The following is a 99097-nucleotide window of genomic DNA, read 5'->3' as shown; positions in this document are numbered from 1 at the left end:
CCACCGGCTGAACACCCGCCCACGACAGACCCTGGGATGGAAGACTCCAGCCCAAGCCCTCGACGAGGCGCTGCGTGCAACAACTGGTTGAAACCGCCCCCCCTCCCATGACCATCCCGTGCACAAAGTCGCCATCCCCAGCCCGGGGCCCAGGCACCTTGGGCACCGATCGGTCACTTCGCGGCCACAGCTGTGGATGGTGCGTGCACAAAGTGGGGCGTCGGGGGTGGGGAGGTTGAGGGGTGGCGGGGGGCGTTTGTCCACAGGGGGTGGGATGGGGTTTCGGGGTGGGGGGTGGGATGGGGAAGGATATGGAACCTGGCCGGGGCAGAATGCTCGGCGGGTTGTTGTCGGTAGAGGGGAAATGACGTGGTCGTGCAGTCGGTCGAGCAGCGGATCGCCGGGGAACTGGAGGTCGGCGAGAGCCAGGTGCGGGCAGCGGTGACGCTGCTGGACGAAGGGTCGACGGTCCCGTTCATCGCGCGGTACCGCAAAGAGGTCACCGGGATGCTCGACGACGCGCAGTTGCGCACGATCGAGGAACGCCTGCGCTACCTGCGTGAACTGGAGGAACGCCGCCAGACGGTGCTCGAGTCGATCGAGAGCCAGGGCAAGCTGGACGACGCGCTGAAGGCGTCGATCCTGGCGGCCGACACCAAGTCCCGGCTCGAGGACATCTACCTGCCGTTCAAGCCGAAACGGCGTACGAAGGCGATGATCGCCCGGGAGAACGGTCTCGAGCCGCTCGCCGACGGGCTGATGGCCGACCCGGACGTCGAGCCGTTCGCCGCGGCCGCCGTGTTCGTCAACGCGGAGGTCCCGGACCCGCAGGCGGCGCTGGATGGTGCCCGCGCGATCCTGGTCGAGCGGTTCGCGGAGGACGCCGACCTGATCGGCGAGCTGCGTGAGCGGCTGTGGACGCAGGGCCGGCTGGCGTCGGCGGTGCGCGAGGGCAAGGAGACCGACGGCGCGAAGTTCTCGGACTACTTCGACTTCGACGAGCCGTTCACGAAGATGCCGTCGCACCGGATCCTCGCGATGTTCCGCGGCGAGAAGGAAGACGTCCTGACGCTGACGGTCGAGCCGCTGCCCGCCGGCGTCGAGGCCGACGGCCCGACCGAGTACGAGACCACCGTCGCCCGCAAGGTCGGCGTGGAGAACCAGGGCCGCCCGGCCGACAAGTGGCTGGTCGAGACGGTCCGCTGGGCCTGGCGGACGAAGATCCTGGTCCACCTCGGTATCGACCTGCGGATGCGGCTGCGGCAGATCGCCGAGGACGAGGCGATCCGGGTGTTCGCGGCCAACCTGCGCGACCTGCTGCTGGCCGCACCGGCCGGCACCCGCGCGACGATGGGCCTCGACCCGGGCTTCCGGACCGGCGTGAAGGTCGCCGTCGTCGACGCCACCGGCAAGGTGGTCAACACCGGCGTCATCTACCCGCACGTCCCGCAGAACCAGTGGGACAAGTCGATCGCCTCGCTGGCCGCGCTGGCCGCCGCGCACAACGTCGAGCTGATTGCCATTGGCAACGGTACGGCGTCGCGCGAGACGGACAAGCTGGCCGCGGAGCTGATCGCGAAGCACCCCGAGCTCAAGCTCACCAAGGCCGTCGTGTCGGAGGCCGGCGCATCGGTGTACTCGGCGTCGGCGTTCGCCTCTCAGGAGTTGCCCGGGATGGACGTGTCGCTGCGCGGCGCGGTGTCGATCGCGCGCCGGCTGCAGGACCCGCTGGCCGAGTTGGTGAAGATCGATCCGAAGTCCATCGGCGTCGGGCAGTACCAGCACGACCTGGCCGAGAACTCGCTGTCCCGTTCGCTCGACGCGGTGGTCGAGGACTGTGTGAACGCGGTCGGCGTCGATCTCAACACCGCGTCGGCGCCGCTGCTGACCCGTGTCTCCGGCATCACCCCGGGCCTGGCCGACAACATCGTCCTGCACCGCGATCAGAACGGGCCGTTCACGTCCCGGACGGCGCTGAAGGAGGTGCCGCGGCTCGGGCCGAAGGCGTTCGAGCAGGCGGCCGGGTTCCTCCGGATCCCCGACGGCGACGACCCGCTGGACGCGTCCAGCGTGCACCCGGAGGCCTACCCCGTCGTACGGCGGATCCTGGACGCGACCGGTCACGACGTGAAGGCGTTGATCGGGTCGTCGGAGTTGAAGCGCCTGAAGGCAGCGGACTTCGTCGACGACATGTTCGGTCTGCCGACGGTGACGGACATCCTGGCCGAGTTGGAGAAGCCGGGGCGCGACCCGCGGCCGGCGTTCAAGACCGCGGTGTTCGCCGAGGGCGTCGACAAGATCGCCGACCTGAAGCCGGGGATGCGGCTGGAGGGCCAGGTCACCAATGTGGCCGCGTTCGGTGCGTTCATCGACATCGGCGTACACCAGGACGGGCTCGCGCACGTGTCGGCGCTGTCGAAGAACTACGTCAAGGACCCGCGCGAGGTGGTCAAGCCCGGCGACATCGTCACCGTCAAGGTTCTCGAGGTCGACATCCCCCGCAAGCGGATCTCCCTGACGCTCCGCCTCGACGACGAGGTGGGCAGCGGCCCACGCACGTCCGGCGGCCAGGGCAACCGCGGCGCCGGCGCCAACCAGGGAAACCGCGGTCAAGGTGGGCGCGGTCCCGGCGGTCAAGGCGGACGCGGACAAGGCGGCGGACAAGGCGGACGCGGGCCTGGCGGTCAGGGCGGCGGACGCGGACAGGGTGGACGTGGTCAGGGCGACCGGAACCAGGGCGGTCAGAACCGCGGCGGTTCCAAGGCCGACACTCCCATGGACGAGACCTCCCTCGCCGACGCTTTCCGCAAGGCAGGCTTCACCGTCCGCTGACCTCGTGATGTCGAGGGGTGGCGACCAGTTCCGACGTACCAGCTGAACCTACCGAGGAGGGCTGATGCGCGAACTGGTTGTCACCCAGAACATCACCGTGGACGGCGTCATCGAGGCGGGCGATTGGTTCGCGCCCGTGGACGGCGGCGACGAGGTGCTCAGCGTCCTGCGCGACCAGATGGCTCAAGCAGTTGGGTTCCTGACCGGGCGGACGACATTCGAGGAGATGCGCGGCTTCTGGCCGGCGCAGCACGACGACACCACCGGAGTCACGGAGTACCTGAACACCGTGCAGAAGTACGTCGTCTCGCAGACGCTGCAGGAGCCGGGATGGGAACCGACCACGATCCTCCGCGGCGTAGACGACGTACGCGAACTGAAGAGCACCGAGGGCACGCAGATCGTCTGCACCGGCAGCATCGCCCTCGTGCACGCGCTGATCGCGGCGAACCTGGTCGACGAGTACCGGCTGTTCGTCTACCCGACGGTCGTCGGCGGTGGTCGGCGCCTGTTCCCGGACGGCACTCCGCTCGCGCTGAGGCTGACTGCCTGCACATCCTTCGGCAGCGGCGTGGCGCAGATGATCTACCGCTGTACGGACTGATCACAGCCTTGTGACGAGAACCGAAAGGTCGGTGCCCTCGGCCCCTTTCTGTCCAGGGTCGAAAACATGACCAGAGCCAAGAGAAGACTGATCATGGGCGGAGTGGCCGTGGTGGCCGCGGCCGGCTTCTTCGTGAGCGCTCCGCCGACCGCATCCGCGGGACCGACCAACGAGAGGTTCACCACCTACGACGCGTGCGAGGCGCGCGCGGCACAGATCCGCGACGGCTCCACCGGCGCCTGGTGCGAGTACGAGTTCCACGCCTTTCCGTTCAGCTTGTACCGGCTGTACGTCAGCGGTGCCTGATCCGCACACCTACGACTGATCGGCGACCTCATAGCCGGCCGTCTCCACCGCAGTTCGGACGGCGGCCGGTGGCAGTGGTTCATCGCTGGTGACTGTGACGGTCTCCGTGGGTAGGTCGACCACCACGGAGACCACACCAGGCAACGTCTTCAGCTCGTCGGTCACGAAGTTCACGCAGTGACCGCAGCTCATCCCCAGCACCCGGAACATCTGCGTGCTCATCGAGCGCTCACATCCCGGGTCGCTTGCGTCGTACGGCGCATCCGGCCGTCGGGCGCGAGTTCCCCGAACAAATAGACCTCGGTCGAGATCGTCCGGCCCTGCCGCAACTGGGCATGGATCGTGAACCGCGCCGCCACCCGATCAACGGTCCGGATCGCCTCGTGAACGTCGTACTCCCAGGTCACCAGGTTCTTCCGGATCGGGCGCAGGTGGGCAATCAGCCTCCTCCGATCCAGCGTGACACCGTCGGCGATCTGCTCCATGTCCGCCGTGTAGTAGCGATCCACCACCGCCTCCGCGTCACCTCCCGCCACGACCTCACGCGTGAACGAGTCGAAGAAGTCCGCGACGAACTCTCGTGCGCTTAATTCTGACATGCTGTCAAAGATAAGCGCATCCACTAACCTTGACAAGGTGTCAAACAAAGAGCCGGTACGACGCAGGCGCCGCGCGGACGCGGATCGGAGCCGGACCGCGATCCTGACGGCTGCCATCACGCTGCTGGACGAGCGGCCCGACGCGGGCATGGAAGCCGTCGCTTCGGCCGCCGGCGTCACCCGGCAGACCGTCTACGCCCACTTCGCGTCCCGCGACGTGCTGCTCGACGCCGTCGTCGACGAACTCACCCGCGAGACGATGGCGGCGATCGACGCGCTCGATCTCGACCACGGACCGGCACTGGACACGCTGCTTGATCTGATCGACCTCGGCTGGCGGAGCTTCGAGAAGCATCCGTTGCTCCTTCACCTACCGCAGGCCGCCGGCCAGGACGAGCGCCACGATCCAGTGGTGGAACGGCTCGAACGGCTGATCCGCCGCGGTCAGCGCGGCGGCGAGATCACCCGCGACCTCGCGGTCAGCTGGCTGGTCGCGGCAGTGATCGCCCTCGGCCACACGGCAGGCGAGGCCGTAGCCGCCAACCGGATGCCGGCCCGGAAGGCCACCACCGCCCTCCGAGCCAGCGTCGTACGCCTCCTGCAACCAGGCTGACGTCCTCAGTTGTGGACGGTCTTCAGCACCTTGCCGGTCTTGTCGTAGGCCGTCAGCGTGTACTTGCCACTGCCGTGCGGATCCGGGTCGAGCCAGGAGACGGCGTACCAGCCGTCGGTGACGGTGATGTCGTGGGTGTTGCGGCTGCCGGCCGGTGCGATCCGGATCCGCGCGATGTTCGAGGCCACTCGCCCGAATCCGTCGTAGTACTTCGTCTCGCACCCGGTACACCCCTGGGCGTAGCCCATCCCGAACTGCGCAAAGTCGTTGTCGAACACCTGACGAACCTGACCGGCGAGCGAGAACACCCCGGGGCCTGATCCCAGCGCAGCGGTGTCGTCGAACTTCGGCACGAGCGTGCACCGGACGGCCTTGCGGCCCGACGGCGACACCGCGATCAGGTTGGTCGCCCGTTGCGGTGAGGTGTCCGATGCCATCACTCGCCACTTCGTCACGTCGGTCCAGAACACGACGGAGCAGTTCCGCAGCCGAGCCGCTGCCGTCGCCGGCATCGGATCCCGGCGGGCGGCCGCGACCAGCGCAGTCGACGGCTTGTCTCCGCCGGGGATCGTGCACTGAGCGGCCTTGTCGCCTCTTTGCAGCTCATAGAGCACGGTATACCCCGTATACCAGAACGAGTTGCGCTGGATCGGCCGCTTGTACTGCGGGTAGCGCAGGGCGCACAGCCGCGTCGCTTCGGCGTACGAGACCTTCAGGGCGGCGCCCGCCTCGCCACGAGGTACGCCGGGTACGGCGGTGAAGTCGGGCGGCACGGCCTTGGTCGTGGCCGGCGTACTCGAGCCCGCGACGCCGGGAGGGCGGCCGGAGTCAAGGTTCGGCATCAGGCTCGCGGGAACGGCGACCGCTGCCACAGCGGCGATGCCGGCACCGGCGGAGAACAGTCTGCGCCGGCGGCGACCGCGACGGCCGCGAGCGAGCAGCGCGTGTGCGTCCATCGGGTCCAGCGGATCGGTATCCGCGAGCCGGTGCAGTTCGGCGCCCACCTCCTGCGTGTCCATCTCGTTCTCCTTCACGCTGGCCGGCGAATCTGCCGGGCCTGGTCGATGGCGGTTCGGAGAGTTTCGAGGCCGCGCGCCGCCTGGCTCTTCACCGTGCCCTCCGAGCACCCGAGGAGCTGGGCGGTCTGCTCGACGGACAGGTCCTCGTAGTACCTCAGCACCACGCAGGCACGCTGCCGTGGCGCGAGGCTGCCGAGGGCCGTGAGGACCTCGTCGCGCTCGGCGTGGCCGTCCGCGTGGTCGTCGAGCCGGGCGCGGTCGAACGACAGGTCAGAGGCCGGCACTTCCCGGCGCCAGGGGCGCCGACCACTGTCCACTGCCGCGTTGACGACCGCGCGGCGTGCATAGGCGAGGGGATTCCCCTTGCGATCCAGCTTCGACCACGACCGGTACAGCTTGTACAACGCGTCCTGCACCACGTCGTCGGCCCGATGCCAGTCGCCGCAGACCAGGTACGCCGTCCGCCGCAACGACGCACTCGACGCTTCGACGAACTCGACGTACTCCTGGTCCCGATCCACCATCCGCCCTCCGCTCTCCCTTGCCCCCTCAGTACGGAGCCGGGGTCCATCGAGGTTGCATCGCGGGTCAGCGGAGATCGGCGAGGTGGCCGCCGGGGTCACCGAGGTGGACGGCGGTGGCCTTGGGCGCGTAGCCGAGACGGCGGTAGATGCGGTCCGAGCCGTCGTCGCCGGGGGTGAGCCAGGCGAGGGTGGCGCCGGCCAATTCGAAGGCCTGCCGGGTCGCATACGCCGTCGCGATCGAGCCGAACCCGCGGCGGCGATGGCTGTGGCGCGTGGCGACGCCGGCGATCTCGGTGACGCCATCGGAGACCGCGGTCCAGAGTGCACTCGCGACCGGCACGTCGTCATGGCGGATCACCACCCACCCGCCGTCCGCGGGATCGGGCCTGAATTCGAAGGCGGAATCCTCGGCCTCGTAGGCGTCGGCGGAGACAGCGTTCGCCTCGGCCTGTTCCGCCTCGGAGCTCACCACGGACCCGGTGACTCCGGCCGGCACGCCGGGCTCCTGGAGGCCGTCCGGCTCGACGACGAGCAGCGGCGTCCGCGACACGATCGTCATCCCGTTGGCCTCGAGTACGCCGGCCAGGCCGGGACTGGCCTCCTCGATCAACTCGGCGCTCAGCCACCGCCCCTCGGCCGCGAACGCCTTGCGCACGATCGCCAGCATCTCCGGTACGTCGTCCCGGTCGAAGGGCTCACCCGGCTCGCTGGCAACCATCCCCGACAGGTACCAGGCGTCGTCGTCGCTCAAGAGCCCGGTCAAGGGTCCTGCGACGATCTGCCGCCGCGATCTCGCCAGACCTGCCAGTTGTGCCCGCGCGATCCGCGTCCCAATGTCCATGATCGGACCCTACGGCGCGCGCGTCGCATTCGACCCGGTTTCGGCCAGCAGCAGGAGATCCAGCAGCCGGCCGAGATCGGCGTCCGTCGGCGCGCGGTCGAGCGCCCCGGCCAGCGCGTCGAGTGTCCGGATCATGTCTGCTCGGACGGCGGCACGGGATCTGGACTGCGCGACAGCAAGGGTGTTGATGACCTGCACCGATCGGTCGGAGCCGGCCAGCAACTCGGCACCCATCGAGGGGGGCGGGGCTGCCGGCTCGTTGGCGATGCCGACCTCGAGGCGGGCACCCAGAGCGGTGGCCAGCCGGTCGAGCGCGGAGACTGTCGGATTGCCGCGCCCGTTCTCCAGGTTGGCGATGTACGGCACGGACAGGCCCGCGTCGACGGCGACGGACGCGATCGTGCGCCCGGCCGCCTTGCGACGCTCGCGGAGGACTTCACCCAGTTCCACGACCGCTACTCTATTCCCAGAAGACATATTCTGAGAAAACACTCTTGATCGAATCTATCTTCACAAGATAGCGTCTCGCCTCATGAAGACTCTGGGGAACCGTGACTTCCGTCGGCTGTGGATCAGCGGCGGCGTGTCCGGCATCGGCTCGTGGTTGCTGATCGTCGCCATCCCGTTCTACGTGTTCGGCCTGACCGGCTCCACGGTCGCAACCGGTCTCGCGCTTGCTCTGGAGGCACTCCCCCCACTGGTCCTCGGGCCGTGGGCAGGGGCTCTGCTCGACCGCTGGGATCTCACCCGCGCGATGTGGATCGCGGATCTGGTCAGCGCCGCCGCGGTCGCGCTGATCCTGCTCGCCGACGCGGATCACCTCTGGCCGATCTACCTGGCAATCCTCGCGGAGAATGTCGCGACGATGGTCTTCCGCCCGGCCTCGCGGGCTTTGCTTCCCGCCGTCGTCGGCACGGGCGACGAACTCGCGGCGGCCAATGCGCTGATTGCGTTCACGAGCAGCGCGATCCGCCTGGCCGCGCCACCACTCGGCGCCCTCCTCCTGGCCGGCCCCGGCATCAAGTTCGTCCTCGCCGTCGACATCGCCAGCTATCTGATCTCCGCCGCGATCATCGCCACAGTCCGCACCCACCGCCACCCGACCACACCGAGCACCACCACCAGCGACAGCCCGCTCGCCGGTTTCCAGTACGTCGCGCGCCACCGGGTACTGCGCGGGATCCTGCTCGGCCAGACGATCTTCCTCACCGCGAACGCCGGCCTGACCGCACTACTCGTCCCGTTCACGGTCGACCGCCTGCACGCACCCGGCTATGTCCTCGGCTATCTGATCTCGGGACTCGGCGCCGGCTATCTACTCGGGGCGGCTTTGAGCACCAGGGTCCAGACCTGGCTGAGCATCCGCGACATCCTCGCCGTCACCCAGTTCGCGACCGCCGCCGCCTTCTTCGCTCTCTTCAACGCCCCGAACATCCCGTGGGCGATCGCCGCCGCCGTACTGATCGGCCTCCCCGGCAGCGTGCTGCTGATCACCGCACAGACTGCGATCCAGCGCACCTCGCCACCGACCATGTTCGGCCGCATCGGCGCGCTCTTCTTCGCGGCGGATTCGCTGGCTCTGCTGGTCGGCGCACTCGCCGCTCCGGCGGTGACATTGCTCCTCGATCTCCCACTGACCCTCAACCTGCTGGCGGCGTTCGCGGTCCTCGCGGCACCGCTGACGCTGGTCGCCGTACCCGGTCATCCGGCGCATTTCACCCGGACACACACCGGTGCGTAAGCGGGTGATCGCAAACGGTCAGCAGGACATCCAACAATTCGACCGGGCTCGAAAAGTGATAGCTGCCAAATCGTTATCGGCACATTCCTGCAACCATTCTTGACAGCCATTCCGGCCGGCTCGGAGAGCCCTTCCCGACGGCTCTGACCAGCGGATTCGAAGGTTTCCCTACTCTGCGTTAGGTGTCTGTAAAGGTCCCTTCGAAACTGTTCCGGAGGGCACGCGCGGTGAGGTGTTCTTTACTCAGCAGCGGACAAAGCCGTTCGCCGCCACCGATCGACTCACCACAAGGAACGAAGATGACCGAGACGCTCGAATCCCCCGCCTCGCACCGCCGGGTGCGGGTCTGGTTCGGCGCTCACCCGATCGCGGACCACACGGCCGCGGTGGAGCAGGCAGCGCAGTACGAGGAAGCAATGCGGCGGCGGTTCGCGTCCCTCCGGGTGACCAGCGAGCCGGTGCTGGTGGACAGTACGGCGGAGCCGGGACGATGACGACCCGGCCGACGCTGCTCGGGTACGTACGGGCCGACGCGCTCAGCTGCGCGGAGGAGCTGGCCGCGGCGACGGATTCACTCGTCGCCTTCGCCAGTGCCGGGGGATACACCCTCGGGACGGTCTACACCGAGCGCGACGCGGCCGAGTCCACCGCCTTCCACGCACTGCTCGAAGAGGTGAAGCGGTCCGGCGTCCATGCGGTCGTCGTACCGACGATGAACCACCTCGGCACGGTCGGCACTCCGGCGGCGACGCAGCAACACCTCGAGTTCCACCAGGCACATGTCTGGGCGGCCGACTCGAGATAGCTCCACACAGGCAAGCGGAGCTGACGTCTTGACCCCTGCATCGGCGTCGGTTCCGCTCTCCACCTCCACAGCTGCACCGGGAATGCCCGGGCGGTAGTGGACCACCAAGGCCCCACCGGCTGCTACCGGTGGGGCCTTGTCGATGGCCGGCCCGGTGCAACTGCCGGCCGCGCCAGACAATCGTTGCCTCAGGCATCGATCTCGCCGGCCAAGGTTTGAGGAACGTGAAGTTTCGGCATCGACCGCGCGCCACGACGTGTGCAATCAGTGGACTTGGGGTACCTGTAGGTGGTCCCGCGGTTCGGTCAGCGCCATTCGGGCATGGGTGGAGTTCACCGAGCCGCGAGTTCTCCCACTGAGGGGCGGGAGAACGACCGGCCCCGGCGGGCGTGCTTTCCCAGGCGCGCCCGCCGAGTCGGAGCCCTCAGAGAGCCGACGCGACGAACAGGTAGCGGTTCAGGCTGAAGAAGTAACCCGCGCCGAGTGAGCGCAGGTCATCGGCCCACGCCTGGGCCTCCTCGGCAGTGACCTCACCATGACCGGGCACGAAGTCGCCGACGATGTCGATCAGGCCCGCACTGTAGGTGTGCTGGTCGTACCCCGCATTCAGGATCGGCACCACCTGCCGGTGAGTGACGGTGAAACCGGACTTGTCCAGTACGCCGGCCAGCGTCCGGGGCAGATGCGGATCCGCGAGATGGTCCTCGAACGCCGTCAGCACCCGGCCCATCCGGCCGTTGTCGGTCGACCGCCACACGACCGAGCCCCAGTCCGTGTCCAGCAGTACGACGCGACCCGCGGGGCGGAGCACCCGGCGTACCTCGTCCAAAGCAGGGGGCACGTCGTCGATGTACTCGAAGACCTGGGTGGAGACGACTACGTCGAAGCTCTCCGAGGCGTGCGGGATCCGGTCCGCGGAGGCCAGTTCGAGTTCGATACCCGGGCCACCGGGTACGTCGGCTCGAGCGCTGGCGATCGCGAGCATGCTGTCGCTGATGTCGATCCCGCAGATCCGCCCGCTCGGCCCGACCTCGGCCGCCATCTCCTCGGCCAGGAGTCCCGGCCCGACACCAACGTCCAGCACTCGATCTCCCGGCCGCAGGGCCAGCGCGGTCCGCACCACCCGTCGCTGCTCGATCACGTCCGGAGTCGTGTACATCGTCTCCATCTGCCGCGACACTTCAGGATCGAACTGCAAACCGTTCATGCCGGTCTCTCCGCCCATACCTTCATCATCAACCGCGACCCACCATCGCGGGGAGACTCCACGCGGTACGTAATTCGGACGCGCTCCAGTTGAGATCGCACTAACTTGTCCGGGGTGATCGACGTACCCGAAGGATTCCGGCGGATGCCGCGGTGGTGGAGCGACGGCTCGGAGTGGCTGGACGGTCTGGCTCAGGCGGTCGACCGACAGACCGCGCGCTGGGGCCTGGAGGTCGACGGAGACGTCGCCTACGGGTCGAACGCGCTGGTCGTGCCGGTGACGCGAGGCGGCGAGGAGTTCGTACTGCGGATGAACCCGCCTGGACCCGAGGTCGAGGAGCAGGCGCGGGCGCTGCGGTGGTGGGACGGCCGCGGGATGGTCATGCTGTACGACGCCGACCTCGAGGCCGGCGCGATGCTGCTGGAGCGGTTGTCGACGCCGTTGACGACCAAGCCAGTCGCGGAAGCGGTCGCCGTACTGGGACGACTGATGCGACGGCTGGCGGTGCCTGCGCCGGACGATGCGCCGTCGACCGCGGAGATCGTGGCTCGGCGGTCGAGTCAGCTCGAGCCGGAGTGGGAGCGGCTCGGGCAGCCGTTCGACGTCGGCATTCTGCGGCGGGCGCTCGACGTCGCACCGAAGCTGACCGAGACGGCGTCGGATCTCGCGGTGAACGGGGACCTGCATTCGGACCAGGTGCTCGCAGGCAAGCGCGAGCCGTGGCTGACGGTCGACCCGGTGCTGCTGCGCGGCGACATCGAGTACGACCTCGGGAGGGTGCTGTGGACGCGGCTCGACGAGATGACCGAGATCGTGCCGCATTTCGACACGGCGGTCGGCGAGGCCGGCCTGGACCGCGACCGGGCTCGTGACTGGGTCGTCTTCCGCACGGTCGACTACTGGCTCTGGGGGCTGTCAGTCGGTCTGACCGAGGACCCCGTCCGCTGCGCCCGCCTGGTCGCCGCCTTCTGACCGCCAGATGAACCGGCTGCGCATCATCCGCGGGGTGTCGTTCGCGTTCGTGGCGATCGAGTGCAGGATCCACGGGTGGGTGATGTAGACGTCGCCCGCGCGACCGGTGAGCTCGACGACGCGCACCGGCAGTCCGTCCAGCTCGGTCTCGACCATCGGATCGGTCGAGCGATCGGCGCTGGTGAGGTCGCGGAACCATGGATCGGAGCGCAGGACCTGATCGCGGATCGTGGTGAAGTCCCGCTCCGAGGTCGTGGTCAGGTGCCGCGCGATCACCCGGTGGGAGCCGGCCACCTGAGGGGTGCCGCCGCCACAAGGATCGAGATCGGTCAGCAGGGCCCAGATCTTCACCGCAGGCAAGTCGTCCGGCGGCAACTCGAACCCGAGGTCGGTGTGCCACTGACGATGCGGCACTGACCAGGATTCGCCCGTCGGCATGGTGACCAGGACCTGGCCCTGATGCGGCGGCACCTTCCACTCCCCGAGCAGGGTGTCGAGGGCCGACCGCAGCGGCGGACCGAGGATCGCGTTCGCCACCGGGTTGGTCTTGGTGTTCTTCAGTTTGGTCGGCCGCAGGTTCGTCCAGGTGGAGCGGTCGTCGCGCTCCATTCCGTGCCGGGTCCGCAGTTCGCTCCACAGAACGGCGCGCATCCGCTCGGCATCATCGGCCGAGAACGCGGACGGGACCTTCACGATCCCGTCCCGTTCGAAGACTTCCAGCTCCAGGGCGTCGAGCATCCCCCATGCTCCGCCCGCCCACCCCACCCCCGCCACCGAATTACCCCCAACGTTGCCAACAGCAACAACTCGGCAGGCCGGTCCCGAACACCGCCAGGACCGGCCGCTGTCGCACACGGTGAGGTCAGTGGGCGGGGGCGAAGTCGTGGAAGCCGATCAGGCGCTGGATGCGGCCGTCCTCGGCGAGCAGGACGATGTCGGTGCCACCGGCGACGGGATCCTGGCCTTCGGCCTTGAGGTGCCAGGTCCAGCGCAGGTAGGTGTGGTGCTCGTCGATGTCGCCGATGCGGACGAAGGACAGGCCGGGGAACATCTGCTGAGCGGCGCCCACCAGCTTGTTCAGCTCGTCGTGGCCGTTCGTCTCGAAGCTCGGGTCGACGAACGTCGCGTCCTCGGTCCAGCTCCCCGCGATCAGTTCGGCCCGGCGGTCCGCGTCGGCCTCGTTCCACATCGCGAAGTACTGCTCGGCAAGAGTCGTGCTGGTCATCGTGTTCTCCTCGGTGTCGTTCGGATGACCAGAACCTTGCCGTCGGCCCGCGCTCCGGTCGATGACGTCGGAGGTAATGGCGCTGTCTCTGCCACCGGTTACGGTCGAACCATGGCAGCGACGATCGAGGAGACCTTCCAGCGCCCGGTGGGCGAGCTTCTGCGCGGCTGGCGGGAGCGCCGCCGGCTCAGCCAGCTCGAGCTGGCGAACCGCGTGGAGGTGTCCACCAGGCACGTGAGTTTCGTGGAGACCGGCCGATCCAAACCGAGCCGCGAGATGGTACTGCGGCTGGCCGAGCATCTCGACGTACCACTGCGGGACCGCAACCAGCTCCTGCTGGCCGGCGGCTACGCGCCGATCTACACCGAGTCGTCCCTGCACTCGCCAGCGATGCTCGCGATCCGTACGACGCTGCGCCGCCTGCTCAAGGCGCACGAGCCATACCCGGCGCTCGTGGTCGACCGCTGGTGGAACATCGTCGAGGCGAACGCCGGCATCCAGCTGTTCACGACGGACGTCGACGAGAAGTTGCTGCAGGCACCGGTCAACGCCCTCCGGCTCACCCTGCACCCGGACGGCCTGGCCCGCCGGATCGGCAACATCGCCGAGGTCCGCGCCGCCGCCCTCGCGAGCCTGCAACGCCAGGTCGCCAGCACCGCCGACCCCGACCTGCAGGACCTGTACGACGAGCTCCGCGAGTACGCCGCGGACGACCGGCCGGTCAAGCCCACGGCACCGGAGGTCGTCGTACCGTTCCGGCTCGTGCACAACGGGCACGAGCTGTCGCTGCTGACGATGATCGCGACGTTCGGGACGCCGCTCGACGTCACGGTGTCCGAGCTGATGATCGAGTCGTTCTACCCGGCCGACGACCAGACCGCCGAATACCTGCGGACGCTGGCATGAACGAACCGCCCATCAGTGTGGGCGACACCATCGAGCTGCAGCTCGGCTGGCTGGACTACTACCGCGGCGTCATCGAGAGCAAGCTGACGGGACTGAGCGACACCGACCTCAGGTCGAGCCGCTTGCCGTCCGGCTGGTCGCCGCTGGAACTGCTGCGCCATCTCGTGTACGTCGAGCGACGCTGGCTGCGCTGGGGATTCGCGGGCGAGCAGGTCGACGAACCGTGGGGCGACTCGGGCGGCGATCCCGACGGGCGCTGGACGGTCGGGCCGGACGACACTCTCGAGGCGCTCCTCGGCAGACTGCACGAGGGCGGTGCGACTACTCGCCGACTGGTGACCGGCGTCGAACTCTCGACCCTGGGGGCGGCCGGTGGGCGGTTCGGTGAGGCGGACCGCCCGACCGTGAACTGGATCCTCTTCCACGTCCTGCAGGAGTACGCCCGGCATGCCGGTCAGCTGGACGTCGTCCGCGAACTGGTTGATGGGGTCACCGGCGAGTAGGTGATTCCGCCCGTCGCCTACTCGCCGGTGTCCCCGCGGGAGCCCTACCGGTCTGAGGAGGGGAGACCGGTGGGGAAGCTCGGCTTCGGGAGGCTCGGCTTCGTGGTCGGGAGCGTCGGCTTCGAGGGCAGCTGGATCTTCGGCTGCTGACCCGAGTCGACGGTGACACCGCCGGGCACCTTCACCGTCGGGACAGCCGGCTTCGGCAGGGACGGCTTGGTGGTCGGCAGGTTCGGCTTGCCCGGAACGTTCGGCTTCGGGAGCGACGGCACCGACGGCTTGCCGTCCGGTACGCCGTTCACGCAGTCAGGCAGGGTCGGAACACCCTTGCCCGGCAGCGAAGGCTTCACGTTCGGCAGGGTCGGCTTCGCCGGCAGCGACGGCTTGCCGCTCGGGAGCGACGGCTTGGTCGTCGGAAGGCTCGGCACGGCCGGCAGCGACGGCTTCACGCTCGGCAGCGTCGGCTTCGCAGGGAGCGTCGGCTTCGCAGGGAGCGTCGGCTTCGCGGGCAGCGTCGGCTTGGCGGGCAACGACGGAAGGCTCGGCTTGCCCGTCGGGAGCGACGGCTTCCCGGTCGGCAGCTTCGTCGGGAGGCCCGGCTTGGCCGGCAGCGACGGCTTGATGCTCGGCAGCGTCGGCTTCGCGGGCAGCGACGGCTTCACGCTCGGCAGGGACGGCTTCGCAGGCAACGACGGCTTGCCGGTGGGCAGGTTGTTCGGGTCGATGGTCTTGTTCACCTCGACCTTCGGCAGCTGCGGCTTGGCCGGCAGGCAGGTCGGGTCGACCGACGGCACCTGCGGCTGCGCGGTCGGAACCACCACCGGCACCGGCGGCTTGCTCCCGCCGGCCAGCAGGTTCTTCACCGGCGCCGGTCCGCCGACCGCGGCGGACACCGTCGCTACGGTTCCGGCCAGGGCGGTGACGCCCGCCGCGGCCAGTCCGCGGCGGAGCCAGGCCAGCCGCTTGCCGCGCCGCATCAGGTCGGCGGCGTCGGGCTGCCACGGCTCCAACTCATAGTCGAGCGCGCTGCGAATCTGCTGCTCGTCACTCATCAGTTTCCTCCAACTCCGGTATCGATCAGGTCGGGTGCCAGACGCAGCTTGGCCAGCGCCCGGGAAGCCGTGCTCTTCACGGTCCCGGCCGCCATACCGAGCAGCTCGGCGGTCTCGGCCTCGGAGAGATCCTGCGAGTAGCGCAGCGCGACGACGGCTCTCTCCCGGACGGTCAGACCTCCGAGGGCCGAGAGCACGGCCTCCCTGGTCTGCACCTCCCCGGCGAAGTCCGCTACCGCTCGCTGGTCCCAATCGTTCTGCACCGGGTCACTGGGTACTTCGTTGGTCCAGCGCCGGCGGGCCTGGGAGAGGAACCGGTTGACCAGTACCCGCCGCACGTAGCGGAGCGGATCGCCGCTCAGCTTGTGCCATTTCGGGTACGACCGCATCAACGCCTGCTGCACCAGATCCTCGGCAGTGTGCCGATCGCCGCACAGCATCTCCGCGAAGCGGAGCAAGGGTGTCGACTGCGCCAACACGAAGCGCTCGAAATCGGCGTCCGCGGCCCGGGTCATCGATTCTCCTCTGCCTCTGTCACACCGGTCCAAACCCCCTGGGTGATCGATCGGGTTCTGTTCTGTCACCAACTCCTTCGAAGAAATTTATTCACGCTCTATGCAAGAGCGGTGTTTGTTTGTCACATTGGGTGAGCCGGCGCTCACGACCGGCACACACCTTCACCGCCCCGGAGGTAACCCGCCCATGCGTATCACCCGAAGTGCCAAGCTCGCCGCCGGTCTGGCGGCGACGCTGGCGATCTTTACCGCCACCTTGCCCAGCACGGCCGCGTCGACCGATCCGGTCGCCATCGCGGCCCAACCCGTGGCCGGATCCAGCAACGTCCGGATCGAGGGCAGCCGGATCATCCTCGGCGACGCTCCGGCCACCATCGGCTCCACCGAACTCAAGCAGCGCTCGGGTCTCGCCGAGCTCAACCCCGTCCGCTTCCCCGCGGCCACCTCGGCCGTCGTCGTCGGCTACACCTCCGGTACGCCGGACGGTTCGTCGGCGGAGGTCGACGTACGCGCATGGGTGAAGGACCGGTGGTCGGAGTGGACCTCGACCAAGGCCGGTACGCCGACCACGTTGACCGGCGCCAGCGACCAGGTGCAGTTGCGGATCATCGTGACTGCGCCGCCGACCGGCGCGAACCCGTGGGTCGGCGACGTGACCGTTCAGCCCACCGACAAGGTCGACTCGAGCCGGATGACGGTCCAGGCCGCGCCATTGCAGTCCCGCGTCTTCGCCACCCGCGAAGGCCTGGTCGGCGGCACGACGGCCAACGGGCACGTCATCATCAGCCGCGACCACTTCGTCGCCCTGCCGTCGCGACGCGGACTGGCCGGCAACGGCTCCGGAACCTACTCGGTCAAGGTCTGTACGGCGTCGCGGTGCGCATTCGAGCCGGTGTGGGACGTCGGCCCGTGGAACACCAAGGACGACTACTGGAACCCGAGCGCGACCCGGGAGATGTGGAAGGACCTGCCGCAGGGCCGGCCCGAGGCGCAGGCGGCGTACCAGAACGGCTACAACGGCGGGAAGGACCAGTTCGGCCGGACGGTCGCCAACCCGGCCGGGATCGATCTGGCCGACGGCGTGTTCTGGGACGCGGTCGGGATGTCGAACAACGGGTTCGTCGACGTCACGTACCTGTGGACGGGTGACGGCGGCCGCGGCACGGTCGCGATCACGTCCGGCTACCTGAACGTGCGCAACTCGCCGAACTCCAGCGGCGCGGTCGTCGGGATGGCGGGCAAGTCCGCGCAGGTGACGGTCGAGTGCCAGACCACCGGCTCGAGCGTGACGGGGTCACAGGGCACCAGCAACGTCTGGCTGCGGGTCCACAACGGGATGTACGTCGCCAAGGCGTACATCTCAGCGGGGACGTTCGGAGCCTGCTGACAAACAGACGTGCTCCCGTACGCCGCGGCGTGCGGGAGCACGTTTGATCAGCAGCCGTGGCTGATCTGGGCGCAGGTCTGCTCGCCCCAGACGAGCTTGAAGGTCTTCTCGTTCTTGCCGGTCAGGGTGACCTTGATCTGCGGGCCGGGCGCCGTACCTTCCTTCCAGGGCGTCGCGGTCTGGTGCTGCATCACCCAGTAGCCGCCCTTGATCACGGCATTCGTGGTCTTGCCGTCGGGGAAGGTGTACGCGATCTTCGTGATCCCGGCGGGGAGAACGCCGGCGGCCCAGTAGTACTCGTACTGCTTGCCCTTGATCGGGATCAGGTTGTTCGCGACGGCGAACGCGTCCGCGCTGGTGGACGCCGTACCGAGCTTCGCGGGCTGCCGGATCGAGCCGTCACCGTCATGCCGTGCGTACGCCGTGTCGCAGCCGGCCCAGGCCCAGTACTTGCTGTCAGCAAGGATCAGCACACTGCCCGGCGCACCGTCCAGCCGGGCGACGACCTTCGCGGAACTCGCCGGCCCGTCGACTTCCTTCAGCCAGCCCTTGCACGCCGCCACCGGATCAGCCGGCGGTTCCTGGACCTTCGGCGTCGGCACCACCGGCTTCACGCCCGACGTCTGCCCGATCTGCCGCGGAGCACTTGGAGTGGCGGCCGGCTGTTCGCTCGGGGTGGCCGGCGGCTTGGCGCTCGGCACACCGCTGGGCGAAGGTGCGCTTGGGCTAGCGCTCGGTTGGAGGGTCGGCGACGGTGTCGGCAGCGTTGACGGCTCGGCAGACGGCGTGGCCGGTCCACCGCCGGCGACCGTCGTGTCGGTCGACGACCGCCCGTTGCGCGCCATCGCCGTCCCTGCGATCGCGACACCGGCCACCGCCGCGACCGCCAGTCCACTGATCAGGATCCTGGCCACCCGGCCGTTCCGGACCTGTTCCATCATCGTTGCCCTCCACACCACATCGGGGGTTTGTCGGGCTGAAGGACGCGGCGTACGGTCCGAAAGGTTCTGCTCAGCAGCCGTGGCTGATCTGGGCGCAGGTCTGCGTGCCCCAGTTCAGCCGGACGTCGTTCAGTACGCCGCCTGTTGCCGAGAGCAACTGAACTCGGACCCGGTCGCCCAGGTCGTGGGCACCCGGCGGGATGCTGGAGACGTGCCGCATCAGCCAGAAGCCGTTGCTGATCTCGGCATCCACGGTCTCGCCGTCCGCGAAGCTGTAGCGCACGGTCGCGACGCCGTCCGGCAGCAGGCCGGCGGCCCAGAAGTGGTCCAGCGGACCATCAACGGTCTCGACGGTGTTGTTCGCGATCGCGAACGCGTTGTTGTCCTGCACCCCGGGCGTCTTCAGAGTCGCGGGCTTCCGCGCCGACACCTCCGTGCCGTAGGTGTTGTCACAGGCCATCCAGTAGCGCCCGTCCGCGATCACGATCGTCGTACCGGACGGGTCGCTTGCCGTTCCCCTCAGTTTCGCGCCGGAGCCCGGAGCGGGCTCGCCGCCCGCCGCCACCCGGCACGTCGTCGGTGTCAGCCGGGCCGGGGACCCGGGCGTCGCGCTCACCTGCGGATTGCTGGTCGGGACCTTCTCACTGGACGCCGTCGACGGGAGAGCCTCCGGAGCCTGGGGAGTGAAACCAGCCGACGGCCGTGGGGTCTCGACGGGCGACGGCGTGCCTGTGGGGGTCGGAGCCGTCAAGGCCGGGCCATGGTTCGCCGGTGCGGGGGCGTTGCCCAGGTTGTCACCCCGGACCAGGAATCCGCCGGTGGCGATCGCGATCACCGCGACCGAGGCCGCCGCTGCGGTTGCGAGGACGTGGGTCCTGCGGCGTCGGTGTGCTCCCGCGATCACCCGGGCCGGGTCCAGCGGCTCGATGCTGCCGTCGGGTGCAAGTGCGTCCCGGACCTCGTCGTTCATGCTCGCTCTCCTACATAAGTACCGCTCAGCTCGGGAGCCGCCCGCAGCTTGCCGAGCGCCCGCGCGTTCGCGCTCTTCACCGTGCCGACCGCCACCCCAAGAACCGCCGCCGTCTGCCGCTCGGTCAAATCCTCGACATACCGCAGTACGACGACTGCCCGCTCGCGCCGGCTGAGCGTCGACATCGCCGCGACGATCGCGACCCGGCGGTCCACCGTGCCCGACTGGTCCGCGACGCTCAGGCCGAGGTGCGACTCCAGTTCGGCCGCGTCACCGCTCGGCCGCTCGCGCCATGGACGACGTCGTACCCACGACAGGTGCTGGTTGACCACGGCCTGGCGGACGTAGCCGAACGGATCTGCCATCTCGATCCGGTCCCAGCGCAGGTACGCCTTCTCCAGCGCGGTCTGCACCAGGTCCTCGGCCAGCCCGGCGTCGCCGCACAGCATCCGCGCGAAGTGGATCAGCCGCGCGGATCTGGCCAGCACGAATGCCGTGAAGTCGTCGTCCCGGTTCCCCGAACCCGGCATACCCTCTCCGTCCTCCGTCCCTCACCACACAGGACGCCGTACGCCGCCGAAAGGTTCTGGCAAAGTCAGCGGCGGTCGGCTGAGGAGATGGAGCGGTCCGGGCGCGCGCCGGAGAGGGTCTGCGAAGGCACCGGCGATGTGTGCGCCGGCGAGCGGTCGGGCGGCAGGTCCGAAGGTGGCGCAAGGCGCACAGGCGGGACGGTGTCCGCGGCCAGGCGGACGCGGTTCCGGCCGGCGGCCTTGGCGGCGTACATCGCCCGGTCGGCCCGGAGCAGGAGCTCGTCGACGTCGGCCCCGTCGGCGGGGTAGACGGCGACGCCGATCGAGATCGTCAGGAGGAAGGTGTCCGGATCCAGGTCGGGGTCGTCCAGGACGCCGGCGCACATCGCGGCCAGCGGGCTGGCGGCGACCGCGTTGCGGAGCCGGTCCGCGGTGACGGTCGCCTCGTCGATCCCGGTGTCCGGCAGCGCGATCACGAACTCCTCGCCACCGAACCGGCCGATCACGTCCTTCGCCCGGATCGCACTGCGCAGGATCGTCGCGACCGCGCGCAGGGCCTCATCGCCGACCAGGTGGCCGTGCCGGTCGTTGACCTGCTTGAAGTGATCGATGTCGATCAGCAGCACCGCCATCGGCTCGCGCTGGGTCCGCGACGTCCGCAGCATCTCCTCGGTACGACGCCGCCACCAGTCGACGCGAGTCAGGTTCGTCTTCGGATCTGTCTGCGCCTCGGACTCCAACTGACCGAGCAGCAGGGCCCGCTGCGCGGTGAGCGTGATCGGGATCGCGACGAACGCGAACCACGGGCTGATCAGGCAGGCGGCGGCCAGCAGGCAGCCGAGTGTCGCGGCCGTGGCGTCGGTGCTCAGGTCGTCGATCCCGCCGACGGTCTCCCGCCACGTGCTGCCGGGGATGATCAGTGAGATCGCGAGACCGCAGAGCACGGTGTCCGTCGCGACCAGCGCCAGCGCTCCGGCGACCATCGACACGACCAAGCCGAGCCCGCTGCCTCCGGTCAGGTCGCGCGTAGCGGTGAGGGTGGCGTGGGCCGCGCCGACGCCGAGCACGAGCACCGCGGTCGAGAACGCCCAGCGGTACGGGATGCACTTACCGGCCCGGATCCGCCACCAGATCCGGAGCAGGACGGCGACCAGGATCGCCAGCGCCGGATGCAGGATCAGCGCGGCCGCGATCATCCACGCCGGCGCCAGGTCCTTGTGCAACGCTCCACCCCGGCGGCGCCGGTTCTCCACCCGGCGCGCACCTTCGACCGAGATCAGCGCGGACACGGTCAGTGCGAACACCAGGTCCACACCGCGCCAACTCGGCAGATCGGTGAACGCCTGAACGGCGTATCCGATGGCGGCGAGGTCGACGAGCACCACAACGACGAACGCCGGGACCGTCAGTGTCCACAGCGCCCAATACCGGACCGCTCGCCTACTCTGCGCAACCATCACCTCACACCGTACGACGAGTAAGCGTCTCGTCCCAATCCGCGACGGCGCGGTGGCGATGACGAGTTGGAAACGATGGCTGCGTCGCTGACCATTCAGTCGTTTGATCAAGGATCAAACCAGCAAACCCTTACAGAACAAGCAAAAGTTGGACTATCCGGGATCGAAATGTCTTCCCGGACAGTCCGGTCCGAACGGGAGGATCAGCGGCGGCGGCGAGCCGAACCGAACAACCCCCGGACGATCTCGCGGCCGGCGGAGCGGGCGAACTGTTTGAACGCGGACGAGCCGATCACCTGCTCGACCATCGACTTGTCCTGCTTCTGCGCCCGCGGCCTCGGCTCGGGTGCGGGCTTGGCCTGCTCCTCCGCCTGCCGCTCGGCCTCGGCCTGCTCGGCGCCGGCCTGCACCTTGGCGGCCAGCAGCTCGTACGCCGACTCCCGGTCGATCACCTCGGTGTACTTCGCGTTGTTCGGTGACGCCTGCACCGACGCGGTCAACTGCTCGGCCGTGGCCGGCGCCATCAGCGACAGCGGCGCCCGCAACCGGGTCCAGGCCACCGGCGTCGGCGCGCCCTTCTCGTTCATCACCGTCACGATCGCCTCGCCGATCCCGAGCTGGGTCAGCACCTCGGCCAGGTCGTACGACGAACTCGGGAACGTCGACACGGTCGCCTTCAGCGCCTTCGCGTCGTTCGGCGTGTGCGCCCGCAACTGGTGCTGCACCCGCGACCCGAGCTGGGCGAGTACGTCGTCCGGCACGTCCTTCGGCGTCTGGGTGACGAAGAAGACGCCGACCCCCTTCGACCGGATCAGCCGCACGGTCTGCGCGATCGAGTCCAAGAACGCCTTCGAGGCGTCGTTGAACAGCAGGTGTGCCTCGTCGAAGAAGAACACCAGCTTCGGCTTGTCCACGTCGCCGACCTCGGGCAGGTCGTGGAACAGGTCGGCCAGCAGCCACATCAGGAAGGTGGAGAACAGGGCCGGCCGGTCCTGCAGGTTCGGCAGCTCGAGCAGCGAGATCAGGCCCTTGCCGTCGCGCTGCTGCAGCAGGTCCGCGGTGTCGAACTCCGTCTCACCGAAGAACGCCTCGGCGCCCTGGTCGGCGAACCCGATCAGCGAGCGCAGGATCACCCCGGCGGTCGCGGCCGACAGCCCGCCGAGCTCCTTGAGGTCGGCCTTGCCCTCGTCGCTGGTCAGGTGGGTGATGACCGAGCGGAGGTCCTTCAGGTCCAGCAGCGTCAGGCCCTGCTTGTCGGCGTAGTGGAAGATCAGCCCGAGCGACGACTCCTGGACGTCGTTGAGCCCCAGCACCTTGGACAGCAGCACCGGCCCGAACGACGTGATGGTGGCCCGGACCGGGATCCCGGTGCCCTGCCCGCCGAGCGCGTAGAACTCGGTCGGGAACCCGGTGGCGGTCCACTCCTGGCCGATCGTCTTGGTCCGGGCCAGCAGCTTCTCGCTCTCCTGCCCCGGCTGGGAAATGCCGGACAGGTCGCCTTTGATGTCGGCGGCGAACACCGCGACCCCGGCCGCGGACAGTTGCTCGGCCATCAACTGCAGGGTCTTCGTCTTGCCGGTACCGGTCGCGCCCGCGACCAGGCCGTGCCGGTTCACCATCGACAGCGGGATCCGGACCGACGCCTCCGGTTTCGGCTCGTCGCCGACCAGCAGCGCGCCGAGCTCGATCGCCGCCCCTTCGAACGCGTACCCCTGCTTGACGGTCTCCACGACATCAGCTGTCTCGGCCATGTCAGCGTGCCTTTCCCCGGTTTGACGACGGCGCACCTACGCCTCGCTGGGCATGCTAGTGCCCTCGGGTGTGGTTGGGAGAGTTATCCACACCCGGGGGCGGCGTTGGGGATCAGCGCATGACGACCACGTGGGTGGCGCCGGCGGCGAAGGTCCAGATCGCGGCGGACATCGAGGCCGAGACCCGGATGCAGCCGTGCGAGGCCTTGTAGTTGGTGCCGAGCAGGTAGTCGGCGTGGATCTGCTTCCCGTTCGACTTGTACGTCGGGATCTGGTGGAACCCGATCCCGCAGGGAGCGAACCGGACGAAGTTGTTCAGGTACAGGCTCGCCCCGTCGGTGTTCTTCCGGATCCGCGCCGCCCGCCCGCACTTCGCCCCACTGGTGTAGTTCCCGGCCCGCAGGTACGACGGGTTGTCGATGATCCCGCCCTGCCGGACGACCTTGCCGCGGGCATCGATCAGCCACACCCAGTTCTGCGTCTGGCTGATGACGATCCGCCGCCCGCTCCCGGACCGCCGCGGCACCGACCGCACGTCACAGCGTTTCGCCGTCGCCGCCATCAGCCGCGAGTACGTCGTACTGTTCAGGGCACCGGACTGGCTCAGGACGTTGGCGGACTGGAACCGGACCGTGGCCGCCTTGGTCATCGTGCCGATCTTGCCGTCCACCGGCCCGGCCGTGCAGCCGAGCTTGTTCAGCCGTGTCTGAGCCGCCTTCGCCTGTGTCACCGTGAGTGCGTCGGCCGGCAACGCCGTACCTACCGCGACCAGCGTCACGGCCGCTGCGGCGATCCCGAGTTTGGAAAGAATTCGCATGCGGTTCACCCCCTTGGTCGTGGGCGAGGAATCCACGCCCACTACTCCCTCTCCGGATAGGACGTCCACCGGCACCGAAAGGTTGAGTCCCCACCCGTGTCTGTTCCGGTGACGTTCATGACCTCTCACAAGACCTTTTACCCCGCTAGACTTGGAGGGGTGATCTTCAAGCGCGTCGGGGAGGAACGCCCGTACCCGGACCATGGCCTGCAGCCGAAGGACTGGTCTTCGCTGCCGCCGAGGCAGGTGCGGCTGGACGAGCTCGTCACCACCAAGGGCACCCTCGACCTGAACGCGCTCCTCGACGAGGACTCCACCTTCTACGGCGATCTGTTCGCGCATGTCGTCGAGTGGAAGGGCGAGATGTTCCTCGAGGACGGCCTGCACCGCGCCCTGCGTGCCGCGCTGCAGCAGCGTTTGGTCCTGCACGCCCGGGTACTGGTTGTGGACTGACCCGATGCCTGCTCACGGGGGGTTGAGCCGATGACCGCGATCCATCCGCAACCGAGGCCGCATTCGCGGATCCATTGGCGTACGCCGATCACGATGGTGGCACTGCTCGTGATCCTGGTCGGCGGAGCCTGGTGGGGCTGGAATTCCCTGATCAACAGCAGCGCCGAGCCGACCTGCGTCGACCAGAAGCTGCCGAACAACCGCCTCCTGCCCAAGCAGGTGGTGGTGAACGTCTACAACGGTGGAGCCAAGGCAGGTACGGCGGCCGCCGTGGCCGACGTACTCAAGAAGCGCGGGTTCCACGTCGCGAAGATCGCGAACGAGCCGAAGGGCGACAAGATCGACGTCGTCGCGCTCCGCGGCGCGACCGACAAGGCGCCCGAGATCCTCCTGATCGCCGGCCAGCTCAACCAGAAGGCCCTGATCATCGGCGACGAGCGCACCGACCACACCGTCGACCTGGTCGTCGGCCGCGGCTACACGAGCCTCAAGGCCAAAGGCCTCCCCTCAGTGGCCCTGGCCCCCGACACCACCCTCTGCCTCCCGATCATCCACACGCCCCAACCCATCCCCTCAGGCCAGAACCCGAACTAGTGCTGTTCGCGGCCGCGTTCGCCGAACCAACCGGCTAGGCGGCCGGCTCGGGAGACGGCTCGGAGGCGGCGGGCGGTTTGGTCGCGGAGAGGGCTGGGGGCGACGACGAGGACGGAGTCGCCGGCTCGGAGGACGGTACGGCGGTCGGGGACGAAGGCGCGGTCGCCGCGGATGATCAGCGAGACAGAGACGCCGACGGGCAGGCGCAGTTCGCCGATCTCGACGCCCGCCAGGCGCGACTCGCTCGGGACATGCACCTGGAGCATGTCGGCGCCGAGTGCCTCCAGCGGCGCGACGTCGATGTCCACCTCGTACGACGCGTTCTCGTCGAGCACCTTCAGCCGACGGGCCACCCACGGCAGGGACGGACCCTGCAGCAGCGTGAACAGCAGGACCAGCACAAACACCACGTCGAAGATCCGGTCCGCCTGAGGCACGCCCGCCGCCAGCGGGATGGTCGCCAGCACGATCGGCACCGCACCGCGCAGGCCGGCCCACGCGATGAACGTCTGCTCATTCCACGGCACCCTGAACGGCGTCGCCGACACAGCGACCGACGCGAACCGCCCGACCACGGTCACCGCCACCCCGATCACCAGCGCGATCGCGAGGTCGTCCCACCCGATCCGGCCCGGGGACGCGAGCAGCCCGAGCATGATGAACAGCCCGATCTGCGCCAGCCAGGCGATCCCGTCGACGAACGACCGGGTCGCCATCCGGTGCGGCAACTCGGCCCGCCCGAGGATCAGCGAGGTCACGTAGACCGCCGCGAACCCCGACACATGCAGCAGCACCGTGCCACCGGCGTACGAGAGGATCGCGAGCGACAGGACCGCGACCGGGTACAGACCGGCCGAGCCGAGCGCGACCCGGCGGAGCAGGCCGACGCTGACCCAACCGATCAGGAACCCGAACAGCGCGCCGACGACCAGCTCGTACAGCACCAAGCCGCTGAAGTACCAGATGCCCTTCTCTCCGACCTCGCCCGTGCTCACCAACGTGACCAGCAAGACGGTCGGTGCGTCGTTCAGACCGGACTCGGCCTCGAGCGCACCTCGCAACCTCGGTCTGATCGGGACGCGACGCAGTACCGAGAAGACCGCGGCAGCGTCGGTCGGCGAGGTGACTGCGCCCAGCAGGACGGCGTACTGCCAATCCAGCCCCAGAACGAAGTGCGCGACACAGGCGACCACCCCGACGCTGATCGCGACTCCGACGGTCGCCAGGACGAGGCCCAGCGGCATCACCGGGCGTACTTCGTTCCACCGGGTGGTCAGACCGCCCTCGGTCAGGATCACCACCAACGCGGCGAACCCGAGGGCGTGCGCCAACTGCGCGTCCTCGAAGTTGATGTGGCCCGGGCCGGATTCGCCCAGCAGCAGGCCCATCCCGAGGTAGATCAGCAGCGAGGGGAGCCCGAGCCGTCCGGACAACCGGACCGCGACGATCGCGACCAGCAGCACCGCCGCTCCGGCCAGGAGGATCCTGTCGAGCTCCGAGACGTCCATATGGGCCCCCCGCTGCGTCTGGTCCCGAGGTCAGGTCCAGAGAGACGAAAACCCTGACGCATCACACAGCATCAGGGTCTCCGGCCTTCTGCCACCCCGGAGGGCGGTTGGCGGTGGCGGAGGGAACCGTCGCAGGCTCCTCCCAAATCCCACAGCCCTTGATATGCGGTTGGTTGGTCCCACACTTCGTGCGGAACCAACCAACCGCATGGCGGTGGCGGAGGGATTTGAACCCTCGGACGGGGGTTGCCCGTCACGCGCTTTCGAGGCGCGCTCCTTCGGCCGCTCGGACACGCCACCGCCGGAGAGGCTATCAAGGTCTGTGCCCGATGAAGAAATCGCGCAGCCGCGCGCCCGCCTCGTCGGCCATCACACCGCCGACCACTTCGGGCCGATGATTGAGCCGGCGGTCCCGGACGACGTCCCACAACGACCCCACCGCGCCCGCCTTCTCGTCGTACGCCGCGAAGATCAGCCGCTCCAGCCGGGACAGCACGATTGCGCCCGCGCACATCGTGCACGGCTCCAGCGTGACCACGAGCGTGCAGCCGGTGAGCCGCCACTCGCCCACGTGCCGGGCCGCCGCACGGATCGCAAGTACTTCGGCATGGGCGGTCGGATCTCCGGTCGCTTCCCGCTCGTTGTGACCACGTCCGATCACCTCGCCCGAGGCGTCCACCACGATCGCCCCGATCGGTACGTCGGGCAGCGCCTTCTCGCCTTCCGCCAGCGCCAGGGCCATCAGCCGGGCCCACTCCCGCTGGACCGCCGGGCTAACCAAGGGCTTCGATCGCCTCGTGGAACTGGTTGCCGAACCCAAGGGCCTCGGCGACCTCCTCGAGCATCTCCTCCGGGTAGAGGTCGACGTCGTCGCACAGCGCGCCCAGGTCCATCGCGCTCATGCCGAGGTCGGCGATGATCGCCAGATCGCCGGCCGGGACCTGCTCGTCGTCGTCATCGGCCAGCGGGATGTCGAGCTCGTCCACGACCTGCCGGGCCAGCGGCCACTCGGTCGCGGCGGTGACGTCGGAGATCAGCAGCCGGGCCCGGCCGCCGATCACGCGCAGCAGCAGGAAGAAGTCTTCGTCCACCGAGATCATCCCCAGCACCCCGGCCTCACCGGGGTAGCGGCGAAGGGCCGACACCAGGGTGGACAGCTCAGGCTCACCGCGCAGCACCAGCGGGGTGACGTTCCACACGCCGTCCTCGGTGTAAGCGGCGACCGCGAAGTCGAGGTCGGTGGTCATCGGCCCTGCCGTGGCATCAGACACCGGATCATCGTCGCAGACTCGCGCCGTACAAGGGAGATATTCACGATCTCGACGTGATATCGGTACCGCGAGCACACGGAGTCACATCGGTCGCGCTCAGTGATGGTACGTCGCTCGGCGCATCGCTTCCCGAAGCTGCCGGACCCTGGCTCGCCGGGGTGCGATCCGGTCCCGGAGGGCGCGCGCTTCCTCGAGCTCCCGGAGGAACGCCGCACGGCGGCGGAGGCGGTCGAGTTGTTCGGGCGTCTTGGCACCGCTGTCCGTCATCGGCGTACTCCCTGGTGGGCGAGGCAGGGCACATTCCAATGCACTTTCGATTCTGGCAGCGAGCGAGCTTTCCCGCGCCGAATCGCCGACGGTACCGTTCCGGCTTATGCAGATCCTCGTCGTGGACCACCCGCTCGTCGCCCACAAGCTCACCGCGCTGCGGGACGAGCGCACGGACTCGCCCACGTTCCGGCGGCTGACCGAGGAGCTCGTCACGCTGCTCGCCTACGAGGCGACCCGCGACGTCCGCACCGGCCCGGTCACCGTGCAGACCCCGGTCGCCGAGGCCCAGGGCGTCAAACTGTCCGCGCCGAAGCCGCTGGTCGTCCCGATCCTGCGCGCCGGCCTCGGCATGCTGGAGGGGATGTCGCGGCTGCTGCCGACCGCGGAGGTCGGCTTCCTCGGCATGATCCGCGACGAGGAGACCCTGCGGGCGTCGACGTACGCGGAACGTCTGCCGGAGGACCTGTCCGGTCGCCAGTGCTACGTCCTGGACCCGATGCTGGCGACCGGCGGGACGCTGTCCGCGGCGATCCAGTTCCTGGTCGATCGCGGCGCGGACCACATCACCGCGATCTGCCTGCTCGCCGCACCGGAGGGCGTCGAGCACGTGGAGCGCGAACTCACCCACCTCGACGTCCCCTGCAACCTCGTCATCGCCGGCATGGACTCACATCTCAATGAGAAGGGCTACATCGTGCCTGGCCTGGGCGACGCCGGTGACCGCTTGTACGGCGTCGCGCAGTAAGAAAGAGCAGTTGTAGGGGAGGGGCCTGGGCGACGCCGGAGACCGCCTCTACGGCGTCGCCCAGTAGAGGGTTAGACCAGGGTGTCGCGGTAGAAGAGGTTGGCGCGGCGGTCGCCGGTGACGCCGGACGCGAAGCCGAAGCAGAGCCGCGGGCGTCCGAAGAGATCGGTGTACACACCGAGCCCTTCGGCCTCGCGGTAGACCAGGTCCGCGCCGTCCAGAATGCGCACCGACTCGACGACCTCGCCGGTGTTCATGTTGTACGACCAGAGCTTCGAGGTGGCCAGTGCGGGATCGGACGCACCGGCGTACGCCTCGCCCTCCCAGAAGTAGGCGTACGAGCCGTAGAGCGTCCAGCCCTGGAAGTCGATCCCGGCGGTCATCGTCGGCTGCTTGAACGACACCAGCGGCCGGGAGAAGTCACCCCGGCGCGCGGCCGCCAACGAGTACACGTTGATGTGCATCCCGTCGGCCAGCGAGTGGCGAACTCCGAGCCGGCCGTGCCGCTGGTCCACCGACGGGGTGAACACGCTGCCGTCCGCGACCGGCTTCCACTTCTGCAGGCCCGGCGAATCCTTGGTCAGCGTCGCACCGTCCTGCCAGCGGAACCGGGCAATCTGCCGCCCCCGCGCGTTCGCCGTGTCCACGTCGGTCTCGGTCCACAAGTACGTCGTACGCCCGGAGGTCTCGGCGCCGATCGAGACGGCGTGGCCGAACCCGCTCAGGTACATGTGGCCGAGGACGTCACCGCTCAGGCTCAGCTGGGTCAGCGTGAGGTCACCGCTGCTGGCCGGCGCGCCCGCGCGCAACTGGCCGGCGTAGAGCAGCCGGTTCGGGCTGTCGAATGCGATCGACTGCATGACGGTCACGTCGGCCAGCGGCTTGCCGCGGAACAGTTCACCGCCCGGTCCGTCCAGGGCGAATCGTCGAGTCGGAAACAGATCGAGCGGGTGGGCGGAGGCCGTCGACCCGACCGCCCCGGCGGCGAGCACCGCACCGGCGCCGGCGAGCAGGCCGCGGCGAGAAAGATTGGTCATAGCGCTCGACGGTAAGCGACTTACCGCGAACTGTCAGTACTTCGCACAGAAATTTCTGCGAACTAACCAGAGATTCTTGTTAGAACGCATACGGGTACGGCGACCAGTCGGCCGGGCGCTTCTCCAGGAACGAGTCGCGACCCTCGGCGGCCTCGTCGGTGCCGTAGGCGAGCCGGGTGGCCTCACCGGCGAACAACTGCTGGCCGACCAGCCCGTCGTCGATCAGGTTGAACGCGTACTTGAGCATCCGCTGCGCGGTCGGCGACTTCGCGCAGATCTTCCGGCCCCACTCCAGCGCGACCGCCTCGAGCTCGGCATGCGGCACGACTTTGTTCACCATGCCCATCCGGTAGGCGTCCTCCGCGGAGTACTCGTCGCCGAGGAAGAAGATCTCCCGCGCGAACTTCTGCCCCACCTGCCGCGCCAGGTACGCCGACCCGAAGCCACCGTCGAACGACGCCACGTCCGCGTCGGTCTGCTTGAACCGCGCATGTTCCGCGGACGCCAGCGTCAGGTCCGCGACGACATGCAGACTGTGCCCGCCACCCGCGGCCCAGCCCGGTACGACGCAGATGACGACCTTCGACATGAACCGGATCAACCGCTGCACCTCGAGGATGTGCAGCCGGCCGGCCTTCGCCGGGTCGATGCTCTCCGCCGTGGTGCCTTCGGCGTACTTGTAACCGTCCTTACCCCGGATCCGCTGATCGCCTCCCGAGCAGAACGCCCAGCCGCCGTCGCGCGGCGACGGTCCGTTGCCGGTGAGCAGCACGCAGCCGACGTCGGTCGACATCCGCGCGTGGTCCATCACCCGGTACAACTCGTCCACCGTGTGCGGCCGGAACGCGTTGCGCACCTCGGGCCGGTTGAACGCGATCCGCACCACCCCGGCGTCGACCGCCCGGTGATAGGTGATGTCGGTCAGCTCGAACCCGTCCACCTGCTTCCAGGCCGACGGGTCGAAGATTTCGGAGACGAACGCGGACTCGGTCACGTCCGCGAGCATATTTCAGGCTTTGGCAGTACTTTCGCGCAGGACTACCTCGGCCTTGAACGTCTCGGTGGTCGGTTCGCCACCCGCGATCGCCAGCTCCAGCGCACGCCGGCCCATCTGCTCCAGCGGCAGCCGAACCGTGGTCAGCCCCGGCCACACGTCCCGCAGCGTCGCGATGTCGTCGAAACCGGCCACGCCGATCTCGTTCGGTACGTCGACCCCGCGCGCCCGCAACGCAGACATCGCGCCGACCGCCATCACGTCGTTCACCGCGAACAGACAATCCACGTCGGCCTTGCGATCCAGCAGTTCGCCGGCGGCGGCGTACCCACCGTCGCGAGTGAACTCGCCGGCCTGCACGACCAGCGGCTGCAGCCCGGCCTCGGCGAGTGCGGCAACGAATCCGTCGCGCCGATCGCGCGCCGTCGCCAGGCTGTCCGGTCCACCGAGTACGGCGAACTTCCGCCAACCCAACCGCACCAGCGAACGAGCCATTTCGGCCGCACCAGCACGGTTGTCGGGCTCGATCGTGTGCGCGGGCATCCCGGACTGGCTGACCAGCGCGAGGCCGGCGCCGGAGTTGAGGAACGTCTCCACCTCGGTCGCTGTCCGCGCCAGGCTCTCCTCATCAGTACGCCGGCTGCCGATCATCACCGCGGCCCGCGCCCGCTGCGCCCGCAACGACGACAGGTAGGCGATCTCGCGATCGGAGTCGCGGAACGTGCTGGCCATCATCACCAGCAGGTTGCGTTCGTCCGCGGCCCGCATCACGCCGTTCGCGATCGCCGCGAAGTACGGATCCTCGATGTCGTGCACGAGGATGCCGACCACGTTCGTCGACGACTTCGCCAGCGCCTGCGCCTGCGCGTTCGGCGTGTAGCCGAGTTCGTCGGCGGCGGCCTTGACCCGTTCCTGCAGCTCGGGACGGGGCACCCGGTCCCCGCCGTTGAGCACGCGAGAGGCGGTCGCGACCGACACACCCGCGCGCTGTGCCACATCCAGCAATGTCACCGGTGCTCGAAGATTCACTGGCCTACCCTTCCGTACTCTCCCCCGGGGCGGTGGCGGTCACCTTATCGGAATTCGCGCTCCGTCACCGCTGCCCAGCCGCGTCCGGTCACGCTGTGTGCCGTCAAGTCGCCGCCAATCCCGGCAGAGCCTGGCTTTGGGGCGCGGGAGTGACTAGCCTTCCCAGCCATGACGACCGTCCGCGCCAGGATGACGATCCTGGTCTCGTCCACCGTGCTCAGCCTTGCAACCGTCACCGGTACCGCTGCGGCTGCTCCGCTCCCGGACGACTCCGGTACACCGGTCGCGCCGACACCGGCTGCCACCGGCGTACCGCCGTACGTCGACCAGGCGACGCACAGCACCGAGCCTGTCTACGACTATGCCTCCGCGATCCGTGAATCCGTGTACGTCGACACCACGATGGACACCGATTCCGACGGCAAGGACGACGTGATCGCGGTCGACATCGTCCGGCCGAGCGAGACCGAACTGACCGGTCTGCGCATCCCGGTGATCATGGACGCGTCGCCGTACTACTCCTGCTGCGGACGCGGCAACGAGAGCGAGAAGAAGACGTACGACGAGAACGGCGTCATCCAGAAGATGCCGTTGTACTACGACAACTACTTCGTCCCGCGCGGGTACGCGGTCGTCGGCGTCGACATCGTCGGCACCGGCCGATCCGGTGGTTGTGGCGACGTCGGCGGCAAGGACGAGATCGACTCCGTAGTTGCGGTGATCAACTGGCTGAACGGCCGCAACAGCGCACATACCGCCGACGGGCAACCAGTGCGCGCGACCTGGACCAACGGCGCGGTCGGCATGATCGGCAAGTCGTACGACGGCACGCTGGCCAACGGTGTCGCGGCGACCGGCGTCCGCGGACTGAAGACGATCGTGCCGATCTCGGCGATCTCCTCGTGGTACGACTACACCCGCTCCGGCGGCGTTCCGTACTCCGACGACTACATGCCCTGGCTGGGCGGGTACGTCGGGCACGACAGCCCTGCGTGTGAAGCGGTTCGCGGCGATCTCGGGGACAACGACGACGACGACACCGGCGACTACACGAAGTTCTGGGCCGAGCGGGACTATCTGAAGGACGCCGGCAAGGTGAAGGCGTCGGTGTTCATGACGCACGGTCTGAGCGACTACAACGTGCAGACCAACCACTTCTCGCAGTGGTGGGCGGCGCTGGCGAAGAACAACGTGCCGCGCAAGCTGTGGCTGGGTCTCGAGGACCACGTTGACCCGTTCGAGTTCCGCCGCGACGAGTGGGTCGGCGAACTGCACAAGTGGTTCGACTACTGGCTGCAGGGCCTGCAGAACGGCGTGATGAAGGAGCCGGTGGCATCGGTCGAGACCGCGCCCGACGTCTGGCGCGACTACAAGACCTGGCCGGCGGTGAACCACTCGATCCCGGTCCCGCTGTCCGACGGCAAACTAGGTGCCCTGGGCAAGGGATCCGTGACTGTCACCGACGACCCCGAGCTGACCGAGGACGACATCGTCGCCGATCCGTCCGAGGTGATCGCGGGCCGGCAGATGTTCCTGTCCGCGCCGCTGCCGCGCTCGATCCGGATCAGTGGTACGCCGACGGTGACGCTGAAGATCAAGTCCGACTCGATCACGACGCCGGTCACTGCTCGGTTGATCGAGTACGGCGAAGCGGAGCGGTACACCGGCGTACGTCGTACTGATGACAGCACGTGTGAAGGGTCGAGCGTCGACTACGACGACAGCTGCTACTTCACCGTCGAGAAGCTCACCGAACAGACCGACCACGGCATCGTCAGCCGCGGCTGGATCGACGCCGCCCACAGCGCCTCCTTGAGCAAGCCGAAGCCGCTCACGCCCGGCGAGTGGACCACGGTCAACGTCCCGTTGCGCGCCCAGGACGAGGTGATCCCGAAGGGCCGCATCCTCGGCCTCGCCGTCACCTTGTCCGACACCGAATGGACCACCCCCAACGACACCGGCGCCACCATCGACATCGACCTGGCCGGCAGCAAACTCAACCTCCCCCTCACCACCGGCAAGGTCCCCGCGCCCGCCAAGGTCCACCCGATCGATGTAGACATCAAAACCCCGTCCCAACGCCCAGACCTCCACGACCCCACCAACTGACTCCGCAGGTAGTTCGCCCCCACGCGCCTCAGGCAACCGAAGGCACGGGAACGTGTGAGGTGGACGCCACCTGATTCGGCAGGTGATGGGACGTGAGGTGTGGTTCAGCGGACGTGCCGCACTCACCAACCTGCCCGTCGGTCGACCTCCACGCCCGAAGTGAGCGTGGCGACCTCAGCCTCCGGGTGTTTGGTGAGTGCCGCACGTCCGTCCGTGACGATCCCGGTCCGCGACCATCCCCTGTTACCAATGCCCCGACTGATCGGCCAGCCTCCGAGTGGGTTGCCCGACACGACTTTGTGCACGGATCGGTCACGCGGGACGGGGCGTTTTCGTGGTTGATCGGTGCACAAAGTCACCGGTGGACAGCGGGCGACGAGATGCGTCGCGCCCTACGTCGCCTGCTTCTACTCGAACGTGAAGCGATAGGCCTGGGATTCGCGTGGTTGGAAGCCTAGGCGTTGGTACAGGCGGTTTGCGGCTGCTCGGGAAGGGCGGGATGTCAGGTCAACCGTCTTCGCGCCGGCCAGCCGCGCGATTCGCAGGGCATCCTCGGTCAACGCCGCGCCAACGCCCTGGCCACGTGCTGCGTCGTCGACCACGACGTCCTCGATGCGCGCCCGCAGGCCGGTGGGAATTGGGAACATCACCAACGTCAGAGTGCCCACGATGCCGTCATCACTGCGTGCCAACAGCACAGTGTTGGTCTCACAAGAAACCAACCGCTCCAACGCCTCCCGATCGAGCGGCCCAGCCGACGCCGACAACTGCGGCATCAACCGCCCGAAGGCCTCTTCCACCTCGTCGGTGATCTCATCCAGCACCTCAATCGCAACGCTCACAACCCGCAGACTACTCAGCTGGTTCAGGAGCTGAAGCGGCCGCAGGCTACGAAGATCGCCATGGCGAGGTAGACGACGTTCAGCAGCACCGCGGTCGGTAACACCGGGACGTGGTGGAAGGCTCATCGTCGCGAGGCGGGCCGGGTCGCTCACGGACAGGATCTCGACGATCCGGCCGTCGACCACGGTGCAAGCCATCACGCTGAGCGGGTCGCCGTTCGGGCGCCACGACAGGATCCCCGTCCGACCATTGACCAGGACCGGACGCGCGGAGACCTCGGTCTCGGCCCCGCGCAGAGCCCGCGCGGCCACCTCGGTCGCGCCCAGCCTGATGACGACACCGCGCGCGGTGTGGGCGCGCCACGTCACGTCCGGGTCGAGCACCCGCAGCCGTCCTTCGAAGTCTCCGCTCCGCGCCGCCGCGAGAAACGCCTCGACCACTGCACGCTGCTTGGTCGGCTCATCGGGCGGAGGATGCGTGTCCTGCACCTTCCGTCGCGCCCGGCTGGCGAGCATCTTCGCCGCATCCGTGGACCTGCCGAGGATCTGGCCGATCTCCGCGAACGGCACCGCGAACATGTCGTGCAGCACGAACGCGAGCCGCTCGTCAGGCCGAAGGGCATCCAGCACCACGAGCAGCGCCGGCCCGACCGATTCGGCGAGCACCGAGTCCTCGACGCCGTCGTCCTCCGTCACGACGAGGTCCGGGAGCTGATCTTCGTACGACACCTCGGGCCGAGCCTTGCGCGAACGCAGTACGTCGATGCACACCCGGCCCACCACCGTGGTCAGCCAGCCGGCCAGGTTGTCGATCGAGTCCGCGTCCTGACGCGCCAGCCTCAGCCACGCCTCCTGAACAGCATCCTCGGCGTCCACCCGCGACCCGAGCATGCGATAGGCCACTGCCACGAGTCGATCGCGCTGCTGCTCGAAGGCTCCCGCCAGGGCGTCCTCCGGACCTGTTCCGGTCACGTTGTTACCTTCCTCGAGCGAATCCCGTCATGAGTACGACGGATCCGCGCGGGGCGAGGTAACCGGAGACCAAGCAGCACACTCAGGATTCTCCACCCGCCGGGCTCACGCCTGCGTGGTAGTGATGGTGATCATGAGAATCGTCGTGGTCGGCGCCGCGGGCACGTTGGGAAGTGCGCTCGCCGCCCTTCTGATGACCGAGGGGCATGAGGTCGTCGGGGTGTCCCGGTCGTCAGAGCCGCCGGTCGATCTCAGCCGGCCGGAGTCGCTCGAGGATGCGCTGAGAGCCCTGGCGCCGTTCGACGGGCTCGTGTGTCTCGGTCCCGGTACACCGTTGCGCCCGCTGGCCGAACTCACCCCGGCCCAGCTCCAGACGGACTTCGCCGGCAAACTCTTCGGCCAGATCGAGGTACTACGGGTCGCGGCCACGCTGATGACGAACGGCGTCGTCGTACTCACCGGTGGCGCGGCACCGGAGTTGGAGGGCGGTTCCGGCGGCACGGCCGTCAACGCCGCCCTCGCGGCCTTCATCACTGCGGCCCGCCGAGAACTCCCCGAACACGTCCGCGCCCACGTCGTGTCCCCAGGCTGGGTCACCGAGAGCATCCCACCCGACTGGGACATCCCAGACTCAACTCCCGCCGCCGTGGTAGCCGGCGCCTACCTCCACACCCTCACTACCCCGACCGCACCCACGGTGATCACCGTCGCATAGCTCTGGATCCCCGGCTTCGGGCGGAGGAGGGTACGGGCAAATGCCTGAAACCGACCTCACCTTCTTGCCGGACATCCAGTACGCGAGCCCGGACGGGATCCCGCTCTGCCTCGACGTCCTGATGCCGACGCGGCTGACCGAGCCGACTCCTGCCGTGCTGCGAATTGACGGTTGTCCGGCATGGGGACCCGGGGATCGATCCTCGGCCATGCTGCCGTTCGTGAATCCTGCGCTCGCCCAGGCGGGCTTCGTGACGGTTGCCATCTCGGTCCGGCACAGCGGGCAAGCAACCTTCCCTGCCCAACTGCATGACGTCCAAGCCGCACTCAGCTGGCTGCGGTCCAACCCGCTCAGCCTCCCCGTCGACACCGACCACATCGGCGTTTGGGGACAATCGGCCGGCGGCCACCTCGCTGCCCTAGCCGGCCTCGCCCCCGGCGGCGGCGACGTACAAGCCGTCGTCACGATCAGCGGCCCGAGCGATCTCCTAAGGCCGGGCGGCGAGATGCAGATCGACCGACCGTCCGCCGTGACGGCTCTGGTCGGCGGCGACGTGAGTACGCACGCCGAACAGCTCCGCGCCGCCAGCCCGATCGCTCACGTCACCGCCGACGCTCCGCCGTTCCTGATCATCCATGGGACCAGCGACGAAACCGTGCCCTACGAGCAGTCCGAGCACCTCCACCATGCACTACACAACGCTGGTGCAGAGGTACAGCTCATCTCGGTCGACGGCGGTCATCACAACCTCCGCGCCGATCCGGACGCCCGCTACGAGGGCCAGATTTGGTACGACGTCGCGAGCGAAGCCACCCGGTTCTTCCAGTACTACTTGGCCTCGGCAACGAAATGCATCGGGTCGCCGAAGCCGAGGTCGGTGATACCGGCGGTGTAGAAGGCGCCGATCAGCAGTGACCGCCGGTGGGCGGCGAACGTGAGTACGTGCGCGACCATTCCGCCGTACGTGAAGACGCGCGGTGGTTCGCACGTCGTGTCGACGAAGCTCTCGTCGAAGCGGCCGTCCTCGTTCAACTGGTTGACCAAGGCAACGAACCTCGATCCCGCCTCCGCATGCCGCACGCGCAGCTCGGAGATCGGTGTGACCACCTGCCGGCCGCACTCCGGCACCTGGAACGGCCGGTCCTCCACCGACGCCAGCCACATCTCCTCCTGCCAGACCAACCGGTCCAGCAGGTACCGGATCGAGATGTCGTCGTCGATCCCTTCCACCGAGAGCTCGATCGGCCGGTCCAGCGTCGCCGCGTCGAGCCGTCCACCGCGCTCGATCATCTCGCCGGTCAACCAGACGTGGTGCTCGACCATCCTGACCAGTACGTCCATACCTCTCACCTCTTCCCTGGCCGGCAGGCGCAAACCCGCCGGTGGCTGAAAATGAACCCCACTGGGCGCCTTCAGGAAGAACACCCGCGACGCCTCCCGCCGCCATTCCCGCGGCGACATCCCATAAGCCCTGGCGAACGCCCGCGTGAACGCCTCGTGCGACCCGTACCCGGCCTCCACCGCAACATCCAGTACGGCGACCTGGTCGGCCAGCAGCCGGTACGCCGCCCGCTCCAGCAACAATCGCCGCCGGAACGCGAACGGCGATTCGCCCGCCACCGCCCCGATCACCCGATCGAAATGGAACCGCGACAGATGCACCCGCCCGGCGAGATCGGCCCCGTTCACCGCCTCACACGGCCCGGCCAGCCCCTCGGCCACCACCGCCACAAACTCCTCGAACACATCCGCCATACCCCCACTCTGCACTCCCGGCCGCCTCCGCACTTGATCGAAATTGCGGACCACGGCTGTCGCGGTGCGGAGTACTCCGCAGTGTGTAGTAGTGTGTGGGGCAGAGCACCGGGAGGGCGGTCTGAGGGGTCCTTCCTCCCGGTGCGCCGAGGAGGGGTCATGGACACGAGCCAGTTGCTCAAAGGCGTGCTGGATCTCGCGGTGCTCGCGGTGCTGCGGGACGCGGACGGCTACGGGTACGACGTACTGCGGCGGCTGCGGGCAGCCGGGCTGGAGGATGTCGCGGACGCGTCGGTCTACGGGACGTTGCGGCGGTTGTTCGCGGCGGGTGCGCTGACGTCGTACGTGCAGCCGAGCGAGGAAGGGCCGCACCGCAAGTACTACGGGCTGAACAAGACCGGCCGGGAGCTGCTCGACCGGTCCACCAAGACCTGGAACCACTTCGCCGACACGATGTCGGTGCTGCTGCTGGAGAAGGAGGCGGCGTGAACAGCACTCTGACCGGAGCGGTCGCGACCTACTTGACCCAGGTGCGGGCCGAGCTGAGCGACCTGCCGGCCGGCGAGCTGGAGGACGTGCTCGAGGACGTCAGCGGTCACCTCACCGAGGTGGCCGGCGAGTTCGACGAGGAGCCGACCTCCGCCGCCTTGCAGGAGCGGTTGGGTACGCCGCGGCAGTACGCCGACGAACTGCGGACCGCGGCCGGGTATCCCCCGCGGACGCAGCCGGTGGCCGATCGCGACGCCGGCCGGAAGGCACTGCGCTGGGGCCTGATCGCGGCTACCGTCGGCCCGTTCTTCATTGCCATCGGCGTCTTCGCCTGGTCGCATGAGGAGAGCGCGTTCTTCGGGTTCGTCGGGTTCGCGATGCTGTTCGGCGCGGCGTACCTCGGGGTCCGGGCGCTACGTGGTCACGACCCCCGGATCGTGCTGGACACTCCTCGAGGTGAGCAGAGTGCGACCGCGATCCGCGGCATGATCGAGCAGATCCCGCCGAACGTCCGATACGAGCTCGTCTCGATCGGCCAGCCGGTCTGGTGGGTGGTCCGCGGTGTGATCGGCGGCGGCGGGTTCTTCGCGCTCTGGGGCGCCGGTGCGGTCACCGTCGTCGGCGCGCTGGCCGGTGCCGCGATCTCGATCTGGATCGGCCGCCGGACCCAGCAGGACCGCCGTTGGCTGTGGTACGTCATACCCCTCAACATCGTCGCGACGATCGCGGTCCCGGCCTTCCTGGCCGCGGCGTACATGGGTGCATCGTTCGGATTCCTCAACAACTACGGGGACTACTCGGGCAGTTCGTCGACGTACAACCCGCCGGACGGGCTCATGTACGGCGGGGGCAACGTCTCCAACCTGTACCCGTTCGATGCCCAAGGCAAGCAGGTGTCGGTGCGGCTGTACGACCAGGACGGCAACCCGATCAGCCTGCAGCCGCAGGACTGCGCGGCGAGTTTCAGTCAGCGACCGGAAGTGACGAGCAACCTCTTCCCGCAGGCCGTGGTGAGCCCGGACGAGAACGGGAACGTGGACGCGGCGACCTGCAAGGACTCCACCAAGGCACCGTTCGTCCCACCGCCGGCCCCGGCCACGTCGCTCCCCCCGACCTCGACTCCGAACCCGACGCCGGCGAACAGCACCCAGCCGACCGCCAAGGCCCCGACGCCGAAGCCGGGAGTCACGCTGACGGTCTCACCGACGCGCTAGGCGGCCAGTGACTTGGTGAGGCGGACGGCGCCCACCGGCGCAGGGTCGGCGGAGAGCGCGTAGCCGGCCTTCTGGTACAGCAAGATGTTGCGGTCGCTGTGCTCACCCGTGAAGAGCGCGGCGGCCGAGACATCGTCCGGCGCCTGCCCCTCAGCGAAGGCGAGCAGCCGACGTCCCAGGCCGGTGTGCCGCCGGTCCGGCGCCACCATCAGCCTGCCGATCTCCCACGCGTCTCCGTCGCGGCGCGCACGCACCGAGCCAACGATGCGCCCACCCGATCGCACACACCAGGTCGACCACCTACGCAGGCTCTCCGCGACTTCGGCCTCCGACTCCAGCAGCGCCGGCAGATCGAGCCGCGAGTTGGCAAGGGCCTCGTCAACCCAACAGCACCGCTGCAGAACCAGCAGCTCCGCCGCGTCGCTCACAGCAGCCGGAACGATCTCGTCGCCGGCGCGGAACAACGGCCTCAGTACGTCGGCCACCCGGCTCAGCTCGACGAGCGCGCCGCGAGCGCGGAGAGCCAGCCGATCCGTCGCGATCACCCGTCCGTCCCGCAGATCGTCGGCAATCCGCAGGAAGATGTCTCCGCCGATCGACAACATGCGCAGAGACGTGGCGACGCCACGAGCCATCTGTACGCCGCGCGTCCCGGCCGACGTGTTTCCGTACCCGACGAAGAGACAGGGCTTCCAGGCCCACTCGGCCTGCAGATAGTCGAAGGCATTCTTCAAGGTCGCCGGCATCGCGAAGTTGTACTCACTCGTCACGAAGACGAACGCGTCGGCCTCCGCAACTGTCCGGCTCCAGGCACGCGTGTGCTCGTGCACGTAGTTGCCGGTCGAGGGATGCTCCGGCTCGTCGAGGAACGGCAGTCCGATCTCGCCCAGGTCGGCCACAGCGAGCTCCACCCCGAGCTCGACCGCCGTAGCCGCCGTGGCAGCGGTGAACCAGTCACCCACCGCAGGCCCGAGCCGGCCGGGGCGAGTACTGGCGATGACCAGGAGGATTTTCTTTGACACGTCAAAGAGCGTAGCTCGCCATCTTTGACACGTCAAAGAGTAGGATCGGCCCGTGACCGGAACCCGATGGCTGAGCACCGACGAAGAGCGCGCATGGCGGGCGGTCCGCCGGCTGCTGACCGTCGTACCGTCGCGGCTGGCCCGGGACCTGAACCAGCTCGGTCTCTCGACCGCCGACTACGAGGTGCTGAGCACGCTCTCGGAGAAGCCGGACCGGCGCTGGGGACTGAAGGACTTCGCGGAGAAGATGCAGTGGTCGCGCAGCCGGCTGTCGCACCACGCGGCCAGGATGGAGGCCCGGGGGCTGATCGAGCGGGAGCCGGATCCGTCCGACGCCCGCGGCTCGATCTATCACTTGACCGACCAGGGATTCGAGGTCCTCGCCGAGGCCGCGCCGGGTCACCTCGACTCGGTCCGCGGACGGTTCATCGATCACCTCAGCGCTGACGAACTCGCAGTACTGGAGCGGATTTCGACCCGGATCGCCGACCTGCCCGACTGATCAGAGATGGGCTGCGGCGACGGTGCGGTACGTGTAGCCGAGTCGCCGGTAGACCGCGATCGCGGCAGCGTTGTCGCCGTCCACCATCAGCGCCGCGCGTCCATGCCGTTTGACCAGCTCAGCGGTCACGAAGCCGCACACCTGCCGCGACAAACCCTTGCCCCGAGCAACGGGCCGGGTGGCGACTCCCGCCAGGAATCCAACCTCCGGTGCACTCCATGCATCGGCGGCGATACTCAGCAGCTCACCACCGTCAGCGGTCATCGCAGCCCACCGTCGTACGCCGCCACGCCCAGGCCACGCGTACGACGACGGCGAGGCTTCCGTCAGCAGCTCCTCCACGCCGTCCTCGCCGTCGAGCCAGGCTGCCGTGGTCGTCACGACCGGCACCTCGGCCGTGTCCATCCAGCCGAACGACGCCGAGAACTCCATCCGCGGCACTCGATCCGCCAGTTCCCGCAGCAACTGCTCATCACCAAAAGGGCGGTACGTCGGACCCACCTCGGCGAACACCTGCGAAACCAAACCGGCTACAGCATCCACAGGCCCGGCGACAGCGAGTCGATCCCGTTTCGAGAGATCCGGCGCCGCCACGGCCACCGCGTCCCCCTCGTACCAGGCTCGGACGCCTTCGCTGAAGCCTTGCCCCGCCCAGACGATCAACGGATCGCCGGCACTCGCCCGGACGAGGTCGGCCGACGTCAGAATCTTGCGCACCCGACTATTGTGCGCCAGGCCTTTGGACGGCGTACGGAACGAGGTGGTGATAGCCGCGGACCGAGACGCGGCGGAGGCGTCGGAGGCGGAAGGCGGGGTGGCCGTCCAGCGCCGCGGCCAGCTCACGGTCGGCCAGGACGCGGCCGGGCTTGCACTCCGCGGTGAGGCGGGCGGCCAGGTTGACGACCTCGCCGTACACGTCGCCGAGCCGGATCAGGATGCTGCCGTACGAAAGACCGATCCGCAGCTCGGGCATGTCCTCGGCCGCGGTGACCGCTTCCTGCAGGGCCAGCGCGACCGTCGCGCCCTGGGCGGCGGTGTCGGTGACGAACAGGACCTCGTCGCCCATCGACTTGATCACCCGGCCACCGTTCAGCGCGACGACATCCGCGGCCATGCCCTCGAACCGCTCGATCAGCTGGCCGAGCTCGGTCTCGGTCATCCGCCGGGCCAGCCGCGTGTAGCTGACGATGTCCGCGAAGCCGACCGCCCGGATCCCGCGGGCCAGCTCGTCGGAGCCGGCCACCGCGCGCCCGGCCGCGGCGGCCAGGTGACGCCGCCACACGTACGTCTGCAGGCGCTCCATCGCGGGCAACAGTTGCCCGGCCACCTCGATCGCCTCGTCCGCGGACAGCTTCGAGCCGGCCAGGAAGTCCAGGAACATGGCGGACTGCCACGACGCCAACCGGGACTGGGTCTGGCCGAGCTTGCGCGCCAGCGACGACTCCATCTCCTCGGCGACGAAGTTGTCGTCCTCCAGCGCGGCGACCAGCCTCAGCGCCTCGACGTCGTCGTCGGTGAAGGCGACCTCGTCGTCCGGCACGGTCGCGAACCCGAGCGCGTGCCACATCCGCTCGGCCCGCTCGCTGGAGATCCCGGCCCGCTCCGACACCTCGAGCCGGGTGAACTTCCGCTCCCCACCCAGCAACGCCCGCTCGAACTCCCGCTGCATCCCGGCCAGATCCACCTGCCCGGCGCCAGGATCAGGAACCACGACGCCGGAATCTCCCACCTTCTCTTCTCTGTCCACCGAGCGCCCAGCCCGACGGTCAGGAGCCACGACGCTCGACGATCGTGGCGTCTATCGCGTCCCGGAACGCGGGCAGCTTGCGGGTCAGTTCGTCGAACTTCTCCCGGGTGAAGTGCAGCAGTTGCAGCCGCGACTTCGCCGTGACCGTTGCCGTGCGCAACGTGTTCTTCCGGACCGCGACCTCGCCGGCGATGTCACCCGGGCCGAGCTCGGCGATCTCCTCGCCCTTCACCCGGACCGCCGCCGTACCGCTCAGGATCAGGTACGCCGCGTCCGGCGGGGTCTGCTCCAGGATCAGCGACCAGCCGGCCGGCACAGAGACCTCCTCGCCGGCCCGGAAGATGTCCCTGATGTCACGTCCGGACAGATCCGCGAACAGCGGCAGGTCCCGCGGGGATGTCCTACCCAAAGCCACGTCGATCCTCCGAGCCCGCCGGGCCACCCCGGCGATCAGCCGATGTTTCCAGTCGGTAACTCTAACGGCTCGCCACGGCGAAGGTCACCCCAGGCTGGACGCGACCAGCAACACAGGCGGCCGGCGACGGTGGATGGCGAGATGCGGGCGCCGGGCGACCTGGTCGGGAGTCGGGAGCGGCTCGTCGACCACGTCGAGGCTGAAACCGTGCCGACGGAGCGCAGCCAGCGTTGAGCCGATCGTGCGGTGATACTTGATCACACCGTCGACGAACCAGGATCGTTGCCTCAGGCCTTCGTCGGCGTAGTCGTCCACGACGCAGTCGGCGGCAACCACCGGCGCCGTCATGACCGGATGCTCGACCGAGAACGCGAAGGAGCCACCCGGCGTCAGCCAGCGCGCGACCCGCGCAACCAGGCCGGAGAAGTCCTCCACATAGTGCAGCGCCATGCTGCTCACCACGAGATCCGCACACCCCGGCGCCAGATCGAAAGCAGCCAGGTCCGACCGCACATAGCGAACAGCCGGATGCTGAGCCGCCGCTGCCAGCATCTGCTCCGAAGCGTCGACCGCAATCACCTCGTCCGCGCCCGCCTCCGCGAGCCGGACCGCCAGACCACCTTCACCACACCCGAGATCGACAACCCGCAGTTCCCCGACCGGTGGCAGTACGGCGTCCATCGCGGGAATCTCGAGTTCGTCGTTCAACCCCAGCCCGGTCCGCCGCAGTTCGCGATACCCGTGCAGGAACGCCGGATCGTCGTACACCTCGGAGCCCTTCACAGCCAGCGCTCCAGGTCGTGGATGTCGATCATCGGCAGTTCCCACCGCAGCGCGAACTGCTCCAGGTCGGCCGGTCCCGCCATCACGCCGTCCGGTCGCATCACCTCGCAACACACGCCGACCGGCGCCAGCCCGGCCGCGACACACAGCGCGACCGTCGCCTCGGTGTGCCCTTGCCGCTCAGCCAGCAGCCCTGGCCGCGCCGCCAGCGGGAACACATGCCCGGGCCGCAGGAAGTCGGTCGGTACGGCGTCCGGCGACGCCAGCCGGCGAATCGTCGCCGCCCGCTCGGCCGCGGCCACCCCGGTCCCGGACGAGGACGCCAGGTCCACCGACACATGCATCGCGGTCCGCTGCCGATCGCCCTCACCCGGCATCGGCGGGATCTCCAACCGCTCCAGTACGTCGGCCGCACACGGAATCGTCGTGTGTCCGCAGACCTGCGTGAGCAGGAAGGTCATCGCCTCCGGCCGGAACCGTTCACCGGCGAAGACCACATCGCCCTCGCTCTCCGCCGTCGGATCCCACACGACGACACCACCACCGGCGGCGATCTGCGCAACCACCTTCTGTACGCCGACCTCGCCGCTCAACTGCCCGGCCCACGGCAACTGCGAGACCGCTCGCAGCAACTCGGGCCCATGCCCCTCACGCGCCATCCGGACGAGCAGGTCGCTCTCCAGGTTGACCCGGTCGCCCTCGACCAGCGTCCCGAGCTTCGTCTTCTGCAGCGTGTTCGGCACCAGGACGACCGAGAACCGGTCCTTCAGCACCTCGGCGACGGTGATGCTCACGCCGTCGATCCCGACTGACGACTTCGCCACCAGCCGGGCGAGCAACCGGTCCGGCGGCCTGATCCAGACCCGGCGGCCGGCCGGTTCGTCGTCGACCCGGAGCACCTTGCCGACGCCCTCGACATGCCCCTGGATCAGGTGACCGTCGATCCGGTCGCCCACCGCGACCGGCAGCTCGACGTGCACCGTCGTACCGGAGGTGATGCGGTCCAGCGTCGTACGGCGCCGGGTCTCGGCGGTCACGGTCACCCGGAGTTCGCCGGGGGCGGCCGGCTCCGCGGTGAACCTGACCCCGTCGACACAGACCGCACCACCCGGCGCGACCGTGAGTCCGGACTTGATCCGCAGTACGTCGTCGGTGACCTCGACGACCGTGGCGGTGTGCTCGATTCGTCCTGTGAACATGCTTCGCTCTCCGGCAGAAGGATCCGGCCAGGGACCCGCACGGGTCCGAGCTGAGGCGGGGTATCACCGCGTGGCCCCGGTCGTCGCCGGGTCACTCCGCCGTCCGGCGGAGCCGACGGGCCCGGGATCGCTCCCGACCGTCACACCTGGAATCGCACCAGTCGGCAGTAAACCACACGCCAGCCGTTGACCGTCGTGACCACCGAGGTTAACGTGACCGGAAATCGATTTCTCGGCCAGCCAGAGCTCTGACCTCCCGCCCTAGGAGACACGCATGCGGAAACGATGGTTGCTCCTCGTCCCTGCCCTGATCGGAGCGGCCCTGGTGCCCGCCGACCAGTCCCCACCGGCCCAGGCCGCGCCCGTGCCGTCGCCCGCCGAGCGGATCGCGAAGCTGACCGGGCCGGAGTCGATCAACGACACCGAGGCCCGGTTCGGACTGAAGGCGACCGACCTCGGCATCCTGTGGGACAACGGATCCGGGGAGATCCTCACTGCGTTCGGTGACAGCTACGGCAGCGGCTGGACCGGGCCGGGTGGCGGGACCGGCGACCAGGCCACCATCGACTGGCGCTGCAACCTGCTGCTCCGCAGCAAGGACCGCAACCTGGCCGACGGGATGACGCTGGACTCCGCGGCCGAGGACCGGCCGGGCCACGCCAAGCAGTTCCTGGACTGCAAGAAGGTCGACCGCGACGAGCACACGGTCATCCCGACCGCGGGCATCTCGGTCGGCAATCGCCAGTACGTGCAGTACATGTCGGTCAACTACTGGGGTCCCGCCGGAAGCTGGTTCACCAACTACTCGGGCTTCGCCTACTCCGACGACAACGGCGAGACCTGGACCAAGGACCCGGCCGCGCGCTGGCAGAACACCAAGGCCTGGGACGACAACTTCCAGATGGTCGCGCTGACCCGCGACAACGGCTACGTCTACATGATCGGTACGCCGAACGGCCGCTTCGGCAACGCCCACGTCGCCCGCGTCCCGGAGAAGCTGGTGCTGGAGAAGAAGGCCTGGCGCTACTGGGACGGCCGGACCTGGTCACCGCAGGAGTCGGCCGCCGCGCCGATCGCGGTCGGACCGATCAGCGAGGTTTCGGTGCAGTACAACGCGTACCTGGGCAAGTGGCTGATGATGTACCTCGACGAGTCGCGGGCCTCCGTCGTACTGCGCTCGGCGAAGTCCTTGACCGGACCGTGGAGCGGCGAGCAGGTTGTTGTCAAGGGCACCGACTACCCCGGCCTGTACGGGACTTTCATGCACCCTTGGTCGTCCGGTCCGGACCTCTACTTCACGATGTCGCAGTGGGACCCATACAACGTGTTCCTGATGCACACCAAGCTGACTGACGACGGCCAAGTCACCAACCTGGTCACCGATCCCGGCTTCGAGGCCCAGACCGGCAGTACGCCGACCGCACCCTGGCAACTGAGTGGCCGCGGCGGCATCGACCGCACCAACCTGGGCCACAGCGGAACCAACAACGCGTATGTCCGGGACTCGATCGGCGCGCACCAGCTCCAGCAGACCGTTGCCGTCCGCCCCAATCACAAGTACCGCCTGTCCGCCTGGATGCGGACCGCGGAGAACAACTCCGAGACGATGCTCGGCGTCCGCACGCTTCGCGGCAAGACCATCGCTCAGGAGACCGGCGGCGCGCATCCGGCGTACACCAAGGTCAGTGTGGACTTCGACTCCGGGCGTGAGTCGCTCGTCCAGCTGTACGGCGGCTTCTTCGGCCACGGTCAGGACGTGTGGCTGCAACTGGACGACGTCGTCGTCGAGGAGATCCGGTGAGGCGACTGGTCCTCGTCCTCGCGATCATCGCCGGCTGCCTGGTTTCGACGGGCACCGCGGAAGCCGCGACGGGGCAACTGCTGCGCGATGACACCGGCCTGTATCCGCGGGCGATCCGGCTCGAGCACAGCGGTGCTGCCAATGGCCGGATCATGGCCAGTGTCGTGACGTTCCAGGGCAACGCGGACGGTGTCGGCGCGATCTACGAGAGCACGAACAACGGCGCCAACTTCACCCAGGTCGGCACCGTCGAGGACTCGGGCGCCGCGGACGGCAAGGGCCTGTGCTGCGCCACCCTCTTCGAGCTTCCGACAGCAATCGGCAGCATGCAGGCCGGGACGTTGCTGTGGGCGGCGTCGATGGGCGCCGACGCGCGACCGATGTCGCTGCGGATCCTGAAGAGCACCGACGTCGGCCGCACCTGGTCGTACCTGTCCAGTTGCGCGAATGCCCCGAACGACCGCGGGCTGTGGGAGCCCGAGTTCTCCGTCGCGGCCGACGGCCGGCTGGTCTGTCACTACTCGGACGAGACCGATCCCGCGCACAGCCAGAAACTTATGGAGGTCCGCAGTACCGATGGCGTCACCTGGACGGACCCGAGGCCGACGGTGTCCAGCCCGACGTTCGGGCATCGTCCCGGCATGCCCGTCGTACGACGGTTGCCGAGTGGGACGTACGTGATGTCGTACGAGATCTGCGGTCTCGGCGGGCAGTACGACTGTGTCGTCCACACCCGGCAGTCGCCGGACGGCTGGAACTGGGGTTCGCCATCCCAGCTGGGCTTCCGCGCGCAGACCGTGGATGGGAAGTACTTCACGCATGCACCAACGCTCGCGATGGCGCCGAACGGCAAGCTGCTGCTGATCGGCCAGATCCTGCAGAACGCCGACGGATCGGTTGCCGCCGACAACGGCCGGACGATCTTCGCCAACGCTGAGGGATCGAACGGGAACTGGTACGAACTGCCCGCACCCGTTGCCGTCAACAACCCTTACAACAACTACTGCCCCAACTACAGCTCACCGATGGTCCCGTCCGCTGACGGCAAGACCGTGCTGGAGCTCGCCACCGACTATGACGGCACCGTCTGCAAGACGTACTACGCCACCGGCTCCGCCAACCGGCACCCACGACCGCCCCGCCCCTGAGGCCTCTGCTGGGTTGGCCCACGAGATGGTGGGTTGGCCAGCGTGAATCCAGTGCGCCAGCCCACCATCTGATGGGCTGACCCAGCTGACGGCGGCGGGCGCGCGGGTGGGGTGGGGTGGGTGGGTGGGTGGATCGGATGAGTCGGTGGATGGGCGGGTGAGGTCAGGCCTCCGCGGAACGCCGTCGGCGGCTCCGGCGGGGGCCGGTGCGGCGGCGGACGGGACGGCGAGGTCCGACCAGGCGAGGTCCGGCGAGGCGATCCTCGAGTCGCCGGGCCTCGCGGCGGATCGGCTGGGCGACGTACTCGCCGAGGATGACGCCCGAGGCGATCGCGACGCCGATGGCGACCGCGGTGGCCAGGCTGACGATGCCCATCAGGTTGCCGACGCTCATCAGCTCGTACAGGCCCTTGTAAATCGTGAGTCCGGGCAGCAACGGGATCGTCCCGGACACGACCACGACGAGCGGTGGTACGCCGAACCGGCGACCGAGCGAGTAGCTGCCGATCCCGACCGTGAACGCCGCCGCGGCAGTCGACCACGCCGGGCCGAAGTCCGCGCGGGTCATCAGCGTGAACACCAGCGACCCGGCGGCGCCGATCACGGCGACCGGCAGCAACGCTCGCAGCGGCGCGTACGACGCGTAGGCGAACGCGACCGCCATCAGCGCGCCGGATCCGACCATGATCGGCAGGTTCGCCAGCTGGATCGTCTGTGCCTCGAGACCGACGTTCAGACCGAATCTGAGGCCGAGCGCGAGCCCGAGGCTGACCCCCGCGATGATCCCGCCGGTCAGCAGCATCGCCTCCAGCAGGCGGGCCGCCGCAGTCACGTAGTACCCGGTGATCGCGTCCTGGACAGCACCGGTCAGCGCGATCCCGGCCAGCAGCATGATGATGCCTGCGGCAACGACCAACGATGGTTTGACCGGAGCGTGGACGGCGTACAGGCTCAGCGCGACCGCGCTCGCGACGAACGCGCCTGCCACCTGTTGGTAGAACGCGGGCAGTCGCTGCCGGCTGAACCAGCGGTTGTTCAGATCAATCACGACTGCGGTGACGACCGCCACCAGCGTGATCAGCCAGCCGCCGCCGAGCAGCAGCGTCGCGCCGCCGGCCATCACACCCCAGGCGAGTACGGCGGTCCAGCGCGGGTACGGCGGACCCGCCGAAGTCAACCGCGCCAGTTCGCGACTGGCCTCGTCCCGGGTGAGGTCGCCGCGTGCGAACCGCCGTACCAGCCAATCGACCTCGGTCAGGCGGGAGAAGTCCTGCGACCGGTAGCGGACCAGCCGGATGTGCGTCTCCGGCGCGACGTCCGGCGCGGCCTGGTACGAGATCGCCATCGAGGTGAACGTGATGTCGACCTCGCAACCGCGGAGGCCACCGGCCGCGGTCACCCCGAGCATCGTCGCGGTCGCGTCCGCCGTACCGGCACCACTGGACAGCAGCACCTCACCGACCCGCAACGCCAGATCGAGGGTCCGGTAGACCTCCCGCTGCTCGTCCCGCTCCATCACTCGCCCGGTGACGGCTGCTCGCTACGGCGCCGGGCCATCAGCCGTCACCTAGCAGGCGATGGGCCATCGCCAGATCGGTGATCAGGATGTTGACCCAGCCTCCGAGCAAGGCGGCGCGGATCGCGGAGAACTTCCGGTCCCCGCCCGCGACGCCGATCCGGCGCGGCACCGCCAGCAACTCCTTGGCGGTCACCCCGATGACCCGCTGGTCGAACGTCGAGCGCACGTGCCTTCCCTCTTCGTCGAAGAACCGGAAACAGACGTCACCGACGGCACCGAGCCGGCGAAGCTCGTCCTGATCGGCTTCGGCGACCGCGTTCCCACTGCGCTGCAGCAGCGGCGAGGGCTCGAGACTGCCGATCCCGACCAGTGCGTCGGTGAGCTGTCCCCAGGTGCCCAGAACGTCCCGAACGGACACGTCGTTCATCATCGCCCGCCGGACCGCGGGCGTCCCGACCAGTCCAGGCGCGGGCAGGTAGACCGGCATCCCACCGGTCAGCTCGGCGAACCGCGCGGTCAGCCGGGTCGCTTGCATCTGCACCGCAGCGTCACCCAGGCCGCCGACGATCTGGACCACCCGGTCGACCACCGGCACGCTCTTGCGAGGCATCCGGTCGACCGCACTGATCAGAGTCTCGCTCCAGGACGAGATACCGATCACGTGCGCCCCGGTCAGCGTCATGTCCAGGTACGCCGCCGCACCCGAACCCAGCGCCGGCAGTACGTCGTCCCCGGCGCCCGCGGTGTCGACGACCACCGCGTCACGGAGTCCGTAGCGGCCCTGCAGCTCATCCTCGAGGTCGCTGTGCACTCCGCTCGGCATGGTCACCACGGTGTGCACGATGCCGACCTCGACGGCCTGCTTGAGCATCCGCGAGACGCGGGCTTGGGAGAGGTTCAGCTCGGCCGCGATCTTGGGCTGCCGGATGCCCTTCTCGTGGTACATCCGGGCCACCTTCGCCAGCAGCCGCAACTCGTCCAGCCCGGGCTGGCGCACCGCGCGGTTGCCGTTGGCCACGTCGACCCCCTTGAGACACGATCAGATTGGACTATAGGTCAGCCAGGCAGATGTACACGCGTGGTGCACCGCCGGGGTCGGGGATCGGATCACGCGGTGTGTCCCGCTTCCCGGTCGCAGTTCGGCTTCGCGCCAGACGACTGAGATGGACATGACGCTCCCGGGAGTGGTTGGTGCCGATAAACTGACCGCAGTTTGCAAGACCACACGTGCTCTGGGGTCGGTGAAATTCCGAGCCGGCGGTGACAGTCCGCGACCCGTACACCCGCAAGGGTGTCCGGTTGACCTGGTGGAACTCCGGGACCGACGGTGAAAGTCCGGATGGGAAGATGCACGTGGCAGTCTTCGCGATGCCGTCCGGTGTGCGCCGTCCGCGCGATCGGACCCGTCGTGGAGCCTGTCGTTGCCCCCGGAGTGCCAGGCCGAGAGGACAACGACCGTGACAATCGGGACCACCGGGACCACCGTGACAACCCGCCTGGACACCATCCGGCACGCCGTCGACCAGCTCGCGCTGGGGCGACCCGTGGTGGTCGTCGACGACGAGGACCGCGAGAACGAGGGCGACCTGACGTTCGCCGCGAGCCTCGCGACCCCCGAGCTGATGGCGCTGCTCGTCCGGCACACCAGCGGCTACGTCTGCGCGCCGGCAGCACCGGAGGTGCTCGACCGGCTCGAGCTGCCGCTGATGGTGCCGGACAACCAGGACAGCCTGCGTACGGCGTACACCGTCTCGGTCGATGCGAGCAGTGGCGTCGGCACCGGCATCTCTGCCGCCGACCGGGCCCGGACCGTGCGGGTGCTGGCCGACCCGGTGGCCCGGCCGACAGACCTGATCCGGCCGGGCCACATCCTGCCGCTGCGCGCGGTGGCCGGCGGCGTCCGGCAGCGGCCGGGTCATACCGAGGCCACGGTCGAGCTGGTCCGGCTGGCCGGGCTGCCACCGGTCGGCGTGATCGGCGAGCTGATGAACGACGACGGCACGCTGATGACCGGAGCCGATCTGCGCGCCTTCGCCGACATCCACGACCTCGCGATGGTCTCGATCGCCGATCTGGTCACCTTCCTCGGCTGACCAGCTTGCGGGCCGCCGCCGCGATGCCGTCGGGCGAGAGCCCGAAGTGGTCCAGCAGGTAGCCGGCCGACCCGGTGGGCGCGAACTCGCGGATCCCGAGGATCGTCACCCGGGCCGGATGGTGCTCGACGACGGTCTCCGCGACGGCGCCACCGAGCCCGCCGCCGGACACCGCCTCCTCGGCAGTCACGATTCCGGCCGTCTCCCGCGCGGCCGCGACCACAGCGCCGGTGTCCAACGGCTTCACCGTCGGCATCGACAGCACCCGGGCCGAGATCCCTTCCGTGGCAAGCTGCTCGGCCGCGGCGATCGCCCGCCACAGCACGGTCCCGTTGCTGATCAGCGTCACGTCGTCGCCGCCCCGGACAGTGATCGCCCGGCCGAGCCGGAACTCGTAGTCCTCGTCGTACACCTTCGGCACGCTCATCCGGCTGACCCGGATGAACACCGGCCCGTCCGAGGCCGCCGCCCAGCGCAACGCAGCAGCCGTCTCGATCGGGTCGGCCGGCACGATCACCGTCATGTTGGAGATCGCCCGTAGCCACGCGATGTCCTCGATGGAGTGGTGGGTCGGGCCGAGTTCGCCGTACGCCACCCCCGGGCTCATCCCGCACAGCTTCACGTTGGTGTTCGAGTACGCGACGTCCGCCTTGATCTGCTCGAGCGCGCGGCCGGTGAGAAAGCAGGACGCGGCCGACACGAACGGGATCCGGCCGCCGTTGGCCAGGCCGGAGGCGACCCCGACCATGTCCTGCTCGGCGATGCCGACGTTGATCAGCCGGTCCGGGAACGCCTTGCGGAAGCTGTTCAGCTTGCTCGAGCCGACCGAGTCGTTCACCACCCCGACGATGCGGTGGTCCGCGTGCGCGAGCTCGGCCAACGTCTCGACGTACGCGTCCCGGCAGTCGTACCGCGGCCGGTCCGCGATCGAGGTCTCGACAATGCTCATCCACGTCCTCGCTTCGCTCCGGGCGCGGATGAGACACGAGGCGGGCTGTGCTTGATGATGCCCTCGCTTCGCTCGGTCATTCGCAGCTCCTTGGTGTAGCCGGGAACAACAGCTTCCAGCTCGGTCAGCGCCTGCTGGAACTCCGCCACGTCCGGCACCCGGTGGTGCCACGCGACGTTGTTGCTCATGAACGAGATCGGGTGGCCCTTGTGGGTGTGCGCGATCACGAAGGTCGGTTTCCCGGGCCGGAACGGTACGGCGGACAGGACGTCGAGCAGCTCGCCATGGTCGTGACCGTTCACCTCGACCACCGCGAACCCGAACGCCGCCGCCTTGTCCGGCAGCGGATCCAGGTCGTTGGTCTCCTTCGTGGTGGCGCCCTGCTGTATCCGGTTCCGGTCGACGATCACGGTCAGCCGGTCCAGCTGGTACTGGGACGCGGCCATCATCGCCTCCCAGTTGCTGCCCTCCTGCAGCTCGCCGTCGCCGACCAGCACATACGTACGCCGCAGCGACACGTCGAGCTTGGCCGACAACGCGTGCCCGACCGCGACCGGCAGGCCGTGACCGAGGGGGCCGGTGTTCGCCTCGACGCCGGCCACCTTGCGCCGGTTCGGGTGACCGTTGAGCGCGGACAGCGGCTTCAGGAACGTGGCGAGATCATCGACCGGCAGGAACCCGAAGGCAGCCAGCGTGGTGTAGAGCGCCCCGGCGACGTGGCCCTTGCTGAGGATGAACCGGTCGCGCTCCGGGTCGGTGACCATGTCCGGCGTGATGTTCAGGACCGCGCCGTACAGGGTCGCCAGGATGTCGATGGCGGAGTAGTCGCCGCCGATGTGGCCGGCTCCGGCGTAGTGGACCAGCTTGAGGTCCTGGATCCGGATCTGCCGGGCCGCCTCGGCGATGTGCGCCACCTGCTCGGCGCGGCTGCTGTGGATCGGCAGCCGCCCGAGCACAGGCATCGTCGTGTGTTCGACGGTCAGCGTCATACGATCTCCGCCATCGAACTCAGCAAGACCTTCTGCACCAGCTTCTGTGCCGCCAGAGCATCGTGCGACGCCTGTGCCGCCGCGAGAGCCTCGTCATCCAGTACGTCGAGCGCGTGGTGGACCGCCTTCAGGAACTGGATTGCCTGCTTCGCGGCCTCGACGCTGTCCTCGCGGAACGGGAACTGGTCCAGCTGCCAGACGCCCTCCCAGTTGTTCTTCCGCAGCGTGTGGAAGAACTCGAACGTCTCGACCAGGTGGACCGAACCGACCACCATGTCGTCGTCCCAGCCGCGCAGGTTGTCGTTGACGTCGATCGCGAACAGCCGGTTGTAGTCGATCGCCAACTGCGCCGCGTCGGCCGGTGTCTCCTGTCCGTAGAGCGAGTGGCCGAAGTCGAGCAGGATGCCCAGGTTCGGCAGGCCGATCTTCTCGATCCCGAGCAGCGTACGGGCGACGTTCGGGAAGATGATCTTCACCCGCGGCTCGCGCGGCTTGTACTCGATCACGAAGTTGATGTCCGGGTGCGCCGAGACGAGCTCCTTCAGGCCGTCCAGCGCCAGGTTCCAGATGTCGTGGTAGTTCACCTGGAACGGGTAGTCCCAGCCGTCCTGACCCGGCCACAGCTTCACGTAGGAACAGCCCAGGTCCTTGGCCAGCTCGGTTGCCTGGTGCAACAACTCCATCGCCTGCTTGCGAACGCCCGGGTCCGGGTTGGTCAACGAGCCCTTGACGAAGTCGCGGGTGTAGATCTCCGGCGTGATCGCGATCGCCGTGAGGTTGTTGCGCTTCAGCGCGTCCTTCACCTCCTCCAGCGTCCCCTCGTACCCGGCGAACGGCCAGTTCAGGTCGACCACGGACAGGTCGCCGACGGCGCCGGCCCGGTCGATCTGCTCGAGCAGCCCGACCGGCGGACCGTAGCCGTCGGTGGCGTAGCGGTCCTTGTACGTCGCGAAATGCCAGATCCCCGCACCGAACACCGGCAGGTCTGTCATGGTGTGTTCTCTCCTTGGTTGAGGCGGTCAGCCCTTGGTGGCGCCGGCGGACGTGAGACCGAGGAAGCCTCTGCGGGTGTAGCTGTTCATGACGTGCTCCTTTGGCGGGCGAAGCGGCGGATCTTGGCGAACATGTCCTCGAGCAGGAAGCGGACGTCGACCAGTTCGCACACGTGGATGGGGTTGTCGGTGCCGGGCAGGTACCAACCGTCGACACCGAAGCGCGGCGCCGGCCGGACCCGGAAGTTGCCGCTGTGCGGGTAGAGCATCAGCGAAATGGCCGGCGAGTCGCCGAGGGAGCGGGACTCGATCGGCTCGCCGTGCCAGGTGGCGTTCCACTCGACCAACTGGTCGATCAGGTACTTGCCGAGTGGACCGGCGTCGCCGATCTTCTCCTCGAGCTCGGCATAGCTCACCGAGACCTTGGTATAGACATCGCTGGTGACCTGCCACACCGTCATGCCGGAGCCGAAGACCACGTTCGCGGCGTGGATGTCGTTCGACAGGTTGAACTCCATCCGGTGGTCCGCGCTGTGGCCCTGGTAGCCACGTCCGCCGATCCAGATCACGATCACGTCCCGGTCCACGATCGCCGGGTCGAGCAGGATCGCCGAGGCCATGTCGGTGAGCGGGCCCAGGAACGAGACGAACAGCGGGTCGTCCTTCGAGGCCAGCTTGGACTCCTCGATGATCAGCTGCGCACCGGGCGAGTCCAGCGGGGTCTGCTCGTCCGCGATGCCGGTCGGGGCCCCGTTCGCCACCGGCACCTTGCCGGTCAGGTCCAGCAGGTCGAGCAGGAGGTCGATCTCCTCGCGGGACTCCTCCATGCTGCGGTCCGACCGGCGGGTGCCGAAGTGCGCGGGAATCAGCCCGCGGATGTCGAACGTGGGCGACAACAGCCCATGCACAATCGCGAACTGGTCGTCGGCCTCGTTCTTGGCGTCGGTGTTGATGATCACCCGGCGTCTGCTCGGCTTCACCTGTGTCGACCTCCGTCGCTGCTCGAATAGATATTCACCACTGCATAATCTGTCGCCATGAGTGTCGCCACGACGCTAGAGTCCCGTCAAGGGCTCGATTGAAAGTTGTCTGACTTGGAGGGCGATCGATGGCGCCGGCCGTACTCGCGGTGGACCAGGGCACCACGAACTCGAAGGCCGTCCTGGTGAGTGCCGACGGAAGCGTGCTGGCCACCGGGTCCGCGCCGGTCGGACTCTCGGCTCCGCAGCCCGGCTGGGCCGAGCAGGATGCCGACAACCTGTGGCGCAGCGTGCTCGCGGCGATCTCGTCGTGTCTCGCCGCCGCGGAGCCGGTCGAGATCACCGGGATCGGATTGTCGACACAGCGTGAATCGGTGGTCGGCTGGGACCGTCGTACCGGCGAGGCCGTGGGACCGGTGATCGGTTGGCAGGACGTGCGTACGACGTCGTGGTGTTCGTCGCTCCCGGACGACTTGGACACGCTTGTGCGCGCGCGGACCGGGTTGCGGGTGGACGCGATGTTCTCGGCACCGAAGCTCCGCTGGCTGCTCGACCACACGGATGCCGATCGGGTGGGCACCGTGGACTCGTGGCTGATCCATCGGCTGACTGGTTGCCGTGAGCACCTGACCGATGCGGGCAATGCCTCGCGGACCTTGCTGTACGACGTACTCGAGTTTGGCTGGTCCCCGGCACTGCTCGAGGCCTTCGGCGTACCTCGATCCGTTCTGCCCGACGTGCGACCTTCGAACGCCGGATTCGGCGTCACCGCAGGGGTTCCAGGGCTTCCGGACGGGATCCCGATCGTTGCGGTGCTGGCGGATTCGCATGCAGCGATGTACGGGCAGGGCTGCACGCAGGCCGGGATGATCAAGGCGACGTACGGAACCGGGTCGTCGGTGATGACGCCGGTCGACGAGTTCGTGGCGGACGGGTGCACGCTGGCGTGGCTGACGGACCGGCCGCTGTACGCGCTCGAGGGGAACATCGTCTCGTCGGGTGCCGCGCTCGCCTGGACTGCCACCATGCTCGGCCTGCCGGACGTCGGCGCGTTGATCGAACTCGCGGCGACTGTGCCCGACGCCGGCGGAGTGAGCCTCGTGCCGGCATTCGCCGGCCTCGGAGCCCCGCACTGGGACCGCGCTGCGCGGGCGGCGATCACTGGAATGAGCAGCTCCACGACTCGCGCGCACCTGGCCCGCGCCTGCGTCGACGCTGTCGCTCACCAGATCTGCGACGTCACCGACACCATCCCGGGCACGCCTGGACGCCTGCGCGCAGACGGGGGCGCGACTGTCTCGAATCTCCTCATGCAGACCCAGGCCGACCTCCTCGGTCACCCCGTCGAAGCCGCCGATGTCGCCGAGATCTCGGCCCTCGGCGTCGCCGAACTCGCCTGGACCACTCTCGGCGCCTGCACCGGCTGGGCCGCCCAGCGCCGCTACCGCAGCTTCGAGCCGGCCGTCGACGCCGCTGCGCGAGCGGGCCGCCGAGCCGAGTGGGCGGCCGCAGTCGCCTCGGTTCGCACCTTGAAGTGACGTCCATCTCGCTCTGAGTGTGCTGACCGGATGTGGTCGGACATCGCTTTCCGTGACGGCTTGACTCGTCGTGAAGGCCCACCTAAAGTGGCGGCCACAGGCCTCGGAAAGCCCTTTCCCAGGCTCACGAGGGGAGGCAGCGATGTGCGAGTTCGGACCTGGCCCGGCCGCGGCGCTGCCGGGCGGCATCGGCATCTCGTTGCTGAAGGTGTACGACCTCCAAACCCCGGACGGTTCGGCCGGCGGCTCCCCGCACGTGCACCTGGCCTGCTCCGAGGGGTACTACGTCGTCGCCGGGTCCGGCTCGGTCCAGACACTGAACCCCAAGGGCTTCGCCGAGACCCCGCTCCAGGCCGGCGCTGTGGTCTGGTTCGACCCCGGGACGATTCACCGGCTGGTCAACGGCGGCGGTCTCCAGATCCTGGCGTTGATGTCGAACTCGGGGCTCCCCGAGGCCGGCGACGCCGTACTGACGTTGCCGCCGGAGCACCTGACGGACCGCGAGACCTATCTCAAGGCGACCAGTCTCACCGGCGAGGGTGACGATCGGACCTCGTCCGCGATGGCGCGGCGCAACCTCGCGCTCGACGGCTTCGCCGTACTGCGGGAGTCCTACGAAACCGATGGGCCGCCCGCGCTGGACGACTTTTACGCGGCGGCGATCCGGATCGTCCAGCCGCAACTGCCGGACTGGCGCCGCCGCTGGGAACAGGGCGCTCGCCGGCTGGCCGAGCAGACCGGCGCCGCCCTCGATGCACTCGAAGCCGGTACGGCGCCACACCTACAGGCCGCTGAACTCCACGAACTACCCGCCCCCACCGAGTTCGGCCTGCATGGCATGTGCGGTCGCCTCGACACCTACGACATTTCTTCGCGAGAGGCAGAACAGTGAACGAGCGACGCGTCGGCATCGTGATGAACGGCGTCACCGGCCGGATGGGCCTGCGCCAGCACCTCGAGCGTTCCATCGTGGCGATCCGCGAGCAGGGCGGCCTGCCCGCCGCCGACGGAACCATGATCATCCCCGAGCCGATCCTGGTCGGCCGCAACGAGCTGAAGCTGCGCCGGATCGCCGAGCAGCACGGCCTGACCCGGTGGACCACCGACCTGTCCGAGGCACTCGCCGAGCCGGACGTCGAGATCTACTTCGACTCGTCTCTGACCCAACTCCGGGAGAAGGGCGTCCGCGCCGCCGTCGAAGCGGGCAAGGCGATCTACTGCGAGAAGCCGATCGCGGAGAGCCTGGACGCGGCGATCGACCTGGCCCGGCTGGTCCGGGACGCCGGGCTGAAGAACGGCATCGTCCAGGACAAGCTGTCGCTGCCCGGCCTGCGGAAGCTCAAGCGACTCGTCGACGGCGGGTTCTTCGGCCGGATCCTCTCGGTCCGCGGCGACTTCGGCTACTGGGTCTTCGAGGGTGACTGGCAGGAAGCGCAGCGGCCGTCCTGGAACTACAAGCTCGAAGAGGGCGGCGGCATCATCCTCGACATGTTCTGCCACTGGCGGTATGTGCTCGACCAGACCTTCGGCCAGGTCAAGTCGGTGTACTGCCAGGGCGCGACCCACATCCCGACCCGGGTCGACGAGCAAGGCAACGAGTACGCCGCCACCGCGGACGACTCGGCGTACGGCATCTTCGAACTGGAGGGCGGGATCATCGCGCAGATGAACTCGTCCTGGGCGACTCGGGTGTTCCGCGACGAGTTGGTCGAGTTCCATGTGGACGGGACCGAGGGCTCCGCGGTCGCGGGGTTGCGGAACTGCCGGGCTCAGCACAGGTCCGCGACGCCGAAGCCGGTGTGGAACCCGGACCTGCCGGCCACCGAGAAGTTCCGCGACCAGTGGGCGACGGTGCCGGACAACGAGGTGTTCGACAACGGCTTCAAGGTGCAGTGGGAGATGTTCCTGCGCCACGTGGTCGACGACGCCCCCTTCACCTGGGACTTCGTCGAAGCCGCCAAGGGCGTGCAACTGGCCGAGCTGGGCCTGCAGTCCTGGCGCGAAGGCCGCAAACTCGAAGTCCCCGCCCTGGACCTCGGCGGCCACCTGTGACACTCGAGATCCTCCTGCCGACCGGTCGCGGAGCCGGCTCGCCGGCCGGCTCCGCGACCGGTGGTGGGTTGGAGAGCCGCCGGGCGATCGGTGGCGGTGGAGCTTCGGCCGCTGGGCGGCTGGAGAGCGAGCGGGCGGGCGGTGGGGGGCCGGGCGAAGGTCGCCGGGATGGTGTCGGCGGGGGCGCCTCGGCCGCTGGGCGGTTGGAGACGTACCGGCTGGTTGGTACGCCGGTTGCTCGGGGCAACTACGCTCCGGCGACGAGGCGGTTGGCGTTTGCGGCTGCGCATGTGGTGGCGGATCCGTTGGGGGACAACTCGCCGGGTGCGCCTGCGGTGGTTGATTGGGAGCACACGCTGGAGTTTCGGCGGCATCTTTGGTCGCTGGGGTTGTCGGTGGCTGAGGCTATGGATACCGCGCAGCGTGGGATGGGGCTGGACTGGGCGGCGACGCAGGAGCTGATTCGGAGGTCCGCGGCCGAGGCGCCGGACGGGCGGATCGCGGTTGGGGTTGGGACAGATCAGCTGACCGCCGCGGGCCGACCCACCGGCGGCGCCCACGCGTTGGACGCGGTGATTGCTGCGTACGAAGAGCAGCTCGGTCTTGCCGAGGAGGTCGGGGCGCAGCCGATTCTGATGGCTAGTCGGGCGTTGTGTGCTGCGGCCGAGTCGCCTGACGACTACCGGAAGGTCTACGACCGGCTGGTGGGTCAATCGACCCGCCCGGTGATCCTGCACTGGCTCGGGTCGATGTTCGATCCGGCGCTCGACGGCTACTGGGGCAGCGACTCACTCGACACCGCCGCGGATGTCGTCGTCGATCTGATTGCAGACAATGTGACAAAGGTGGACGGGATCAAGGTCTCACTGCTGGATGCTTCGCGTGAAGTTGCCCTGCGCAACCGTCTGCCCGAGGGTGTCCGCCTGTACACCGGCGACGACTTCAACTACCCAGAGCTGATCCGCGGCGACGACGACCGCCACAGCGACGCGCTGCTCGGGATCTTCGCCGCGATCGCGCCCGCCGCCGCGGCGGCACTGAAGGCGCTGGACGACGGCGACCTGGACACCTACGACCGCGTCTTCGCACCGACAGTCCCGCTCGCGCGGCAGATCTTCTCGGCGCCGACGTACTACTACAAGACCGGGATCGCCTTTCTGGCTTGGCTGAACGGGCACCAGCCCGGGTTCTCGATGGTGGGTGGCCTGCAGACCGGCCGGTCGCTACCGCACCTGGCCGACACCTTCCGGCTCGCCGATCAGGCCGGCGTACTGACGAATCCGGAGCTTGCCGTTCAGCGGTTCGGGCAGTTGCTGCGGGTGGGTGGAGTCGACGCGTGAATCGCTACAGCCTGAACCAGGCGACGACGAAGTACTGGCCGCTCGAGGATGTCGTCGCGGCCAGCGCCAAGGCCGAGCTGTCGTGGATCGGGCTGTGGCGCGAACCGATCCAGGAGTACGGCGTCGACAAGGCCGCCCGGCTCGTCGCGGATGCCGGACTCAAGGTGTCGTCGCTGTGCCGCAGCGGATTCTTCACCAGCACGGATCCAGCGGAGCGCAAGGCGAAGATCGAGGACAACCGTCGCGCGATCGACGAGGCCGCCACCATCGGGACCTCGGTGCTGGTGCTCGTCAGCGGCGGTCTGCCGGCGGGCTCGCGCGACCTCGACGGCGCGCGCTCGATGGTCCGCGACGGGCTGGCCGAGCTGGCGCCGTACGCAACGGAACGCGGGGTGAAGCTCGCGGTCGAGCCGTTGCATCCGATGTTCTGCTCCGACCGGTGTGTGGTGTCGTCGCTGTCAGGTGCGCTTGACCTCGCCGAGCAGTTCCCGGCGTCGCAGGTCGGCGTGATCGTCGATGCCTACCACCTGTGGTGGGACGCGGACGTCTACCGGCAGATCGAGCGCGCGGGTGAGCGGATCCTGTCCTACCAGGTGAGCGACTGGGTCGTTCCGCTGCCGGAGGACACGCTGCTCGGCCGGGGCATGATGGGCGACGGCTCGATCGAGCTGCGCCGCCTCCGCGAGGCCTGCGACGCGGCCGGGTACGACGGGCCGATCGAGGTGGAGATCTTCAACCAGAAGCTGTGGGACGCACCAGGGCAGCAGGTCTTCGACCTGGCGCTCGCGCGGTATCGGGAACACGTCATCTGACCTTCGACATCAGGAGCTGACCGTATGAGTGACCGGACCATTCCCGCCGACGGCATCGGCATGCACCTCTACACGATGCGCGACGTGCTGGCCGAGGACTACCCGGGGACGCTCAAGCGCCTCGCCGGGATCGGATATCGCACGATCGGGGTGAGCGGGCGGTTCGACCACAGCGCCGAGGAGATCCGGTCCTTCGCGGACGACGCCGGGCTGTCGATCGTGCTCGAGCACGTCGGGTACACCCGGATGGCGGACGACTGGGACAGCGCACTGGCCGGCGTCAAGACGCTGGGCGGCAAGTGGGTCGTCGTACCGTCGATTCCCTCCGAGCTGCATTCGGTGGAGGGTTTCCGTACGGCGGCTGCCGCGTTCACCGAGGCCGGCAAGGCCGCCCGTGATGCCGGGCTGAAGCTGCTGTTCCACAACCACGGGCGCGACTTCGCCTCGGTCGACGGGCAGATCCTGTTCGACATCCTGCTCGACGTGGATCCGGAACTGCTCGGGTTCGAGTTCGACCTGTACTGGGCGGTCGAGGGCGGCCAGGACCCGGCGAAGTACTTCCAGGAGCACCCGGGCCGGTTCCCGGCGCTGCACGTGAAGGACATGGCCGCGGACGGGTCGTGGGAGGACGTCGGTGCCGGCAAGCTCGACTTCGGCGCGATGTTCGCACACGCCTCCGAGGGTGGCGTCGAGCAGTGGCTGGTCGAGCACGACAAGCCCACCGACGCCTGGCACTCCGCCGAACGCAGCTACCGAGGCCTGACCGAACTCCGGTTCTGAACCGGGCTTGGTGTCCGGAGACAAACGCTTAACCGGATCAGATCCGGTTACGACCGCTCACTGCTGGTGAGATCGGTTTACGCTCGATCCGTGCAGAAGGAGCCTACGGTCCGGCTGACGGCCATCCGCCGCCTGTACGAGGTGAGCGCGCGGATGGGTGCGGGGCGGAGCCTGGCCGAGACGCTGCAGGCGGTCGTCGACGGCGTGGTGGACGGGCTCGGCTTCGGCATCGCCGTACTGAACCTGCGGCACCCGGACGGCAAGTTCGAGGTGATCGCGGTGGCCGGCTCGCCGGAGGCGCGGGAAGCCCTGCTCGGCACAGTGAGCGCGGCGGACATCTTCGACGCCGAGTTCGCCATCGCGGACAAGTGGGGCGGCCTGCGCTTCGTTCCGCACGAGCGCCTGCCCGAGGGCGAGGTCATCGGCTGGGTGCCCGACGTACCTGTGTCGGACGACCCGGCCGCCTGGCATCCGCTGGACGCGTTGTTCGCGCCGCTGCACTCGTCCGACGGCGAGTTGGTCGGGATGCTGGCGGTCGACCTGCCGGAGGACCAGCGGCGGCCAGGCCCGATCCACCGGGAGTTGCTGGAGATCTTCGCCACCCAGGCCGGGCTGGCGATCGACAAGGCTCGGCTGACCGATCAGTTGCTGGCCGAGAAGACCCGGCTCGAGGCGAGCGAGACGACGTTCCGGATGGTGTTCGAGGGCGCCGGCAACGGGATGGCCACGATCGCCTTCGACGGGTCCGAGGCGGGCCGGATCCTGCGGGTGAACGACGCCTTCTGCCGGATCACGGGGTACGCCGTCGACCAGCTCGTCGGCGTACCGATGGTGGACTTCCTCCGCGACGAGGAGCCGGCCCAGTCCCGGCGCGAACTCGAAGAACTTGCCCGAGGCAACAGCTCGTACCGGTTCGAGCGGATCTTCACCCAGCCCGGCGGCAACGAGATCTGGCTCGGCGGTACGGCGGCGATCGTCGACCAGGGCGCGGGGCTGCCGCGGATCCTGCTGATCCAGATCGACGACGTGACCGCCCGCAAGGACGCCGAACGCGAACTGCGCCACCACGCCGCACACGACCCGCTGACCGGCCTGCCCAACCGCCGCCTGCTCCAGCACCGCTTCACCGCCGTGCTGGAGCGGACCCGCGCGTCAGGCCGGCCCGGTGCCGTGCTGTTCTGCGATCTCAACCACTTCAAGCTGGTGAACGACGGCTACGGTCACGAGGCCGGCGACCGAGCGTTGCGCGAGATCGCCACCCGGCTGGCCGCCGAGGTCCGGCACGGCGACACCGTGGCCCGACTCGGCGGCGACGAGTTCGCGATCCTCGCCGAGGACATCGCCGACGAGGACCTCGCGACCCTCATCACCCGCCTCGAGACTGCCGTCAGCCGCCCACTTCCAGGCATCACCATCGAGGTCAGCACCAGCATCGGCACCGCGCCGATCACGCCGGACTCAACCGATCTGGACGCCCTCCTCCACACCGCCGACCAGGCCATGTACGACGCGAAAACGCGCGCGACTGAGCCTTGCGGGCATCTATCGTTGCAGCATGCCGATGCTGACATTCACCGACTCGCTGCCGGGCCGACCGCGAAAGATCCTGGTCGCCGGGACGTCGGCGTCCGGAAAGACGACGCTGGCTCGCGGGATCAGTCAGCGGCTGGACGTTCCGCACATCGAGATCGACGCTCTGTTCCACGGGCCTGACTGGACCCCGCGAGACACCTTCCTGGCCGAGGTCGACGAGTTCAGCTCCCGACCGGAGTGGGTCACGGAGTGGCAGTACAGCTCGGTCCGGCCGCTGCTCGCGGAACGCGCCGAGCTCGTCGTATGGCTCGACCTGAGCAGGACCACGGTGATGCGTCAAGTGGTACGCCGTACCGTCCGCCGCAGCGTCCGGAAGGAACAGCTGTGGAACGGCAACCAGGAACCGCCGCTGCGGACCGTGTTCACCGATCCCGACCACATCATCCGGTGGGCCTGGAAAACCCACCACGAAAACGCGAACCGCATTGCAGCGCTGCTCAGCGAGCGCCCGGAGCTTGCCATCGTCCGCCTCCCGAGCCACACCGCCGCCCGGAGGTGGCTTGACGGTGTGCTCGGGGTGACAGCTTCGTAGCTCAGGCGGCGTCGAGGGCGGCGACCTGGTCGGCGGTGAGCTCGAGGTCCAGGGCGGCGTACGAGTCGCGAATCGTCTCCGGGCGGCTGGAACCGGGGATGGGGACGACGTGCGGGGACTTGGCCAGCAGCCAGGCGAGGGTGACGCGCTGCGGGCTGACGCCGAGCTCGGCGGCGAGCCGGTGGAACGTGGGGTGCTTGCTGCCGAGGGCGCCGGCGTTCGAGATGCCGCCGAGCGGTGCCCAGGGCAGGAACGCGATGCCGAGCTCGTCGCACAGCTCGAGCTCCGGCTCGCTGGACCGGAACGCGGGCGAGAACTGGTTCTGCACGGAGACGAGGCGGCCGCCGAGGATCTCGTTGGCCTGCCTGATCTGCGCCGGGTTCGCGTTCGAGATGCCGGCCATCCGGATCTTGCCGGCGTCGAGCAGGTCACGGATCGCGCCGATCGAGTCGGCGTACGGCGTCTTCGGGTCGGGCCGGTGGAACTGGTACAGCCCGATCGCCTCCACCCCGAGCCGCTTGAGCGACTCGTCCGCCGCCTGCATCAGATGCTCCGGCGACCCGTCCACGGTCCAGCTGCCGTCGCCGGGCCGCAGGTGGCCGCCCTTCGTCGCGACCAGGACCTTCGAGGTGTCGCCGCCGTACGACGCCAGGGCGTTGGCGATCAGGGACTCGTTGTGGCCGATGTCGGTCGCGGTCAGGTGGTACGCGTCGGCGGTGTCGATCAGCGTGATGCCGAGGTCGAGCGCCGCGTGGATGGTCGCGATCGACCGGGCCTCGTCGGGCCGGCCTTCGATCGACATCGGCATGCCGCCGAGCCCGATCGCGCTGACCTCGACGTCGCCGATGCGGCGGGTGTTGTTCGTCTGAGCTGCCATGTCTCCAACGTCCCGCGCGAGGGGCGCCGATTCCAACAGGAATCTCCGCACAGACTCAGTACTCCTGGTGCTGAATCGATGTCAAGGGGTTACCTTTCGAACGGTAGTTACGTAAGAATGTGACGCAACTCGACCTCCCCTGGATCGGAGCCCGCCCGTGCCTCCTCCTCCCACCCGTCGTACCTTCCTCCAACTGACCGGCCTGAGCGCCGCCGCGGTCGCGATCGGCGTCTCCGCACCGGCCGGCGCCGACGCCACCCCAGGACGCCCCGTCCCGTCCGGCGCCTTCGCGCTTGGCGTCGCCTCCGGTGATCCGCGCACCGACGGTTTCGTCCTGTGGACCCGGCTTGCCCCGACGCCGCTCGTGACCGACGGGCACGGCGGCATGCCCGCCGATCCCGTCCCCGTGCAGTACGAAGTGGCCGAGGACAGCCAGTTCAAGCAGGTCGTACGCCGTGGGCTCGCGATCGCGACCCCCGAACTGGCGCACGCCGTACATCCCGAGGTCCGCGGTCTGCGGCCGGATCGCGAGTACTTCTACCGGTTCCGCGCCGGCAGCGAGCTCAGCCCGGTCGGCCGGACCAAGACGTTGCCGGTCCAGGGGTCGCAGTTCACCTTCGCCACTGCGTCCTGCCAGGCCTGGTACCACGGGTACTTCACGGCTCATCGCGACATCGCCCGTCGTGCCCCGGACGCGGTGTTCTTCCTCGGCGACTACATCTACGAGTACGGGATTGTTGCCGGTGACAACCTCTGGCGCGAGGGCGTGTCGGTCGGTCCCGAGCACGGCGTGGAGATCGAGACGCTGGAGCAATACCGGCTGAGGTACAGCCTGTTCAAGACCGACCCGGACCTGCAGGCTGCGCACGCTGTCGCGCCGTGGTTCCTGGTCTGGGACGACCACGAGGTGCAGAACAACTACGGTGCAGACAACTCGCTGTACGGGATCCCGCCGGAGCTCTTCGTGCATCGCCGCGCCGTTGCTTACCGCGCGTTCTACGAGAACGTGCCGGTCGCCCTGGACAGCCTGCCGCACGGACCGGACGGTCAGCTCTACCGGCGGTACGACGTCGGCTCGCTCGCGCGGGTGCACCTGCTCGACACCCGGCAGTACCGCGACCCGCTGCCGGTGGACGAGGCCGATCGCGTCTCCGAGCAGCGCACCATCATGGGCGCCAAGCAGGAGAAGTGGCTGTACGACGGACTCCGTCATTCACCCGCGACCTGGAACGTGGTCGCCGGCGGTGTCGTCCTCAGCGCGATCACCGACGACCGGACCGAGCAGTGGGACGGCTATCCGGCGAACCGGCGCCGGGTGCTGGAGGCCATGGGTCAGGCCGGGACCTCGGTGATGCTGACCGGCGACATCCACCGCCACGTGGCGTCCGAACTCAAGTTGGACTTCGCGAACCCGGACTCGCGGACGGTCGGCGTGGAACTGGTGTGCTCGTCGGTCGGCTCCAACGGGGACGGCACCGACACGGACCAGTACGCGCAGGACTGGCTCCAGCATCCGTACGTGAAGCTCTACAACGCGCGCCGTGGGTATGTGCACTCGACCCTGACCCGCTCCGAGATGACCACGGAGTTCGTCAACTTCCCCTACATCCAGGCGGATGCGAACGCCGAACCGCGTGTGGTCGCAACCTTCCGAACGCCCGCTGACGATCCCCGTCTGGAGGCCTTGTGATGAATCGTCCTCCCGCCATCACCCAGCTCCGTGGCACCGGCGACATCGGCACGCTCACCCTCGACTGGAAACCGGTGTCGTGGGCAACCGTCGTGGACCACTACGCCGTGTACGTCGCCGAGCCCGGAACCACGACGTACACCCTGCTGGGCAAGACCGTCTATCCGCACTTCGTGCATCGCGGGCTCGGGTTCACCGGTGTCACGCGGTCCTATCGGGTGGTGACAGTGGATGCTGCGGGCAACAGATCACCGGCGTCGCGTTCCGTTGCCGCTGCCAACAAGACGTCCGTGACGATCTCCGGTCAACCCATCGCGCGAGTCGGAGTGTATGACGGCAAGGGTTCCGAGCTGGCGTTGTCACCCAAGGGGTACGCCGAGTACCCGGCTCGCTTCCCGTCGGACGTCGACTACACCTACGGTACGTCGGTGCCGTCGGCCGACTGGTCGTACCTGTTCCCCGGGCCGGCGGACAAGTGGGCCGGAACGAAGAACCACACGGTGACGTTTCGGTTCGACCTGAGCGCGGTGCCCGAGCAGGATCTCGATCTGGCGCTCTGGCTGATCGACAGCCACGCCAGCATCCCGGGCTCCGCCGTACTGTCCGTCAACAGCACCGAGGTCGGGCGGCTCGCGTTCGCGAACGGCGCCACCAAGGGCTCGACGATTGCCGACAGCACCTACCCCGGTTCACCACTCAAGCCGTCGTACCTCGAAGTGTCGTTGCCCAAGGCACTCTTCCGGACCGGTCAGAACGCGATCACCCTGGTCAAGGACGAGGGCTCGTGGATCGCGTACGACGCCTTCGGGGTCTATGCGCGGAAGTGAGCTCAGCCGGGCACGTCGAGTCGCTGGGTCCCGACCACCGACAGCAGGCGCAGCGCTTCCTCCGACGGTGAGCCGGGGGTCGCGGTGTAGATGATCACCTGCTGGTCGCGGTCGGGGATCGAGAGAGCGTCGCAGTTCACGGTGACCGTGCCGACCACCGGATGCTCGAAGGTCTTGCAGAGGGTCGGCTCCGCGGACACGTCGTGCGCCTCCCACAGCTCGGCGAACTCGTCGCTACCCGCGAGCAGTTCGGCGATCAGCTGCTGAGTCTCCGGATCGTCCGGGTACCGCGCCGTCGTCGCCCGCAGGTGACTGGCCGAGCTCCGGGCGAACTGTCCGGCGTCGGAGACCGAGTACAGCCGGCCGGAGCCCGGGGGCGGACCGAGGAACGCGCGCCGGATCAGGTTCCGGTCCCGCCGGGAGAGGATGGAGAAGTCCTCCATCAGCGCCGTCGCCAGGTGGTTCCAGGCGATCACCTCGTACGACGCCGACAGGACGATCGCGGCCGCGTTCGGCAGCCGTTCGAGCAGGTCGAGGATGCTCTGCCGGACCTGCCGCGGCGGGCCGGGCGGCGGCGCCACCGGCACACCGGCCAAGTCGTGGAGGTAGTTGCGTTCGGCATCGCCGAGGCGGAGTGCGCGGGCCAGCCCGGCGAGCACCTCACCCGACGGATGTGGAGCTCGGGCCTGTTCCAGCCGGGTGTAGTACTCGGTCGAGATGTACGCCAACTGGGCCACCTCTTCGCGGCGCAGGCCCGGCGTACGGCGGCGTCGGCCGGCGAGCAGCCCGACGTCGGACGGCTTGATCCGTTCACGTCTGTTGCGCAGAAACGCTGCCAGCTCGGGCTTGTCCACGCTTCCAGTCTGCCGCGTTGCACGCGGTTAGCCAGGTACTACCGGTGTCTGGTTACGGTTCTCGCCAGCGCACAGGCTCGACGGCATGGACAAACTGCTTGAAGGAAAGGTCATTTTCATCACCGGCGCCGGGCGCGGGATCGGTGCCGCGGCCGCACGACTGTTCGCCGCTGAAGGTGCGCAGGTGATGCTCGCGGCTCGCACCGAATCGGAGCTGGCGGCAGTCACTCGCGAGGTCGGTCCGAGTGCGGCGTACATCGTCGCTGACCTCGCCGATCCCGACGCGGTGCAGGCGGCGGTCGATCGCTCGGTCTCGGAGTACGGGCGCCTGGATGGTGCCTTCAACAACGGCGCGATCGGCATCCCGCCCGGACCGATGGACGAGATGAGTGTCGAACAGTTCGACCAGGGGTACGCCGTCAACCTCAGAGGGCTGTGGACCGCGATGGTCGCCGAGGTCACCGCGATCCGGGCGACGGCCGGACACGGGAGCATTGTCAACACGTCGAGTGTCGGCAGTCTCGCCGGGAATCCTGCACTACCGGCGTACGGCGCGCTGAAGCGGGCCGGCAACAGCCTGACCGAGTCGGCGGCGATCACCTACGGTCCGGAGAACATCCGGGTCAACGCGATCGCTCCGGGGACGACGCTGACCGAGATGCTGCACGACTGGGACCGCGCCACGCCCGGGATCATCGACAGCCTGAACGCACGGACCCCGCTGGGCCGGGCCGCCCAGCCGGACGAGATCGCGCAGGCCGCCGCCTGGCTGCTCAGCGACCGGTCGTCGTACGTGACCGGAACTGTGCTGCGTGTCGACGGCGGCCTGGCTGCCTGACCTCAGCTCGCGTGCACGTGGGGGTCGCGGTCCTCGACGACGTACGTCGCGCGGGTGCTGATCGGAGCGTCCGGGGTCTGGACGTACGGAACGACGCGGAAGTCGGAGCGCCACTGCTTCTGGTTCACGGTGACGCGGACGTAGCCGCGCTGGCTGTTGAAGAACTTCAGGTGTGGGTTGGCCGCCAGGAACTGCTGGCCCTGGTCGGTCATGTCGGCGCCGTCGCCGCCGCTGGTGATCGACGTACCGACGAACTCCGTGCCGACGTTGCGCGAGTCCGGGTCGGCGAAGTCGCGCTTCAGCTCGAGGGCGTAGTTCTGGTGCCGGTCGCCGGTGATCACCACCAGGTTGCGGACGCCGCTGTCCTGCGCGGCCGCGAGCACCTTGTTGCGCTCGGCAACATAACCGTCCCACGGGTCCAGCCAGACGTGGGTCTCCGGACCTGGCGTCCAGTCGGTCTGACCCATCGGGGTCTGGTTGCCGATCACCTGCCAGCGGGCGTGCGACCGGCGGAAACCGTCCAGCAGCCAGGCGCGCTGCTTGCCGCCGAGCATGGTGTTGTCCGGGTCGAACCGGTCGTCGCAGGTGGACGAGTCGCCGTCGCCGCACGGCTGGTCCGAGCGGTACTGGCGCGTGTCGAGGATGGTGAAGTCGGCCAGCCGGCCGTACGGGAGCCGGCGGTGGTAGCGGATGCTCGGGCCGGACGGCATCTGCTCGTGCCGAAGGTGTGGATCCACGGGTGGGCGGCGTGCGCGGCCTGCAGCGGAGCCTCAGTTTTGTACAGCGAGTACTGCAGCCGGTAGCGGGCCAGGTCGAACGTCTCGGTGTGGAAGCGCGGGTCGGTCGTCACCCCACGCTTGTTGGTCTTGACGCCGGACTCGTACAGGTAGTCGCCGAGGTGCACGACCAGGTCGAGGTCCTCGCGGGCCATGTGGTCGTACGCCGTGTAGTAGCCGTCCTGCCAGGCGTTGCAGGACGCGAACGCGAACCGGAGCTCGCGCGGCGAGGTGAACGGGTGCGGCGTGGTCCGGGTCCGGCCGGTCGGCGATACCTCGCGGCCAGTGCGGAAGCGGTAGTAGTACACGGTGTCGGGCAGGAGGCCGCGGATCTCGGGGTGGATCGAGTGGCCGAGCTCGGGAGTGGCAACGACGCTGGACCGGCGGACGATGTGCCGGAAGTGCTCGTCCCGGGCGACCTCGTACTCGACCCGGACCGGCCGGGCGGGCATTCCGCCCTTCCCGTCGACGGCGTACGGGTCGGTGGCGAGCCGGGTCCACAGCACGACACCGTCGTACTGCGGATCACCGGAGGCGATGCCGAGGGTGAACGGGTTGCCGCTGCCGGCCGGAGCGGCGTACGTCGTCGAGGCGTCCCAGGCCCCGGTGCCGAGCAGTACGGCGGCAGTGCCCGCACCACCCAGGCCGAGGAAGCGACGGCGGGAGACTGACATGGTTCCTCCAGATGAAGGGCGGATCAGGTGGGGGAAAGCCCGGTCAGTCTTCAGTCACCGCATGTCTGCGACTTGTCGCAGAGTTGGTCGGTAAGTTAACGCCGGTGCCCGGTGGGTGGATCACCCGGCACGATAGGTCCATGCAGATCGACGAACGAGTACGACGAGCCCGCCCCGACGACGTCCCCGCCCTCGTGGAACTGGTGTACGGCCTGGCCGAGTACGAGCGAGCGCCCGACGAGTGCCGCCTGACCGCGGACCAGCTCCACACCGCACTCTTCGGTGAGAACCCCGCCGTCTTCTGCCACGTCGCCGAACACGAGGGCGCGGTGGCCGGCTGCGCCCTGTGGTTCCTCAGCTTCTCCACCTGGCGCGGCGTCCACGGCATCTACCTCGAAGACCTCTTCGTCCGCCCCGAAACCCGCGGCACCGGCCTGGGCAAAGCCCTCCTCACCGCCCTCGCCCAAGAATGCGTCGCCAACGGCTACGAACGCCTCGAATGGTCCGTCCTCAACTGGAACACCCCCGCCATCGACTTCTACAAATCCCTAGGCGCCCACCCCCAGGACGAATGGACGATCTACCGACTAACCGACGCGGCCCTCACCAGGCTCGGTTCGTAAGCACGGGGAACGCCTGGCGCAGCTCGCCGATCAACTCCTGCTGCCGACCGTCACCGAAGGCACAGGCTGCGAGCCAGACCGTCTCGAACGCGGCCCGGAGCGGATCGTCGTCGTCCGCCGCGAAGAGGAGTGTCCACAGGTTCTCGATCGGGTCGACGTCGTCGTTCCAGCCCCATGGCCTGAAAGCCAACCTGACCTGCTGGTTGTCGGTCGGACTCGCTGCTGCCGGCGCCGGCAGCAGCGACCACACGGGAACGCCATGGTCGATCCCGTCCAGGATCGCGGCGATCCACTCCTGCTGGTCCAACTGCTTGTCGACGCACACGCGACGGACCGCCCACCGGGCGATCGCGCGCTGGGTGTCCGGATCGACGCGGTCGATGTCGTCGATCAGCGGTCGGTCCAGCTGTGCCAGTCCGAACGCTCTCAGGGAGGCATCACGGACCCGCTCGCTCGGGAGAGTGCCGCCCCATTCCCGAGTCAGTTCGGCGAGCGCCTCCTCGGCTGCCCTGCGTTCACGCTCCCGCTTCAGCTCGGCGCGTTGTTCTGCCGTCGGCGGTGGCGGCGTCTCGCGGGCGACTCGGTGCCAGTACGCGGCCTGAGCACTTGTCTGTTTGACCACTCGATCCGGAGCAGGCGGTGCCGGCCAGAACTGCACGAGGTAGCGGTCGACCAGAGGTTCGTCGTCCATCGGTGGTGCAGCCTGATGGCCGGCATCCATGCCCCAACCGCAGTACCGCACCCGGTAGTCCACCTCGTCCAGGTCCAGCGGCCAGTGCCCCTCGCCGCCCCACCCGTTCAACGCGACGGCGCCGACCGGTCGGAACGACGCCTCGACGATCTCTTCCCAGAACTCGTCGATCGCCGGCGCTTCGTCGTACACCTCGACCACGAACCCGACTCGGCCGGTGTGCAGCCCGGTCATCAGGAACAGAGCCCCCTGCACCGCGGCACCACACAGCCCGTTCTGCTGACCCCCGAAGGACTCCGGCAACTCCGGCTGCCGTCCCGAACTCTCGACATAGATCTGCCCATACGCAACCCAAGCCGCCCCACTCATCGCCGTACGCACGCAGACTCCCCCAGACGTCAGTAACCGGCTCCAATATCAATCACACGCGGAGCCGTACCTCAACCCCCTTGAACTGCAGCTTCCTGCAACTCGGCGGCGTTCATGCGGATCCACTCGTGCTTGCGTCGGATGTCTTCGGGTATGCCGAGTTGCTGGAGGTGTTGCATTGCGGGGTTGCCGGCTGTGGCTGCTCGGTCTATGCCGTTGGCGGCTCGGGCTTGCCAGTGGAGGATGGATGGGATGAGGGCTGTGGTGTCGGCGGGGCCGTAGCCGGCGAGGAGGGACTGCCATTGGGGGATTACTCGGTTGAGGTCGCCCAGGTCGGCGTACTGCCAGCAGGTGAAGGCGATGTCGTGGATGCGGCGGCCGGGGGCGGCGAGGTCCCAGTCGATGAACGCGATCGCGCGGGTGCCGTCGGTGGTGTAGACCGTGTTCTTGGGCGAGAGGTCGTTGTGGCAGACAACCTCCTGGTCACCGGCGAGCGCCGTACCCGCGGTGAGGTCGTGGAACTCCCGGACCAGCCGGCCCACTGATCGAAGCGTCTCAGGTGACGTGACGGCAGGCTTCCATGGCCGTTCCCACGCCACATACCCGTCGATGAAGCTCAACCGCTCCCGCCCGTCGTCCTCCAGCCCGAGGAACCGCGGCGCTCCAGGCCACCCGTCCAAGTCGATCAGTACGTCGCGCACGAAGGCGGCCCGCTCGCCGCCCTCGCGCAACACCACATCGCCCCGCCGCACCACCACATTCACAAACCCACCCTGCAGCTTCACCTCATCCACGGCCCCACCCTGCCGTACAGCCCGTGGAATAGGCGTGGGGTTTTTGCCGTTGAGGCGGTATCTGTGTCGACAGGAGGTGTTTGGTGGAGGACTTGCGGGCTCTTAGTTATGGGCTGGGGCAGCAGTACTTCGAGGAGCGGGATTATCGGGGGGCTATTCGGGCTTTGCGGCCGGTGGTGGAGGAGACGCCTGAGGATGTGGGGACTCGGCTGTTGCTGGCTCGGGCCTACTATCACGCGGCGTTGCTGAAGCCGGCTGAGGAGCAGTTGCTCGAGGTGCTCGAGCGGGAGCCGACCGAGTACTACGCGCACCTGATGATGGCGCGGACGCTCGAGCGGCAGTCGCGGGCCGAGGAGGCCGGCAAGCACCGCCGGATCGCGGCGGCACTCACCGGTGACGACGAACTCCTCAGGCCTCACAGCGCCTGACGTTGGGCGGCGTAGAGGTCTGTGACGGCTGGGCGGGTGCCTAGTAGGTAGGTCGCGTTTTCGAGGTCGCCTTGGAAGTCGCGGGGTAGGCCGCTCGGGTCTGAGGTGAGACCTTGCAGGCCGACCGTGATGCTGCGAGGCGCGATGTCGGCGAGTTGGATCGCGTAGGGGCTGCCGGAGGTGATCCGGACGTTCCAGTGCGCGATCCGCGCGCCGAACAGCGGCCCGGACGCGGCCGATCCGCCGACCCGTCCGTTGTTCGCCAGCGTGATGTCGGTACGGGCGTTCTCGAACGGCATCGCGCGATGCGTGTCGAACGTCCCCTCGGCCATCCGCCCGCGCCGCCAGACGTTGCCCGCCGACAGCCCTTCCAGGTTGAGACCGTGATGTGTCGACCCGGACGGCAGCGGCACCGTGAACTGCTCGATCTCGAACCCGTCGACCTGGTTGTCGTGCGACTGCATCCGGCAGGCGAAACTGTGATGCGCGGACCGGCCGCCGACGACCACGTTCGTCAGCGTCACCGCCTTCGTCGTGGTGAACCCGAACCCGAGATCGCAGTTCTCCACGCGTACGTCGTCTGCCCAGCAGTCATGAACCGCCTGGAAACAAAGGCCGTTCGACCCCGGATGCCGGTTGTGCGCCGTCATCGGCCGCAACTCGTTCCGGATCGTCAGCGACTCCACACCGACGTCGTGCACCGTCGGCCCGACCTCCCGCAACCGCGACGGCCAACTCGGCCGGAGGTCGTACCTGAGCGGCTGCGCCAGCCGCACCAACCGCTCACCCAGCACCGCCTCGATCCGCACCGGCCACTGCAGGGTCGCATACTGCACGTACTGCCCACCGGACCCGGTCGTCAGCTGCGGCGCCTTCACCGGCCAGTCGTACTCCCGCGTCCCGGCCACGTCCCCGGCCAGATGCCGCAGTACGCCGGCATCGGCCGGATTGTCGGTCTCGAGTACGACGAGATCTCCGGCGGCGAGGTGTTCGGTCGAAGACACGAGCAGCGTCCGTTGCCCTCGGGACGCGGCACCGACCTCGGCCAACGTGTCGCCAAGCATCCAGCCTTCGGAGCCGGCGTAGTCCTCGCTCTCGGACAGAGCCTTCCGCTCCGGCGCCATCACCCAGATCTGTCCGCCGGTCCACGACCAGCGGCTGTTGCCGGTCGACTGCAGGTTCGGCCGGTAGCCCTCCTCGAGCGGGCGGTTGAAGTGCAGGATCGTGCGCTCCCGGCCCGCACCCTTCAGGACGACGTTCGACCAGTGGATCCAGATCGGCGAGTCGAAGCGGTACACACCGGGAGGTACGACGACCGTCCCGCCACCGCGACTGCCGGCGTACTCGAGGGCCTGGGTGAACGCGACGGACGCGTCGGCGGTGCTGCCGGGGCGGGCGCCGAAGTCGGTGACGTTCGCGATCACACGCGGACGGCGCGGTCGCTCGCCGCCGCGGAAGCCGGCGTGGGAGATGTCGGGGATGAGCGGATGGGCACCGGGCGCCTCCGCCCACTCGGCCAGGAGCTGAGTGGAGAGGTCACCCTGAGAGGCGGGCGTCGCTGGTGAGGCGGGCGGGGTGGCGGCCGCCGCGGGTGAGGCGAGCAGGGTGGTGGCGGGGACGGCGGCTGCGCCACCGAGCAGGAGACGACGGGTCAGGCGGGGCGACGTGTTCGGGTTCTGCATGGAGAACGCTCCTCAGGGGCGGTGAGGTTTCGCATGACGGGACCTAGTTTCACCACATGGACCCGACCTGACAAGGGCGTGATGGAATGACGGACCGGGGAGTGGCGTTGACCTGGGTATCAATAGTTTAATCGTGAACTATCTACCCAGTCGAGGAGGACAGATGCAGTTCGGTGTGTTCACCGTCGGTGACGTGACCGAGGATCCGACCACCGGCACGGCCGTGAGCGAGGCCGAGCGGATCAAGGCGATGGTGGCCATCGCGCTGAAGGCCGAAGAGGTCGGCCTGGATGTGTTCGCCCAGGGTGAGCACCACAACCCGCCGTTCGTGCCGTCGTCGCCGACCACCCAGCTCGGCTTCATCGCCGCGAAGACGTCGAAGATCATCCTGTCCACCGCGACGACCCTGATCACCACCAACGACCCGGTGAAGATCGCCGAGGACTACGCGATGCTGCAGCACCTGGCCGACGGCCGGGTCGACCTGATGATGGGTCGCGGCAATACCGGCCCGGTGTACCCGTGGTTCGGCCAGGACATCCGCAACGGCATCGGGCTCGCGATCGAGAACTACGCCCTGCTGCGCCGGCTCTGGCGTGAGGACGTGGTCGACTGGGAGGGCAAGTTCCGTACGCCGCTGCAGGGCTTCACCGCGACACCGCGGCCTCTCGACGGCGTACCGCCGTTCGTGTGGCACGGGTCGATCCGCTCGCCGGAGATCGCCGAGCAGGCCGCGTACTACGGCGACGGCTTCTTCCACAACAACATCTTCTGGCCGGTCTCGCACACCCAGCGGATGATCGAGCTGTACCGCAAGCGCTTCGAGCACTACGGCCACGGCGCCGCGGACCAGGCGATCGTCGGACTCGGCGGTCAGGTGTTCATGCGGAAGAACTCGCAGGACGCGGTCAACGAGTTCCGGCCGTACTTCGACAACGCGCCGGTCTACGGACACGGACCCACGCTCGAGGACTTCAGCCGGGAGACGCCGTTGACGGTCGGCAGCCCGCAGCAGGTGATCGAGCGGACGCTCTCGTTCCGGGAGCACTTCGGTGACTACCAGCGGCAGCTGTTCCTGATGGACCACGCCGGACTGCCGTTGAAGACCGTGCTGGAGCAGCTGGACATCCTCGGCGAAGAGGTGGTTCCGGTGCTGCGCAAGGAGTTCGCGGCGAAGCGACCGGCGCACGTGCCGGACGCCCCGACGCACGCCTCGCTGAAGGCCGCCGCCGAGCGGGCGCGCGACCTGGAGACGATCCCGGAGCCGGCCGGATCGGTCGAGGAGACGAGCCGATGAAGGAACGTGTGATCGCCGTGGTGACGGCCGGGCTGACGACACCGTCGTCGTCCCGGCTGCTCGCCGACCAGCTGGCGGCCGCCGTCAAGGACGAGCTGTCCGGTCGCGGGATCGAGTCGCGGATCGAGCTGATCGAGGCCCGCGACCACGCGCACGACCTCACCAACAACCTGCTCACCGGCTTCCCGTCGGCCGAGCTGGAGAAGGTGCTCGACACGGTCGCCAAGGCGGATGCCCTGATCGTGGTCTCGCCGACCTTCAGCGCGTCGTACTCCGGGCTGTTCAAGATGTTCTTCGACGTACTCGACGACCAGGCGCTGGCCGGCAAGCCGGTCCTGCTCGCGGCGACCGGCGGGACCGAGCGCCACTCCTTGGTGCTCGAGTTCGCACTGCGGCCGCTGTTCGCCTACCTGAAGGCGATCCCGGTGCCGACCGCCGTGTACGCCGCGTCCACGGACTGGGGTCCGAACGCGACGACGCTGCGGCCCCGCATCACTCAGGCCGCGACCGAGCTGGTCGCCGCCCTGCAGCACGAGACACCGACGCAGGTGGATCCGTACGACAACCCGACGCCGTTCGAGGACCTGCTCAACAGCTAGAGCCCTGGTTAACGGCTAGGCCCGCTCGTCGATGAGCAGTGAGATGCCGTCGAGAATCCGGGTCAGTCCGAAGGACAGCGCGTGCGCGGGGTCTATGACGGATTGGAACTGTTCGCCCACCGAGGTGCCGACCCGGCCCGCCACCGGGAAGTGCTGAGCCGCGCCGGACATAACGCGGGTCAGGGTCGGCGAGATCTGCCGCCACCACTCCTCGTCCGACAGCCCGGACTCGCGCTGAGTGCGGAGCTGTTCGGCGCGCGCGCGGGCGGTGCCGTGGACGTGCGTGAGTACGAGTGTCAGGGCGGAGTCCATCTCGACGTCGGTCAGCCCGAGGCCGTCGAGGGGCCGTAGCTCGGCCTCGTATTTGACGGTGATGTTGGGACCGAGCGCGTTCCGCATGGTCGGAACGTCATGGATCCACGGGTGCTTCGTCAGCACATCCCAGTTGCGGCGGGCAATGAACTCCAGCGCGCCACGCCAGCCGCCGGGCTGCCGCGACGGCTCGTCGGCGTCGGCGTACAGATCGCCGTACACGCTGTCGAACATCAGGTCGGTCAGCTCGCCCTTGCCGGGGACGTGCGTGTAGAGCGACATCGTCCCGGCCTTGAGTTGCTCGGCGACCATCCGCATGGAGACCGCGTCGAGCCCTTGAGCATCGGCCAGGTCGATCGCCGTGTCGACAATCGCCCGCACGGTCAGGCCGGACCGGCCGGGCTTGGTGTGGCTGCCCCACAGCAGCGCCAGACTGCGCGCCGGATCGGGCGCGGACACCTTCTTTCCTGCCAACGGAACTAACTCCAGCCGCTCGTCGTTGTTCCGATCGTACCTGAGTCGTACAGTGTACGGTACACTCTACGACTCAACCTGGGCGAGAGGTGGGAAGTGACTACGGAACGTGTGATCGAGGCGGTCGGCGTACGCAAGAACTACCGGGGCGGCACCGAGGGGGCGGGGCTGAACGGATTCGACCTGGAGGTCACCGCCGGCACCGTGACAGGGCTGCTCGGCCCCAACGGCGCCGGCAAGACGACGGCGGTGCGGATCCTGTCCACACTGCTCGAGCTGGATTCCGGAACGGCGGCGATCGCGGGGTACGACGTTCGCCGGCAAGGAGCGGAGGTACGGCGCCGGATCGGACTGGTAGGGCAGTACGCCGCGATCGACGAAGTACTGACCGGGCGGCAGAACCTGGTGATGTTCGGCCGGTTGAACCACCTGGGCCACGCGGCCTCGGTGCGCCGGGCCGACGAACTGCTCGAGCGGTTCAGCCTGACGGAAGCGGCCGGTCAGGCGGTCAGCAAGTACTCCGGTGGGATGCGGAGGCGGCTCGACCTGGCGGCCAGCCTGATCGTGGCGCCGGCGGTCCTGTTCGTGGATGAGCCGACGACCGGGCTGGATCCGGCCGGACGGCTCGAGGTGTGGTCCGCCATCCGGCAGTTGGTGGACGGCGGGACGACGGTGTTGCTGACGACGCAGTACCTGGAGGAGGCGGATCAGCTGGCGAACCGGATCTCGATGCTCAAGGCCGGGGTGGTCGTGGCCGAGGGCACCCCGGACGAACTGAAGACGCAGCTTGGCTCCGACTGGCTGGACCTGGTGCTGGTCGATCCAGCCGACGTGCAGCGGGTCGCCACATTGGCCGGACCACTGGCGGATGGAGACATTCGGATTGTCGACAATCGGATCAGCGTGCCGGTGAAGGACCGTACCAAGGCTCTCGTGGTGATGGCCAACTCGTTGCATGAGGCAAGGATCGAGCCGGAGGACATCACCTTGCGCAGACCCACGCTGGACGAAGTGTTCCTGCACCTGACCGGACCGGAGGTGGCGGCATGAGCACCTTCGGCTGGGCGCTCGCGGATGGTTGGACGATCGCGCGGCGGACGCTGACGCACTGGCGGATGCAGCCGGGGCTGGTGCTCTTCTCCTGGTTCTTCCCGGTGCTGATGCTGCTGATGTTCGGCGGGTTGCTCGGCGGGGCGATGGACTTCCCAGAGGGCGAGTCGTACTACGAACTGCTCGTGCCGGGGATCTTCGCGCTCTCGATGCTGTTCGGGCTGGAAGGCACGATGACCGCGGTCACCCAGGACAGGGACAAGGGGGTGACGGACCGGTTCCGGTCACTGCCGATGAGCTCGACGGCGGTCGTGCTCGGGCGGTGCATCGCGGACATGCTCGACTCGGTGGTGACGCTGATCGTGCTGGCCGCGGCCGGGCTCGCGCTCGGCTGGCGATGGCATGAGGGGTTGCCGGCCGCGGTGGCGGCGTTCGGGTTGCTGTTGCTGCTGCGGTTCTCGTTGCTGTGGATCGGGATCTTCATCGGGCTGACGGTGAAGAACGCTCAGAGCGTGATGATGGTGCAGGTTCTGGTGTGGCCGATCGGCTTCCTGTCCAGTGCGTTCGTCGCCACGTCGACGATGCCTGCCTGGCTCGGCACGATCGCGCAGTGGAATCCGTTGTCGGCGACGGCCACCGCGTCCCGTGCTCTGTTCGGCAATCCCGATCCGTCGGCGGCCGCCACCTGGATCGGAACCCACGCGGAGCTCGCGGCGATCATCGGGCCGCTGGTGCTGACCGCGGTGTTCCTGCCGCTGTCGGCGCACCGCTACCGCACGCTCTCCCGCTAGACGTGACGCGCGGGCCCTGGCGGCGTACCAGGGCCCGCGTGGACGTTGCCTAGGGCATCAACTGGCCGCCGTTGACCTCGATGATCTGGCCGGTGACGTACGACGCCATCCGCTCCGAGGCGAGGAACAGGATGGTGCCGACGCACTCGTGCGGGGTGCCGGTACGGCCCATCGGGATGGTTCCGATCATCGCCTTCATCTGCTCGTCGCCGGTGTGGCGGTCGTGGAACGGGGTCTTGATCACGCCGGGCGAGATCGCGTTGACGCGAATGCCGTCCGGGGCGACCTCCTTGGCCAGACCGCGGGTGAAGGTGCTGACCGCGCCCTTGCTGGTCGCATAGACGACCGAACCGCCGCCACCGCCGTTCCGGCCGGCGATCGAGGTGACGTTGATGATCGACCCGCCGCCCTGCGCGCGGAACACCGGCACGATCTTACGGCTGACCGCGAACACCGACGTCAGGTTCACGTCCAGGATCCGGTGGAACTCCTCGTCCGGTACGTCGGTCACCGGGGTCCGCTTGACCAGGTCACCGGCGTTGTTCACGAGTACGTCGATCCGCCCGTGCTTCGCGAGAACGTCGTCGATCAGCTTCCCGGCCGACGCCGGGTCCGCGAGGTCCGCCTGGTGCAAGGACGCCGTACCGCCGGCCGTCTGGACCGCACCCAGCGTGTGCCTGACCCCCTCCTCGTTCTGGTGGTAGTGCAACGCCACCGCGGCCCCGGTCTCCGCGAACCCCACCGCCGCCGCAGCCCCGATCCCGCTGCTGGCCCCGGTCACCACCACAACCTGATCCCTGAAATCCAGATATCCCATGCGCCCCATCCTCCCCCGACCGCGCCTGGGAACGCGCCGTGGGCTGGTCCCAAGCGGTGCGGCCGGGGGTAGATTTTTTGGATGGAATATGCGCTGGGGCGGTTGGATCTTCGGCGGTGGCGGACAGGGGACGCGCTGCGGCTGACGGCGGCGCATCGCGATCCCGAGATGGCGAACCAGAACGGGATCGTGGACCGCGCGTCCGCAGTGGACTGGATCGGGCGGGTGGCGGACCTCGACAACGGGCACGTGTACGCGGTCGCAGACGCGGACGACCACCCGATCGGGTGTGTGGCCGTGACGAACATCGACCGGCACCAGGTCGGCTGGACGTGGTACTGGACCCTCGCCGAAGTGCGCGGCCAAGGCGTCGCCCGGGACTCGCTCCGCGCCCTCGCCAACTGGGCCCACCGAGAGGCAGGTCTCTACCGCCTGGAGCTAGGCCACCGCACCAACAACGCGGCCTCCTGCGCGGTCGCCGCCGGCGCCGGCTTCCTCTACGAAGGCCTGGAGCGCCAACGCCTGGCCTACGACGGCACCCGCTACGACGTAGAACGCCACGCCCGCCTCGCCACCGACCCCCTCGACCCACCCCAACGCCCAGTCACCGTCAGCATCTGAGCCGTCCCCAGCTGAGCCGTCAGCGAACCGGCGGCTGCAGGACGCAGAACTCGTTCCCGTCCGGATCAGCCAGAACATGCCAGACCCAGCCGAACTCCACGATCGGCTCCTCGGTCACCTGGGTCGCCCCCAACGCACGCACCCGGCTCACCTCCGCGGACAGATCCGGCGTCCGAAGGTCCAGGTGCAGACGGTTCTTGCCGGCCTTCCGATCGTCCGTGCGCTGCAGCAGAACCTCACAGCCACGCCCGTCGCCGGGAATCAGACTCAGGTAGGTCGCGGACGCGCCGCCCGCGCGGTCGTAGCCCAGGACCTGGCTCCAGAACTCGGCCGAACGCTCCAGGTCGGACACGTCGACCACGATCGCCAACTCGCCGTGGGAGTACCGCTGCACCTCGCGATCAGCCATGCGGCGACCCTACTGATCAGAGCTTGAGTTTGGGGTGGCGGTTCACGTCTTTGTAGAGGAGGTAGCGGAAGCGGCCGGGGCCGCCGGCGTAGCAGGCTTGGGGGCAGAAGGCTCGCAGCCACATGAAGTCGCCCTCCTGGACCTCAACCCAATCTTTGTTGAGGAGGTAGACGGCCTTGCCTTCCAGCACGTACAGGCCGTGCTCCATCACGTGGGTCTCCGGGAACGGGATCACTCCACCGGGCTCGAAGCTGACGATGTTGACGTGCATGTCGTGCCGTACGTCGTCCGGATCCACGAAGCGCTGCGTCTTCCACCGCCCCTCGGTGTCCGGCATTGCCAGACCTTCGACATCCACCTCGTTCGTCACGAACGCCGGCGGTACGTCGATCCCCTCGATCCGCTCGTACGCCTTCCGCACCAAGTGGAATCGCGTGACCCGATCGCTCACGTTCCGCACGGTCCAGTCGACGCCCGGCGGCACGAACGCATACCCGCCCGGCCCGAGCTCGTGCTTCTCGCCGTCCAGCGTCACCGTCACGCTGCCCTCGACCACGAACAGCACCGCCTCGGCCGCCGGATCCGTCTCCGGCCGGTCACTCCCACCGCCGGGTGCAACCTCGACGATGTACTGCGAGAACGTCTCCGCGAACCCGGACAACGGCCGCGCGAGCACCCACAACCGGGTGTCGTCCCAGAACGGCAGCCGGCTGGTGACGATGTCCCGCATGGTGCCGCGCGGGAGTACGGCGTACGCCTCGGTGAAGACGGCGCGGTCGGTGGTGAGGTCGCTCTGCGGGGGCAACCCACCGGCCGGCGAGTAGTAGCGCGGCGCGCTCATCCTTGTCCTCCTCGGTTCAGCAGCCGTCCGCGGGGGCCGGCTTCGATGTCGACGGAAACGCCGCGGAGCCAGGTACGGCGGACCACGCCCGCGAGCGGGCGATCGGCGTACGGCGTGATGGCGTTCTTGTGCTGTAAGGCGTTCGGGTCGACGACGAAGGTCTCGTCGGGCGCGAGGACGCAGAGGTCGGCGTCGTACCCGACCTCGATCCGGCCCTTGGTCCTCAGCCCGACCTGCGCGGCCGGCGCCTGGCTCATCCAGCGGGTGACGTCGGCCAGGGTGAAGCCGCGCTTGCGCGCCTCGGTCCACACTGCGGGCAGTCCGAGCTGGAGCGACGCGATGCCACCCCAGGCTGTACCGAAGTCACCGGTGTCCAGGTGCTTGAGGTCGATCGTCGACGGCGAGTGGTCGGACACGACCAGGTCGATCACGCCGTCGCGCAGGCCGTCCCAGAGGCGTTCACGGTTCTCGGCCTCGCGGATCGGCGGGCAGCATTTGTACTGCGTCGCGCCGTCGGGGATCTCCTCGGCGGTGAAGGTCAGGTAGTGCGGGCAGGTCTCGGCCGTGATCCGGACACCGTCACGCCGGGCTGCGGCGATGATCGGCAGGACTTCGGCGCTGGACACATGCAGGATGTGCACCCGGCAACCGGTCGCGTGGGCCAGGTCGATGACACCGGCGACGGCCTCGTTCTCGGCCGCGCGTGGGCGGGACTTCAGGAACGCGGGATAGCTGGAGCCGTCCGGCGGGGAGGCCAGGTCGATCCGGTGCGCGTCCTCGGCGTGCACGATCAGCAAGCCGTCGAAGGAGCTGATCTCATGCATGGCCGCCTCGAGTTGCGCCTGATCGAGCGGCGGGAACTCGTCGACGCCCGAGTGGAGCAGGAAGCACTTGAACCCGAAGACGCCGGCGTCGTGCAGCGGACGCAGGTCGGCGACGTTGCCCGGGATCGCGCCGCCCCAGAAGCCGACGTCGACGTACGCCTGGTTCTGGGCGGTCTTCCGCTTCACCTCGAGCGCCGGTACGTCGCAGGTCGGCGGGATGCTGTTCAGCGGCATGTCGATGATCGTGGTGACGCCCCCGGCCGCGGCGGCTCGGGTCGCGGAGGTGAAGCCCTCCCAGTCGGTGCGACCGGGATCGTTGACGTGGACATGGGAGTCGACCAGGCCGGGGAGGAGCACTTCGTCGTCGGCCAGGTGCACCTGCTCAGCGGCCGTGAGGTCGGCGTCGTACGGCGCGACCGCGGTGATCCGCCCGTCCCGGACGCCGACGGCACACGCCCGCTCACCCCCGGCGCTCACCACGCGGCGGGCCCGGATCACGAGGTCCAGCCAGCTCATCCACGTCCTCGCTTCGCCCCGTGCGCGGATGAGGCGCGAAGCGTGCAGTGCTTGATGATGAACTCGCTCCGCTCGTTCATGCGTCGCCCCTCTCACTTGCTGTCATCGTAGGTGGTCCGCCGCGATCCGCTCCCCGAGTCGCTGCAGCAACGGGACGGGCTCCGCGATACACCGCCGTACGTCCGGCTCCAGGTCGGTCAACGCGTACGCCGCGACTACGCCGGCTGATCGCAGTCGCTCAGGGTCCAGGTTGTTGCTTCCACAGACCGCCACCACTGGGATGCCCGCGGCGGCCGCTGCGACCCCGGCGACCGCCTTACCGTGCAGGGTCTGCTCGTCCAGCGCGCCTTCCCCGGTGATCACGAGATCGGCGCCTTGGAGCTGCTCGTGAAACCCAACGAGCTCGAGCACAAGCTCGATCCCCGGCCGCAACTCCGCCCCGAGCAGCGCCAGCGCGGCAAACCCCACGCCGCCAGCGGCCCCGGCTCCTGGTGCATCACGAAGATCCTGTCCAGTCTCCCGAGCCACCAGGTCAGCCCAGCGCCCCAGTGCAGCGTCAAGCTCCTTCACCTGCACGGGGTTGGCACCCTTCTGCGGCCCGTAAACAGCAGCCGCACCAGTTGCCCCAGTCAACGGATTGTCCACATCACAAGCCACCACGACCTCGATCCCGTCCATGCGGTCGCGAAGTGCACGTAGGTCGAGCGCATCCGTGCCAGCCAAGGCATTCACGATCCCGGCGCCTCCGTCGGTTGAGGCGCTGCCGCCTATGCCCAGGATTACTCGAGTGCAGCCGGCGTCTGTGGCGGCGGCTATTAGTTCGCCGGTTCCGCGGGAGGTTGCGGTCGTTGGGGCGGGGACTCCGCCGGGTAGGCGGACCAGGCCTGAGACGTCGGCCAGCTCGACGACGGCTACATCGTCGCGGCGGGCGTAGCTGGTTTTGACTGGTTTGCCGGTGGGGCCGGAGGCGGTGACCGGCACCAGGTGGAAGCCGGCCGCGACGGCGGCGGCGAGTGTGCCGTCGCCGCCGTCAGCCACTGGAACGGAGACCACAGTCATGTCCGGGTGGACCTGGCGGAGGCCGGTGCCGACCGCGGCGGCGACCTCCGCGCTGGTGAGACTGCCTTTGAACTTGTCCGAGGCAACAACCACCCGGCGCCCCGCCCCTTGCTTCGCTCGGGTCGGGGAGAGTGAGGGACCGGACATCAGTCGAGCAGGGCGAGTGCGGTTGGGGCGTCCTCCGGCAGCTCGGCGAGGTCTTCGAATTCGATGATGTTGTCGATCTCCAGGCCCATGGACACGTTCGTGACCCGCTCCAGGATGACCTCGACCACGATCGGGACCTGGTGCTCGACCATCAGCTTCTTGGCCTGCTCCAGGGCCGGCAGGATCCCGTCCGGCTCGAACACCCGCAGCGCCTTGCAGCCGAGTCCTTCGGCGACCTTCACGTGGTCGACGCCGTACCCGTTCAGCTCGGGGCTGTTGATGTTCTCGAACGACAGCTGCACGCAGAAGTCCATGTCGAACCCACGCTGTGCCTGCCGGATCAGCCCGAGATACGAGTTGTTCACGACCACGTGGATGTAGGGGATGTTGAACTGCGCCCCGACCGCCAGCTCCTCGATCAGGAACTGGAAGTCGTAGTCACCCGACAACGCGACCACCGTGCTGTCCGGATCCGCGACCGCGACTCCCAGCGTCGCCGGCACGGTCCACCCGAGCGGGCCGGCCTGACCGGCGTTGATCCAGTGCCGCGGCCGATACACGTGCAGCATCTGAGCAGCCTGGATTTGCGACAATCCGATTGTCGACACGTAGCGAGTGTCGGGACCGAACGCCCGGTTCATCTCCTCGTACACGCGCTGCGGCTTGACCGGCACGTTGTCGAAGTGCGTCTTGCGCTGCAACGCCGTCTTCCGGGCCTGGCACTCGTCCACCCAGGCGGACCGGTCCGCCAGCTTGCCCTCGGCAGCCCACTCCCGCGCCACCTCAACGAACACCTCCAGCGCGGCGCGAGCGTCCGACACGATCCCGTAGTCCGGCGCGAACACCCGTCCGATCTGCGTCGGCTCGATGTCGACGTGGATGAATTTCCGCTCGCCCCGGTAGACGTCGAGACCACCTGTGTGCCGGTTGGCCCACCGGTTCCCGATCCCCAGTACGACGTCGGCCGCGAGCATGGTCTCGTTGCCGTAGCGATGCGAGGTCTGCAGCCCAACCATCCCGGCCATCAACCGGTGGTTGTCGGGAATCGCACCCCACCCCATCAGCGTCGGAACGACCGGCACTCCGACGATCTCGGCGAACTCAACCAACAGGTCGGCCGCGTCCGCGTTGATGATCCCGCCACCGGCAACAATCAGCGGCCGCTCGGCGTCGTTCAGGTACGACAGGGCCTTCTCCGCCTGGGCTCGCGTCGCGGCGGGGCGGGCGACCGGCAGCGGCTCGTAGGTGTCGATGTCGAAGTCGATCTCCGTCAACTGGACGTCGATCGGCAGGTCGATCAGCACCGGGCCGGGACGGCCCTCGCGCATCAGCTGGAACGCCTTCTGGAATGTCCCCGGCACCTGCGCGGCCTCCATCACCGTGACGGCCCACTTCGCGACCGGCTTGGCGATCGAGGCGATGTCGACCGCCTGGAAGTCCTCCTTGTGCAGCTTCGCCACCGGCGCCTGACCGGTGATGCACAGGATCGGGATCGAGTCGGCCGAGGCGGAGTACAGGCCGGTGATCATGTCGGTGCCGGCGGGTCCCGACGTACCGATGCAGACGCCGATGTTGCCGGCGCGAGCCCGGGTGTAGCCCTCGGCCATGTGCGCGGCAGCCTCGACGTGGCGAGCCAGCACGTGCTTGATGCCGCCGTGCTTCTTCATCGCGCTGTAGAAGGGGTTGATCGCAGCACCGGGCAGACCGAACGCCTGCGTCGAGCCTTCCTTCTCCAGGATCAGAACCGCGGCGTCGACCGCGCGCATGCGGGCCATCAGTCCGTCGCCTTCCCGGACAGGCGCTCGACTCCCCGGAGCAGAGCGGAGTGGTCGAGACCGCCGTCACCGTTCGCGCGAGCGGACGCGACCAGCTGGGCAACAAGCGCACCCAGCGGTACGACGACTCCCGCCTCGCGAGCGGCGGCGGTGACGATGCCCATGTCCTTGTGGTGCAGGTCGATCCGGAAGCCGGGCTGGAAGGAGCGGGACAGCATGTTCTCCTTCTTCTGGTTCAGTACGGCGGATCCGGCCAGGCCGCCGCCGAGGACCTCGAGGGCAGCCTTGGTGTCGACGCCGTACGCCTCCAGGAAGATGACAGCCTCGGACACCGCTTGGATGTTGGCGGCAACAATCAGTTGGTTGGCAGCCTTGACCGTCTGGCCCGAACCGCTCGGTCCGACGTGGACCACGGTCTTGCCGACGACGTCGAACAGCGGCTTGGCGACCGCGAAGTCGTCGGCCTCGCCACCGACCATGATGGACAGCGCCGCGTTCCGAGCGCCGGCCTCGCCACCGGAGACCGGGGCGTCGAGCATCCGGAAGCCCAGCGCCCGCGCCTGCTCGGCGAGCTGCTGCGTGACATCGGGCCGGATGCTGGAGAAGTCGACGATCAGCGTGCCGGTCTCGGCCAGCTGGAAGACGCCGTCCTCCCCCTCGAGCACCTGCTGGACGTCGGGCGAGTCCGGCACCATCACGGCGACCACGTCGGCGTTCTTGACCGCGTCGGCCAGCGAGGTTGCGGCACGTCCCCCGGCCTCGATGAGTTCCTTGGCTCGCTCGGGGCTGCGGTCGAATCCAGCGACTGGGTGACCGGCGTTGGCCAGGTGCACGGCCATCGGGTTGCCCATGATGCCTAGGCCGATGAAGGCGATGTTCGTCATGTCTGTCTTCTCCTATGCAGTGGCGGGCCGGCGCTCGCGCGGCAGCCAGCCGAAGCTCTCGTCGGTGGTGGTGGACGGCTTGTACTCGAGGCCGACCCACCCGGCGTACCCCTGGTTCTCGAGGTCGGCGAGCTGCCGGTCGAGCGGCAGCGATCCGGTGCCGGGTTCGTTGCGGCCGGGGGCGTCGGCGATCTGGACGTGCGCGATCCGGTCCGCGTGACCGGTGATGACGCGGTCGACGTCGTCACCGTTGACCGCCAGGTGGTACAGGTCTGCCAGCAGGCCGACGTTCGCGGCTTGGACGCGATCGATCACGGCCAACGCGTCGGCCGCGGTGCGCAGCGGGTACCGCTCGGCGCCACTGACCGGCTCGATCAGCACGGTGCCGCCGATCCGGGCGGCCGCGCGGGCGGCCAGACCGAGGTTCTCGACGGCGAGCTCGTCCCGCTCGGCCGCGGTCTGGTCGTCGACCCGGTTGCCGTACAGGGCGTTGAACGCCGGGCAGCCCAGCCGCTCACCGATACCGATGGTGGCGTCGATGTTGTCGCGGAACTCGCCCGACCGCTTCGGCCAGGAGACCAGGCCGCGGTCGCCGCCGGGCATGTCGCCGGCGAAGAAGTTCAGGCCGACCAGCTGGACGCCGGCGTCCTGGATCGCGGTGACGAAGGCGTCGGCGTCGGTGTCCGACGGCACCGCCTCGGCGAACGGCCACCAGAACTCGACCGCGCCGAAGCCCGCCCGCCGGGCGGCCGCGGGTCGCTCCAGCAACGGCAGTTCGGTGAACAGGATCGAGCAGTTCACCGCGTAGCGCAGCGCGTGACTCATGGTGTCCCTTCCTTTGATATTCCGTATCGTGGAAGTTTGTTTCTGTTCTGCGAAATGACCATAGGATGCCCGGAAAGGACGCGTCAAGGTTTGAGTGGCCGGTCCGCCGTTGTACGTTCCTGTCAGGACCGGGCGATCGGGCCAGAGGAGGTGCGCCGTGCTGGTGTCCGAACTGCTCGACGCGCCGGAGCTGGGCCTGCGCCTGCTGCACGCGCCCGACGGCACGCTCGATCGCCCGATCGGGCGGCTCGTCACGACCGACCTGCTGGAGCCGGGCCGGTACCTGAACGGCGGCGAACTCGTGCTGACCGGGCTGGTCTGGCGCCGTACCGAGGCCGACAGCGAGACCTTCGTGGCGTCGGCGGCCGGTCGCGGCGCGGCCACGATCCTGGCCGGCCGGGCGCTGCTCGACCGCATCCCCGACGACCTGCTCGATGCTTGCCGTCGGCATCAGATCGCCCTCGTAGAAGTGCCGGTCGAGGTCGCGTTCGCGGACGTGACGGAGTATGTCGCGGCCGCGGGAGCAGCCGAGACCGGCGCGCGGCTGTCCGCAAGCCTCGTCCGGCAGCGGCACTTGCTGTCCTCGATCGCCGCCGGCCGCAGTCTCGACGAACTGGCCGCCCGTATCTCAGCGGAGATCGGGCATGCCTGCAGAGTCATCACGCCGACCGGGCGGCACGTCGTACCTGGTCCTGGTGAACTGGACGACGCGACGCTGGATGCGGTCACTCGGCAGTTCCTGGTCGCGGATCGGATGCCGGCGGTCGCGGCCATGGGTGACGCGTCGTTCAGCCTGTTCCCGATCGGGTCGGGACTCGACAACCGGCTGACGGCGTGGGTCCTGCTGATCGAAGGCGACCATCAGGAGTGGCCGCGCGATCATGTCGAGGCCGTGCAGGAGTTGTGTGCCGTCGCCGCGCTCGACCGCGCTCGGCGGGATGAAGGTCGATTGGCTCTCAGGCCCCTGGTGTCGGACGCCTTGGCGCTGGTCGAGTCCGGCGGTCCACTCGCCGAGGTCGCGATTCGCTTGCGGCAGGCCGGTGCGCAGTCGGATCGGCCGATGGTGGTTGCGGTCGCCGAGCTCCGCGACGAACCGCGCAACGACATCGCGTTCAGCGTTGTCGAGGATGTGGCGTTGACCGTCGGTCCGGCAGTGGTCGCGGCTGGGCGGGACGACCTACTGGTCGGCTTCCTGCCGTCGTCGCCCGGGCTGCCCGAGCAACTGCGACGGGCCTTCGCCCGGCTCTCACCTGGGCTCGGGCGCGGGAGGCTGTCGGTCGGGGTCAGCGGTGAGACAGGTGTCGACGCCTTGGCCGGCGCGTTGGAGGAAGCGCGCTTCGCGCAACGGGCTGCACACGCAGGCCGTACGCCGGTGTCGGTGGTGACGTCGGACGAGGTCGCCTCGCATGTGTTGCTGCTCGCAACCTTGCCCGACGACGTACGCCGTACTTACACCCACCGGGTTCTCGGGCCGGTGCTCGAGCACGACCGTCGTACGAACGCCGAACTGCTGGCCACGCTGCGCGAATTCCTCGCCTGCTCGTGTTCCTGGGCGCGTACGGCGGAGTCGATGCACCTGCACGTCAACACCGTTCGCTACCGGATCGAACGCGTAGAGCAACTGACCGGACGCGATCTGTCCCAGTTGGAGGACCGAGTCGACGTGTTCCTCGCGCTGAAATCGCTGTGAACGCGGCGGTTTGGGTGATCACACAGATTCACGTGGTCTGAACCCCGCATCTTCGGAGGTTCACCGGGTGCAATCGGAGCCGGCCTGCGCTCAAGCTTTCGAGCAGGCCAGAACTGCCGCACCGAGGAGTGTGTCCGATGAAGACAGTCCCGCGACCGAGCCGCCATCCCGTCGACGAGGTGCTGCCGGCCGGCAAGCTCGCCGTGTACGGCGCTCAGCACGTGCTCGCCTTCTACGCCGGCGCGGTGATCGTACCAATCCTCCTGGCCAACTCGATCGGCCTCAGCACCGAGCAACTGATCCACCTGATCAACGCCGACCTGTTCACCTGCGGCATCGCCTCGATCATCCAGTCCGTCGGATTCTGGAAGGTCGGCGTGCGGCTGCCGCTGCTGCAGGGCGTCACGTTCACGGCGGTGTCGCCGATGATCGCGATCGGTCTGGCCGCCGGTGGGGGGACCGACGGCCTGCTGGTCATCTACGGCGCGGTGCTGGTGGCCGGTCTCGCCACCTTCTTCATCGCACCGTTCTTCAGCCGGCTGATCCGGTTCTTCCCACCGGTCGTGACGGGTTCGGTGATCACGATCATCGGCCTGGCACTGCTGCCGGTGGCGGCCGGGGACGCGGTCGGCGGCGCGGGGCCGACGGCCGATCCGACCAGCGGCAAGAATCTGGCCTACGCGCTCGGGACACTCGGACTGATCGTGCTGATCCAGCGGGTCTTCAAGGGGTTCATGGCCACGGTCGCCGTCCTGGCCGGCCTGGTGGTCGGAACTCTGGTCGCCTGGGCCTTCGGCGACGCGCACTTCAGCGCGGTCAGCGACGCGGCCTGGGTCGGGGTCACCCAGCCGTTCTACTTCGGCTGGCCGAAGTTCTCGATCGCGGCGATCATCTCGATGGTCGTGGTCATGCTGATCACCGCGGTGGAGACGACCGGTGATGTCTTCGCGACCGGAGAGATCGTCGAGAAGCGGATCGGCAAGGACGACATCGCCCGCGCGCTGCGGGCCGACGGCCTGGCCACCACGATCGGAGGCGTCTTCAACTCCTTCCCCTACACCTGCTTCGCCGAGAACGTCGGCCTGGTCCGGCTGACCCGGATCCGCAGCCGCTGGGTGGTCGCGGCCGCCGGCGGGATCATGATCCTGCTCGGGCTGCTGCCGAAGGCCGGTGCGATCGTGGCCGGCATCCCGCACCCGGTGCTGGGTGGCGCGGCGCTGGCGATGTTCGCCACCGTGGCCGTGGTCGGCTTCCAGACCCTGGCCAAGGTCGACTTCCACGACCACCGCAACGTGGTCATCGTGGCGACCAGCGTCGGCCTGGCCATGTACGTGACCGCGCAGCCCCAGGTCGCCCAGGCGGTGCCGGGCTGGGCCGAGATCATCTTCGGCAGCGGCATCACCCTCGGCAGCCTGACCGCGATCGGCCTGAACATCCTCTTCCACCACGTCGGCAAGGACTACGGTCCCGCGGTCGCCGGGCAGCCGGGCGACACGATCCGGCTGGACCAGGTCAACAAGATGAGCCGTGACGAGTTCGTCGAGACGTTCGCCGGCCTGTTCCAGGGTCCGCGCTGGGCCGTCGAGCGGGCCTGGGAAATGCGGCCCTTCGCCGACACCCACGCACTGCGCCGGTCCTTCCAGGAGGCTTTGTTCTCCGGCTCGCACGAGGAGCAGCGGCAGCTGATCGGGGCCTACCCACAGCTCGGCTCGCAGTTCGTCGCCGACGGCCTCAGCGGCGAGGCGTCGCTGCGGGACCAGTCGGACAAGGGCCTGACCTTCCTGGCCGATCCGGAGCGTGACGAGCTGGCCACGATCACCGAGGCGTACCGCGAACGGTTCGGCTTCCCGCTGGTCATCTCGGTCCGGGACGCGGATTCCTTCCACCGGATCATCGAGCAGGGCCGGGAGCGGCTGGACAACTGCGAGAACCAGGAGCACGCCGCCGCACTGCTCGAGATCGCGAAGATCGCCGGATACCGGTTCGACGACTTCCTCTCCGACGCCAATCCGATCCATAGTGCAAGAACACGCTGGAGCAGTAACAGATGACGACGACAACGCAGGCGCTGCGTGCGCCTTCGATCAAGGTCAACGGGGCGGACACCGCGATCGGCGACGTCCCGGTCCACACCACTGTGCTGGACTGGCTGCGCGACCGTGGCCTGACCGGTGCCAAGGAAGGCTGTGCGGAAGGCGAGTGCGGGGCGTGCTCCGTGCTCGTCGCCCGGCCCGGGACGGATGCCCCGACCGACTGGACCGCGGTGAACGCGTGTCTGCTGCCGATCGGGTCCCTCGACGGCCAGGAGGTCATCACCTCCGAGGGTCTGGGGTCCCCCGAGGCCCTGCACCCCGTGCAGGAGGAGCTCGCCGTACGTGGTGGGTCACAGTGTGGCTACTGCACCCCGGGCTTCGTCTGCAGCATGGCCGCCGAGTTCTACCGCTCGACCCGTACGACGTCCAACGGGCACTGCGATCACGAGCACGGTCCCAACGGGTTCGACCTGCATTCGCTGAGCGGGAACCTGTGCCGTTGCACCGGCTACCGCCCGATCCGGGACGCGGCGTACGCGCTGGGCGATCCGTCGGCCGACGACGCGCTCGCCACCCGGCGGTACGCCCCACCGCCCGCGCCGGCGACGACCCGGATGACCAAGGGTGAGGCGGAGTTCGTCCGGCCGCCCGGGCTGGCCGACGTACTCCAGCTGATGGCCGATCGGCCCGACGCGCGGATCGTTGCCGGGTCGACCGATCTCGGGGTCGAGGTGAACCTGCGCGGCCTGCGTCCTCCGCTCGTGGTCGCGATCGACCGGCTGGCGGAGTTGCGGGAGTTCGAGTTCGGGCGCGACGAGGTCCGGATCGGGGCGGCGCTGACGTTGAGCGAGATCGAGCGGATGCTGGCCGGGCGCGTCCCCTTGCTGGCGCAGATGTTCCCGCAGTTCGCGTCGCGGCTGATCCGGAACGGCGCGACGATCGGCGGCAACCTGGGGACTGGCTCGCCGATCGGTGACACCCCGCCGGCCCTGCTCGCGCTCGACGCGTCGCTCGTGCTGGCGTCTCACCGCGGTGAGCGCGTCGAACCGCTGGCGGACTATTTCACCGGCTACCGGCAGACGCTCAAGGCGGATGACGAGCTGATCAAGACCGTGGTCCTTCCGCTGCCGCTCGCACCGCTGTCCGCCTTCCACAAGATCGCCAAGCGCCGCTTCGACGACATCTCGAGCGTTGCCGTCGGGTATGCCGTCGACGTGGTGGACGGTGTCGTCCGCGAGGCCCGGATCGGGCTCGGCGGGGTCGCCGCCACCCCGCTGCGCGCCCGGGCGACTGAGGAGACGCTGATCGGCCAGCCGTGGACCGAACGCACCGTGCGCGAGGCCGCCGCGGTCATGGCCGCCGAAGGTACCCCGATGGACGATCACCGCGCGAGCTCGTCGTACCGCTCGGCGATGCTCGGCCAGTCGCTGCTTCGCTTCCACGCCGAGGAGGTGCCCGCATGAGTTCGCTGTCCGAGCGGCCGCCGGTGGCAGTCGTCGGCGTACCGATGCCGCACGAGAGTGCCGCGCTGCACGTCACCGGTCATGCTCTCTACACCGACGACCTGGTCCAACGGACGCGCGACGTACTGCATGCGTATCCGGTGCAGTCGCCGCACACCCACGCTCGCGTCACGGCGCTTCGCGTGAAGCCGGCGTACGACGTACCTGGTGTGGTGCGGGTGCTGACGGCGGAGGACGTGCCGGGGGTGAACGACGCCGGTGTGAAGCATGACGAGCCGTTGTTCCCGTCCGAGGTGATGTTCCACGGGCACGCCATCTGCTGGGTGCTCGCGGAGACGCTGGAGGCTGCGCGGCTGGGGGCTGCCGCGGTGGAGGTCGAGTACGAGCCACTCGAATCGCTGGTGACGGTTCGAGAGGCGATCGCGGCCGGGAGCTTCCAGGGCACCGGGCGTCATCTGGAGCGTGGGGACGCCGAGGGTGCGCTGGCCGCGGCGGCGCATGTGTTCGAGGGTGAGTTCGAGTTCGCCGGGCAGGAGCACTTCTACCTGGAGACCCACGCGGCGCTGGCCCACGTCGACGAGGGCGGGCAGATCTTCGTCCAGAGCAGTACGCAGCACCCGTCGGAGACGCAGGAGATCGTGGCGCACGTACTCGGCCTGGCCAGCCACGCGGTGACCGTGCAGTGCCTGCGGATGGGCGGGGGCTTCGGCGGCAAGGAAATGCAGCCGCACGGGTTCGCCGCGATCGCGGCACTCGGGTCGACGCTGACCGGACGGCCGGTGCGGCTGCGGCTGAACCGGACGCAGGACGTGACGATGTCCGGCAAGCGCCACGGCTTCCACAGCGGGTGGAAGGCCGGCTTCGATGACGAGGGGCACCTGGTCGCGTTGGACGCGACCCTCACCGCTGACGGCGGCTGGAGCCTCGACCTGTCCGAGCCGGTGCTGGCCCGGGCGATGTGCCACATCGACAACGCCTACTGGATCCCCAACGTGCGGGTCGACGGTCAGATCGCCAAGACGAACAAGACCTCGCAGACGGCGTTCCGGGGGTTCGGCGGGCCGCAGGGGATGCTCGTCGTCGAGGACATCCTCGGCCGGTGCGCCCCACTTCTCGGGTACGACGCCATGGAGTTGCGGCACCGCAACCTCTACAAGCCGGGCGACAGTACGCCGTACGGTCAGCCGGTCCGGCACGCAGATCGGCTGGAAGCTTGCTGGAGCCAGGTGTCCGCGGGTGGTGACGTGGTCCGCCGGAAGGCGGAGATCGAGCGGTTCAACGCGACGCATCCGCACAAGAAGCGGGCGCTGGCGATGACTCCGGTGAAGTTCGGGATCTCGTTCAACCTGACGGCGTTCAACCAGGCCGGCGCGTTGGTGCACGTCTACAAGGACGGCTCGGTGCTGATCAACCACGGCGGCACCGAGATGGGCCAGGGTCTGCACACCAAGATGCTGCAGGTCGCCGCGACGACGCTCGGCGTACCGCTCGCGCGCGTCCGGCTGGCGCCGACCCGCACGGACAAGGTGCCGAACACCTCGGCGACGGCGGCGAGTTCCGGCGCCGACCTCAACGGGGCGGCGATCAAGAACGCGTGCGAGCAGATCCGCGAGCGCCTCGAGCAGGTCGCGAGCGGCCGGCTCGGCATCAGTCCGCACGACGTACGGATCAGCGACGGCGTCATCCGTGGGCTGTCCGATGGTGAGGATCTGCGCTGGGAGGACGTCGTCAACGCGGCGTACCACCAGCGGGTCCAGCTCTGGGCGGCCGGCTTCTACCGGACCGAGGGTCTGCACTGGGACGCCAACGCGATGCGCGGCGAGCCGTTCAAGTACTTCGCGTACGGCGTCGCCGCCGCGGAGCTCGAGGTGGACGGGTTCAGCGGCGCGTACACACTGCGCCAGGTCGACATCGTGCACGACGTCGGGGACAGCCTCAGCCCGTTGATCGACCTCGGTCAGATCGAGGGCGGGTTCGTGCAGGGCACCGGCTGGCTGACGCTCGAAGACCTGCGCTGGGACGAGAGCAACGGCCCGAATCGCGGTCGGCTCGCCACGCAGGCGGCCAGCACCTACAAGCTGCCGAGCTTCTCGGAGATGCCTGAGGTGTTCAACGTCCGGCTGCTCGAGAAGGCCCACGAGGACGGCGCGGTGTACGGCTCCAAGGCGGTCGGCGAGCCGCCGCTGATGCTCGCCTTCTCGGTGCGGGAGGCGCTGCGGCAGGCCGCCGCGGCGTTCGGCCCGGCCGGGACGAGCGTGGAGCTGGCGTCGCCGGCAACGCCCGAGGCGGTCTACTGGGCGCTCGACCGGGCTCGGTCGAGCGTGCTCACGGCGAGTGGGGTGTGAGCGAGATGGAGTGGATGAAGGCGGTTCAGCACCTGCGATCGCAGCGGCGCGCCGGCGTTCTGGTGACAGTGATGTCGGTGCGCGGGCATGCGCCGCGGGAGGCCGGCGCCAAGATGGTGGTTGCCTCGGACAACGTCTGGGCCACTGTTGGCGGCGGCAACCTGGAGGCGGTCGCGATCGAGCGGTCGCGGGTGATGCTCGCGGAAGGCACGACCACGCCGGAGGTGCTCGACGTGGCGCTGTCGGACAAAGCGCCGTACCAGCATGGGGTGCAGTGTTGTGGGGGTGAGGTGAAGTTGTTGCTCGAACCGTTGCCGGTGGTTCCGTCCGTGGCGATCTTCGGGGTCGGGCACGTGGGGCTCGAGCTCGCGCGGATCCTGGCGCGGCATGACATCGAGCTGCATCTGATCGACTCGCGGCCGGATCAGCTCGAGGCCGGACGGCTGCAGGTGCTCGACGATGCGGTGGCCAACGTCCATGTGCATCAGGTGCCGGTGTTGCCGGAGCTCGTGGTGGCTGAGCTGCCGCCGGGGACCCACGCGCTGGTGATGACGCACGACCATGCTGAAGACGCGGCGTTGTGTGACGCGGCGCTGCGGAACGAGCAGCTCGCGACGATCGGGCTGATCGGATCGACCGCGAAATGGGCTCGCTTCCGTCGCAAGCTCGCCGAGGACGGCAACCCGGCCGAAGCGATCGACCGGATCGTCACCCCGATCGGTCTGCCGCATCTCCCCGGCAAGGAACCGGCCACCATCGCGGTCAGCGTGGCGGCCTGGCTGCTCCAACTGTTCGTTGCCGAGCGCAACCCGGCGCCGGTTCATCGTGAGGCGAAGGCATGACCATCTTCCGAGGCACGTTCCTCGACACCCCGGACAACCCGTTCACCGGTGGCGACCTGCGGGTCGACACCGACGCCGGCGTCCTGGTCACGGACGGGACGATCGTTGCCCGCGGCACCTTCGCGGACGTACGCCGGGCGCACCCGGCCGAGCCTGTCGTCGACCTGACCGGTGGCCTGGTGCTGCCTGGGTTCGTTGACACGCATGTGCACTTCCCGCAGATTCGGGCGGTCGGCGGGCTGGGGTTGCCGTTGCTCGAGTGGCTGGACAAGTACGCGCTGCCGGAAGAGGCGCGGATGGCTGACGCGTCGTACGCGGCTGGGGTTGCGTCCGAGTTCGTACGTGGGCTGGCTGCGGCGGGGACGACGAGTGCGTTGGTGTTCGGGGCGCACTACGCCGATGCTGTCGACGCGCTGTTCACAGCCTCGTCCGAGGTCGGGTTGCGGGTGACGAGCGGGTTGGTGGTGAGTGATCGGCTGCTGCGGCCGGAGCTGCATACGACACCTGATCGGGCTTACCGCGAGTCGCTTGCCTTGGCCGAGCGGTGGCATGGGGTGGGACGGAATCGGTACGCCGTGACGCCGCGGTTCTCGTTGTCGTGCACGGACGAGCTGCTTGCGGTGTGTCACGACGTACTCGAGGAGGTGCCTGGGGCGCTGTTCACGTCGCATCTGAACGAGAACGAGGCGGAGATCGCGGCGGTGTCCGAGTTGTTCGGTGGATGTGACTACGTGACGACGTACGACCGGCATGGGTTGGTTGACCGGCGTAGCGTGCTTGCTCACAACGTGCATCCGACGGATGTCGAGCTCAAGCTGCTCGCCAACGCTGGGGCTTCGGTGGCGCATTGTCCGACCAGTAATGCAGCGCTGGGGAGTGGGTTGTTCCCGCTGACTCGGCATCTCCAGCATGGGGTCCGGGTTGCGCTGGGGTCGGATGTCGGCGCTGGCACTGGGTTCTCGCTGCTGAAGGAGGGGCTGCAGGCGTACTTCGCTCAGCAGCTCCAGGCTGAGGACGGTCACCCGCTGTCCGCCGCACACCTTCTGCACTTGGTCACCACGGCTGGTGCGGATGCTCTCGGGCTGAGCTCCGAGGTTGGCGATCTCTCTGTCGGCAAACGCTTCGACGCGCAGCTGCTGCGCCCCGCGGAGGGCTCACCACTGGCCGTCAGCATCGCCCACGCCGACGACCCCGAGGAAGCTCTGGCCCGGACCTTCACCCTCGGCACCCCCGCCGACGTACGAGCCGTCTGGATCAACGGCGACCTCCTCCACACCTGAGCCCGCCAACACCCCCGGCCCAACCACTCACCAGGTGGTTGGGCCGGACCACTTTGTGCACCGGTCAGCCGTCACGGCGGCGGCGGTTTCAACCAGTTGTTGCACGCAGCGCCTCGTCGAGGGCTTGGGCTGGAGTCTTCCATCCCAGGGTCTGTCGTGGGCGGGTGTTCAGCCGGTGGG

At 68.6% G+C, this 99097-nt stretch carries 100 protein-coding genes, 1 tRNA gene, 1 pseudogene and 1 riboswitch; of the genes and pseudogenes, 47 read left to right on the top strand and 55 right to left on the bottom strand.

What is annotated here, in order from left to right:
• The first annotated feature begins 369 nt into the window (after positions 1 to 369).
• From E0H73_RS40710 to E0H73_RS40700, 3 genes are all read left to right on the top strand, one after another.
• The gene (locus E0H73_RS40710) at positions 370 to 2832 is read left to right on the top strand and encodes a Tex family protein (protein WP_131365808.1); all 2463 of its coding nucleotides are present in this window, start codon (positions 370 to 372) and stop codon (positions 2830 to 2832) included.
• A gap of 64 nt (positions 2833 to 2896) precedes the next feature.
• The gene (locus E0H73_RS40705) at positions 2897 to 3436 is read left to right on the top strand and encodes a dihydrofolate reductase family protein (RefSeq protein WP_131365806.1); all 540 of its coding nucleotides are present in this window, start codon (positions 2897 to 2899) and stop codon (positions 3434 to 3436) included.
• 66 nt (positions 3437 to 3502) lie between these two features.
• Positions 3503 to 3742, top strand: a complete 240-nt coding sequence (locus E0H73_RS40700; protein ID WP_131365804.1) for a hypothetical protein — start codon at positions 3503 to 3505, stop codon at positions 3740 to 3742.
• 9 nt (positions 3743 to 3751) lie between these two features.
• On the opposite strand, the gene E0H73_RS40695 is transcribed toward E0H73_RS40700, so the two are convergent.
• Both E0H73_RS40695 and E0H73_RS40690 read right to left on the bottom strand, forming a co-directional pair.
• On the bottom strand, positions 3752 to 3964 hold the full coding sequence (locus tag E0H73_RS40695; protein WP_131365802.1) for a heavy-metal-associated domain-containing protein: 213 nt from the start codon (positions 3962 to 3964) through the stop codon (positions 3752 to 3754).
• Positions 3961 to 4341: a nuclear transport factor 2 family protein gene (locus E0H73_RS40690; protein WP_131365800.1), complete on the bottom strand. Its 381-nt coding sequence runs from the start codon at positions 4339 to 4341 to the stop codon at positions 3961 to 3963. The genes E0H73_RS40695 and E0H73_RS40690 overlap by 4 nt, the downstream gene beginning before the upstream one ends.
• A 37-nt stretch (positions 4342 to 4378) precedes the next feature.
• Here E0H73_RS40690 and E0H73_RS40685 point away from each other — a divergent pair, with 37 nt between their 5' ends.
• Entirely contained in the window at positions 4379 to 4954 is a 576-nt protein-coding gene (locus E0H73_RS40685) for a TetR/AcrR family transcriptional regulator (RefSeq protein WP_202867819.1), read from the top strand.
• 5 nt (positions 4955 to 4959) lie between these two features.
• Here the strand turns inward: E0H73_RS40685 and E0H73_RS40680 are convergent, their stop codons facing one another.
• From E0H73_RS40680 to E0H73_RS40665, 4 genes are all read right to left on the bottom strand, one after another.
• Positions 4960 to 5973: a hypothetical protein gene (locus tag E0H73_RS40680; protein ID WP_131365796.1), complete on the bottom strand. Its 1014-nt coding sequence runs from the start codon at positions 5971 to 5973 to the stop codon at positions 4960 to 4962.
• Positions 5974 to 5984: 11 nt separating this feature from the next.
• Positions 5985 to 6497 (bottom strand): SigE family RNA polymerase sigma factor, encoded by a 513-nt coding sequence (locus E0H73_RS40675; protein WP_131365794.1) that lies wholly within the window; start codon positions 6495 to 6497, stop codon positions 5985 to 5987.
• Positions 6498 to 6561: 64 nt separating this feature from the next.
• The gene (locus tag E0H73_RS40670; RefSeq protein ID WP_131365792.1) at positions 6562 to 7338 is read right to left on the bottom strand and encodes a GNAT family N-acetyltransferase; all 777 of its coding nucleotides are present in this window, start codon (positions 7336 to 7338) and stop codon (positions 6562 to 6564) included.
• Between the two features lie 9 nt (positions 7339 to 7347).
• Positions 7348 to 7788 (bottom strand): helix-turn-helix domain-containing protein, encoded by a 441-nt coding sequence (locus E0H73_RS40665; protein ID WP_165556042.1) that lies wholly within the window; start codon positions 7786 to 7788, stop codon positions 7348 to 7350.
• Positions 7789 to 7870: 82 nt separating this feature from the next.
• On the opposite strand from E0H73_RS40665, the gene E0H73_RS40660 reads away from it, so the two are divergent.
• From E0H73_RS40660 to E0H73_RS40650, 3 genes are all read left to right on the top strand, one after another.
• Positions 7871 to 9079: an MFS transporter gene (locus E0H73_RS40660; protein ID WP_131365788.1), complete on the top strand. Its 1209-nt coding sequence runs from the start codon at positions 7871 to 7873 to the stop codon at positions 9077 to 9079.
• Positions 9080 to 9378: 299 nt separating this feature from the next.
• The gene (locus E0H73_RS40655) at positions 9379 to 9573 is read left to right on the top strand and encodes a hypothetical protein (RefSeq protein WP_131365786.1); all 195 of its coding nucleotides are present in this window, start codon (positions 9379 to 9381) and stop codon (positions 9571 to 9573) included.
• On the top strand, positions 9570 to 9884 hold the full coding sequence (locus E0H73_RS40650) for a hypothetical protein (RefSeq protein WP_131365784.1): 315 nt from the start codon (positions 9570 to 9572) through the stop codon (positions 9882 to 9884). The genes E0H73_RS40655 and E0H73_RS40650 overlap by 4 nt, the downstream gene beginning before the upstream one ends.
• 424 nt (positions 9885 to 10308) lie before the next feature.
• Here the strand turns inward: E0H73_RS40650 and E0H73_RS40645 are convergent, their stop codons facing one another.
• Entirely contained in the window at positions 10309 to 11109 is an 801-nt protein-coding gene (locus tag E0H73_RS40645; protein WP_238164596.1) for a methyltransferase domain-containing protein, read from the bottom strand.
• A gap of 96 nt (positions 11110 to 11205) precedes the next feature.
• On the opposite strand from E0H73_RS40645, the gene E0H73_RS40640 reads away from it, so the two are divergent.
• On the top strand, positions 11206 to 12063 hold the full coding sequence (locus E0H73_RS40640) for an aminoglycoside phosphotransferase family protein (RefSeq protein ID WP_131365782.1): 858 nt from the start codon (positions 11206 to 11208) through the stop codon (positions 12061 to 12063).
• Here E0H73_RS40640 and E0H73_RS40635 read toward each other — a convergent pair.
• Both E0H73_RS40635 and E0H73_RS40630 read right to left on the bottom strand, forming a co-directional pair.
• Positions 12007 to 12801, bottom strand: coding sequence for a phytanoyl-CoA dioxygenase family protein (locus tag E0H73_RS40635; protein ID WP_131365780.1), 795 nt, complete (start codon positions 12799 to 12801; stop codon positions 12007 to 12009). The two genes, E0H73_RS40640 and E0H73_RS40635, sit on opposite strands and share 57 nt — an antisense overlap.
• Positions 12802 to 12925: 124 nt before the next feature.
• Positions 12926 to 13288, bottom strand: coding sequence for a nuclear transport factor 2 family protein (locus E0H73_RS40630; RefSeq protein ID WP_131365778.1), 363 nt, complete (start codon positions 13286 to 13288; stop codon positions 12926 to 12928).
• Positions 13289 to 13399: 111 nt separating this feature from the next.
• Between E0H73_RS40630 and E0H73_RS40625 the strand changes: the two genes are divergently transcribed.
• Both E0H73_RS40625 and E0H73_RS40620 read left to right on the top strand, forming a co-directional pair.
• Positions 13400 to 14194: a helix-turn-helix domain-containing protein gene (locus E0H73_RS40625; protein WP_131365776.1), complete on the top strand. Its 795-nt coding sequence runs from the start codon at positions 13400 to 13402 to the stop codon at positions 14192 to 14194.
• Positions 14191 to 14697 carry a DinB family protein gene (locus tag E0H73_RS40620; RefSeq protein ID WP_131365774.1) on the top strand — a complete coding sequence of 169 codons (507 nt, stop codon included), beginning with the start codon at positions 14191 to 14193 and terminating at the stop codon, positions 14695 to 14697. The genes E0H73_RS40625 and E0H73_RS40620 overlap by 4 nt, the downstream gene beginning before the upstream one ends.
• 44 nt (positions 14698 to 14741) lie before the next feature.
• Here the strand turns inward: E0H73_RS40620 and E0H73_RS40615 are convergent, their stop codons facing one another.
• Positions 14742 to 15749, bottom strand: coding sequence for a hypothetical protein (locus E0H73_RS40615; RefSeq protein ID WP_131365773.1), 1008 nt, complete (start codon positions 15747 to 15749; stop codon positions 14742 to 14744).
• Entirely contained in the window at positions 15749 to 16264 is a 516-nt protein-coding gene (locus E0H73_RS40610; protein ID WP_131365771.1) for a SigE family RNA polymerase sigma factor, read from the bottom strand. Before E0H73_RS40610 ends, E0H73_RS40615 begins: the two co-directional genes overlap by 1 nt.
• A 187-nt stretch (positions 16265 to 16451) precedes the next feature.
• Here E0H73_RS40610 and E0H73_RS40605 point away from each other — a divergent pair, with 187 nt between their 5' ends.
• On the top strand, positions 16452 to 17651 hold the full coding sequence (locus E0H73_RS40605; RefSeq protein ID WP_131365769.1) for an SH3 domain-containing protein: 1200 nt from the start codon (positions 16452 to 16454) through the stop codon (positions 17649 to 17651).
• A gap of 47 nt (positions 17652 to 17698) precedes the next feature.
• Here E0H73_RS40605 and E0H73_RS40600 read toward each other — a convergent pair whose 3' ends face one another.
• The 6 genes from E0H73_RS40600 to E0H73_RS40575 all read right to left on the bottom strand — a co-directional run bounded on the left by E0H73_RS40600 (position 17699) and on the right by E0H73_RS40575 (position 24117).
• The gene (locus tag E0H73_RS40600) at positions 17699 to 18592 is read right to left on the bottom strand and encodes a hypothetical protein (protein WP_131365767.1); all 894 of its coding nucleotides are present in this window, start codon (positions 18590 to 18592) and stop codon (positions 17699 to 17701) included.
• Positions 18593 to 18662: 70 nt separating this feature from the next.
• Entirely contained in the window at positions 18663 to 19562 is a 900-nt protein-coding gene (locus E0H73_RS40595; RefSeq protein WP_131365765.1) for a hypothetical protein, read from the bottom strand.
• Positions 19559 to 20092 (bottom strand): SigE family RNA polymerase sigma factor, encoded by a 534-nt coding sequence (locus E0H73_RS40590; RefSeq protein WP_131365763.1) that lies wholly within the window; start codon positions 20090 to 20092, stop codon positions 19559 to 19561. Before E0H73_RS40590 ends, E0H73_RS40595 begins: the two co-directional genes overlap by 4 nt.
• Positions 20093 to 20157: 65 nt before the next feature.
• On the bottom strand, positions 20158 to 21549 hold the full coding sequence (locus E0H73_RS40585) for a GGDEF domain-containing protein (protein ID WP_131365761.1): 1392 nt from the start codon (positions 21547 to 21549) through the stop codon (positions 20158 to 20160).
• 203 nt (positions 21550 to 21752) lie between these two features.
• The gene (locus E0H73_RS40580) at positions 21753 to 23300 is read right to left on the bottom strand and encodes a helicase HerA-like domain-containing protein (protein WP_131365759.1); all 1548 of its coding nucleotides are present in this window, start codon (positions 23298 to 23300) and stop codon (positions 21753 to 21755) included.
• A gap of 112 nt (positions 23301 to 23412) precedes the next feature.
• Positions 23413 to 24117, bottom strand: coding sequence for a L,D-transpeptidase family protein (locus E0H73_RS40575; RefSeq protein WP_131365757.1), 705 nt, complete (start codon positions 24115 to 24117; stop codon positions 23413 to 23415).
• A gap of 159 nt (positions 24118 to 24276) precedes the next feature.
• Here E0H73_RS40575 and E0H73_RS40570 point away from each other — a divergent pair, with 159 nt between their 5' ends.
• Positions 24277 to 24570, top strand: a complete 294-nt coding sequence (locus tag E0H73_RS40570) for a type II toxin-antitoxin system VapB family antitoxin (RefSeq protein WP_131365755.1) — start codon at positions 24277 to 24279, stop codon at positions 24568 to 24570.
• A gap of 30 nt (positions 24571 to 24600) precedes the next feature.
• Positions 24601 to 25164: a LytR C-terminal domain-containing protein gene (locus E0H73_RS40565; RefSeq protein ID WP_131365753.1), complete on the top strand. Its 564-nt coding sequence runs from the start codon at positions 24601 to 24603 to the stop codon at positions 25162 to 25164.
• On the opposite strand, the gene E0H73_RS40560 is transcribed toward E0H73_RS40565, so the two are convergent.
• The 5 genes from E0H73_RS40560 to E0H73_RS46285 all read right to left on the bottom strand — a co-directional run bounded on the left by E0H73_RS40560 (position 25161) and on the right by E0H73_RS46285 (position 28210).
• The gene (locus tag E0H73_RS40560) at positions 25161 to 26672 is read right to left on the bottom strand and encodes a potassium/proton antiporter (RefSeq protein ID WP_131365751.1); all 1512 of its coding nucleotides are present in this window, start codon (positions 26670 to 26672) and stop codon (positions 25161 to 25163) included. The genes E0H73_RS40565 and E0H73_RS40560 overlap by 4 nt on opposite strands.
• 209 nt (positions 26673 to 26881) lie before the next feature.
• Positions 26882 to 26972: transfer RNA gene (locus E0H73_RS40555), tRNA-Ser, on the bottom strand.
• Positions 26973 to 26985: 13 nt separating this feature from the next.
• Positions 26986 to 27414, bottom strand: a complete 429-nt coding sequence (locus E0H73_RS40550) for a nucleoside deaminase (protein WP_131365823.1) — start codon at positions 27412 to 27414, stop codon at positions 26986 to 26988.
• Between the two features lie 31 nt (positions 27415 to 27445).
• Positions 27446 to 27943, bottom strand: coding sequence for a tRNA adenosine deaminase-associated protein (locus E0H73_RS40545; RefSeq protein ID WP_337589493.1), 498 nt, complete (start codon positions 27941 to 27943; stop codon positions 27446 to 27448).
• Between the two features lie 96 nt (positions 27944 to 28039).
• Positions 28040 to 28210: a hypothetical protein gene (locus E0H73_RS46285; RefSeq protein WP_165556040.1), complete on the bottom strand. Its 171-nt coding sequence runs from the start codon at positions 28208 to 28210 to the stop codon at positions 28040 to 28042.
• Positions 28211 to 28316: 106 nt separating this feature from the next.
• Between E0H73_RS46285 and upp the strand changes: the two genes are divergently transcribed.
• Entirely contained in the window at positions 28317 to 28958 is a 642-nt protein-coding gene (gene upp, locus E0H73_RS40540; RefSeq protein WP_131365749.1) for a uracil phosphoribosyltransferase, read from the top strand.
• A 71-nt stretch (positions 28959 to 29029) separates the two neighbouring features.
• On the opposite strand, the gene E0H73_RS40535 is transcribed toward upp, so the two are convergent.
• From E0H73_RS40535 to E0H73_RS40525, 3 genes are all read right to left on the bottom strand, one after another.
• Positions 29030 to 29995 (bottom strand): phage baseplate protein, encoded by a 966-nt coding sequence (locus E0H73_RS40535; protein WP_131365748.1) that lies wholly within the window; start codon positions 29993 to 29995, stop codon positions 29030 to 29032.
• 79 nt (positions 29996 to 30074) lie between these two features.
• Entirely contained in the window at positions 30075 to 31001 is a 927-nt protein-coding gene (locus E0H73_RS40530; protein WP_131365746.1) for a 1,4-dihydroxy-2-naphthoyl-CoA synthase, read from the bottom strand.
• Between the two features lie 3 nt (positions 31002 to 31004).
• Positions 31005 to 32018: a LacI family DNA-binding transcriptional regulator gene (locus E0H73_RS40525; RefSeq protein ID WP_131365744.1), complete on the bottom strand. Its 1014-nt coding sequence runs from the start codon at positions 32016 to 32018 to the stop codon at positions 31005 to 31007.
• A gap of 168 nt (positions 32019 to 32186) precedes the next feature.
• On the opposite strand from E0H73_RS40525, the gene E0H73_RS40520 reads away from it, so the two are divergent.
• A complete protein-coding gene (locus tag E0H73_RS40520) occupies positions 32187 to 34127 on the top strand; it encodes a Xaa-Pro dipeptidyl-peptidase (RefSeq protein WP_131365742.1) in 1941 nt (646 codons plus the stop codon).
• Positions 34128 to 34534: 407 nt separating this feature from the next.
• Here E0H73_RS40520 and E0H73_RS47670 read toward each other — a convergent pair whose 3' ends face one another.
• Positions 34535 to 35941 (bottom strand): GNAT family N-acetyltransferase, encoded by a 1407-nt coding sequence (locus E0H73_RS47670; protein ID WP_238164594.1) that lies wholly within the window; start codon positions 35939 to 35941, stop codon positions 34535 to 34537.
• Between the two features lie 133 nt (positions 35942 to 36074).
• Between E0H73_RS47670 and E0H73_RS40510 the strand changes: the two genes are divergently transcribed.
• A complete protein-coding gene (locus tag E0H73_RS40510; protein ID WP_165556038.1) occupies positions 36075 to 36656 on the top strand; it encodes an NAD-dependent epimerase/dehydratase family protein in 582 nt (193 codons plus the stop codon).
• Between the two features lie 40 nt (positions 36657 to 36696).
• Entirely contained in the window at positions 36697 to 37551 is an 855-nt protein-coding gene (locus E0H73_RS40505) for an alpha/beta hydrolase (protein WP_131365739.1), read from the top strand.
• On the opposite strand, the gene E0H73_RS40500 is transcribed toward E0H73_RS40505, so the two are convergent.
• Positions 37485 to 38411, bottom strand: a complete 927-nt coding sequence (locus tag E0H73_RS40500; RefSeq protein ID WP_131365737.1) for a helix-turn-helix domain-containing protein — start codon at positions 38409 to 38411, stop codon at positions 37485 to 37487. The two genes, E0H73_RS40505 and E0H73_RS40500, sit on opposite strands and share 67 nt — an antisense overlap.
• Before the next feature lie 159 nt (positions 38412 to 38570).
• Here E0H73_RS40500 and E0H73_RS40495 point away from each other — a divergent pair, with 159 nt between their 5' ends.
• The gene (locus E0H73_RS40495; RefSeq protein ID WP_131365736.1) at positions 38571 to 38900 is read left to right on the top strand and encodes a PadR family transcriptional regulator; all 330 of its coding nucleotides are present in this window, start codon (positions 38571 to 38573) and stop codon (positions 38898 to 38900) included.
• Positions 38897 to 40114, top strand: coding sequence for an HAAS signaling domain-containing protein (locus E0H73_RS46275; RefSeq protein WP_165556036.1), 1218 nt, complete (start codon positions 38897 to 38899; stop codon positions 40112 to 40114). Before E0H73_RS40495 ends, E0H73_RS46275 begins: the two co-directional genes overlap by 4 nt.
• On the opposite strand, the gene E0H73_RS40485 is transcribed toward E0H73_RS46275, so the two are convergent.
• A complete protein-coding gene (locus E0H73_RS40485) occupies positions 40111 to 41136 on the bottom strand; it encodes a bifunctional NAD(P)H-dependent oxidoreductase/GNAT family N-acetyltransferase (RefSeq protein ID WP_202867818.1) in 1026 nt (341 codons plus the stop codon). The genes E0H73_RS46275 and E0H73_RS40485 overlap by 4 nt on opposite strands.
• 52 nt (positions 41137 to 41188) lie before the next feature.
• Here E0H73_RS40485 and E0H73_RS40480 point away from each other — a divergent pair, with 52 nt between their 5' ends.
• A complete protein-coding gene (locus tag E0H73_RS40480; RefSeq protein ID WP_131365734.1) occupies positions 41189 to 41638 on the top strand; it encodes a MarR family winged helix-turn-helix transcriptional regulator in 450 nt (149 codons plus the stop codon).
• On the opposite strand, the gene E0H73_RS40475 is transcribed toward E0H73_RS40480, so the two are convergent.
• The 5 genes from E0H73_RS40475 to E0H73_RS40455 form a co-directional block, all read right to left on the bottom strand.
• A complete protein-coding gene (locus E0H73_RS40475) occupies positions 41639 to 42355 on the bottom strand; it encodes a GNAT family N-acetyltransferase (protein WP_131365733.1) in 717 nt (238 codons plus the stop codon).
• A 4-nt stretch (positions 42356 to 42359) separates the two neighbouring features.
• Positions 42360 to 43367 (bottom strand): adenylate/guanylate cyclase domain-containing protein, encoded by a 1008-nt coding sequence (locus E0H73_RS40470; RefSeq protein ID WP_238164593.1) that lies wholly within the window; start codon positions 43365 to 43367, stop codon positions 42360 to 42362.
• 37 nt (positions 43368 to 43404) lie between these two features.
• Positions 43405 to 43800, bottom strand: coding sequence for a cyclic nucleotide-binding domain-containing protein (locus E0H73_RS40465; protein WP_131365731.1), 396 nt, complete (start codon positions 43798 to 43800; stop codon positions 43405 to 43407).
• Between the two features lie 84 nt (positions 43801 to 43884).
• Positions 43885 to 44583 carry a class I SAM-dependent methyltransferase gene (locus E0H73_RS40460; protein ID WP_131365730.1) on the bottom strand — a complete coding sequence of 233 codons (699 nt, stop codon included), beginning with the start codon at positions 44581 to 44583 and terminating at the stop codon, positions 43885 to 43887.
• Positions 44580 to 45782, bottom strand: coding sequence for a 3,4-dihydroxy-2-butanone-4-phosphate synthase (locus E0H73_RS40455; RefSeq protein ID WP_131365728.1), 1203 nt, complete (start codon positions 45780 to 45782; stop codon positions 44580 to 44582). Before E0H73_RS40455 ends, E0H73_RS40460 begins: the two co-directional genes overlap by 4 nt.
• A gap of 274 nt (positions 45783 to 46056) precedes the next feature.
• Here E0H73_RS40455 and E0H73_RS40450 point away from each other — a divergent pair, with 274 nt between their 5' ends.
• Together E0H73_RS40450 and E0H73_RS40445 are read left to right on the top strand one after the other, a co-directional pair.
• On the top strand, positions 46057 to 47583 hold the full coding sequence (locus E0H73_RS40450) for a DUF4185 domain-containing protein (protein ID WP_131365726.1): 1527 nt from the start codon (positions 46057 to 46059) through the stop codon (positions 47581 to 47583).
• The gene (locus tag E0H73_RS40445) at positions 47580 to 48731 is read left to right on the top strand and encodes a sialidase family protein (protein ID WP_131365724.1); all 1152 of its coding nucleotides are present in this window, start codon (positions 47580 to 47582) and stop codon (positions 48729 to 48731) included. The genes E0H73_RS40450 and E0H73_RS40445 overlap by 4 nt, the downstream gene beginning before the upstream one ends.
• 163 nt (positions 48732 to 48894) lie before the next feature.
• Here E0H73_RS40445 and E0H73_RS40440 read toward each other — a convergent pair whose 3' ends face one another.
• Both E0H73_RS40440 and E0H73_RS40435 read right to left on the bottom strand, forming a co-directional pair.
• Positions 48895 to 50247: a threonine/serine exporter family protein gene (locus E0H73_RS40440; RefSeq protein ID WP_131365722.1), complete on the bottom strand. Its 1353-nt coding sequence runs from the start codon at positions 50245 to 50247 to the stop codon at positions 48895 to 48897.
• 40 nt (positions 50248 to 50287) lie between these two features.
• Positions 50288 to 51268 carry a sugar-binding transcriptional regulator gene (locus E0H73_RS40435; RefSeq protein WP_202867817.1) on the bottom strand — a complete coding sequence of 327 codons (981 nt, stop codon included), beginning with the start codon at positions 51266 to 51268 and terminating at the stop codon, positions 50288 to 50290.
• 205 nt (positions 51269 to 51473) lie between these two features.
• Positions 51474 to 51607, top strand: a riboswitch (FMN riboswitch).
• Between the two features lie 100 nt (positions 51608 to 51707).
• Between E0H73_RS40435 and ribB the strand changes: the two genes are divergently transcribed.
• Positions 51708 to 52343: a 3,4-dihydroxy-2-butanone-4-phosphate synthase gene (ribB, locus tag E0H73_RS40430; RefSeq protein ID WP_337590346.1), complete on the top strand. Its 636-nt coding sequence runs from the start codon at positions 51708 to 51710 to the stop codon at positions 52341 to 52343.
• On the opposite strand, the gene E0H73_RS40425 is transcribed toward ribB, so the two are convergent.
• The 4 genes from E0H73_RS40425 to E0H73_RS40410 form a co-directional block, all read right to left on the bottom strand.
• Entirely contained in the window at positions 52327 to 53292 is a 966-nt protein-coding gene (locus E0H73_RS40425) for a transketolase family protein (protein ID WP_131365721.1), read from the bottom strand. The genes ribB and E0H73_RS40425 overlap by 17 nt on opposite strands.
• A complete protein-coding gene (locus E0H73_RS40420) occupies positions 53289 to 54281 on the bottom strand; it encodes a transketolase (protein ID WP_131365719.1) in 993 nt (330 codons plus the stop codon). The genes E0H73_RS40425 and E0H73_RS40420 overlap by 4 nt, the downstream gene beginning before the upstream one ends.
• Positions 54278 to 55273, bottom strand: a complete 996-nt coding sequence (locus E0H73_RS40415) for a sugar phosphate isomerase/epimerase family protein (protein WP_131365717.1) — start codon at positions 55271 to 55273, stop codon at positions 54278 to 54280. Before E0H73_RS40415 ends, E0H73_RS40420 begins: the two co-directional genes overlap by 4 nt.
• A gap of 86 nt (positions 55274 to 55359) precedes the next feature.
• Entirely contained in the window at positions 55360 to 56253 is an 894-nt protein-coding gene (locus E0H73_RS40410; protein WP_131365715.1) for a nucleoside hydrolase, read from the bottom strand.
• A gap of 128 nt (positions 56254 to 56381) precedes the next feature.
• Between E0H73_RS40410 and E0H73_RS40405 the strand changes: the two genes are divergently transcribed.
• The 8 genes from E0H73_RS40405 (at position 56382) to E0H73_RS40370 (ending at position 64900) form a co-directional block, all read left to right on the top strand.
• The gene (locus tag E0H73_RS40405) at positions 56382 to 57791 is read left to right on the top strand and encodes an FGGY family carbohydrate kinase (RefSeq protein WP_131365713.1); all 1410 of its coding nucleotides are present in this window, start codon (positions 56382 to 56384) and stop codon (positions 57789 to 57791) included.
• Between the two features lie 142 nt (positions 57792 to 57933).
• Complete coding sequence (locus E0H73_RS40400) at positions 57934 to 58683, top strand: cupin domain-containing protein (RefSeq protein ID WP_131365711.1); 750 nt, start codon at positions 57934 to 57936, stop codon at positions 58681 to 58683.
• A complete protein-coding gene (locus tag E0H73_RS40395; RefSeq protein ID WP_131365709.1) occupies positions 58680 to 59843 on the top strand; it encodes a Gfo/Idh/MocA family protein in 1164 nt (387 codons plus the stop codon). The genes E0H73_RS40400 and E0H73_RS40395 overlap by 4 nt, the downstream gene beginning before the upstream one ends.
• Entirely contained in the window at positions 59840 to 61183 is a 1344-nt protein-coding gene (locus E0H73_RS40390; protein ID WP_238164592.1) for a dihydrodipicolinate synthase family protein, read from the top strand. The genes E0H73_RS40395 and E0H73_RS40390 overlap by 4 nt, the downstream gene beginning before the upstream one ends.
• The gene (locus tag E0H73_RS40385) at positions 61180 to 61995 is read left to right on the top strand and encodes a sugar phosphate isomerase/epimerase family protein (protein WP_131365707.1); all 816 of its coding nucleotides are present in this window, start codon (positions 61180 to 61182) and stop codon (positions 61993 to 61995) included. The genes E0H73_RS40390 and E0H73_RS40385 overlap by 4 nt, the downstream gene beginning before the upstream one ends.
• 24 nt (positions 61996 to 62019) lie before the next feature.
• The gene (locus E0H73_RS40380) at positions 62020 to 62775 is read left to right on the top strand and encodes a sugar phosphate isomerase/epimerase family protein (protein ID WP_131365705.1); all 756 of its coding nucleotides are present in this window, start codon (positions 62020 to 62022) and stop codon (positions 62773 to 62775) included.
• Positions 62776 to 62865: 90 nt separating this feature from the next.
• Positions 62866 to 64488, top strand: coding sequence for a diguanylate cyclase domain-containing protein (locus E0H73_RS40375; protein ID WP_238164591.1), 1623 nt, complete (start codon positions 62866 to 62868; stop codon positions 64486 to 64488).
• Entirely contained in the window at positions 64379 to 64900 is a 522-nt protein-coding gene (locus E0H73_RS40370) for a P-loop NTPase family protein (RefSeq protein WP_238164597.1), read from the top strand. The genes E0H73_RS40375 and E0H73_RS40370 overlap by 110 nt, the downstream gene beginning before the upstream one ends.
• Position 64901: 1 nt before the next feature.
• Here E0H73_RS40370 and E0H73_RS40365 read toward each other — a convergent pair whose 3' ends face one another.
• The gene (locus tag E0H73_RS40365) at positions 64902 to 65777 is read right to left on the bottom strand and encodes an aldo/keto reductase (protein WP_131365701.1); all 876 of its coding nucleotides are present in this window, start codon (positions 65775 to 65777) and stop codon (positions 64902 to 64904) included.
• Positions 65778 to 65934: 157 nt separating this feature from the next.
• Here E0H73_RS40365 and E0H73_RS40360 point away from each other — a divergent pair, with 157 nt between their 5' ends.
• Together E0H73_RS40360 and E0H73_RS40355 are read left to right on the top strand one after the other, a co-directional pair.
• Entirely contained in the window at positions 65935 to 67467 is a 1533-nt protein-coding gene (locus E0H73_RS40360; protein ID WP_131365699.1) for an alkaline phosphatase D family protein, read from the top strand.
• A complete protein-coding gene (locus tag E0H73_RS40355; RefSeq protein ID WP_131365697.1) occupies positions 67467 to 68294 on the top strand; it encodes a polysaccharide lyase family protein in 828 nt (275 codons plus the stop codon). Before E0H73_RS40360 ends, E0H73_RS40355 begins: the two co-directional genes overlap by 1 nt.
• A 2-nt stretch (positions 68295 to 68296) precedes the next feature.
• Here E0H73_RS40355 and E0H73_RS40350 read toward each other — a convergent pair whose 3' ends face one another.
• Positions 68297 to 69148 carry a helix-turn-helix transcriptional regulator gene (locus E0H73_RS40350; RefSeq protein ID WP_131365695.1) on the bottom strand — a complete coding sequence of 284 codons (852 nt, stop codon included), beginning with the start codon at positions 69146 to 69148 and terminating at the stop codon, positions 68297 to 68299.
• 85 nt (positions 69149 to 69233) lie between these two features.
• Between E0H73_RS40350 and E0H73_RS40345 the strand changes: the two genes are divergently transcribed.
• A complete protein-coding gene (locus tag E0H73_RS40345) occupies positions 69234 to 69986 on the top strand; it encodes an SDR family NAD(P)-dependent oxidoreductase (protein WP_131365693.1) in 753 nt (250 codons plus the stop codon).
• 2 nt (positions 69987 to 69988) lie between these two features.
• Here the strand turns inward: E0H73_RS40345 and E0H73_RS48140 are convergent, their stop codons facing one another.
• Positions 69989 to 70696: an alkaline phosphatase D family protein gene (locus E0H73_RS48140; RefSeq protein ID WP_272949192.1), complete on the bottom strand. Its 708-nt coding sequence runs from the start codon at positions 70694 to 70696 to the stop codon at positions 69989 to 69991.
• A gap of 71 nt (positions 70697 to 70767) precedes the next feature.
• Positions 70768 to 71436 (bottom strand): annotated as a pseudogene (locus E0H73_RS48135) (alkaline phosphatase D family protein); the annotation flags it as partial.
• 140 nt (positions 71437 to 71576) lie between these two features.
• Between E0H73_RS48135 and E0H73_RS40335 the strand changes: the two are divergent.
• A complete protein-coding gene (locus E0H73_RS40335; protein ID WP_131365691.1) occupies positions 71577 to 72059 on the top strand; it encodes a GNAT family N-acetyltransferase in 483 nt (160 codons plus the stop codon).
• On the opposite strand, the gene E0H73_RS40330 is transcribed toward E0H73_RS40335, so the two are convergent.
• Together E0H73_RS40330 and E0H73_RS40325 are read right to left on the bottom strand one after the other, a co-directional pair.
• Positions 72040 to 73131, bottom strand: a complete 1092-nt coding sequence (locus E0H73_RS40330; protein WP_202867816.1) for a hypothetical protein — start codon at positions 73129 to 73131, stop codon at positions 72040 to 72042. The genes E0H73_RS40335 and E0H73_RS40330 overlap by 20 nt on opposite strands.
• 59 nt (positions 73132 to 73190) lie before the next feature.
• Entirely contained in the window at positions 73191 to 73913 is a 723-nt protein-coding gene (locus tag E0H73_RS40325) for a phosphotransferase (protein WP_131365689.1), read from the bottom strand.
• 83 nt (positions 73914 to 73996) lie between these two features.
• Here E0H73_RS40325 and E0H73_RS40320 point away from each other — a divergent pair, with 83 nt between their 5' ends.
• Positions 73997 to 74341 (top strand): tetratricopeptide repeat protein, encoded by a 345-nt coding sequence (locus E0H73_RS40320; protein ID WP_238164590.1) that lies wholly within the window; start codon positions 73997 to 73999, stop codon positions 74339 to 74341.
• On the opposite strand, the gene E0H73_RS40315 is transcribed toward E0H73_RS40320, so the two are convergent.
• On the bottom strand, positions 74329 to 76023 hold the full coding sequence (locus tag E0H73_RS40315; protein WP_131365685.1) for a glycosyl hydrolase family 28-related protein: 1695 nt from the start codon (positions 76021 to 76023) through the stop codon (positions 74329 to 74331). The two genes, E0H73_RS40320 and E0H73_RS40315, sit on opposite strands and share 13 nt — an antisense overlap.
• 163 nt (positions 76024 to 76186) lie before the next feature.
• Here E0H73_RS40315 and E0H73_RS40310 point away from each other — a divergent pair, with 163 nt between their 5' ends.
• Together E0H73_RS40310 and E0H73_RS40305 are read left to right on the top strand one after the other, a co-directional pair.
• Positions 76187 to 77320, top strand: coding sequence for an LLM class flavin-dependent oxidoreductase (locus tag E0H73_RS40310; RefSeq protein WP_131365683.1), 1134 nt, complete (start codon positions 76187 to 76189; stop codon positions 77318 to 77320).
• On the top strand, positions 77317 to 77919 hold the full coding sequence (locus E0H73_RS40305; RefSeq protein WP_131365682.1) for an FMN reductase: 603 nt from the start codon (positions 77317 to 77319) through the stop codon (positions 77917 to 77919). The genes E0H73_RS40310 and E0H73_RS40305 overlap by 4 nt, the downstream gene beginning before the upstream one ends.
• Positions 77920 to 77934: 15 nt before the next feature.
• On the opposite strand, the gene E0H73_RS40300 is transcribed toward E0H73_RS40305, so the two are convergent.
• On the bottom strand, positions 77935 to 78690 hold the full coding sequence (locus E0H73_RS40300; RefSeq protein WP_238164589.1) for a TetR/AcrR family transcriptional regulator: 756 nt from the start codon (positions 78688 to 78690) through the stop codon (positions 77935 to 77937).
• Positions 78691 to 78801: 111 nt separating this feature from the next.
• On the opposite strand from E0H73_RS40300, the gene E0H73_RS40295 reads away from it, so the two are divergent.
• Positions 78802 to 79755, top strand: coding sequence for an ATP-binding cassette domain-containing protein (locus tag E0H73_RS40295; protein WP_202867815.1), 954 nt, complete (start codon positions 78802 to 78804; stop codon positions 79753 to 79755).
• The gene (locus tag E0H73_RS40290) at positions 79752 to 80546 is read left to right on the top strand and encodes an ABC transporter permease (protein ID WP_131365678.1); all 795 of its coding nucleotides are present in this window, start codon (positions 79752 to 79754) and stop codon (positions 80544 to 80546) included. The genes E0H73_RS40295 and E0H73_RS40290 overlap by 4 nt, the downstream gene beginning before the upstream one ends.
• Positions 80547 to 80595: 49 nt before the next feature.
• On the opposite strand, the gene E0H73_RS40285 is transcribed toward E0H73_RS40290, so the two are convergent.
• Positions 80596 to 81363, bottom strand: coding sequence for an SDR family NAD(P)-dependent oxidoreductase (locus tag E0H73_RS40285; protein WP_131365676.1), 768 nt, complete (start codon positions 81361 to 81363; stop codon positions 80596 to 80598).
• Between the two features lie 81 nt (positions 81364 to 81444).
• Here E0H73_RS40285 and E0H73_RS40280 point away from each other — a divergent pair, with 81 nt between their 5' ends.
• Positions 81445 to 81984 (top strand): GNAT family N-acetyltransferase, encoded by a 540-nt coding sequence (locus E0H73_RS40280; protein WP_131365674.1) that lies wholly within the window; start codon positions 81445 to 81447, stop codon positions 81982 to 81984.
• Positions 81985 to 82003: 19 nt separating this feature from the next.
• Here E0H73_RS40280 and E0H73_RS40275 read toward each other — a convergent pair whose 3' ends face one another.
• The 7 genes from E0H73_RS40275 to E0H73_RS40245 form a co-directional block, all read right to left on the bottom strand.
• Positions 82004 to 82393, bottom strand: a complete 390-nt coding sequence (locus E0H73_RS40275) for a VOC family protein (RefSeq protein WP_131365672.1) — start codon at positions 82391 to 82393, stop codon at positions 82004 to 82006.
• 16 nt (positions 82394 to 82409) lie between these two features.
• Complete coding sequence (locus E0H73_RS40270) at positions 82410 to 83234, bottom strand: bifunctional allantoicase/(S)-ureidoglycine aminohydrolase (RefSeq protein WP_131365670.1); 825 nt, start codon at positions 83232 to 83234, stop codon at positions 82410 to 82412.
• Positions 83231 to 84574: an allantoinase AllB gene (gene allB, locus E0H73_RS40265; RefSeq protein WP_131365668.1), complete on the bottom strand. Its 1344-nt coding sequence runs from the start codon at positions 84572 to 84574 to the stop codon at positions 83231 to 83233. Before allB ends, E0H73_RS40270 begins: the two co-directional genes overlap by 4 nt.
• 102 nt (positions 84575 to 84676) lie before the next feature.
• The gene (locus E0H73_RS40260) at positions 84677 to 85726 is read right to left on the bottom strand and encodes a glycerate kinase (RefSeq protein WP_238164588.1); all 1050 of its coding nucleotides are present in this window, start codon (positions 85724 to 85726) and stop codon (positions 84677 to 84679) included.
• A 53-nt stretch (positions 85727 to 85779) separates the two neighbouring features.
• Complete coding sequence (gcl, locus tag E0H73_RS40255) at positions 85780 to 87555, bottom strand: glyoxylate carboligase (RefSeq protein WP_131365664.1); 1776 nt, start codon at positions 87553 to 87555, stop codon at positions 85780 to 85782.
• Positions 87555 to 88439, bottom strand: a complete 885-nt coding sequence (locus E0H73_RS40250) for a 2-hydroxy-3-oxopropionate reductase (RefSeq protein ID WP_131365662.1) — start codon at positions 88437 to 88439, stop codon at positions 87555 to 87557. Before E0H73_RS40250 ends, gcl begins: the two co-directional genes overlap by 1 nt.
• A gap of 12 nt (positions 88440 to 88451) precedes the next feature.
• Positions 88452 to 89264 carry a hydroxypyruvate isomerase family protein gene (locus E0H73_RS40245; RefSeq protein ID WP_131365660.1) on the bottom strand — a complete coding sequence of 271 codons (813 nt, stop codon included), beginning with the start codon at positions 89262 to 89264 and terminating at the stop codon, positions 88452 to 88454.
• A gap of 157 nt (positions 89265 to 89421) precedes the next feature.
• On the opposite strand from E0H73_RS40245, the gene E0H73_RS40240 reads away from it, so the two are divergent.
• The 6 genes from E0H73_RS40240 (at position 89422) to guaD (ending at position 98917) form a co-directional block, all read left to right on the top strand.
• Positions 89422 to 90954 carry a PucR family transcriptional regulator gene (locus E0H73_RS40240; RefSeq protein ID WP_165556035.1) on the top strand — a complete coding sequence of 511 codons (1533 nt, stop codon included), beginning with the start codon at positions 89422 to 89424 and terminating at the stop codon, positions 90952 to 90954.
• Positions 90955 to 91091: 137 nt separating this feature from the next.
• Entirely contained in the window at positions 91092 to 93005 is a 1914-nt protein-coding gene (uraD, locus tag E0H73_RS40235; protein WP_131365657.1) for a 2-oxo-4-hydroxy-4-carboxy-5-ureidoimidazoline decarboxylase, read from the top strand.
• Entirely contained in the window at positions 93002 to 94450 is a 1449-nt protein-coding gene (locus tag E0H73_RS40230) for a xanthine dehydrogenase small subunit (protein WP_131365655.1), read from the top strand. Before uraD ends, E0H73_RS40230 begins: the two co-directional genes overlap by 4 nt.
• On the top strand, positions 94447 to 96795 hold the full coding sequence (gene xdhB, locus E0H73_RS40225; RefSeq protein WP_131365653.1) for a xanthine dehydrogenase molybdopterin binding subunit: 2349 nt from the start codon (positions 94447 to 94449) through the stop codon (positions 96793 to 96795). The genes E0H73_RS40230 and xdhB overlap by 4 nt, the downstream gene beginning before the upstream one ends.
• Positions 96796 to 96800: 5 nt before the next feature.
• Positions 96801 to 97637 (top strand): xanthine dehydrogenase accessory protein XdhC, encoded by an 837-nt coding sequence (xdhC, locus tag E0H73_RS40220; RefSeq protein WP_202867820.1) that lies wholly within the window; start codon positions 96801 to 96803, stop codon positions 97635 to 97637.
• Positions 97634 to 98917 carry a guanine deaminase gene (gene guaD, locus E0H73_RS40215; protein WP_131365650.1) on the top strand — a complete coding sequence of 428 codons (1284 nt, stop codon included), beginning with the start codon at positions 97634 to 97636 and terminating at the stop codon, positions 98915 to 98917. Before xdhC ends, guaD begins: the two co-directional genes overlap by 4 nt.
• Positions 98918 to 99097 lie beyond the last annotated feature (180 nt).

It is taken from the genome of Kribbella pittospori (assembly GCF_004331465.1).
Lineage (GTDB): Bacteria > Actinomycetota > Actinomycetes > Propionibacteriales > Kribbellaceae > Kribbella > Kribbella pittospori.
Note: the sequence above shows the minus strand (reverse complement) of the source record. Positions and strands in the feature narration are given on the sequence as shown.

Coding starts and splice junctions, on each gene's coding strand:
- E0H73_RS40600 (WP_131365767.1), bottom strand. CDS start 18,592: ATGATGGAACAGGTCCGGAACGGCCGGGTGGCCAGGATCCTGATCAGT.
- E0H73_RS40505 (WP_131365739.1), top strand. CDS start 36,697: ATGCCTGAAACCGACCTCACCTTCTTGCCGGACATCCAGTACGCGAGC.
- E0H73_RS40415 (WP_131365717.1), bottom strand. CDS start 55,273: ATGACAGACCTGCCGGTGTTCGGTGCGGGGATCTGGCATTTCGCGACG.
- E0H73_RS40680 (WP_131365796.1), bottom strand. CDS start 5,973: ATGGACACGCAGGAGGTGGGCGCCGAACTGCACCGGCTCGCGGATACC.
- E0H73_RS40365 (WP_131365701.1), bottom strand. CDS start 65,777: ATGGCAGCTCAGACGAACAACACCCGCCGCATCGGCGACGTCGAGGTC.
- E0H73_RS40630 (WP_131365778.1), bottom strand. CDS start 13,288: ATGACCAGCACGACTCTTGCCGAGCAGTACTTCGCGATGTGGAACGAG.
- E0H73_RS40420 (WP_131365719.1), bottom strand. CDS start 54,281: ATGACGCTGACCGTCGAACACACGACGATGCCTGTGCTCGGGCGGCTG.
- E0H73_RS40230 (WP_131365655.1), top strand. CDS start 93,002: ATGACGACGACAACGCAGGCGCTGCGTGCGCCTTCGATCAAGGTCAAC.
- E0H73_RS40610 (WP_131365771.1), bottom strand. CDS start 16,264: ATGACCCGGGCCGCGGACGCCGATTTCGAGCGCTTCGTGTTGGCGCAG.
- E0H73_RS40655 (WP_131365786.1), top strand. CDS start 9,379: ATGACCGAGACGCTCGAATCCCCCGCCTCGCACCGCCGGGTGCGGGTC.
- E0H73_RS40285 (WP_131365676.1), bottom strand. CDS start 81,363: ATGGGATATCTGGATTTCAGGGATCAGGTTGTGGTGGTGACCGGGGCC.
- E0H73_RS40590 (WP_131365763.1), bottom strand. CDS start 20,092: ATGCCGGGTTCGGGGAACCGGGACGACGACTTCACGGCATTCGTGCTG.
- E0H73_RS40315 (WP_131365685.1), bottom strand. CDS start 76,023: ATGCAGAACCCGAACACGTCGCCCCGCCTGACCCGTCGTCTCCTGCTC.
- E0H73_RS40275 (WP_131365672.1), bottom strand. CDS start 82,393: ATGGCTGATCGCGAGGTGCAGCGGTACTCCCACGGCGAGTTGGCGATC.
- E0H73_RS40670 (WP_131365792.1), bottom strand. CDS start 7,338: ATGGACATTGGGACGCGGATCGCGCGGGCACAACTGGCAGGTCTGGCG.
- E0H73_RS40510 (WP_165556038.1), top strand. CDS start 36,075: ATGAGAATCGTCGTGGTCGGCGCCGCGGGCACGTTGGGAAGTGCGCTC.
- E0H73_RS40530 (WP_131365746.1), bottom strand. CDS start 31,001: ATGCTCGCGGACGTGACCGAGTCCGCGTTCGTCTCCGAAATCTTCGAC.
- xdhB (WP_131365653.1), top strand. CDS start 94,447: ATGAGTTCGCTGTCCGAGCGGCCGCCGGTGGCAGTCGTCGGCGTACCG.
- E0H73_RS40580 (WP_131365759.1), bottom strand. CDS start 23,300: ATGGCCGAGACAGCTGATGTCGTGGAGACCGTCAAGCAGGGGTACGCG.
- E0H73_RS40250 (WP_131365662.1), bottom strand. CDS start 88,439: ATGACGAACATCGCCTTCATCGGCCTAGGCATCATGGGCAACCCGATG.
- E0H73_RS40535 (WP_131365748.1), bottom strand. CDS start 29,995: ATGACCAATCTTTCTCGCCGCGGCCTGCTCGCCGGCGCCGGTGCGGTG.
- E0H73_RS40440 (WP_131365722.1), bottom strand. CDS start 50,247: ATGGAGCGGGACGAGCAGCGGGAGGTCTACCGGACCCTCGATCTGGCG.
- E0H73_RS40690 (WP_131365800.1), bottom strand. CDS start 4,341: ATGTCAGAATTAAGCGCACGAGAGTTCGTCGCGGACTTCTTCGACTCG.
- E0H73_RS40355 (WP_131365697.1), top strand. CDS start 67,467: ATGAATCGTCCTCCCGCCATCACCCAGCTCCGTGGCACCGGCGACATC.
- E0H73_RS46285 (WP_165556040.1), bottom strand. CDS start 28,210: ATGACGGACAGCGGTGCCAAGACGCCCGAACAACTCGACCGCCTCCGC.
- guaD (WP_131365650.1), top strand. CDS start 97,634: ATGACCATCTTCCGAGGCACGTTCCTCGACACCCCGGACAACCCGTTC.
- E0H73_RS40560 (WP_131365751.1), bottom strand. CDS start 26,672: ATGGACGTCTCGGAGCTCGACAGGATCCTCCTGGCCGGAGCGGCGGTG.
- E0H73_RS40660 (WP_131365788.1), top strand. CDS start 7,871: ATGAAGACTCTGGGGAACCGTGACTTCCGTCGGCTGTGGATCAGCGGC.
- E0H73_RS40345 (WP_131365693.1), top strand. CDS start 69,234: ATGGACAAACTGCTTGAAGGAAAGGTCATTTTCATCACCGGCGCCGGG.
- E0H73_RS40550 (WP_131365823.1), bottom strand. CDS start 27,414: ATGGCCCTGGCGCTGGCGGAAGGCGAGAAGGCGCTGCCCGACGTACCG.
- E0H73_RS40650 (WP_131365784.1), top strand. CDS start 9,570: ATGACGACCCGGCCGACGCTGCTCGGGTACGTACGGGCCGACGCGCTC.
- E0H73_RS40305 (WP_131365682.1), top strand. CDS start 77,317: ATGAAGGAACGTGTGATCGCCGTGGTGACGGCCGGGCTGACGACACCG.
- E0H73_RS40635 (WP_131365780.1), bottom strand. CDS start 12,801: ATGCTCGACGCCCTGGAGCTGGAAGTCTTCGAACGGGACGGGATCGTG.
- E0H73_RS40400 (WP_131365711.1), top strand. CDS start 57,934: ATGTGCGAGTTCGGACCTGGCCCGGCCGCGGCGCTGCCGGGCGGCATC.
- E0H73_RS40500 (WP_131365737.1), bottom strand. CDS start 38,411: ATGGCGGATGTGTTCGAGGAGTTTGTGGCGGTGGTGGCCGAGGGGCTG.
- E0H73_RS40575 (WP_131365757.1), bottom strand. CDS start 24,117: ATGCGAATTCTTTCCAAACTCGGGATCGCCGCAGCGGCCGTGACGCTG.
- E0H73_RS40585 (WP_131365761.1), bottom strand. CDS start 21,549: ATGGTTGCGCAGAGTAGGCGAGCGGTCCGGTATTGGGCGCTGTGGACA.
- gcl (WP_131365664.1), bottom strand. CDS start 87,555: ATGGCCCGCATGCGCGCGGTCGACGCCGCGGTTCTGATCCTGGAGAAG.
- E0H73_RS40695 (WP_131365802.1), bottom strand. CDS start 3,964: ATGAGCACGCAGATGTTCCGGGTGCTGGGGATGAGCTGCGGTCACTGC.
- E0H73_RS40380 (WP_131365705.1), top strand. CDS start 62,020: ATGAGTGACCGGACCATTCCCGCCGACGGCATCGGCATGCACCTCTAC.
- E0H73_RS40335 (WP_131365691.1), top strand. CDS start 71,577: ATGCAGATCGACGAACGAGTACGACGAGCCCGCCCCGACGACGTCCCC.
- uraD (WP_131365657.1), top strand. CDS start 91,092: ATGAAGACAGTCCCGCGACCGAGCCGCCATCCCGTCGACGAGGTGCTG.
- allB (WP_131365668.1), bottom strand. CDS start 84,574: ATGAGCTGGCTGGACCTCGTGATCCGGGCCCGCCGCGTGGTGAGCGCC.
- E0H73_RS40280 (WP_131365674.1), top strand. CDS start 81,445: ATGGAATATGCGCTGGGGCGGTTGGATCTTCGGCGGTGGCGGACAGGG.
- E0H73_RS40615 (WP_131365773.1), bottom strand. CDS start 15,749: ATGAGTGACGAGCAGCAGATTCGCAGCGCGCTCGACTATGAGTTGGAG.
- E0H73_RS40425 (WP_131365721.1), bottom strand. CDS start 53,292: ATGAGCATTGTCGAGACCTCGATCGCGGACCGGCCGCGGTACGACTGC.
- E0H73_RS40270 (WP_131365670.1), bottom strand. CDS start 83,234: ATGAGCGCGCCGCGCTACTACTCGCCGGCCGGTGGGTTGCCCCCGCAG.
- E0H73_RS40455 (WP_131365728.1), bottom strand. CDS start 45,782: ATGTTCACAGGACGAATCGAGCACACCGCCACGGTCGTCGAGGTCACC.
- E0H73_RS40705 (WP_131365806.1), top strand. CDS start 2,897: ATGCGCGAACTGGTTGTCACCCAGAACATCACCGTGGACGGCGTCATC.
- E0H73_RS40625 (WP_131365776.1), top strand. CDS start 13,400: ATGGCAGCGACGATCGAGGAGACCTTCCAGCGCCCGGTGGGCGAGCTT.
- E0H73_RS40565 (WP_131365753.1), top strand. CDS start 24,601: ATGACCGCGATCCATCCGCAACCGAGGCCGCATTCGCGGATCCATTGG.
- E0H73_RS40405 (WP_131365713.1), top strand. CDS start 56,382: ATGGCGCCGGCCGTACTCGCGGTGGACCAGGGCACCACGAACTCGAAG.
- E0H73_RS40245 (WP_131365660.1), bottom strand. CDS start 89,264: ATGAGTCACGCGCTGCGCTACGCGGTGAACTGCTCGATCCTGTTCACC.
- E0H73_RS40450 (WP_131365726.1), top strand. CDS start 46,057: ATGCGGAAACGATGGTTGCTCCTCGTCCCTGCCCTGATCGGAGCGGCC.
- E0H73_RS40645 (WP_238164596.1), bottom strand. CDS start 11,109: ATGGGCGGAGAGACCGGCATGAACGGTTTGCAGTTCGATCCTGAAGTG.
- E0H73_RS40290 (WP_131365678.1), top strand. CDS start 79,752: ATGAGCACCTTCGGCTGGGCGCTCGCGGATGGTTGGACGATCGCGCGG.
- upp (WP_131365749.1), top strand. CDS start 28,317: ATGCAGATCCTCGTCGTGGACCACCCGCTCGTCGCCCACAAGCTCACC.
- E0H73_RS40605 (WP_131365769.1), top strand. CDS start 16,452: ATGCGTATCACCCGAAGTGCCAAGCTCGCCGCCGGTCTGGCGGCGACG.
- E0H73_RS40520 (WP_131365742.1), top strand. CDS start 32,187: ATGACGACCGTCCGCGCCAGGATGACGATCCTGGTCTCGTCCACCGTG.
- E0H73_RS40495 (WP_131365736.1), top strand. CDS start 38,571: ATGGACACGAGCCAGTTGCTCAAAGGCGTGCTGGATCTCGCGGTGCTC.
- E0H73_RS40675 (WP_131365794.1), bottom strand. CDS start 6,497: ATGGTGGATCGGGACCAGGAGTACGTCGAGTTCGTCGAAGCGTCGAGT.
- E0H73_RS40620 (WP_131365774.1), top strand. CDS start 14,191: ATGAACGAACCGCCCATCAGTGTGGGCGACACCATCGAGCTGCAGCTC.
- E0H73_RS48140 (WP_272949192.1), bottom strand. CDS start 70,696: ATGCCGTCCGGCCCGAGCATCCGCTACCACCGCCGGCTCCCGTACGGC.
- E0H73_RS40700 (WP_131365804.1), top strand. CDS start 3,503: ATGACCAGAGCCAAGAGAAGACTGATCATGGGCGGAGTGGCCGTGGTG.
- E0H73_RS40310 (WP_131365683.1), top strand. CDS start 76,187: ATGCAGTTCGGTGTGTTCACCGTCGGTGACGTGACCGAGGATCCGACC.
- E0H73_RS40595 (WP_131365765.1), bottom strand. CDS start 19,562: ATGAACGACGAGGTCCGGGACGCACTTGCACCCGACGGCAGCATCGAG.
- xdhC (WP_202867820.1), top strand. CDS start 96,801: ATGGAGTGGATGAAGGCGGTTCAGCACCTGCGATCGCAGCGGCGCGCC.